Source organism: uncultured Pseudoteredinibacter sp. (genome assembly GCF_947502065.1).
GTDB lineage: Bacteria > Pseudomonadota > Gammaproteobacteria > Pseudomonadales > Cellvibrionaceae > Pseudoteredinibacter.
The window spans coordinates 346,028-448,923 of sequence record NZ_CANMYE010000004.1; the positions used below are offsets into that span (position 1 = coordinate 346,028).

88 protein-coding genes and 1 tRNA gene (1 of these 89 cut by a window edge) are annotated in these 102,896 nt (G+C 47.1%); 39 read left to right on the forward strand and 50 right to left on the reverse strand.

Annotation, left to right across the window (positions count from 1 at the left end; translation table 11 throughout):
* Both Q1A41_RS13025 and Q1A41_RS13030 read left to right on the forward strand, forming a co-directional pair.
* On the forward strand, positions 1–156 hold the 3' portion of the coding sequence (locus Q1A41_RS13025; protein ID WP_299979664.1) for a hypothetical protein. It extends 159 nt beyond the left edge of the window; the window shows 156 of its 315 coding nt (coding positions 160–315); the start codon falls outside the window, past its left edge; the stop codon is at positions 154–156.
* Between the two features lie 325 nt (positions 157–481).
* A complete protein-coding gene (locus tag Q1A41_RS13030) occupies positions 482–1,693 on the forward strand; it encodes an EAL domain-containing response regulator (protein WP_299979667.1) in 1,212 nt (403 codons plus the stop codon).
* A 5-nt stretch (positions 1,694–1,698) separates the two neighbouring features.
* On the opposite strand, the gene Q1A41_RS13035 is transcribed toward Q1A41_RS13030, so the two are convergent.
* The 4 genes from Q1A41_RS13035 to Q1A41_RS13050 all read right to left on the reverse strand — a co-directional run bounded on the left by Q1A41_RS13035 (position 1,699) and on the right by Q1A41_RS13050 (position 6,238).
* Positions 1,699–1,890 (reverse strand): DUF3094 family protein, encoded by a 192-nt coding sequence (locus Q1A41_RS13035; RefSeq protein WP_299979670.1) that lies wholly within the window; start codon positions 1,888–1,890, stop codon positions 1,699–1,701.
* Between the two features lie 30 nt (positions 1,891–1,920).
* Positions 1,921–2,694, reverse strand: a complete 774-nt coding sequence (locus Q1A41_RS13040; RefSeq protein ID WP_299979673.1) for an exodeoxyribonuclease III — start codon at positions 2,692–2,694, stop codon at positions 1,921–1,923.
* A 451-nt stretch (positions 2,695–3,145) separates the two neighbouring features.
* Positions 3,146–4,333 (reverse strand): beta-ketothiolase BktB, encoded by a 1,188-nt coding sequence (bktB, locus tag Q1A41_RS13045; protein ID WP_299979676.1) that lies wholly within the window; start codon positions 4,331–4,333, stop codon positions 3,146–3,148.
* 129 nt (positions 4,334–4,462) lie between these two features.
* Positions 4,463–6,238: an acyl-CoA dehydrogenase C-terminal domain-containing protein gene (locus Q1A41_RS13050; RefSeq protein ID WP_299979679.1), complete on the reverse strand. Its 1,776-nt coding sequence runs from the start codon at positions 6,236–6,238 to the stop codon at positions 4,463–4,465.
* A 513-nt stretch (positions 6,239–6,751) separates the two neighbouring features.
* On the opposite strand from Q1A41_RS13050, the gene Q1A41_RS13055 reads away from it, so the two are divergent.
* The 3 genes from Q1A41_RS13055 (at position 6,752) to Q1A41_RS13065 (ending at position 9,824) form a co-directional block, all read left to right on the forward strand.
* Positions 6,752–7,741 (forward strand): sensor domain-containing diguanylate cyclase, encoded by a 990-nt coding sequence (locus tag Q1A41_RS13055; protein WP_299979682.1) that lies wholly within the window; start codon positions 6,752–6,754, stop codon positions 7,739–7,741.
* A gap of 192 nt (positions 7,742–7,933) precedes the next feature.
* Complete coding sequence (locus tag Q1A41_RS13060; protein ID WP_299979685.1) at positions 7,934–8,665, forward strand: hypothetical protein; 732 nt, start codon at positions 7,934–7,936, stop codon at positions 8,663–8,665.
* Positions 8,658–9,824 (forward strand): hypothetical protein, encoded by a 1,167-nt coding sequence (locus Q1A41_RS13065; RefSeq protein WP_299979687.1) that lies wholly within the window; start codon positions 8,658–8,660, stop codon positions 9,822–9,824. The genes Q1A41_RS13060 and Q1A41_RS13065 overlap by 8 nt, the downstream gene beginning before the upstream one ends.
* A 16-nt stretch (positions 9,825–9,840) precedes the next feature.
* On the opposite strand, the gene bioD is transcribed toward Q1A41_RS13065, so the two are convergent.
* From bioD to bioB, 4 genes are read right to left on the reverse strand one after another with little or no spacing between them, the layout of a single operon-like run.
* Positions 9,841–10,533, reverse strand: a complete 693-nt coding sequence (gene bioD, locus Q1A41_RS13070; RefSeq protein WP_299979690.1) for a dethiobiotin synthase — start codon at positions 10,531–10,533, stop codon at positions 9,841–9,843.
* Positions 10,534–10,586: 53 nt separating this feature from the next.
* Positions 10,587–12,347 (reverse strand): alpha/beta fold hydrolase, encoded by a 1,761-nt coding sequence (locus Q1A41_RS13075; RefSeq protein ID WP_299979692.1) that lies wholly within the window; start codon positions 12,345–12,347, stop codon positions 10,587–10,589.
* Complete coding sequence (gene bioF, locus Q1A41_RS13080; protein WP_299979693.1) at positions 12,328–13,527, reverse strand: 8-amino-7-oxononanoate synthase; 1,200 nt, start codon at positions 13,525–13,527, stop codon at positions 12,328–12,330. The genes Q1A41_RS13075 and bioF overlap by 20 nt, the downstream gene beginning before the upstream one ends.
* 37 nt (positions 13,528–13,564) lie before the next feature.
* Positions 13,565–14,626, reverse strand: a complete 1,062-nt coding sequence (gene bioB, locus Q1A41_RS13085) for a biotin synthase BioB (protein WP_299979695.1) — start codon at positions 14,624–14,626, stop codon at positions 13,565–13,567.
* Positions 14,627–14,823: 197 nt separating this feature from the next.
* Here bioB and Q1A41_RS13090 point away from each other — a divergent pair, with 197 nt between their 5' ends.
* The 3 genes from Q1A41_RS13090 (at position 14,824) to Q1A41_RS13100 (ending at position 17,742) form a co-directional block, all read left to right on the forward strand.
* Complete coding sequence (locus Q1A41_RS13090; RefSeq protein ID WP_299979698.1) at positions 14,824–15,537, forward strand: ComF family protein; 714 nt, start codon at positions 14,824–14,826, stop codon at positions 15,535–15,537.
* 138 nt (positions 15,538–15,675) lie between these two features.
* Positions 15,676–16,800, forward strand: coding sequence for a beta-ketoacyl-ACP synthase III (locus tag Q1A41_RS13095; RefSeq protein WP_299979700.1), 1,125 nt, complete (start codon positions 15,676–15,678; stop codon positions 16,798–16,800).
* Between the two features lie 120 nt (positions 16,801–16,920).
* Positions 16,921–17,742 (forward strand): mechanosensitive ion channel family protein, encoded by an 822-nt coding sequence (locus Q1A41_RS13100; protein ID WP_299979703.1) that lies wholly within the window; start codon positions 16,921–16,923, stop codon positions 17,740–17,742.
* Positions 17,743–17,805: 63 nt separating this feature from the next.
* On the opposite strand, the gene Q1A41_RS13105 is transcribed toward Q1A41_RS13100, so the two are convergent.
* On the reverse strand, positions 17,806–19,224 hold the full coding sequence (locus Q1A41_RS13105) for an alpha/beta hydrolase-fold protein (protein ID WP_299979707.1): 1,419 nt from the start codon (positions 19,222–19,224) through the stop codon (positions 17,806–17,808).
* 392 nt (positions 19,225–19,616) lie between these two features.
* Here Q1A41_RS13105 and Q1A41_RS13110 point away from each other — a divergent pair, with 392 nt between their 5' ends.
* Together Q1A41_RS13110 and cysE are read left to right on the forward strand one after the other, a co-directional pair.
* Positions 19,617–20,594 carry a serine/threonine protein kinase gene (locus tag Q1A41_RS13110; protein WP_299979711.1) on the forward strand — a complete coding sequence of 326 codons (978 nt, stop codon included), beginning with the start codon at positions 19,617–19,619 and terminating at the stop codon, positions 20,592–20,594.
* Between the two features lie 121 nt (positions 20,595–20,715).
* A complete protein-coding gene (cysE, locus tag Q1A41_RS13115; protein WP_299979714.1) occupies positions 20,716–21,564 on the forward strand; it encodes a serine O-acetyltransferase in 849 nt (282 codons plus the stop codon).
* Between the two features lie 41 nt (positions 21,565–21,605).
* On the opposite strand, the gene epmA is transcribed toward cysE, so the two are convergent.
* Entirely contained in the window at positions 21,606–22,595 is a 990-nt protein-coding gene (epmA, locus tag Q1A41_RS13120; protein WP_299979717.1) for an EF-P lysine aminoacylase EpmA, read from the reverse strand.
* A 147-nt stretch (positions 22,596–22,742) separates the two neighbouring features.
* Positions 22,743–23,312: an elongation factor P gene (gene efp, locus Q1A41_RS13125; protein WP_299773855.1), complete on the reverse strand. Its 570-nt coding sequence runs from the start codon at positions 23,310–23,312 to the stop codon at positions 22,743–22,745.
* A 196-nt stretch (positions 23,313–23,508) separates the two neighbouring features.
* Between efp and epmB the strand changes: the two genes are divergently transcribed.
* The 3 genes from epmB to Q1A41_RS13140 all read left to right on the forward strand — a co-directional run bounded on the left by epmB (position 23,509) and on the right by Q1A41_RS13140 (position 28,765).
* Positions 23,509–24,591: an EF-P beta-lysylation protein EpmB gene (gene epmB, locus Q1A41_RS13130; protein WP_299979719.1), complete on the forward strand. Its 1,083-nt coding sequence runs from the start codon at positions 23,509–23,511 to the stop codon at positions 24,589–24,591.
* A gap of 170 nt (positions 24,592–24,761) precedes the next feature.
* Complete coding sequence (locus Q1A41_RS13135; RefSeq protein WP_299979721.1) at positions 24,762–26,528, forward strand: hypothetical protein; 1,767 nt, start codon at positions 24,762–24,764, stop codon at positions 26,526–26,528.
* 167 nt (positions 26,529–26,695) lie between these two features.
* On the forward strand, positions 26,696–28,765 hold the full coding sequence (locus Q1A41_RS13140) for an EAL domain-containing protein (RefSeq protein ID WP_299979724.1): 2,070 nt from the start codon (positions 26,696–26,698) through the stop codon (positions 28,763–28,765).
* A 73-nt stretch (positions 28,766–28,838) separates the two neighbouring features.
* Here Q1A41_RS13140 and serB read toward each other — a convergent pair whose 3' ends face one another.
* Positions 28,839–29,846: a phosphoserine phosphatase SerB gene (serB, locus tag Q1A41_RS13145; RefSeq protein WP_299979726.1), complete on the reverse strand. Its 1,008-nt coding sequence runs from the start codon at positions 29,844–29,846 to the stop codon at positions 28,839–28,841.
* Between the two features lie 295 nt (positions 29,847–30,141).
* Here serB and Q1A41_RS13150 point away from each other — a divergent pair, with 295 nt between their 5' ends.
* On the forward strand, positions 30,142–31,251 hold the full coding sequence (locus tag Q1A41_RS13150) for a hypothetical protein (protein WP_299979729.1): 1,110 nt from the start codon (positions 30,142–30,144) through the stop codon (positions 31,249–31,251).
* A 130-nt stretch (positions 31,252–31,381) separates the two neighbouring features.
* On the forward strand, positions 31,382–33,094 hold the full coding sequence (locus Q1A41_RS13155; protein ID WP_299979731.1) for a lysophospholipid acyltransferase family protein: 1,713 nt from the start codon (positions 31,382–31,384) through the stop codon (positions 33,092–33,094).
* Between the two features lie 217 nt (positions 33,095–33,311).
* Here Q1A41_RS13155 and Q1A41_RS13160 read toward each other — a convergent pair whose 3' ends face one another.
* Together Q1A41_RS13160 and Q1A41_RS13165 are read right to left on the reverse strand one after the other, a co-directional pair.
* Positions 33,312–33,761 (reverse strand): GAF domain-containing protein, encoded by a 450-nt coding sequence (locus Q1A41_RS13160; protein WP_299979734.1) that lies wholly within the window; start codon positions 33,759–33,761, stop codon positions 33,312–33,314.
* Positions 33,762–33,895: 134 nt separating this feature from the next.
* A complete protein-coding gene (locus Q1A41_RS13165) occupies positions 33,896–37,171 on the reverse strand; it encodes a carboxyl transferase domain-containing protein (RefSeq protein WP_299979737.1) in 3,276 nt (1,091 codons plus the stop codon).
* Positions 37,172–37,316: 145 nt separating this feature from the next.
* On the opposite strand from Q1A41_RS13165, the gene Q1A41_RS13170 reads away from it, so the two are divergent.
* The 12 genes from Q1A41_RS13170 (at position 37,317) to Q1A41_RS13225 (ending at position 52,453) form a co-directional block, all read left to right on the forward strand.
* Entirely contained in the window at positions 37,317–37,919 is a 603-nt protein-coding gene (locus tag Q1A41_RS13170) for a TetR/AcrR family transcriptional regulator (protein WP_299979741.1), read from the forward strand.
* Between the two features lie 199 nt (positions 37,920–38,118).
* Positions 38,119–38,520: a MerR family DNA-binding transcriptional regulator gene (locus Q1A41_RS13175; RefSeq protein WP_299773833.1), complete on the forward strand. Its 402-nt coding sequence runs from the start codon at positions 38,119–38,121 to the stop codon at positions 38,518–38,520.
* Between the two features lie 45 nt (positions 38,521–38,565).
* Entirely contained in the window at positions 38,566–39,735 is a 1,170-nt protein-coding gene (locus Q1A41_RS13180) for an isovaleryl-CoA dehydrogenase (RefSeq protein ID WP_299979744.1), read from the forward strand.
* Positions 39,736–40,396: 661 nt separating this feature from the next.
* On the forward strand, positions 40,397–41,284 hold the full coding sequence (locus Q1A41_RS13185) for an SDR family oxidoreductase (RefSeq protein WP_299979747.1): 888 nt from the start codon (positions 40,397–40,399) through the stop codon (positions 41,282–41,284).
* A gap of 39 nt (positions 41,285–41,323) precedes the next feature.
* Entirely contained in the window at positions 41,324–42,931 is a 1,608-nt protein-coding gene (locus tag Q1A41_RS13190; RefSeq protein WP_299979750.1) for a carboxyl transferase domain-containing protein, read from the forward strand.
* A 9-nt stretch (positions 42,932–42,940) separates the two neighbouring features.
* Positions 42,941–43,738: an enoyl-CoA hydratase/isomerase family protein gene (locus tag Q1A41_RS13195; protein WP_299979753.1), complete on the forward strand. Its 798-nt coding sequence runs from the start codon at positions 42,941–42,943 to the stop codon at positions 43,736–43,738.
* A gap of 14 nt (positions 43,739–43,752) precedes the next feature.
* Positions 43,753–45,762, forward strand: coding sequence for an acetyl/propionyl/methylcrotonyl-CoA carboxylase subunit alpha (locus Q1A41_RS13200; protein ID WP_299979754.1), 2,010 nt, complete (start codon positions 43,753–43,755; stop codon positions 45,760–45,762).
* Between the two features lie 374 nt (positions 45,763–46,136).
* The gene (locus tag Q1A41_RS13205; protein WP_299979756.1) at positions 46,137–47,045 is read left to right on the forward strand and encodes a hydroxymethylglutaryl-CoA lyase; all 909 of its coding nucleotides are present in this window, start codon (positions 46,137–46,139) and stop codon (positions 47,043–47,045) included.
* Positions 47,046–47,187: 142 nt separating this feature from the next.
* Positions 47,188–49,407 (forward strand): DUF748 domain-containing protein, encoded by a 2,220-nt coding sequence (locus Q1A41_RS13210; RefSeq protein WP_299979759.1) that lies wholly within the window; start codon positions 47,188–47,190, stop codon positions 49,405–49,407.
* A gap of 105 nt (positions 49,408–49,512) precedes the next feature.
* A complete protein-coding gene (locus Q1A41_RS13215; RefSeq protein ID WP_299979761.1) occupies positions 49,513–49,959 on the forward strand; it encodes a CopD family protein in 447 nt (148 codons plus the stop codon).
* A gap of 142 nt (positions 49,960–50,101) precedes the next feature.
* Complete coding sequence (locus Q1A41_RS13220; protein ID WP_299979764.1) at positions 50,102–50,767, forward strand: TetR/AcrR family transcriptional regulator; 666 nt, start codon at positions 50,102–50,104, stop codon at positions 50,765–50,767.
* Positions 50,768–50,779: 12 nt separating this feature from the next.
* Positions 50,780–52,453 carry an acyl-CoA dehydrogenase family protein gene (locus tag Q1A41_RS13225; RefSeq protein ID WP_299979767.1) on the forward strand — a complete coding sequence of 558 codons (1,674 nt, stop codon included), beginning with the start codon at positions 50,780–50,782 and terminating at the stop codon, positions 52,451–52,453.
* 72 nt (positions 52,454–52,525) lie between these two features.
* Here Q1A41_RS13225 and rlmB read toward each other — a convergent pair whose 3' ends face one another.
* The 4 genes from rlmB to Q1A41_RS13245 form a co-directional block, all read right to left on the reverse strand.
* Positions 52,526–53,263 (reverse strand): 23S rRNA (guanosine(2251)-2'-O)-methyltransferase RlmB, encoded by a 738-nt coding sequence (gene rlmB, locus Q1A41_RS13230; protein WP_299979770.1) that lies wholly within the window; start codon positions 53,261–53,263, stop codon positions 52,526–52,528.
* Positions 53,264–53,339: 76 nt separating this feature from the next.
* On the reverse strand, positions 53,340–55,886 hold the full coding sequence (rnr, locus tag Q1A41_RS13235; protein ID WP_299979773.1) for a ribonuclease R: 2,547 nt from the start codon (positions 55,884–55,886) through the stop codon (positions 53,340–53,342).
* A 77-nt stretch (positions 55,887–55,963) separates the two neighbouring features.
* Complete coding sequence (locus Q1A41_RS13240) at positions 55,964–56,782, reverse strand: putative metalloprotease CJM1_0395 family protein (protein ID WP_299979776.1); 819 nt, start codon at positions 56,780–56,782, stop codon at positions 55,964–55,966.
* Positions 56,783–56,810: 28 nt separating this feature from the next.
* Positions 56,811–57,095 carry a hypothetical protein gene (locus Q1A41_RS13245; RefSeq protein WP_299979779.1) on the reverse strand — a complete coding sequence of 95 codons (285 nt, stop codon included), beginning with the start codon at positions 57,093–57,095 and terminating at the stop codon, positions 56,811–56,813.
* A 444-nt stretch (positions 57,096–57,539) separates the two neighbouring features.
* Here Q1A41_RS13245 and Q1A41_RS13250 point away from each other — a divergent pair.
* A tRNA-Leu gene (locus tag Q1A41_RS13250) sits at positions 57,540–57,626 on the forward strand.
* 57 nt (positions 57,627–57,683) lie between these two features.
* Here Q1A41_RS13250 and modC read toward each other — a convergent pair.
* From modC to radA, 18 genes are all read right to left on the reverse strand, one after another.
* Positions 57,684–58,784: a molybdenum ABC transporter ATP-binding protein gene (modC, locus tag Q1A41_RS13255; RefSeq protein WP_299979781.1), complete on the reverse strand. Its 1,101-nt coding sequence runs from the start codon at positions 58,782–58,784 to the stop codon at positions 57,684–57,686.
* Positions 58,784–59,455, reverse strand: a complete 672-nt coding sequence (modB, locus tag Q1A41_RS13260; RefSeq protein WP_299979784.1) for a molybdate ABC transporter permease subunit — start codon at positions 59,453–59,455, stop codon at positions 58,784–58,786. The genes modC and modB overlap by 1 nt, the downstream gene beginning before the upstream one ends.
* 21 nt (positions 59,456–59,476) lie before the next feature.
* Positions 59,477–60,568 (reverse strand): acyltransferase, encoded by a 1,092-nt coding sequence (locus tag Q1A41_RS13265; RefSeq protein WP_299979787.1) that lies wholly within the window; start codon positions 60,566–60,568, stop codon positions 59,477–59,479.
* 6 nt (positions 60,569–60,574) lie between these two features.
* The gene (locus tag Q1A41_RS13270) at positions 60,575–61,471 is read right to left on the reverse strand and encodes a peptidylprolyl isomerase (RefSeq protein ID WP_299979790.1); all 897 of its coding nucleotides are present in this window, start codon (positions 61,469–61,471) and stop codon (positions 60,575–60,577) included.
* A 52-nt stretch (positions 61,472–61,523) separates the two neighbouring features.
* Positions 61,524–62,519 (reverse strand): cadherin repeat domain-containing protein, encoded by a 996-nt coding sequence (locus Q1A41_RS13275; RefSeq protein WP_299979793.1) that lies wholly within the window; start codon positions 62,517–62,519, stop codon positions 61,524–61,526.
* A 183-nt stretch (positions 62,520–62,702) separates the two neighbouring features.
* Positions 62,703–64,235, reverse strand: coding sequence for a hypothetical protein (locus Q1A41_RS13280; RefSeq protein ID WP_299979796.1), 1,533 nt, complete (start codon positions 64,233–64,235; stop codon positions 62,703–62,705).
* 671 nt (positions 64,236–64,906) lie between these two features.
* Positions 64,907–65,437, reverse strand: coding sequence for a hypothetical protein (locus Q1A41_RS13285; RefSeq protein WP_299979799.1), 531 nt, complete (start codon positions 65,435–65,437; stop codon positions 64,907–64,909).
* Positions 65,434–65,982: a type II secretion system protein GspM gene (gspM, locus tag Q1A41_RS13290; RefSeq protein ID WP_299979802.1), complete on the reverse strand. Its 549-nt coding sequence runs from the start codon at positions 65,980–65,982 to the stop codon at positions 65,434–65,436. The genes Q1A41_RS13285 and gspM overlap by 4 nt, the downstream gene beginning before the upstream one ends.
* On the reverse strand, positions 65,979–67,010 hold the full coding sequence (locus Q1A41_RS13295) for a PilN domain-containing protein (protein WP_299979804.1): 1,032 nt from the start codon (positions 67,008–67,010) through the stop codon (positions 65,979–65,981). Before Q1A41_RS13295 ends, gspM begins: the two co-directional genes overlap by 4 nt.
* A gap of 60 nt (positions 67,011–67,070) precedes the next feature.
* The gene (locus Q1A41_RS13300) at positions 67,071–67,994 is read right to left on the reverse strand and encodes a hypothetical protein (protein WP_299979807.1); all 924 of its coding nucleotides are present in this window, start codon (positions 67,992–67,994) and stop codon (positions 67,071–67,073) included.
* Positions 67,943–68,533, reverse strand: a complete 591-nt coding sequence (locus Q1A41_RS13305) for a prepilin-type N-terminal cleavage/methylation domain-containing protein (RefSeq protein ID WP_299979810.1) — start codon at positions 68,531–68,533, stop codon at positions 67,943–67,945. Before Q1A41_RS13305 ends, Q1A41_RS13300 begins: the two co-directional genes overlap by 52 nt.
* Positions 68,534–68,926, reverse strand: a complete 393-nt coding sequence (locus tag Q1A41_RS13310; protein ID WP_299979813.1) for a type II secretion system protein — start codon at positions 68,924–68,926, stop codon at positions 68,534–68,536.
* Positions 68,923–69,384, reverse strand: a complete 462-nt coding sequence (locus Q1A41_RS13315; RefSeq protein ID WP_299979816.1) for a GspH/FimT family pseudopilin — start codon at positions 69,382–69,384, stop codon at positions 68,923–68,925. Before Q1A41_RS13315 ends, Q1A41_RS13310 begins: the two co-directional genes overlap by 4 nt.
* 20 nt (positions 69,385–69,404) lie before the next feature.
* Complete coding sequence (gspG, locus tag Q1A41_RS13320) at positions 69,405–69,836, reverse strand: type II secretion system major pseudopilin GspG (RefSeq protein ID WP_299979819.1); 432 nt, start codon at positions 69,834–69,836, stop codon at positions 69,405–69,407.
* 61 nt (positions 69,837–69,897) lie between these two features.
* The gene (locus Q1A41_RS13325; RefSeq protein ID WP_299979822.1) at positions 69,898–71,097 is read right to left on the reverse strand and encodes a type II secretion system F family protein; all 1,200 of its coding nucleotides are present in this window, start codon (positions 71,095–71,097) and stop codon (positions 69,898–69,900) included.
* 1 nt (position 71,098) lies between these two features.
* Complete coding sequence (locus Q1A41_RS13330; RefSeq protein ID WP_299979825.1) at positions 71,099–72,841, reverse strand: ATPase, T2SS/T4P/T4SS family; 1,743 nt, start codon at positions 72,839–72,841, stop codon at positions 71,099–71,101.
* An 89-nt stretch (positions 72,842–72,930) separates the two neighbouring features.
* Positions 72,931–73,524 carry a methyltransferase domain-containing protein gene (locus Q1A41_RS13335; protein ID WP_299979827.1) on the reverse strand — a complete coding sequence of 198 codons (594 nt, stop codon included), beginning with the start codon at positions 73,522–73,524 and terminating at the stop codon, positions 72,931–72,933.
* 275 nt (positions 73,525–73,799) lie between these two features.
* Positions 73,800–75,170: a DNA repair protein RadA gene (gene radA, locus Q1A41_RS13340; RefSeq protein ID WP_299979830.1), complete on the reverse strand. Its 1,371-nt coding sequence runs from the start codon at positions 75,168–75,170 to the stop codon at positions 73,800–73,802.
* Between the two features lie 142 nt (positions 75,171–75,312).
* Here radA and Q1A41_RS13345 point away from each other — a divergent pair, with 142 nt between their 5' ends.
* Together Q1A41_RS13345 and Q1A41_RS13350 are read left to right on the forward strand one after the other, a co-directional pair.
* A complete protein-coding gene (locus Q1A41_RS13345) occupies positions 75,313–76,446 on the forward strand; it encodes a DnaT-like ssDNA-binding domain-containing protein (protein WP_299979833.1) in 1,134 nt (377 codons plus the stop codon).
* Entirely contained in the window at positions 76,415–77,026 is a 612-nt protein-coding gene (locus tag Q1A41_RS13350) for a replication protein P (RefSeq protein WP_299979836.1), read from the forward strand. Before Q1A41_RS13345 ends, Q1A41_RS13350 begins: the two co-directional genes overlap by 32 nt.
* 27 nt (positions 77,027–77,053) lie before the next feature.
* Here the strand turns inward: Q1A41_RS13350 and Q1A41_RS13355 are convergent, their stop codons facing one another.
* From Q1A41_RS13355 to Q1A41_RS13375, 5 genes are all read right to left on the reverse strand, one after another.
* A complete protein-coding gene (locus Q1A41_RS13355; protein ID WP_299979839.1) occupies positions 77,054–78,316 on the reverse strand; it encodes a DSD1 family PLP-dependent enzyme in 1,263 nt (420 codons plus the stop codon).
* Between the two features lie 17 nt (positions 78,317–78,333).
* On the reverse strand, positions 78,334–79,731 hold the full coding sequence (locus Q1A41_RS13360) for a D-arabinono-1,4-lactone oxidase (protein WP_299979842.1): 1,398 nt from the start codon (positions 79,729–79,731) through the stop codon (positions 78,334–78,336).
* A gap of 75 nt (positions 79,732–79,806) precedes the next feature.
* Positions 79,807–80,211: a c-type cytochrome gene (locus Q1A41_RS13365; RefSeq protein WP_299979845.1), complete on the reverse strand. Its 405-nt coding sequence runs from the start codon at positions 80,209–80,211 to the stop codon at positions 79,807–79,809.
* A gap of 158 nt (positions 80,212–80,369) precedes the next feature.
* Positions 80,370–81,038, reverse strand: a complete 669-nt coding sequence (locus Q1A41_RS13370; protein WP_299979848.1) for a TetR/AcrR family transcriptional regulator — start codon at positions 81,036–81,038, stop codon at positions 80,370–80,372.
* Between the two features lie 166 nt (positions 81,039–81,204).
* Positions 81,205–81,516 carry a PilZ domain-containing protein gene (locus Q1A41_RS13375; protein WP_299979851.1) on the reverse strand — a complete coding sequence of 104 codons (312 nt, stop codon included), beginning with the start codon at positions 81,514–81,516 and terminating at the stop codon, positions 81,205–81,207.
* Positions 81,517–81,677: 161 nt separating this feature from the next.
* Here Q1A41_RS13375 and prmA point away from each other — a divergent pair, with 161 nt between their 5' ends.
* The 6 genes from prmA (at position 81,678) to purD (ending at position 89,727) form a co-directional block, all read left to right on the forward strand.
* On the forward strand, positions 81,678–82,550 hold the full coding sequence (prmA, locus tag Q1A41_RS13380; protein WP_299979854.1) for a 50S ribosomal protein L11 methyltransferase: 873 nt from the start codon (positions 81,678–81,680) through the stop codon (positions 82,548–82,550).
* Positions 82,551–82,709: 159 nt separating this feature from the next.
* A complete protein-coding gene (locus Q1A41_RS13385) occupies positions 82,710–84,761 on the forward strand; it encodes a DUF3426 domain-containing protein (RefSeq protein ID WP_299979907.1) in 2,052 nt (683 codons plus the stop codon).
* 414 nt (positions 84,762–85,175) lie between these two features.
* Entirely contained in the window at positions 85,176–86,201 is a 1,026-nt protein-coding gene (gene dusB / locus Q1A41_RS13390; RefSeq protein WP_299979857.1) for a tRNA dihydrouridine synthase DusB, read from the forward strand.
* A complete protein-coding gene (gene fis, locus Q1A41_RS13395) occupies positions 86,198–86,509 on the forward strand; it encodes a DNA-binding transcriptional regulator Fis (protein WP_166849727.1) in 312 nt (103 codons plus the stop codon). Before dusB ends, fis begins: the two co-directional genes overlap by 4 nt.
* Before the next feature lie 81 nt (positions 86,510–86,590).
* Entirely contained in the window at positions 86,591–88,174 is a 1,584-nt protein-coding gene (gene purH / locus Q1A41_RS13400) for a bifunctional phosphoribosylaminoimidazolecarboxamide formyltransferase/IMP cyclohydrolase (RefSeq protein ID WP_299979860.1), read from the forward strand.
* A 266-nt stretch (positions 88,175–88,440) separates the two neighbouring features.
* Entirely contained in the window at positions 88,441–89,727 is a 1,287-nt protein-coding gene (gene purD, locus Q1A41_RS13405; protein WP_299979863.1) for a phosphoribosylamine--glycine ligase, read from the forward strand.
* 578 nt (positions 89,728–90,305) lie between these two features.
* Here purD and Q1A41_RS13410 read toward each other — a convergent pair.
* Positions 90,306–91,790: an AAA family ATPase gene (locus Q1A41_RS13410; RefSeq protein WP_299979866.1), complete on the reverse strand. Its 1,485-nt coding sequence runs from the start codon at positions 91,788–91,790 to the stop codon at positions 90,306–90,308.
* Between the two features lie 120 nt (positions 91,791–91,910).
* Between Q1A41_RS13410 and coq7 the strand changes: the two genes are divergently transcribed.
* Complete coding sequence (coq7, locus tag Q1A41_RS13415; RefSeq protein ID WP_299979909.1) at positions 91,911–92,558, forward strand: 2-polyprenyl-3-methyl-6-methoxy-1,4-benzoquinone monooxygenase; 648 nt, start codon at positions 91,911–91,913, stop codon at positions 92,556–92,558.
* A gap of 321 nt (positions 92,559–92,879) precedes the next feature.
* Here the strand turns inward: coq7 and Q1A41_RS13420 are convergent, their stop codons facing one another.
* Positions 92,880–93,305 carry an OsmC family protein gene (locus Q1A41_RS13420; protein ID WP_299979868.1) on the reverse strand — a complete coding sequence of 142 codons (426 nt, stop codon included), beginning with the start codon at positions 93,303–93,305 and terminating at the stop codon, positions 92,880–92,882.
* A gap of 521 nt (positions 93,306–93,826) precedes the next feature.
* Between Q1A41_RS13420 and crp the strand changes: the two genes are divergently transcribed.
* Positions 93,827–94,462 carry a cAMP-activated global transcriptional regulator CRP gene (gene crp / locus Q1A41_RS13425; RefSeq protein ID WP_299979871.1) on the forward strand — a complete coding sequence of 212 codons (636 nt, stop codon included), beginning with the start codon at positions 93,827–93,829 and terminating at the stop codon, positions 94,460–94,462.
* A 493-nt stretch (positions 94,463–94,955) separates the two neighbouring features.
* Here the strand turns inward: crp and Q1A41_RS13430 are convergent, their stop codons facing one another.
* From Q1A41_RS13430 to Q1A41_RS13455, 6 genes are all read right to left on the reverse strand, one after another.
* Entirely contained in the window at positions 94,956–96,359 is a 1,404-nt protein-coding gene (locus Q1A41_RS13430; protein ID WP_299979874.1) for a HAMP domain-containing sensor histidine kinase, read from the reverse strand.
* A complete protein-coding gene (locus Q1A41_RS13435) occupies positions 96,356–97,045 on the reverse strand; it encodes a response regulator transcription factor (RefSeq protein ID WP_299979877.1) in 690 nt (229 codons plus the stop codon). Before Q1A41_RS13435 ends, Q1A41_RS13430 begins: the two co-directional genes overlap by 4 nt.
* Positions 97,046–97,076: 31 nt before the next feature.
* The gene (locus Q1A41_RS13440; protein ID WP_299979880.1) at positions 97,077–97,766 is read right to left on the reverse strand and encodes a PepSY domain-containing protein; all 690 of its coding nucleotides are present in this window, start codon (positions 97,764–97,766) and stop codon (positions 97,077–97,079) included.
* A 607-nt stretch (positions 97,767–98,373) separates the two neighbouring features.
* Positions 98,374–99,180 (reverse strand): indole-3-glycerol phosphate synthase TrpC, encoded by an 807-nt coding sequence (gene trpC / locus Q1A41_RS13445; RefSeq protein WP_299979884.1) that lies wholly within the window; start codon positions 99,178–99,180, stop codon positions 98,374–98,376.
* Positions 99,181–99,218: 38 nt separating this feature from the next.
* Positions 99,219–100,250, reverse strand: a complete 1,032-nt coding sequence (gene trpD / locus Q1A41_RS13450; RefSeq protein WP_299979886.1) for an anthranilate phosphoribosyltransferase — start codon at positions 100,248–100,250, stop codon at positions 99,219–99,221.
* 14 nt (positions 100,251–100,264) lie between these two features.
* Positions 100,265–100,843: an aminodeoxychorismate/anthranilate synthase component II gene (locus tag Q1A41_RS13455; protein ID WP_299979889.1), complete on the reverse strand. Its 579-nt coding sequence runs from the start codon at positions 100,841–100,843 to the stop codon at positions 100,265–100,267.
* 309 nt (positions 100,844–101,152) lie between these two features.
* Here Q1A41_RS13455 and Q1A41_RS13460 point away from each other — a divergent pair, with 309 nt between their 5' ends.
* Positions 101,153–101,572, forward strand: coding sequence for a DUF6515 family protein (locus tag Q1A41_RS13460; protein WP_299979892.1), 420 nt, complete (start codon positions 101,153–101,155; stop codon positions 101,570–101,572).
* Positions 101,573–101,696: 124 nt separating this feature from the next.
* Here Q1A41_RS13460 and Q1A41_RS13465 read toward each other — a convergent pair whose 3' ends face one another.
* Positions 101,697–102,458, reverse strand: a complete 762-nt coding sequence (locus tag Q1A41_RS13465) for a hypothetical protein (protein ID WP_299979895.1) — start codon at positions 102,456–102,458, stop codon at positions 101,697–101,699.
* Positions 102,459–102,896 lie beyond the last annotated feature (438 nt).

Consider the following 102,896-nt stretch of genomic DNA (forward strand, 5'->3'; position numbering starts at 1 on the left):
CAGAGTCGCACTTCTGTAGTGGATGTGGTAAAAACCATAGATTCTCGCCGTCAACTCAAAAAGGCTCCTGTCGCCAAGCGCAAACCCAAGAAAATACTATTGAAAGATGACTTTGGGGATCCCATTCGTTGGGTATGGCAAGACGGTAACGCATAAACCCTTTTAGCATTAAACCTCCAGCAAAACTCGAAACAATCATCAACTCCCAAGTAATTACCCATCCATTAGTGCGGGTATTGATATCGCTATTTCCCATCAATCTCGTCCTTTGCGACTGATTTTCATTAAATATTCGCTTTTCCCTTCTCGATTTGAACAAAGCAGTCGATACTAAATCTTAGAACAAGAGTAAGTTCAATCGCCGGCCTAAATGGAAAATGCACTTCAGTTTGTATACAGAGTTCAGTTGTTAAAGTAATGGTTAGTCTAAGCTAGCTAGACATGGGGATCAGTCGTTTTAAAACCGTCTGGGAATTTAAATATGATGCAAGGCTTTGCCACACTAAGATGCTTACTGGTAGATGATGACCCTGGAACGCTACTCATACTGAAGCGCCAGCTCGTTGCCTTAGGCATTTTCGAAATAGATGTGTGTAACAATTCCTGCGCCGCGCTAAAGAAACTACAGCCTGATAGCGAATACGACATTGTATTTTCGGATCTAAATATGCCCGGCGTTGATGGCATTGAACTCATCCGACACATTTATCAATTGAAGCTTTCTTGTGCATTAGTTTTAGTCAGCGGCGAAGACCCTCGAATAATCAACAGCATCAGCCATCTCGCCAGAGAACAGGGCTTACAGTTCCTTGGCGCCATCGAAAAGCCTTTTGAGCAAGAAGATGTAGAAAAGTTGTTACATAAATTCAATGTGAACTTTGAGCTAGAACTCGAAAAAGACAGGCCAAACGTTAGCATTTCAGAAATTAGGCAAGCTATTTTAAACAAAGAGATCGAAGCCTATTTTCAACCACAAATATGCGTAAAAACAGGCCGACTTATTGGAGCTGAAGCCTTAGCTCACTGGCGACACCCCAGTAAAGGGCTCATCACAGCTGATCACTTTATTCCTCTTGCAGAACGCCACGGCCTTATCCAGCTCATTGGCCATTACATACTGGATTTCTGTTGTATTCAACTGAAACAATGGCAAGCCAATGGTATTGATATCACCTTGTCCATCAATATTTCACCGTTGCACTTAAATAGATTGGATCTACCTGATGTTTTATGCAGCATGGCTAAATTTCACGGCATTCAACCGCAAAAATTGATTATTGAATTAACAGAAGCGAGCATGCTGGAAGATTTAAGCACCAGTATCGACATCCTCTCCAGATTGCGTCTACGTGGATTTCAACTATCGATTGACGATTACGGTACCGGACACTCTTCTTTAGATAAACTGCAACAAATACCGTTTAACGAATTAAAGATTGACCGCAGCTTCATCAAATACGCCAGCGATAATGAAGCCAGCCGAAGAATACTTGAAGCTACTGTAGACCTCGCCAAAAAGCTGCACTTGAAATGCGTCGCCGAGGGAGTGGAGTTTGAATCCGACTGGGAGATGGTGAGCAGCTTGCAATGCGATATCGCCCAAGGCTTTTTTATATCACGCCCTATGCCCGCAGCAGACTTTTTACCTTGGGTAAAAAGCCAGCAGGCCAGCCGTCTTGCATTAGGCGCATAAGAGAATCACACCAAACCTGCATCGATAGCGATCCAGTAACTGATACCACTTAGCACCGTTAAAACTACAATTACCATTGCCAATAAGCGTAAAGGTTTAAAGGGCTCTCTTTCTACGCTATTCACGCCTGAAGACACAAATTTATCGACCTTCGCTTGATCTTCAGGGCTTAACTTCGGCTCATCGTTATTATTCATATTTGGCCTACATTCGTTAAAATCTGCTGATTATCTTAACACCAATTTATAATCTATCCACATAGGCGCATGATCGGAAAATCTTGGTTCACGCTGTATATGCCAATCAAAAGCCTTCTTAGCGATATTAGGTGTTACCACATGGTAGTCCAGACGCCAGCCTACATCCTTAGCGAAAGCCTGTCCTCGGTTGGACCACCAGGTATAAACCTCTTCATCGGTTAATTGGCGAAACACATCCACCCAACCAAATTCATCATAGATTTTATCTAGCCAGGCACGTTCTTCCGGCAAAAAGCCCGAATTCTTACGGTTACCCCGCCAGTTTTTAAGGTCAATTTCCTTGTGGCAAATATTCCAATCGGCGCAGATAATATACTTCTCACCACTGGCCATCATTTCTTGTAATCGCGCTTCGAATAAATCCAAAAAACGATACTTCTTTTCTTGAGCAGCTTCTGAGCTAGAACCTGACGGCATGTACAAAGAAATCACAGTGACATTTCTAAAGCGTGCTTCAATCCAACGCCCTTCATTATCGGCCGGGTCCCAGCCTAAACCACGAGTGACTTCACGGGGTTTTACCTTGGAATAAATGGCCACGCCGCTGTAGCCCTTTTTCTCGGCATCAAACAAATAGCGGTGATAACCTTCTGGAAAAAAAATCTCATCATCTAGCTGATGTTCCTGAGCCTTAGTTTCCTGCACACAGAGCACATCCACATCTTGCGCAGCAAACCATTCAAAAAAGCCCTTGCGCGATGCCGCACGAATACCATTGGCGTTAAAACTCATAATCCGCATGGCGGCGCTCCTTAAAAATACGGCTTAAAATTGGAGGCCAGATTAAAACAAATTGCTTGGCTGTTGAAAATAGCCGTACTCATATTGATAGGCGGGATCTGCTTAAACTAGTGAGCGATGTTTTAGCTTGGTTGCGGAGTAAGAATCTAGCTTGGGGGAGTGCTTTGGAGCGACTAGGCTCCTGACAAAACCTCCTGGAGAGGTTTTGGGCTTGGCCGAAGGCTGAGCACCTGGACAGCGCGAATCCATGGAACGGGTGGCTGCATGACTATTCTGCTTGGAGCGGAAAAGCACTGTCCCAAGCTAGAGTCTGGCCCAGAAGCAGAGAATTCAAATGCCCGACAATGTGGGCAATCTCGGGCATTTGAATTGATTAGTGCCCTAAGAGTCGGCTCTTAGGGAAGCTCTGTCCGATTAAACTACAGAGCGAGATATAGTTAGGAAGCGAGTCTTAAGCATTGCGCTCCAACAAAATCGCAATACCCTGACCACCACCAATACACATAGTACATACTGCATAACGGCCATTGGTACGCTCAAGCTCATAAATCGCTTTTACCGCCATGATGGCGCCAGTTGCACCGACAGGGTGACCTAAGCTAATACCTGAACCATTGGGGTTTACTTTTTCAGAGTCCAAATTCAGCGCATTGGATACCGACAGAGCCTGTGCTGCAAAAGCTTCATTGGATTCCCAGAAATCGATATCGTCTTTGCTCACACCGGTTTTTTCCAACAGCTGCTCAACTGCAGGAATTGGGCCCGTGCCCATGATGGCTGGTTCCACACCCGCAACCGCATAGCCTTTAATGGTCGCCCAAGCTTTTAAGCCTTTCTCTTCAGCGGCCGCCTTTTCCATCAATACCAAAGCCGCAGCACCGTCGTTCAAGCCTGAGGCATTGCCCGCAGTTACCGTGCCGTCTTTTTTGAAGGCTGGGCGCAAACCCTGCATGCCTTCAACAGAAGCATCACCACGAACATGCTCATCCTGTGCAAACACCGATGGACGACGCTTATTCTTGCCTTCAACAGGTAAGATTTGTGATTCGAAGTAGCCGGCATCGATAGCGCGCTGGGCACGTTGATGACTGCTTACCGCCAACTCATCTTGCTGCTCTCGCGTAATCTCAAAACGCTCGGCAACATTCTCAGCAGTAACGCCCATGTGATAACCATTCATTGGGCAGCTTAGTACGCCGATCATTGGATCGTACATTTCACCATTACCCATGCGCTGACCAAATCGAGCACTTGGCAACCAGTATGGAATATTACTCATGGATTCAGCGCCACCGGCAACAGCCGCATCACAGTCACCCAATAGAATCGCTTGCACGGCGGATACAATTGCCTGCAAACCCGAGCCACATAGACGGTTTACATTATAGGCAGGGGTAGTTTGATCTAAGCCCGCGTTTAATGCCGCAGCGCGACTCATATACATATCACGACGATCGCCCGCCACAACGGTACCAAATACACAGTGACCGATATCCGCTTTTGCCGCACCCGAACGCTCTAGAGCTTCCTCGGTTACCATGCTGGCAAGCTCTACCGCATTAAAATCTTTTAGGCTGCCACCAAAACTACCCACAGCGGTGCGCACGCCACTTAAAATTACAACTTCTCTTTGACTCATTTGTCTGCCTCAACTTTCTGGCTGATGTGTAAATATCATGTGTTGTCTTAACTGGGATTTATACAAGCTGCTCTTGCCACCCAGAAAAGAAAAAAGCCCCTTGCTGGGCTTTTACTAAATAAATATCGCTTAGAACAGCTCGGCGGCCAAGCTCATTACCGGCTCACTACCCGCCGCAATATTTTGCTTATGGGTATTGGCTTGTGGCAGCAAACGCGCGTAGAAGAAACGCGCTACCGCAAGCTTGCCGTCGTAGTATTCATCGCTACCCTGCTTTGCCATGGCCGCTTTCGCCATGCGCGCCCACATAAAGGCATGGGCTACATGACCGAATTGGTGCAAATAGTCATAAGCGGAAGAACCAATTACAGCTGGATCATTCGCAGCGTTTTCCAATACCCACTGGGTAGACTCTTGCAAGCCCGCCAAAGCGCTTTCCAAAGCTGGAATAAACTCAGACATATTATCATCGCAACTGGCGATAAACTCTTTGATATCAGCGGCGAACAACTCAATAAACTTGCCACCGTTAGCAGCGACTTTACGGCCCATCAAATCCATCGCCTGCACACCATTGGTGCCCTCATAGATTTGACAGATACGCACATCGCGAACTAATTGCTCTTGTCCCCACTCACGCAGATAACCATGACCACCAAAAACTTGCTGACCCAGTACCGTACAATCAAGTGCTTTATCGGTAACAAAGGCCTTAGTAACCGGGGTTAACAAGGCCATCATGTCAGCACCCTGTTTCTTCTCATCACCTTCAGCAAACTTAGACTTATCTAACCACATAGCGGTGTAATGGTTTAAGGCACGTGAGCCTTCGGTGTAAGCACGCATGGTTAGTAACATGCGACGCACATCAGGGTGCACAATAATCGGATCAGCTGCCTTCTCTGGCGCTACGGCACCATTTGGAGAGCGGCTTTGTAAACGCTCGCGAGCGTATTCAATCGCCGATTGCCAAGAACGCTCTGCAGCACCTAGGCCCTGGATACCTACTACCAAACGCTCATAGTTCATCATGGTAAACATACAGGCCAATCCTTGGTTGGGCTCACCCACTAACCAGCCTTTGGCGTCGTCAAAGTTCATCACACAAGTGGCTGAACCTTTAATGCCCATTTTCTTTTCAATGGAGCCACAGCTGACGCCATTACGCTCGCCAAGGGAGCCATCGTCATTAACCATGATCTTCGGCACCAAAAACAAAGAAATGCCTTTCGGTCCTTTCGGTGCATCTGGAAGGCGAGCCAACACCAAGTGAATGATGTTTTCAGCCATATCGTGCTCACCCCAGGTAATAAAGATCTTATTACCATTAATGGTGTAGCTACCATCGCCATTCTCTTTGGCGCTAGAACGGATAATACCCAGATCGGTACCGGCATGGGGCTCAGTCAAATCCATCGCGCCCGACCACTGGCCAGAATACATATTTGGCAGGTACTTCTCTTTCAGCTCATCGCTGGCGTGGGCATCAAGCGACAAACAAGCACCGGCTGTCAGCATCGGTGCCAAACCAAATGAAATAGAAGCACCTTGTAGCATTTCCTCAACGTGAGCCGTCAAGGTTTTAGGCATACCCATGCCACCGTATTCAGGATTGCCGCCTAAGCCATTCCAGCCGCCTTCACAGAAGGTCGCATAAGCTTCTTTAAAGCCATCTGGCGCGGTAACCTCACCATCGTCCCAACGAGAGCCCTGCTCATCCGATTCACGATTCAGCGGGCCCACCACTTCGCCAGCGATCTTAGCGGCTTCTTCCATAATCGCATCGGCGGTATCCACATCCACAGCCCCAGCTAAACCCGGCAGCTCTGCCCATAGTTTCTCGGTTTCAAATACTTCTTTTAGCACAAAGTGCATATCTTTTAAGGGAGCTTGATACTCGGCCATGGTGCTTCTCTCACAATGATTATCAGGTATTTATAGACTAAATTAGCCCCAAGACAATACAGTCAGGTAACAGGGACAAAATAGCCATTCAAACAGGTGTTTGAAATTAACCAGATCGCCTTTGAAAGTCAATGACGGTAGTCATTACATTTTGTGCCTGAATTAACCGCCGAAAACCAAGCCAATCTATAAAAACTAAAAATAGTCTTTATTATTCAATAGCTTATAACCTGAAGACAGCTCACCTAAGTGAACTTAAAAACTTCAGCATCAGTTGGACACAAACAACTTGTCGCAAATTTGTTTAAGCGTCGGTTTAAAAGCTATTTGGGGCCTATAGGTAAACTATCTGTCAACTAGCCTATATAGCCTTTAGTTTAAAAAGCTTCATGACTTAGACTTTAGCATTAGAAACACCATCTTTAGCTAGCAATAGCGCCCTAATCAACTAAGATATCTTTAGGCATTTAGGCGCCAACGGCCTAGTCTGCCATTCTAAAAGCGGGGTGTGTTATGGCTTTGTCCAAACGCTGTTTTCGAGTGGATCCGCCCAAGTCATTAGACATTGGAAAGTGGCAGATAACCGTCGACTTAATATCTAGGATCTACCACACATCCTGTGGGGTAATCGTACAGTTTAAAGGGAATGAATTTTCAACCATCGTGACCAGTAGTAATCACGATAACTTTCTCTCGCCAGAAGATAGTTGGTCTTGGGAGATAAAGAGCTTTTGCCGCAGAGTGGTAGAAACTCGCGAACAACTCTATGTCAACGATGCTTTGGCTGGTGATGAATGGACTGATGCCCCCCCCGTATGCCAAGGCCCTGTGCGCTCCTATCTTGGTTTTCCGATCTTTTGGCCTGACGGCCGTGTCTTTGGAACTATCTGTTCGATTGATACCAAAAGCACCAACTACGAGATCAGTTTTATCGAACTTATGCAGCAGCTGCGTGATTTAATCTCAGGCGAGCTACAACACCTATCAGACATTGAACAATTGCAAAAAGTCGCCACTACTGACGCACTCACAGGTCTATATAATATCAGAGGCCTAAATAGTCTTGGCGAGAAGCGCATCAACGACCAGCAGCGCTTTCATTTAGACCTCGCGGTGATCTATCTCGACATCGACAACTTAAAGCAGCTCAATGACAAATATGGTCATGAACAAGGTGATGTATGTATAAAAGTGTTCGCCAAATCATTAAAACTAAGCTTTCGTAAAACCGATATTATTGCTCGTGTAGGGGGCGATGAGTTCGTTGTTTTAGCTCTTTGCAACAAGGGATCTGAAATTGAATTACAGCAAAGCTGCGAAGATGTCAGCCAGGATTTTTCTGAAAGCTTCGCCTCACAATATAGTGACAGCATCCAATTATCGATGAGTTATGGCATTAAGATATACGACACTACTCAGAGCCTCCCCCTTAAAGACATGATTAGCGAAGCTGATAGACTGATGTATGCCCACAAAAACAGAAAAAAGTTGGCCTTGAAGTAAACTAAGTCAGTGAGCTTTATATAAGGCCTAGGCTTGAAAGGCATGTGACACAGCCAACACCTCTAACCAAGCGGTACGGCTGAGGTATTTGACCACTTACCCTGATCAAATACCTCAGATATTTGAAACTATTCTCAGCTTCAGCAATCATAATTCCATCCATAAATTCAGCTTAGCGAGCCCTTTTAGCAAATGAACCACCCCTGGTGTCTACTCCCTGCCGTATTGCTATGCGCTTTGCTCAGTGTGCCGATGCACTCCATTGCAGCTTCCCAGGACGGATCCATACCTCTGCTAAATACCAAGGGAGGCTTTAACGGTACTTGGGAGAAAGACTATGCCCGTAGTGATAACTGGGAACGCCGGGTCCGGGAAAAGCTATCAGAGCTGCGCCGTCAAGCCGAACAACGTAATCGACGGCCGGAAAGTAGAGCCCAAATTGGCGGCATTAGCGTTATTAGTAGCGCTGGGCGCGGCACCAATATAATTGATCTGGCCAGATTTACAGAGATGATTAGCCGTCACCACACCATGAAGATAGTGCAGGATGAGCAACAGATTAGCATCGCTAGAGAGGGTGAAGCCAAACTCATCTGCAGCACAACAGGTGAAAGGCTTGTTAGCCAAAATGAATTTGCCGTAGAAACTTGTCGCTGGGACGGGAAGCGTTTAATTTTTAGGATTCAGCTGGAAGAAGGTACTACTATCTACCATCGCTTTTTACTGTCACCAGCAGGAAACTCCATTAATTTGTTAACACGTGTATCCCACCCTGGAAGTCCAGCCTTTGAACTCGTGCAGTTTTATGAACGTTTTGACGGAAGCTATGAGGCCTATCAATGCAAACAAACCTTAAGTCGAGGCAAAGTCTGCAATTTAAGACATGATCAAAGCCCTGAAACTGAGGCGGAAAATAATGACTAAGACCATGTTTTGTCGCTTATTTTTCGTATTCGCAGCTATCATACTATCGGCTTGTAGCCAGCAGCCACTGGTAAAACCTAATAATGATACTAACTTGGTACCTCAAAACACCCAGCTGCTACAGAGCCAGCAAGAAGAAGAGCTTGCACGAATTTTGGATGTCAGTATCGAGGTATTTGGACTACAAAGTACAACTGGTGGGAATAGCCAAGTTGAAAAACAAATATTCTCGGAAATAGCCGATATAGAACGCCAATATCTACCGGTATTGCTGCGTAACACTCTAGCAAAAAGCCGCTACTGGGGGGCAGTAAGTGTCGTTCCCAAAGAAGATTTGGCGGCAGAACTTTCAGTTAGCGGCCAGGTATTACAATCCGATGGTAATAGCTTAAGCCTCCACATCATCGCCAAGGATGCTAGTGGATTAATATGGCTGAACAAAAAATATCGAGCCCTAATGCAAGGTGGGCAACAGGCCGTACAAAACGATAAAGAGCCGAATAAAGAATACAGTCACTTCTCCCAAGCTTGCCTAATACAAGAACTACCCTACCAAGAGCTTTACCATCAAATTGCTAACGATCTTTTAAGCTACCGATTAAGCTTATCAGACAAAGAGTTGTTAAGCATTCGTCGATTGGCGCAAATAAAGCACGCTCAAGACTTATCGCCTGATGCTTTTAATTCTCTAACTGAAGAGCAGGATGGCCGACTGTTGATCAAACGGCTTCTCGCCCATAACGACCCTATTTTAAAGCAGGTAGAGCGAATGCGTGCACGCCACTATATGTTTATTGAGGCTGTCGATGACCACTACCTAAACTTGCATCAAAAAATGGCTGCTATTTATCAACTATGGCAACAATATTCTTGTGAGCGAGCAGAGGAGCTTAAACTCAGGGAGCTTACCCAAGGATCAAAAAAGCGAAGATACAAAGGCGGCTTTAGTGCGATGGCTGACAATTATAGACGCTATAAAATCAGCAAGATGTTTGAGCAGGAATGGCAACAACTCGCCAGCAGCTTTAAACAAGAAGTGGACCCCGCCGTGATTGAGCTTAATAACAGAGTCTATACATTGAGCGGAACCGTTGATCAACAACTTGAAGAATGGCGAGTTATTCTAAGACAGTTCTACAAACTACAAGGATTGCCCTAGAAAAGTAAACGCCAATCTAATTATTTGATTCCGGCAGTTGCAAATACTGGGAGGCAATGAGTGCTGCATTTTCTTTGCCGGCTAAATTTGGAACAAAACCCAAATAAGGGGCTGTCATTCTTTGTTTTAGGGTTTCTAAGTTTTCTTCCATACAACTCATATTTGGATCTACATGATTGGCTACCCAGCCAGCTACTGCTAAGCCATCACGCTTAATAGCTTCGAGCGTTAAGAGCGCGTGATTGATGCAACCTAGTCGCAACCCCACTACCAAGATAACCGGCAAACCTAGTTCTTTTGCAAGATCTGCAAAATCTTCTCGGTCATTAAGAGGAACTCGCCAACCGCCAGCACCTTCGACTACAGAAAAATCATGAGGCGTAAATAAAGCACCACGGCAAAAACCAGCTAAGCGGCTAGCATTGAGTCTCACATCAGCCTGCTCGGCAGCGATATGTGGCGCGATTGCTGGTGCAAACGCATAGGGATTGACTTGCTCGTAGTCCAACTCTTGTGACATAGCCTCCTGCAAAATCAAAGCATCACTGTTTCGCAAACCCTCATCGCGGCTTTCACTACCCGAGGCAACTGGCTTCAGCGCTAAGCTGCGTAAGCCTTCACTATTAGCCTTATGCAGTAAAGCCGATGCAATAAAGGTTTTTCCGGCATCGGTGTCTGTTCCAGTTACAAAAAACGTTTTCTTGGCCATGGTAAGTTTGTATTGCTCGTTGAGTTTTCGAGTATTTTGCTATCGAGTCATAACTAAGCTAAAGGTTTCATTAACTTTAAATAAAACACCTGGTAAGTTAGAGGCAACTTAGCCCCTTGGCCGCTATCGTAACGATATTCTTCATAAGCCGCTAGAAGTTTAGTGAGGCGTTCGCGTGACGATAAACCTTCATTTTGGCCAGCATTCATATTCTGCGCCCCTAAGGTTTTCAACTCATAGCGTAGCTGTTTGAAATCATCAAAAACCAAATCTATATCCGCTTCTTCAAATTCAAAGCTTAATCCGCTCTTCTCTATTGAGGCACTTAGATCCTTAAGGGCGCGAAAGCGATTAACATGCACCTTGTCATCGACCTGCCGCCAAGCTTCTCGAAGCTGCCATAAACTGCGCGGCCCTAGGGTGGCGATATAGGCAGCCGAACCTGGCTTCAGCACACGATGAATCTCTTTAAAAAGCTGCTCTTCTTGCTGGCACCACTGAATGGCTAAGCTCGAGAATATTGAATCTATACATTCATCAGCCAACGGTAGGGACTCAGCATCCGAAGCGATATATTCCACATTCAAAAGCGAAATCTCTTCTTCACGCTGCCTTGCCTGCTGCTTGGAAAACCGCAACATTCCTTCAGCGAGATCTAAGTTAAGAAGCCTCGTAGGGCTATGCTGAGGTAGATTCGTTTGACTTTCAGCCTTTGACTTTAAAGTGCTAAAGCCCTGCTCTAGCAATTTTTGAAAATAAGCGGTGCCGGAACCTAGGTCCAGCACCGCTTTTCCCACAAAATGCTCGGCAGGCACTTGAGAGAATAAACGTTCACAAATCTGCCGTTGCAAAGCAGCCACGCTGTCATAGCTTTTGGCAGATTTAGAGAAGCTTTTAGCAATACGTATTTTATCCAATCGATACGCGGCCGGGTTTTCTTTTAGGCTAGCCTGAAGCAGCAGTTCTGCCCGCGACTGTCTTGCAATCGTGGCCGGAATATTATGGCTACCCTTAAGCAGGCTTATTTGAATATTATCTTGTTGCAGCTCTGCGATAGCTTTTGCTACAACTACAGGCACAAGAGCATCGTTTTCAGCCAGAATAAAATGAATATTCTTATCTTTCTGCGCCAGTAAATCCGCGCGCGCATCAATCGTTTCTAGTAAGCTCAGACAATTAAGCCATAGCTTTTTGTTGCCAGACACCGAAAAAAAGTCAACATTAAAACCGCTGGCCTTTAGCTGCCGACGCCCCTTAATGATTGATTTTTTGTTTTGTGCAGCACTGTGACTATCATCTTTGTTTTGCAGGGCGATAAACCGGCTCAAACAAGCTTCTGGATTTACTTCAAAGGAGCGGAGAAAATCCTCAAAGTCATCTGGATTCATCGCCGCTGGCCACTGCTCTTTAGCGACAAAACAAGGGCCTACCCCTAAACAACTTAGCGATAAGACTTTTTCAGAAGATAAAAGACATTGGGCGAGCAAACCACCTAATGAGTATGCAATTAAGTGGCAACGTTCTGGCAGTGTATTTTCCAGCGCACTGAGCAATTCGCCAGGCTCAAACACTTCAGACCCATCAACATCAAGCGACGAAGCATCAAAGCCAGGCAGGCTAATACAGTGGACATTAACGCTATCTAACATGGGCAATATGGGCTGCCAAATATCAGCCCCCATACCCCAGCCGTGAATGAGCACATAGTCTTCGGCTTGCGCATCATCGGCCCAATAAGTTTTGCATTTTAGCTGCTGCAATTCAGTAAACCCTGCATCCACTTTTAAATTAGGGTTACTGAGCATATTCATCATCAACTACCTTATTTATCCTGCTCAACTGCTCAGCCAGTGCATCCAGCAGACGATCAATATGTTCTATTTCATGATCTGCCGTAATAGTTATTCGAAGCCGGGCGCTGTTGACGGGAACCGTTGGGGGGCGAATCGCAGGCACATAAATACCCTGAGCCGCTATAGCTTCAGCAACTTTCAGGGCATTTTCTGAGGAGCCCAACAACAAAGGCTGAATCGCGGTATCGGAGGACATCAAAGGCAAATTTAATTCATCAGCGGCTTCTCGAAAATAAGCCACCAAGCTATGCAACTTGGTACGACGCTCAGGCTCTTTTTGAAGCAGCTCAAGGCCCGCTAAACTTGCAGCAGCAACACTCGCTGGCAATGCTGTGGTATAGATATAGGGCCGAGCGAACTGAATTAGGCCTTCAATAAGCGCTTCGCTACCTGCAATAAAAGCCCCGTAGCTCCCTATTGCCTTACCCAAGGTGCCCATCAAAATAGGCAGTTGTTGCTGATCAAGTCCCCAGTACTCTGCACTGCCCGCACCGTTTTTCCCCAGCACCCCAAAACCATGAGCATCGTCAGCCATTAATAACGCACCTTCACGCTCGGCTATGTTTGCTAGCTCTGCTAATGGGGCTAGATCACCATCCATGCTATACACCGCATCAACGGCAATGAGTTTGCCTTCGGCATCAGCCCCCTTCAAACGCTGGTTCAAGTGCGCCAAATCATTATGAGCAAAGCGAAGCAGTCTCGCGCCACTTAATTGAGCACCGTCTAAGAGAGAGGCATGATTTAGGCGATCATGGAAGACCGCATCACCTTTGCGCAGCAATACTTGTTGCACGGCTAAATTTGCCGCAAAGCCCGAAGGGAATAATAAAGCTCTATCGCGCCCAGTTAAGCGTGCCAAAAATTCCTCTAATTCCCGATGCAGATCGCTGTGACCACTCACCAAATGGGATGCCCCAGCACCAAAACCAAAACGTTTTAAACTGACATTTGCTCGGTGAGCTAGATCAGGATGATTCGCCAAGCCCAAGTAATCATTACTACTAAAGTTAAGCAGTGATTTACCGTCAACAGAAATCAAAGCACCTTGCGGGGAGGACAAGCTTTTACGGCGGCGATAGAGCTGCTGCTGCGCTCTATCTTGTAAGCCGCCTTTTAAACGCTGCAGAAGAAAGGACATAGTATTGCGATGTGCTCGTCAAAAAGGTACGAAGCTGTTATTTCGCAGCATTATAAAAATGCGAATCGTACTTGGCTTCATTTACGGCCTGTAATAGCTCTTCCTGAACGGTTTCATCGTCTTTCTCAACTTCCTGCGGCTGCTCTAGGGTTTCGGCATTTATGCCTAAACGAGCAAACAATTTAGCGTCTTTACCTTCACCAGGGTTAGCAGCCGTCAATAATTTATCGCCCAGGAAAATTGAATTGGCGCCCGCCATAAAAGCCATAGCTTGCAGCTCGTCACTCATTTGCTCACGACCTGCCGATAAACGCACATAGGATTTGGGCATTACAATTCGCGCCACTGCGATCGCTCGTACAAACTCCAATGGATCAATATCGTCCATATTTTCTAGCGGAGTACCTTTGATACGAATCAGCATATTGATCGGAACGGACTCTGGGTGTTCAGGCAGATTTGCTAAATTTTGAATCAAGCCGATACGGTCATTTTGCTCTTCGCCCATGCCTAAGATGCCGCCACTGCATACTTTCATGCCGGCAGCTCGAACATGATCTAGAGTTTCCAATCGATCTCCATAACTGCGAGTGGTAATAATGTCACCGTAGTATTCGGGTGACGTATCCAGATTGTGGTTGTAATAATCCAAACCGGCTTCGGCCAGTTCACCGGCCTGGTCTTCACTCAACATTCCAAGCGTCATGCAGGTTTCTAAACCCAAGGCTTTCACCTCACGCACCATCGCCGTTACATGGGGCATATCTTTCTTTTTAGGTGAACGCCAAGCAGCCCCCATACAAAATCGAGTTGCGCCTTTAGCTTTGGCATCTTTCGCTTCAGTCAAAACTTTTTCAACTTGCATCAAGCGCTCTTTTTCCAAGCCAGTGTCATAGCGCGCACTTTGTGGGCAATAAGCGCAATCTTCCGGACAGGCCCCTGTCTTAATAGAACAAAGAATACTCACTTGAACTTGATTGGGATCGAAGTTCTGGCGATGTACAAGCTGCGCCTGAAACATAAGCTCATTAAACGGCAGGTTCATCAGCTGGCTAATTTCCTGTCGGCTCCAGTCGTGGCGTAGCTCGGCGTTAATCATGATTATTCTCTTTTTGCTGCTTTTAAAAGCGCTTATTCAATGGGAAGCCACAAACCAGCCTTTGGGCTCTAGCCTGCGATCTTAAGACTTAGCATCATAGTTACTGAAACCATATTGTCAACCTAGTTAACAGCAATAGGTTAACAAGGGGACTTGAGGCGCTAGAGTCGAGAGGATTGGAAGAATGGGAGGCAATCATGCCTAAGCAAAATTGGGCGACAAGCGCTCTAAATGTGCTAATAGCGAACCGCTGCTTGTTTTGCGGTAGCGGCGGCGAAGCCGTATGCCGAGGCTGTTTTCAAGACCTTCCTTGGCTAGAGCACTGTTGCAAATGCTGCGCTCTGCCCATAGGTGCAAAAGAGGGAATATGTGGCCACTGCCAAAAGCAAGCACCACCCTTTCAACATTGCATCAGCTTATGGAGCTATGACTTCCCGATCGATAAAGTAATTAAGGACTTTAAATATCAACATAACAGCGCCGCCAAACAGTTTCTCTGCCTGCAACTTGCCAAGCTCGTAAGTCAACATAACAAGCACCGAATAAGCAATTTTGATGCTCTATTAGCGGTCCCCAGCCATCCTTTCAAAAGATTAATACGGGGCTACAACCAGGCTTACGTCTTAGCTAGAGAAGTCTCTAAGCATTGTACAATTCCACTAATTCAGCTTATTAAGAAATCACGCTGGACCGGCAGCCAACAAGGGCTTGGGCGAAAGGCCCGCCTACAGAATCTAGAAAACAGCTTTCAACTGACCGGCCCAGTGAAAGGCATGAAACTTTTACTGGTGGATGACGTTATAACCACCACGAGCACAGCCAGCATCATTAGCCATATGTTAATGGACGCGGGCGCCGAATCGGTTAGCCTTGCTAGCCTGGCCAGAACACCACAACACATGACCACTTAAGCCAATGCGAAATTAGACACCTGCCCAAGGGCTAGGCGACAATTGCAATAAGAGATTGAATTCTTCAAACATGGCAGATTTGACCAGTTTTGGCCAAATTAACGAAGTTTTACCGCATTTTGGAAACAAAACATCATTATGAATAAGAATATCGTCATTAGCGGCACAGGCCTGTACACCCCTCCTTACAGCGTAAGCAACGAAGAATTAGTAGAGGCACTAAATGCCCATGCCGATAAATACAATGAAGAAAACGCCGCCGCGATCGAAGCCGGCGAGCTAACAGCGAAAGCCAAATCCAGTGCGGAATTTATCGAAAAAGCTTCCGGCATCAAAAGTCGCTATGTGTATCGTAAAGAAGGTATTTTGGATGTCGATCGGCTATGCCCAGTTATCCCGTTGAAAGCGGAAGATGAGACCAGCGATCAAGCTTTAATGGCAATCGAAGCGGCCAAAGAAGCCATGGCGGCGGCTAATAAAACCGCTGCGGATATTGATGCTGTGATTGTAAGCTGCGCCTACACTCAGCGCTCTTACCCAGCTATTGCTATCGAGGTTCAGACGGCCCTAGGCATTGAAGGCTTCGGTTTTGATATGTTGGTAGCATGCTCGGCAGCCACCTTTGCCCTACAGCGAGCTTACGAGATGGTTACTGCTGGCACAGCGCGAGCGGTACTATGTATTAACCCAGAGCTCACCACTCCACAGATCGATTACTCTGATCGAGATAGTCACTTTATTTTTGGTGATGTCGCTACCGCAACTATTGTTGAGGCCGAAGAGACTGCCAATTCTGAAAACTGCTGGGATGTATTGAGCACCAAAGCCTTTACTTCATTCTCCAATAATATTCGTTCGAGCTTCGGCCATGCTGCACGTAGCAATGATGTAGACCCCTTCTGGAAAGAGAATCTATTCCACCAAAACGGCCGTAAGGTGTTTAAAGAAGTTTGTCCAATGGCGGCCGAACATATTAGCGAGCACTTATCTCGCCACGATCTTACATCGGCCGATGTGAAACGCTGGTGGCTGCACCAAGCCAACATCAATATGAACCTATTGATCAGCAAAAAGCTGCTAGGTCGCGACGCCTCAATAGAGGAAGCGCCGATCGTATTGGATGAGTTTGCCAACACTGCCTCGGCCGGCTCTTTAATTGCCTTCCACAAATACTCGCAGGATTTGGCCGCTGGCGACCACGGTGTTATATGCTCATTTGGTGCTGGTTACTCTATCGGTAGCCTGGTTGTTCGTAAGCGCTAAGGCGCTAAAAACCACACTTTCTCATCAGTATGCAGGGCCATCCGGCCCTGCATAATTCAGTTTCAATTCATCGCCAATTGCTAGCATCTGTTCCACTCTAATTTTAAGGGAGTTATAAAAATGGAACAGTTGAACCATTATTCTCAAGTCGCAATCGAGCTCATTATGAGCTACACCCCACGCTTACTGCTTGCCCTAGCCACATTATTAGTTGGTCTGTGGCTAATCGGTATCGTGGTTAAAATTACTCAAGCCGGTTTAAAAAAATCTAATACCGATGAAACTTTAATTAGTTTTATTGGCAATATGATTTCATGGGGCCTCAAGGCGCTTTTAGCACTTAGCGTTGCCTCGATGGTCGGTATTGAAACCACTTCATTTATCGCCGTACTCGGTGCCGCAGGTTTAGCAGTAGGCCTAGCTTTACAGGGCAGCTTGGCGAATTTTGCTGGCGGCGTGTTAATTATTTTGTTCAAGCCTTATAAGGTTGGCGATTTAATTAAAGCCCAAGGTGAACTTGGCGTGGTAAAAGAAATTCAAATTTTCGTTACCGTGCTAGTCACTCTAGATAACAAACAAGTCATTGTTCCTAACGGTGCCATGTCTAATGGTAATGTGGTGAACTTTAGCGGCGAAGGCCAGCTACGCGTCGACCTTTCAATCGGTATTTCTTACAACGCCGATATTGCCAAAGCCAAAGAAGTTATTATGAAAGTGATGGAAGATCACCCGAAAGTAATGGACAGCCCGGCACCATTTGTGGGTGTAGATTCCATGGGGGATAGCTCGGTAAACCTTTCAGTGTGGCCTTGGGCGACTCCAGATGACTACTGGGATGTTTACTTCGATATCAATGAGCAAATGAAGATTGCCCTAGATAAAGCTGAAATCAGCATCCCATTCCCACAGCGAGATGTACATTTGTACAATCATCAAGCTTAACGAGTGGAAAATACGAAAAAGCCGGCATTCGCCGGCTTTTTTAATGCTCGATTTTTTGAACGTCTAATCTTTATTCTGAACCTTCAACAGCTCATCTTTTAAAATTGCGATCATCCAATCTCTTTGCTGTTGCTGCTCCGCAAGCTCTAAGGCACGCTTAGCGGCTTGCTCTGCTTCGGGCCATTGCTTTTGAGCTTGATGCCATTTTGCCATTGCCTGCTGCACACTATAGTCATTGGCATTTTCTTTAAAGGAAGCTTGTAATAATTCAGCTGCTTTATCGTACTCTTTTTCTCGAATCGCCAAAGCAGACAAGTGATTCGCCAAATCAATAAGCGATAAAGGTAAATACTGGGTAGTTTGTAAATACAAAGCGGCTGCCCTTTCAGCTTTTTCATCCTTGGGATATTGATGCATCAAAGCTTTAAATGTGTAAGGCGGAATAGCTTGCTTAATATTAAAACGTTGCAAATAAGCCTGATAATGCTGGCGAACCTCATCGAAGTCAGAATAGGCCGCCAATTCTTTATAGGAAATATACCAACCCGAAAATAGTTCTTTTAAGGCGTGTCTTAAAGCAGGCAAGGTAACTGAGTCATGATTCTCATCACTAAAGTGTTTAAAATCCCACTTTATGGCCTGTGGGCGATGACGATCCAACTGCTCGACCAAACCATAAACCCCCATTCGAGGCTCATTTCCTAGAGACAAGAACAGCTTCTTTTCTGGAGCTTTAATTTTCTCTAAATAGCCCTCTACTTTTTCTTCAAGGCGATAGTCTTCCCACCACATCATTGGGCTAATAGCTATATAAGCTGAAAAGCTGTCGCTGGAAGTCAGTAGGCTGTTGATAACAAATAAGCCACCAATAGACTGGCCCTGAATAATATCGTAACCAGAACTGCGGTAAGTGTTGTTGATTTCAGCTTTTAGCTCATCATCGATAAATTTCAGAAAGTCTTCCGCATCACCACCTTTCCCCAAAGGCAAAGACGGCTGCATATTATTGCGATAGCTTTCAATGCCCTTAGCCGAGATGCCCACCACAATCAGTTCAGGAATCAGTGGGTTATTACCCTTAGCCAAATTCTCAACCATGGCTGCAATGCTTAAAAAGTTATAATCGCCGTCAATTAGGTACAAGACAGGGTATGTGTAATCTGGCTTGGCGTGATAACTGGCTGGCAAGTAAACCTTGTAGTCTCGAGTCTCATCCAAAACTTCCGAGGCTATGCTATGGGACTGCATAAATCCAAAGGGAGACCGAACAGGCATCTCGGCGGCAGTTATCTCAAAGTCTGGTTCAGTAACTTCCTCAGCTACTTTCTCGGTAACTACGCCATCCCCTTGTTCACTGACTTCTACTGCTTCATTAGCTTGAGGCTCAAGCTTCGCCTTGGGGTCTTCTTGGGCGAAAGCGATACTGCTTAACGCTGTCGACAGCAAGATAATAGTCAATTTAGTGATGCGCTTAGCGAGCATGCTACAAACCTCTGAAACCGTTTAAAAATCACTCAGGATTATACGCATAGATGAGGCCGAGAACAGGGCTTTATAGACATTTCTAGCTGAGTCAAAAGGCCTACTTACAGAAGATCAGCGATTTCAGAGAAAGCGCCCCTTAAAGCGTCCGAAAGCTAGCTGCTTGCTAGGGAATAAATAGCTAAGAAATAGCCAAGAAAATCACGTATGCTTGCAGCTCTACAGAGAGCCAATGCTAGCAGGCTGTTGAAAAACTACCTGCGTTGCCATCGCGTTGTTAAAAACAAGCTCAAAATGCTCATTTATTAAATATAAACTGCGCTTTTTCGCTTGTTTTTGCCTAGCGCTGACTGCCTCGAAAACGTTTTTCAACAGCCTGCTAGAGAGTTTTTATGCAACACCCTTACGACGCCCTTCAGCCTGAAACCGTAATTGACGCCGTCGAGTCCCAGGGCTTAATTTGCGATCTGCGCATTTACCCTCTCAACAGCTATGAAAATCGCGTATACCAAATTGGTATAGAAGACGCCCCTGCCCTAATCGGCAAATTTTATCGCCCTGAGCGCTGGAGCCGTGAGCAGATTCTAGAAGAGCATCACTTTAGTACAGAGCTGCGAGACCTTGATCTATCCGTTGTTGCTCCTTGGCAAAATTCAGCTGGCGACACCTTATTTGAGCACGCCGGATTTATGTTTGCGCTATACCCTCGCCAGGGCGGTCATGCTCCAGAGACTGGCGACCTAGATCAATTGTTCAGCATAGGCCGAGCTTTAGGACGAATTCACCAGCTTGGCAAGCAAAGCGATTTTCAATATCGCCCGCGCTTAGATATTAAAAGCTATGGCACAGATAGCCGCCAATTCCTGTTGGATAATAAATTCATCCCAGATGAATTAATCCCAGCTTATGACAGCCTGAGCTTAGACATTCTGCAACGAGTAGAAGACGTTTTCGCCCGCAGCAGCGCCAAGTGGATACGTTGCCATGGTGATTGCCATATCGGCAATATTTTGTGGCGCCACGATACCGCACATTTCGTTGATTTTGATGATGCCCGCATGGCTCCAGCGGTTCAGGATTTATGGATGTTACTTTCCGGAGAGCGCAATCAGCAAACCGAACAGCTCAGTGAGATTCTTGAAGGCTACCGGGAGTTTTGCGATTTTGATACTGCTGAAATTCAGCTGATCGAGGCTTTGCGCAGCTTACGTTTAATGCAGTATTCCGCTTGGCTAGCTCGTCGCTGGTCCGACCCTGCCTTTCCAAAAGCCTTCCCTTGGTTTAATACTGAGCGCTATTGGGCAGAGCATATCTTATCTTTAAGGGAGCAATTAGCCGCTATGCAAGAGCCCAGCCTGCAAGTGTTTTAGCTCGCTAATAAATTCCCCTAGCCTATATTAGGCTTTACAAAAATTGATCCCCCTATCAGGCGAACTTAGCACTGATAAGATATAGTTGTACTACTAAGTGATTACCAATAGGTGTAGGCGAATGAGTATTAGCGCCCCTAAAGGCCAAAGTGAACATAATGGCCAAGCAATTGACCATCAAGGCGACTTTATTTGGCAAAGCATCCGACAAGAAACTCAGCAGCAGGCCCAAAAAGAGCCTATTCTTGCGAGCTTTCTGCATGCCACCATTTTAAATCACGAATCCCTCGAATGCTCATTGAGCTATCACCTAGCCAATAAGCTGGAAAGCCCCGAAGCTTCTGCCTTATTAATTCGAGAGGTTATTCATCAAGCCTTACGCGATGATGCCAGCATCGGTGCAGCCATGCGTGCCGATATCGCTGCGGTAAAACATCGCGACTCGGCCTGCGATTCTTTATCGATACCGTTTTTATACTATAAAGGCTTTCATGCTTTGCAGGCCTTTAGAATTGCCAACTGGCTATGGCGCCATGATCGCAAAGCATTGGCCCTGTTTTTTCAAAACAGAATCTCTGTCGTGTTTTCTGTGGATATTCACCCTGCTGCAAACATTGGTCAGGGTATTATGCTGGACCACGCGACCGGTATTGTGATTGGTGAAACGGCCATTGTTGAAGACAATGTCTCCATCATGCAGGCCGTTACACTGGGCGGTACCGGCAAAGTCTCTGGCGACCGCCACCCGAAAGTTAGAGCCGGTGTACTGATTAGCGCCGGAGCGAAAATCATCGGTAACATCGAAATTGGCGAAGGCTCCAAAGTCGGCGCTGGCAGTGTGGTACTAAAAGATGTTGCCGCCCACACAACGGTTGCCGGGGTACCTGCAAAGGTTGTCGGCAGCCCAGACAGTGAGCAGCCAGCCTTGAATATGAACCACAATCTGAATTGCGATTTGGATGATATTTAAGGCGATTAAACATCGCCCTAAGAAACTTTTTTTTAAAAAACCTAAGCTCGCGACCAAGCAAAGCTCAATACTTCTTCAATATGTTGAGCTTTGCTAAGTTGTAATAATAAGCGATCTACCCCCAGCGCCACGCCCGCGCATTCTGGCAAGCCACTTTCCATGGCCGCTAATAAACGATCGTCGATGCTAACCTCAGGCAAACCACTTTGCAGGCGCTGTTGATTATCAGCTACAAAGCGTTGGCGCTGCTCTTCGGCATCTTGTAATTCCCAATAACCATTGGCCAGCTCCATACCGTTTAAAAATACTTCAAAACGTCGCGCTACTCGCTGTCCATGCTCATTCTGCGCAAGCCGCGCCAGTGCCGATTGGCAAGCCGGATAATCATAGATAAACACTAAACCGCCACTTAGCTTAGGCTCGATACATTGGCTGATTAGAATATCTAAGGCTGTGCTTTTGTCTTCACAGCGATAATCGCCCATATCTAAGTGCTGATCGATGCATTGTTGAAGTTCAGGCAGGCTAGCGTCGTGCGGATCTATCGCCAAATGCTCGATAAAAACTTCTCGATAGCTGAGGTATTTTACATTTAACTCAGCGGTCGGAAGGTTCGATTGAACTGCAATCAATTCGGCCGCTTGGCAGACTAACTCAGCTAACTCCTTCATCAATTGATGATCATCCAAGCCCAAGCGATACCATTCCAGCATAGTGAACTCAACATTGTGTCGACGGCCGCTTTCACCGGCGCGAAACACTTTTGCCAAGCTATAAATATCCCCAGAGCCTGCGGCCAGTAAACGCTTCATGGCGTATTCGGGCGAGCTTTGCAGATGGTAGCTTTTCCCTTGGTGAAGACAAGATAAGCATTCGATATACGGATCGCTTACAGGGTGCTGAGCGAGCAAAGGCGTTTCCACTTCCAGCACTGAACGTTCGTGAAAAAACTCCCTTATAAAGCGATTCAGAATTGCTCTAAGACGCAGAGTTTCAAAATTTGCATTAGGTTGCCAGTCTGCTTCTGTCATTTATCGTCTCGTATTTCGTTTCATGCCTGTGCGGTTTTTAGAGCAGAATGCGCCCAAGGTTCTTCATCATCCAGTTTTGTAGCTGCCAAAAGCAAACAGGCCAGCAATAAGCTGGCCTGTTCAATAAGGAATCCTGCAAAGAGCAAATTAGTCTTTGGCACGCCCGATGTATTCACCAGTGCGGGTATCCACTCGAATCGTCTCACCTTGAGACAAGAACAAAGGAACCTTAACCACAGCACCGGTAGACAAGGTTGCTGGCTTGGAGCCACCATTGGCGGTATCACCTTTAACACCTGGATCAGTTTCAGTGATCTCTAGTTCAACATGATTTGGCGGGGTAACAGCCAGTGGTGAACCGTTATATAGAGTTACCGTTACGACATCCTGCTCTCGCAACCACTTGGCAGTCTCACCAACGGCTTTCTCGTCCGCCTGGTGCTGCTCGTAGCTGGTAGGATCCATGAAATGCCAAAACTCACCATCGGTGTAGAGGTATTCCATATCGTAATCCATTACATCGGCGCCCTCTAAGCTTTCACCCGATTTAAAGGTGCGCTCCCAAACGCGGCCAGTATTTAAGTTACGCAATTTAACACGGTTAAAGGCCTGACCTTTACCGGGTTTTACGAACTCATTATCCAAAATAGAGCATGGCTCGCCGTCGAGCATTACTTTCAGGCCGCCACGAAATTCATTGGTAGAGTAATTTGCCATGGTTGTTTCCAATCTTACGTTCAAGGCTATACTCGATTTGGCCTAAGCCCCTGTCAGTATCCACTACGTATCCAATTGAGTTTAGATACGAGCCCAACAGTTAGATCGAGCGTAAAGCCGGCCATTATACCTAGCATTAACGCCAAGTTCGAGAGCCAGCCACAGAACTGCTACAATAGGCCTCTCGATTGTTTAAATGACCCCTCTAGTCCTATACGCCTATATGAACACCACCCAGCCCCCTATTAAGCTCGTTCCGGCCGACAGCAGTTCTAACAGGGGTAAATCCGAGGGCCCGGGCACACAGAACCGCTGGCAGCAAGAATTACAACGCTTGATACGCGAGCCCAGCGAACTGGCCGAAATGCTCAATATCAATCCCGAAGAGCTATGCCATTTGGCAAATGGGCAATTTGAACTTAGAGTGACCCACCATTTCATAAGCTTAATGAAACCAGGTGAGTTGCAAGACCCTTTACTGCTTCAAGTCATGCCGGCGCTAGCAGAAACTGTTGAGCAGATAGGCTATAACAGAGAACCTCTTGCAGAAAGCGAGAAATTTAATCCGCTTCCCGGAGTCATCCACAAATACAAAGGGCGCCTTTTGCTCATGGCGAGCAATCAATGTGCAATTAACTGCCGCTATTGTTTTCGCCGCCATTTCCCCTATCAAGATCACCACCTTGGCCGTAAACAATGGCTCGATGCGATTAACTATATTGCCCAGGACAACAGCCTTAGCGAAGTTATATTGAGCGGTGGCGACCCGCTAAGTCAAAGTGACAAGCAATTAGCCTGGCTTACAGAGCAACTGACACAAATCCCTCATATCAAACGCTTACGAATTCATAGTCGCCTGCCTGTCGTACTCCCTCAGCGTGTATGCGATGAGCTACTAGGCTGGATGAATAGCAAGCAGCTGCAAACCTCTTTAGTGCTGCATATTAACCACCCCCAGGAAATATCCCCCCAATTGCAGCAAGCTTGTCGCGAACTAACCGCAGCTGGTGTGCGCCTGTACAATCAGTCGGTATTACTGAAAGGCATTAATGACGATGTCGACACCCTTACAAGGCTTAGTGAAGAGCTCTATGAGTGCTTTATTCAGCCCTATTACTTACACCAGCTGGACAAGGTTCAAGGAGCTGCCCACTTTCAGGTTGATGATAAGTATGCCCAAGAGCTATACCACCGGCTAAGAGCCGAATTGCCTGGCTACCTAGTCCCACTACTAACCCAAGAAATCCCCGGCGAGCCAGCGAAAACTCCCATAATTTAGTCTATTATTGTGATAAGCTTCACACTAAATGCCGAAGATGAGTAGCAGCATATTGAATAGACGCTGAATATTCGCTGCAACTGAACAATAAATCACCTAAATGCTAATACTCTAAGCTAGAGTTAATAATTAAGAGTATTTACTGCTGATTAGGAAGCACTGAGTTATCGATGAGCGCTGTTGGAATAGCTATCAAACTGTTTGGGCGGATCAAACTTCCCCCCCAAGACTTGGAGTCGCTAAGCTTTTGTAAAGGCTATCGCCCCCAAGACGTAGCGGCGTGGGCGGATAGCCTGCCCGCCACCAGGGTGAATCACACTAGCGTAATTCTTTACAAAGCACTCCCCGAAGTCGCCAGGTTACAAGCCAAACCAAGTCATCGTCTTGCCATGCTTGAAAGCTTAAGACCCTACGTACAGCGTTGTATCCAAGGTCTTTCTCAGAGCTTTCTCAATAAGCCTGTGGTATTGCCAGAAGATGCCATGAAGGCCGCCATAGTTGCCTTAGCCTTGCAAAAGCACATTACCCACGGTTACTGCGTTGTCGCCAGAGACATAGCCTGTGACGCCAAGCTCAACGACGGTAACCCGCAAAACCCACATGCTCAGGCACTCACTCTGGCCTTACATAGGGCTATTAATGGTCTTAGTATTCAGCTCATGAGAAGCTATCAGCTTTATGCGGCCACCACACCAAGCCTCTGGCTAAGCATGCACAGCTTGTTTCAAGTGGCGCAAAATTCAGCCCTAGATCAACTTCCTGTGGCCGATGAGCTGCTCAGCCACGTTTCTCAAAGCACAATTCGGGAAACCTACCAGCGTATTGTTTTACTCGCTTGTGCAAACCCCAATAAATTACGTCAGTTTGATGTTTCAACGGCCTATAAGTTATTGGAATTATGGGCAGGGCATATTCGTTTGCGCCCCAATAACAATGACAGCGAATCTGTTTTTGTTATTAACCCCAATAGCGATAGCCCGCCTAATCCTAAAAGTTTAATACCGCTTGCCGAGCTGGAAGGTTGTGTTGCTGTAGATATAGCGCCCTTGCTATCTCTCCTCGATAAGCAACTTGGCGGGGAACTCGAAGGTAATGACGCCCTCACTATTCCCAAAGGGATCAGCAACTCACTTATAGCGCATTTAATGAATGCCTGGAGCACGCAATATCACCGCGAGCATGAGAGAGTGAGCCACAAGCAGAAACTTGAGGCATTAGTGGGAATAAGCAGTATCCACTTCCATCTTAGTGGCGGCATCCCTTTTGAAAGCTTTGTGTTGGGCTCGGGCAAAGTGAACTTAGGGCAAGACAAAAACCCCTACCTAAAAGACCAAAAACAGGAAGTCAGCAGTGATGATCCTTGGTCAAACGCCTTTGATGCAGGAGGCAGTGGGCGTAATTTCGACCCCCTTTTGTTCTCCACTTTAGATATTGAGTCTCAGCTTGCAAAACGCGAGCATGAACAAGAAAAGAACAAATTTCCGATCCATCAAGTAAGTAGCGAAGACCGCAGCCAAGGCGGGTACTGCCTAAGCTGGCTGGAAAACGTGCCCAAATCGCTAAAATCTGGTGAACTTATTGCCCTAAGAGAAGGTGATGCAACGGGCTGGACATTGGGAATGATCCGCTGGGTTAGGCAAAGTCGCGGAGCCAGTTCTTTTGGTGTGGAACTTTTATCCAGCCTTGCGAGTCCATTTGGCGCGTCTTTAATTCATAAAAGCGGTGATAATGCCGATTATATGAGAGTATTCTTTCTTCCAGAGCAAAAAAGCATGCGTAAAAAAGCCTGCTTGCTTACCCCTTCTGTGCCATTTCAAGAGGGGCAAAAAGTTCGCCTCAATCGTCGCGGTGAAGAGAAAACAGTACAATTAACCCGTAAGACGATGGATACCGGCTCAATCAGTCAGTTTGAGTTCAGGACACTAGAGACAGGCTAAACGCTGCTCACTAAAAAGTAAGCATGCTTAGGTAAGGCGGGTTTCACCTTGCATGTTGATAGGTTAGTATTAGCCACCCTTAACTTAGGCTTACCGCAGCTATTGACTTGGCTTACCTAAGGTTTCGGCAAAATTTGCGTTGTATTTGCCACGAGTTTTAATGGACGATGATGATTTCTGATCAGACACTACGGCTACTCATTCTGAATGATTCAGAGAGCGAGGCAGAACGCCTTATCAGTATGCTACATAATGCTGGCAAGAATGTCCGTGCGCAGCTGGTCAACGCCGAAACCATGGAAGCCCAATTACAAGAACAAAATTGGGAACTGTTAATCGCCGAAGACAGTAGTTCCGATGTCGATCATTGTATCCAAGTCATTCGCCGTCACAATAAAGACGTCCCTGTCATTCTCCAAAGCGATCGCGAAGGCAGCCATATCGCGGTAGAGGGTATGAAGCGCGGTGCATGCGATGTAGTACAGCTAGATCAAGATCAACACTTGCTCTTGGTTATCGATCGTGAAATGGACAACCGCCGCCAGCGACAACAACGTGTCCAATCCGATAAAAAACGTCGAGAAGCCGAGCAGCGCGCCCACGATCTATTAGACAGTTCCCGAGATGGCATCGCTTTTATCCAAGACGGCCTGTGCCTATACGTAAACAGCTCTTTCGCTGAGCTATTAAAATATAGCGATGCCGAAGAAGTTGAGTGCACGCCTGTAATTGACTTGGTTGAAAGCTCTCAGCAAGCTGAAGTGAAAGCCTTTTTGCAGCAATTCACCCTACAAGGTGGTGAGTTTGAGCGGCAGCAATATAAGTTAAGATGCATTTGTGCCGACGACAGCATTCAAGAGCTCACAGTATCCCTCAGCCATGGCCGCTTCGAGGAAGAACCCTGCATTGAGCTGCGAACTCAAAGTAATGCCCAAGATCAAGACCTGGTCGAAGAGATGCAAAAGATTAAGCAGCTCGACCACGGCACTGGCCTGTACAATCGCCAGTTCATGAATAAGCACCTTAACAACCTGCTAAATTCCGATACACCACAGGCTTTTGTGCTGCTGATAGAAATCGATCACTTTTTTGATCGAGTCCAGCCCAAAGTAGGCCTAAGCGCCAGTGACGATGTTCTCAAGCAAGTGGCCGCGGTCATCCAGCCCTGCTTAGGTGAAAAAGACATACTGACACGGTATGCTGATGATGCCTTCATGGTATTGAGCCAACTGCCCACCATGGATGCCGTGCAGCAATGCTGCCAAAAAATTCTACAGAGCTGTAATGACAGCATCATCGAAGCTAACCAAAAAACGGTTCAAATCAGCAGCAGCATCGGCATTGCCGTTATCAACGAAAACTCTACCGATAGCGACACCATTATCGACCAAGCGGCCGAGGCTATTAGCAAGATTCGCGGCGATGCTGAAAACAATAGCAACACTATCAGAGTATTTGAACCAGAACGCATAGGCTCAAATAAAACCAGTGCTGATGATATCCAACAAGCCATTAGCCAAGGCCGTTTCCGCTTATTGTTCCAGCCGGTTATTTCGCTGCGTGGCTCAGGCGAAGAGTTTTACGAAGTCCTGCTGCGCATGCTCGATGAGCAAGGCGAAGAGATATCTCCCGCCCACTTTTTGGACCTTGCAAAATCTATAGGCAGTGCCGCCAAACTGGATCGCTGGGTCATCCTTGAATCAATGAAAACATTGGCCAAGCAACGCAGCCAAAACCCAAAAACCAAGCTGATGATTACCGTAAGTGCGGACTCCATCCAAGATCGCACTCTAATTGCTTGGGTAAGCCGAGTTTTGCAGGCCGCTAAGATTGGCGCAAGCAGTGTTGCTTTTCAAATCAGTGAAAAAGATGCCAATCAGAATTTGAAAGACACCCAGAGCTTTATCAAAGAAGTTCAAGCCATCAAAGCAAGTTGCGTCATCACCAACTTTGGCTGCTCTTTAAACCCAAGCAATACCATTAAGCATCTAGATACAGAGCTATATAAGGTTGATGGCTCTTTTGCCTTGGATATCCAGAATAATAATCAAAACCCAGACGCCCTGATAGCGCTGCTAGAAGAACTTCATGAGGCCGGAAAAACCAGTTTTATTCCGCAGGTCGAGAACGCCAGCATTTTGTCCAGCCTCTGGCAGGCCGGGGTACACTATATTCAGGGGCACTATTTACAAGCGCCCGCCCCAACCATGGAATATGATTTCACAATGGATGGCTAGGGCGCTTGCCACTCAAACCACCGAATACTTCCTAAAAGCTAACTTAAGAGAGTCAAACTATTAGAGTATTGGCTTAGCTATCGTTGCTTTGGGCAAGCAAATATAAGACAGCATCCAAACCGAGAGTACTTATACTAAACTCAGCCTGCTCCCTCACTATGGGTTTAGCCCGATAGGCCACCCCCATGCCAGCTTTAGCCAACATCAAAAGATCATTGGCACCATCACCGACGGCGATTGTACTGCTCATTGGCACATTGTATTCAGTGGCCAATTGTTCTAACAAATCTGCCTTGCGCCGAGCGTCGACAATATCGCCAATCGCCTTACCAGTAACTTTGCCATCAACAATATCCAAGCGATTTGCAAAGACTTGATCAAAACCAAACCTCTGCTGTAATTGGCCAGCAAAATAATCAAAGCCACCGGAGAAAATAGCGGTTTTAAACCCTAGCTGCTTGAGGCTGGCAATAAGCTCTGGCATACCCGGCGACAAGGGAATATTTGCCGCAATCTCAGCCAGTACAGACTCATCCAAACCCTGCAAGGTTGCCATGCGCTGAATAAAGCTTTCACTAAAATCCAGCTCGCCACGCATTGCTGCTTCCGTTACGGCAGCCACTTGCTCCCCGACACCAGCGGCTTTGGCTAACTCATCAATAACCTCTACCTGTATCAGGGTAGAATCCATGTCAAAGCAGGCCAAAGCGCCCTCTTCACGGATAAAAGGCGCCACACCTTCCGGCAGGTAATTAACTTCAATACCAGCTTCGAGGCCAACACTTTTTATAGCAGCTAATTTATCAACTTGAGATTGCTCTAAAGGGGCATTAAGCAATAGCTGCCAAGCCTGAGAGGAAAGCTTGTCGATCAGCAACTGCGGGATATTTAATTCCAATATGCTTTGCCAAAGCGTTTTCAAGGGCTCGATTTCCAGCTCTGCTGACATAATGATTAAACGAGCCTGCTCAGCACAAGGGCTTTGCTCACCTTGCGACGACGATTGCTGGCTGCTCAGCAGCTCTTGTACTAAATCGCAGCGCAGGCTGGTCTGGCTAAGAAAGATTACGGGGATACTCATAATGGTGGTGTTATATCTATGCTATGGGAAGACGGCATTATAAAGCCCTCCCCCTATAAAGCTCTACCTTTTGAATCGCCATGTTGGCCAAGCGGTCAAGCTTGTTTAGAATATCAATCGCTTATAGCCAGCGTAGATTCACTTTTAAGGGCTATAATTGGAACCTTGGCTACAATTTCGCGACGAAGAGCGTAAGATAACTGTAAATTTCTAGTTGATGAGAAGCTGCTAGTTGAAAAGAAGTCAAAATAACTAAACCCATACCGTATTATCTAGAGAACGTAATTTACTGCCCATGAAATTGCCCGCCATCCCCAAGCTTTCGGCCTTTTTACTGGGCGCATTTATTACGGTCTTGATCTTAAGCTGGGCGAACCAAAACCAGCTTCAGCAGCAGCAGATCGAACTGAATCAACATTACGGTTCCGTACTCGCTCGTAAACTAGCCCAACAAGCCGAAAATCCTACACTTACTCGAGATTTGGTTAGCTTGCAGGTTCTCGCTGAGGCCACCAAGCAAGAAAAAGGCATCGCCAGTGTTACATTCCACAGCATTGATAACAAATTGCTGGCCCAAGCCGGCAAAACAGCTAGGCAAAGAGGGGCCGACAAATCCCAGCAGAGCTTTAGTGCACCGATCAATTTGCAAGACTCAGTGGCCGGTTACGTCACCATTGGCTTAAATAGCCAAGACCTGCTTCAACAGCCACAGGCCTATGGCTTGCAGCTGCTGGCCTTGTTATTACTCGCAGCAGCTATTATTAATATTTATCTTGAGCCACAACGCCATGAAGCCAAGCAGAATAAAAGCCGCCCAGAGCAGGAAAGCCTGTTAGCAGCCCCTGAAGTAGAAGCCCCAATCTGCGCCTGGCTTGTGGTTCAAAGTGGCAATCTCGCCAGCCTACAAAAGCAACTCAGCGCCGCCGCCTTACAAGAGCTGCTGGACGAGTTTAACCAGCAATTACAAACCGTATTAAATCTATACCAAGGTGAACTTTTGTGGGTAGACGGAGATTCTTTTCATTGCGGCTTTAGGCAATGCTCAGTGGGCGACAATGATCAAGGGATTTTCAATGCCATCTGCTCAACAAAACTGCTCGTCGATTTAGGAAGTAGTCGCCAAGGCATTAAGCTTCACTTTAAAGCCGCTATTATTCCCCCTGCCGAAGGCGACTGCTACAGCGAGTTATTCGCCGCTTTTCGCGACAGCCAAGAGCAACGTCGTCAACTCGATGCCTTGGGTCATGCCAGCCTCTTACTGGATAAGCGACTACTTGAAGATAGACATGTGCTTGAACAGCTGGAATTCACAGAAGATCAGCACAATGTCTATATCGATGCCATCAAAGCGCCTTATTTAGATCTGCTAAAGGAGCAACTAAAGCACTTGAGGAGCCTAGCTTAGTAAGGAAAGCTCGCCCCAATTCCAGCTATATAGGCTGCAAAGCACAGCGTCACAGAAATGTCATCGAGCTGTCATGTACAGGTCATTTTCTGAGCGCAATCTACCCGCAATGAGCACAGGTAGATTGACTATGATAGACATCGAACAAGCGGTTAATAATAAATTCCCCAACTTTTCCCAGCAGCCGGACTTAATCCGCAAGCCCACGCTATCACTAATTAAAAAGCTAACTCACTCGGAAGAAATCAATGATTTTCTTGAAGAGCATGGCGATCTTCGCGGCTTTGAGTTTATCGATAAAGTCTTCGAGTACTTCAATTTTAGTTATTCCGTAAGCTCGCGTGATCGTAACAACATCCCCTCCCAAGGGCGCGTTGTTATCATCGCCAACCACCCTATTGGCTCTTTAGATGGCCTAGCCATTTTGCGCTTGATTGGGGAAGTGCGCCGTGATGTTAAAATCGTCGCTAATGATATGCTGATGAACTTCAGTCCACTGCATCCGTTGTTTATAGCACTGGATAATATGAGCGGCACGGGCACTCGCAAAAGTTATCGCGCCATTATGGAGGCTCTAGAGCGTGAAGAGGCCGTCATTATTTTCCCATCAGGTGAAGTTTCCCGCGCGCGTCCGACTGGGGTAAAAGATACCCGCTGGCGCTCGGGGTTTTTACACTTTGCCCGTAAAGCCAAAGCGCCTTTACTTCCAGTATTTATAGGTGCCAAAAATTCTCTGCTTTTTTATAGCGCCTCTATGCTGTTTAAACCATTGGGCACCGCACTTTTGGCAAGAGAGATGTTTAACAAGCAATCCGCCCAAATACAGTTCCGAGTGGGCGAGGCGATTCCAGCCAGCGCATTAAACAACGAAAAGCTAGGCGATAGAGGCATTATCAAGCGCCTGCGCAAACATCTTTATAAAATAGGCAAGCGCCGCCAGCCTATTTTTGTCACCGAGAAAACCATTGCACACCCTGAAGATCGACAAGAGTTACTTGAAGAGTTAAATCAAGCTCGCCTACTAGGCGAAACCCGCGATCAAAACCGCATATTGCTGGCCGATTACAAAAATGGCACTTCCCTTATTAAAGAAATTGGTCGCTTACGAGAAGTGGCATTCCGTAAAGTTGGGGAAGGTACTGGCGGTAAACGAGATTTAGACAAATACGACAAAAGTTATCGTCACCTTGTGCTATGGGATAATAAACGCCTTGAAATTGCCGGCGCCTACCGCATTGGCGAGGCTGCTAAGATTATGGCAGAGCAAGGCCTTGAAGGTTTATACACTAGCTCCCTTTATGAGTTTCGTGAAGATTTTACGCCTTTTCTTGAACAGGGTTTGGAATTGGGCCGAAGCTTTGTTAATCCTGATTATTGGGGTAAAGCCAGCTTAGATTATTTATGGCAGGGAATCGGCGCTTATTTACGTCACCACCCGAATATTCGTTACTTGATAGGCCCTGTTAGTATGAGTGCCCGTTATCCGCGCACACTGATGGATCAATTGGTGCATTACTATCAACACTTTTATGCCGCTAAGGAAAATTGGGCGACCGCCAATCAACCTTATAAGTTAAGCCTGGAAAGCCAGCAGGAATTGGCAGCTGACTATGATGGTTTAAACAAAGACGAAGCAATGAAGCTGTTACAAGAGCGTTTTATCGAGGCTGGCTATAAAATGCCAGTGCTCTTTAAGCAATATACGGCGCTATTTGAAGGTGACGGTTTCCAGCTATTAACCTTTAGTGTGGATCCGGATTTTGGTGATTGCTTGGATGGTTTGTTTATTGCCGATTTGAGTAAGTTGAAAGCGGCCAAGCGTAAGCGTTATCTTGGTGATTAACTTAATTCTATAGAGCTATTAGTAATACGGTCGATTTGTATTGTGCAGACCTGACCGCCTGCCGCAGGTAGCCCCAGCATGAAGGGGTCGCAAAATGCAGCGTCCGTGCTGGCTCACCTTCTCCTCCAAGTCGAAGATGCCCCTTCATGCTGGGGCTACCTGCGACATTCTGCAATAGTAATGGTCGTAAAATCAGATAGCTGAAGTTCGGTGTTGTTTAAGCGCTTGCTAGCAGCCTTTCAACAACAGCCTGCAAGCCGACAACATCTTCTTGGGAGAATCGGGATTTAACTGGGGCATCTACGTCCAGAACTCCAATTAACTCGCCATCTTTTATCATCGGAATAACCACTTCTGATTCCGAAGCTGCATCACAGGCGATGTGGCCTTCAAAAGCATGTACATCAGCCACTAATTGTGGCTCTAGCTCAGCAGCAGCGGTGCCGCAAACACCACGACCAATAGGAATACGCGTACAAGCGGGCTTGCCTTGAAAAGGCCCGAGTACTAGCTCATCACCTTGACGTAAATAGAAGCCAGCCCAATTAATCTCTGGTAAATACATCCATAGAACAGCCGCAGTATTGGAAAGATTACAAACCCAATCGCTTTCGCCCTCAAAGAGCCCCGTTAGGGCGCTATCGATATCTTGGTAAATACTGTTCATCGTTATCTCCTCGGCTGCATAGTGCAACGGTTTAGCAAGGCGCGCAGTCTATACACCTAGCCGCACTTCGCCAACAATCTTTTGCTTATAAGCATAAACTGCCATATGAAATTTTCATCAAGCTAATATGGGGCCTACCAAGTGTCGATACAAGGGCGTTTTTTGCCATCCCTTTTTTGTACAGCTGGCGTAGCCTTTAAGGCCCGACTAATCCATTGTCTGGATTCCAATGGGTCGATGACGGCATCGATCTCTAGGTAACTTGCCATATTTAAAGCTTTGCCCTGCTCGTAGACCTTATCAACCATTTTCTGGAAGACCTGTTGGCGCTTTTGCTCATCTTCAATGGCCGCAAGTTGCTTGGCGGCGCCCAAACGGACTGCCCCTTCAATTCCCATGGCACCAAACTCGCCTGATGGCCAAGCCGCGGTTAACATCGGGTTGTGGAAACTGCCTGCCGCCATGGCCTGTGCACCTAAGCCATAACCTTTGCGAGTCACTAAGGTCAGGTACGGCACGGTGATGCTTGAGGCTGTCACAAAGATTCGTGAAATATGGCGAATCGTTGCTTGCGCTTCCGAATCTGGCCCTACCATAAATCCGGGGGTATCACACAATGAAACGATGGGTAGATCATGGGCATCGCAAAGTTGCATAAAGCGCGCCATTTTGTCGCCGCCTTCAGCATCGATTGCTCCTCCTAAATGCTTAGGGTTATTTGCAATCAGCCCCATTGGGCGCCCTTCGATTCGAATCAAAGCTGTGATAATACCTTTTGCAAAAGCGGCTCTAAGTTCCAAGACGCTATCAATATCGGCTAGGTGTTCGATTAATTGTCTTACATCGTATACCTGCATACGGTTGAGTGGAATATCATGGCGTAACAAACGCTCGTCGTGGGCCTGCCATTGCTCACAATTACCCTGAAAATAAGATAAGTACTTTTTAGCCGTAGCAACGGCTTCAGCCTCATCCTCGACAATGATATCGAGTACACCATTAGGACCTAGGACATCAACCGGTCCAACTTCCTCTGGACTGTATCGCCCTAAGCCGCCGCCTTCAATCATTGCAGGGCCACCCATCCCTACAGTGGCGTTTTTGGTTGCGATGGTGACATCACAGACACCAAACAAGGCGGCATTACCCGCAAAACATCGACCCGCCACAATACCGACAGTGGGTACTAATCCAGAAAGCTCTGCCATCGCTGAAAAAGTATGGCAATCGAGGCCAGCAACACCAGCAAAATCCGTGTCAGATGGGCGCCCACCTCCGCCTTCAGCAAAGAAAATCGTCGGCAGCTGCCACTGTTTTGCTAAACCTAAAATACGATCGGTTTTCTTGTGGTTCATTAAACCTTGGGTGCCCGCAAATACGGTGTAGTCGTAAGACAAAACCATGCAACGAGATTTATCATCATTAAATAAATCACCGTTTACCGACGCTGTTCCACCAATTAATCCGTCAGCCGGGCTTTGATCAATGAGCTCTTCAATGGACTTTATTTTTCGTTGGGCAGCGATCGCCATTGCGCCATATTCATTAAAACTACCAGGGTCTATCAGATCATTAATGTTCTCACGGGCACTGCGCATACCTCTAGCATGACGTTTGCTAATAGCCGTCTCACGAAATTCATCGAGAGTTTTATTATGTCGATCGATGACCTCTTGAAGATCGTCTCGAATAACATCAAGATCAAGCGTTTCTTCGCTACTACCTAATTGTTCTAGCTGTTCATCTTTTAAAATACTGATTAATGCCGCTTCTTCATTGACCGCATCACCCTCAGCAACAAACAATTGTTTTACCTCGCCTGCACAAAGCGCTTCGATGGGAAATTCCATTTTCATCGCTTCGAGAACCGCAATCACCTGCCCTTTTTGCACCACATCGCCAAGCGATACATTAAGGCTGGATACAACCGCCGCGGTGCTGGCTTTATGCAACTGGCAGCCTTCTGCAATTTCTACCGCAGCGCCTTTAGCTCCCGATTTGTTTACGGCCTCAGACTCGATAACAAAGCGGCCACTATTATTTTCCTCTAACAAGACCTGTAAATGTTGCTCTACAAACTTGGTATTCAGCTCATTATTGATAACCGCCGGATGCTGGCAAAGATTACTTAGTAATGACAAATTATGGCTTACACCTTGAATATCAAACTCACTGATCGCCCTACCCAACAAACGCAAAGCACTGCGATAATCTGCAGCCGTGGCGATTACCTTGGCAATCATTGGATCGTAGGCAGGGCTATATTTAAAGCCAACATAGGCACAATCATCTACCCGAATGGATGCGCCCTTAGGCGGCATGTATTGCGATAGCAAACCTGCGCTGGCCTTACTGTTGCCTTCTGCATCCCAAGCCTCTAAATTAACGCGAGCTTGAACGGCAAAATTATTATTATTGCGCTTGATGGGAAAACCGAGCTCAGCCAAGGTCTTGCCTTCGGCGAGCGCAATTTGAACAGCAACCAAATCAACGTCAAATAACTGTTCAGTAACAGTATGCTCAACCTGGATACGTGGATTAACCTCTAAAAAGTAAAAACTATCCGGGTTATTGGCATCTACCAGAAACTCAAAGGTCCCTAAACCTTGATAGCCCAACTTTTCAGCAAAGTGCACAGCTGCGCTATGAATTCGATCTCTCTGGCTTTGGCTTAAACTCGGGCTTGGGGCTATCTCGATAATCTTTTGATTTCGTCGCTGCAAGGTGCACTCTCGCTCAGCCAGGTGCGTAGCCTTTTGGCCATCCGCCAATATTTGTACCTCAATATGCCTTGCCTGCGGCAGGAGCTGCTCGACATAAACATCGCCATTAGCAAAACTAATCTGGGCTTCGCGCTGGCAAGCTTCATAGGCGGCGACCAAATCTTCTTGCTGTCGCACAGGCCGTATTCCTCGACCGCCACCGCCAGCCAGCGCCTTGATCATTACGCCGTTTTTTTGGTGTTGGCTAAAAAACTCTGTTGCCTCAGCCAAACTACAAGGACGATTGATACCCGCTAACATCGGCATATTTGCTTGCTCAGCTTGTAGGCGAGCACTGGCTTTATCACCCAGTTTTTTCAACAGCTCAGAATCGGGGCCAATAAAACAAAGATCAGCAGCGCAACAAGCCTCTGCAAAATCAGCACTTTCAGAGAGAAAACCATAGCCAGGGTGTATGGCATCTGCTCCTACTGTTTTTGCCGCCGCTATCAACTCTTCAATGTTTAGGTAAGCAGCCGTACCACGGCCCTTTAAAGCAACAGACTCATCCGCGGCTTTAACATGCAAACACTTGGCATCATCTTCAGCAAAGACAGCCACACTACTTACCCCTATCAGGTGGCAACTACGGGCAATGCGAAGGGCGATTTCAGAGCGGTTGGCTATAAGAACTTTTTTTATTGGCATGCTGGGAGTCCACAACATAAAGCGAGATTAAATTAAATGTTTTACACAAAGTTACACTTGGTGTAATAATTTAACAAGCATTCTTTATATGAATACCTCGCCATAAATATACGCTCAAAAGGCAACATTAATAGACGCCAATACTATGGGACTTAGAGAAGATAAAAAGCAGGCCACCCGAGAGCAAATTCTGGCAATAGCCGAAAGCATGTTGGAAGCTCTCGATTTTGAGCAACTAACCATTGATGATTTGGCAAAAGCGGCTCGGATAAGTCGCAAAACCTTCTTCAACTACTTTAGCAACAAAAGCTCAATTCTAGAGGCCCTAGCTATAAAGTGGTTTGCCGATAGAAGCTTCTGGGCAGAAGATGAACTTATCGGCGATGCCGAAGATGCGCTTGTTCCCAGCAATATCGCTGAAATCAGCGACTGGATCGAAAAGCATAAACGCCTATTAATTATGCTTGAAAAGCACACTCAGGTTTTCAGCTATACCGAGCAAGGCAACAACCAAGAACTGGATTTATTTGCCCCGGGCCGAAGTTACCGTATTGAGCGGATCGAGAAGGCCCAATTACAAGGACTCATCCGTAATGATATTCCCGCTTGGCAGATCAGCCGCATGTACGATTGTTTACGACTCGATAGCGTACGATACTGGTTACAACAAACAGATAAGAGCGCCCAATTCAGCAGCTACTATCAAGCCTTAAAATCAGTCTTATTACAGGGTATTAGCCGAAAATAAGTTCTTTTTAGGCAGTTGCACCTCTCGAAAATCATCCACAACAGCCATATTGGTTAGCGCTCACAAACAATAAAATAGAATTATTTCAATAACTTAGTGAACAGTAAAAATTTGCAGGCGCACAAAGCAGCTTTACCTTTACGTTAACGTCAACTTTATTTATAGTGTTCAACACCTGAATGAAGAGCAAAGCTGGAATATGGAACAGAAGAATAAGACCTACAGCATCTCAGAGCTGGCTAAAGAGTTCGATATCACCACCCGCGCCATTCGTTTTTATGAAGACAAAGGTTTGCTAAACCCTACAAGAAAGGGGCAAACAAGAATCTACACCCCTGCTGACCGCACCAAGCTCAAATTGATACTGCGCGGTAAGCGACTAGGGCTAACCCTAGATGAAAGCCGAGACATCATCGGCATGTACAACCCAGGCCAAAGCAATGAAGACCAGCTCAACACATTGCTCGCCAAGATACGCGAACGCAAGAATTACCTGGAACAGCAACTACACGATATCGAAGTGATGATGCTGGATCTGCAAGAATCTGAAAACCGAGCGCTTGAAGCACTAGAGGCGTTAGCCTCTAAACAGCAAGCATAAGCACAAAATAACTGACTAATATCTGCCTTTTTACGGAGCTTTGATATGAACGTTTCATACCCTACCCTAAACTTTGACCTAGGCCAGGACGTGGATATGCTGCGCGATGCGGTATATCAATTTGTACAAGCCGAGCTGGCCCCGCGTGCCCAGGAAATCGACGAGAAAAACGAATTCCCAATGGATATGTGGCGCAAATTTGGTGACATGGGCCTATTGGGTATGACTGTAGAAGAAGAGTACGGTGGCACCAATATGGGTTACCTTGCCCACGTAATCGCAATGGAAGAAATCTCCCGTGCCAGTGCTTCAGTTGGCCTGTCTTATGGCGCCCACTCCAACCTATGTGTAAACCAAATTCGTAAAAACGGAACCCACGAGCAAAAGCTAAAATATTTACCAAAGCTATGTTCTGGTGAACACATTGGTGCCCTAGCCATGTCGGAACCTAATGCTGGCTCTGACGTCGTCAGCATGAAGCTGCGAGCTGAGAAAAAAGGTGATAAATATGTCCTTAACGGCAACAAAATGTGGATCACTAACGGCCCTGACGCCCACACTTACGTGATCTACGCCAAGACCGACATGGAAGCCCACAGCCGTGGTATTACCGCATTCATTGTAGAACGTGACTTCCCAGGTTTTTCACGTCACCAGAAACTCGACAAACTAGGCATGCGCGGCTCCAATACCTGCGAGTTGGTATTCCAAGATTGCGAAGTGCCAGAAGAGAACATTTTAGGCCAACTAAATAAAGGCGCCGCAGTATTGATGAGCGGGCTCGACTACGAACGAACCGTTCTTTCTGGAGGCCCTGTCGGTATCATGCAGGCTTGCATGGACGAAGTCGTACCTTACATCCACGACCGCAAACAATTTGGCCAATCCATTGGTGAGTTCCAATTAATGCAGGGCAAGGTTGCCGACATGTACGCTGATCTAAACGCTAGTCGCGCATATTTATATGCCGTAGCGAAAGCCTGTGACCGCGGCGAAGAATCCCGTAAAGATGCAGCGGCCGTCATTCTTTATACCGCCGAAAAAGCCACGCAAATGGCATTGCAAGCGATTCAAACCTTGGGCGGTAACGGTTACATCAACGAATTCCCAACGGGTCGTTTATTGCGTGATGCTAAGCTGTATGAAATTGGCGCGGGCACTTCGGAAGTGAGAAGGATGCTGATCGGCAGAGAACTCTTCAACGAAACCAAATAACGTGCGAACCCAAAATGCGCTTTTGCTGCGATAGCCGCGTCGGCGCTGTGCTCAGTCGGTCACGTATTAAACATACGCTCCCTCCCTGCGCGCAGTGCCTCCTTGCTATCACAGCAAAATCACCATTTTGGGAATCACACTTCCTATATTAAAAAGGAAGTTGAGTTTTTCGAATGTAGGATTTGTGTGCTGTATGCGTTTTCAAAATCCTCACTGCAAGGACGCAGTGGGGAAACTATAGGGACATATTTACGTGTTTTTGAAGACGCATGCAGCATACAAAGCCGGCAACTAGCAGAGAAATATTACTGTAAAAGAATACTAAACAAGGATTGTTGTTACTGTTGTGCTTTCAAAATCCTCACTGCAAGGACGCAGTGGGGAAACTATAGGGACATATTTACGTGTTTTTGAAAGCACAACAGTAACAGCAAGCCGGTAAGCAGGCACGTAGCTGGCAAAAAAACAGAGCAAAAATTTTAAAAGAACACTGAACGAGGGTTGTTGTCACGCAAGGGGGTTCAAAACCCTCACTGCAGGGATGCAGTGGGGGAGCTACATGGATGTATTTACGCGATTTTGAAACCCCTAGCGTGACAACGACCCGCAAAGCAGGCACAAAAGCAAAACTCTAAAATATAAAGAATACAAAGGAAGCCCGATGAGCTACCAGTCATCCTTAGCAGCAAATAGTTTTAACAACAAAACCGTATTGGTCACCGGCGGTGGTTCTGGTATCGGTCGTTGTATTGCCCATGAACTGGCTTCACTGGGCGCCAAAGTATTACTTCTTGGTCGCAGCATCGACAAACTGCAAAACGTAAAAGACGAAATTATTAGTGATGGCGGTCAAGCCGATTTTGGCAGTGTCGATATTCGTGACGAAGCTGGCGTCGTCGAAGTAATTCAAGGCTTCGTAGAAAACCACGGCCCAATTCACGGCTTAGTTAACAACGCTGGCGGCCAGTTTCCAGCGGAACTCAAAGACATCAGCGCCAATGGCTTCTTAGCGGTAGTGCGTAACAACCTAGTTGGCGGTTTTATCGTCGCTCGCGAGGTTTTTAAACAGAGCATGCAAGAACATGGCGGCAGCGTAGTGAATATTACCGCCGATTATTTTGGCGGCATGCCTTTAATGGGTCACAGTGGCGCCGCAAGAGCCGGCATGGAAAACCTCAGCCAAACCCAGGCCATCGAATGGGCCAATAGCGGCGTACGAGTAAATAGCGTAGCGCCAGGTTATATCGCCTCTTCAGGTATGGATAGCTACGAAGACCCAGACATGATCGCTCGCATCCCCAAGTTCGGCCAGGCTGTACCAACAGGACGCATGGGCACCGAATCTGAAGTCAGCTCAGCAGTATGCTTCTTACTCAGCGATGGCGCGGCCTATATCAATGGCGCCACCATCCCAGTAGATGGCGGCAGCTCATTATGCCTAAGCTCACCACTTTACGATGTAAAAGTGGCCGACAAAAACAACCAAGCATTCGAAGGGTTTCACCGTGGTGAGACTCCCCAGATATTGAAAGAAAACGTAACAAAATAGAATTTGAAACAATAAACCAACAGGAAGCGAGACTTCGCTATGGCTAAAATTCAATCCAAGCTAAATACCCGCGCAGCGGATTTCCAAGAAAACGCCGAGCACATGCAAACTCAGGTGGACGACCTGCATGGCAAACTCGACACCATCAAACAAGGTGGTGGTGAACGCTCCCAGCAACGCCATGTCAATCGCGGTAAATTATTGCCCCGCGACCGCGTAAAAAATCTGTTGGATCCTGGCTCACCCTTTTTAGAGCTATCCCAACTCGCGGGCTATGAAGTCTATGAAGATAATGTACCTGCAGCGGGCATTATTACCGGCATCGGCCGAGTCAGTGGTCAAGAGTGTATGATCATTGCTAATGATGCGACCGTAAAAGGCGGCAGTTATTATCCTCTGACCGTAAAAAAACATTTGCGCGCGCAAACCATTGCCGAGCAAAACCATCTACCGTGTATATCCTTGGTGGATTCCGGCGGTGCTAACCTGCCCCGTCAAGACGATGTGTTTCCAGATCGCGAACACTTTGGACGCATCTTCTTTAACCAGGCGAACATGTCCTCAAAGAACATTCCGCAAATTGCCGCAGTAATGGGGTCTTGTACCGCTGGTGGTGCCTATGTACCTGCCATGGCGGACGAATCCATCATTGTAAAAGAACAAGGTACTATTTTCCTCGGCGGCCCACCGCTGGTTAAAGCCGCTACCGGCGAAATTGTAAGTGCAGAAGACTTAGGTGGTGCGGATGTGCACTGTCGCACCTCTGGCGTAGCTGATCACTATGCGCAAAATGATCACCATGCCTTACAACTCGCTCGACAAGCCGTTGCCCGCTTAAATCGTAAAAAGCCCCTTAACATGGATATTCAAGACAGTGTTGAGCCCGCTTACGATAGCAAAGAAATTTACGGCGTTATCCCGAAGGATTCTCGCAAGCCCTATGATGTCCGTGAAGTGATTGCGCGCATTGTTGATGGTTCTGAGTTCGATGAATTTAAAGCACTGTATGGCACTACACTGGTGTGCGGATTTGCGCGTATCTTTGGATACCCGGTAGGTATCGTCGCTAACAACGGTATTTTATTTGGTGAATCTGCACAGAAAGGCGCCCACTTTGTTGAGCTTTGTGCTCAGCGCAAAATCCCGCTGGTTTTCCTACAAAACATTACCGGCTTTATGGTTGGCCAACAGTACGAAGCTGGCGGCATCGCCAAACACGGCGCCAAGATGGTTACCGCAGTAGCCTGTGCCCAGGTGCCTAAATTTACTGTACTTATTGGTGGCTCTTTTGGAGCTGGTAACTACGGCATGTGTGGCCGCGCTTACGATCCTCGCTTCTTATTTATGTGGCCAAATGCACGCATCTCGGTTATGGGTGGCGAGCAAGCGGCCGGCGTTCTTTCGACTATTAAGCGTGACCAGTTTGAAGCAAAGAACGAAAACTGGAGCGAAGAAGACGAAGCTAAATTTAAGCAGCCCATTATCGATGAGTACGATCGCCAAGGTCACCCTTATTATGCTTCCGCCCGCTTATGGGATGATGGTGTAATTGATCCTGCCGATACTCGTATGGTATTGGGCCTTAGTATTTCTGCCAGCTTGAATCGTGAAATCGACGATACCAAGTTTGGCATCTTCCGCATGTAAGGGGTCATCATGAGCGAATCAATTGAAAAGACCTTAAACATCAGCACCGATGCTCGTGGTGTTCGCACCATCAGCTTAGGGCGCCCAGACATTCACAATGCCTTTGATGATAGCGTGATTGCCGAGCTAAGCGATGCCTTTGCCGATGCGGATCAAGACGAAAACGTACGCATTGTTGTACTGGCTGCTGAAGGTAAAAGCTTCTCTGCAGGTGCCAACCTTGGCTGGATGAAACGCATGGCGACTTACAGCTATGAGGAAAATCTAACAGATGCGAACGCGCTGGCCGAAATGCTGCGCCGCTTAAACTTTATGGGCAAGCCAACCATTGCCCGCGTACAAGGCGCAGCTTTTGGTGGCGCTGTTGGTCTTGTGGCATGTTGCGATATGGCAGTAGCCAGTGAACGTGCCAGCTTTTGTTTAAGTGAAGTTAAAATCGGTTTGATACCGGCTACCATCAGCCCTTATGTAATCGCCGCTATGGGACAGCGCGCTGCACGACGCTATTTCCTCACGGCGGAGCGCTTTAAGGCTCAAGAAGCTCAAGCACTGGGCTTGGTCAGCGAAGTGGTTGAAGAAGCGCAATTGGATGAGGCATTAGAAGGCTTAATCAGCGCCCTACTTGGCAACAGCCCACAAGCTGTCGCCCAAGCTAAGAAGCTAGTCGCCGATGTTGCAGAACGTGAAATTAACAGCGCATTGATTGCTGATACCAGCGAGCGAATCGCCGCTATTCGTGTGTCAGAAGAAGGCCAAGAGGGTTTGACTGCCTTTTTGGAAAAACGTCAAGCCAACTGGATTCAATAAGCGGGAAGATTATTATGTTTAACAAAATTTTAATTGCTAACCGCGGTGAGATTGCCTGCCGGGTAATAAAAACAGCTAAAAAAATGGGCGTGCGCACGGTTGCGGTATATTCCGACGCTGATGCTCATGCACTACATGTAGCCATGGCCGATGAAGCCATTCATATCGGTGCTGCACCTTCTCGCGAGTCATACCTACTTGGTGACAAGGTTATTGAGGCGGCCATTAAAACTGGCGCTCAAGCTATTCATCCAGGCTATGGTTTCCTTTCTGAGAATGCCGACTTCTGTCGTAAGTGTGCCGATAATAATATTGTTTTTATCGGGCCTCCTATTGGCGCTATTGAAGCCATGGGTTCTAAATCTGCTGCCAAGCAGATTATGGAAAAAGCCGGTGTTCCTTTGGTGCCGGGTTATCATGGTGAAGATCAAAGCCGCGATATCATTAAAAAAGCGGCCGACGATATGGGCTACCCCGTGTTATTAAAAGCCGCTGCTGGTGGTGGCGGTAAAGGCATGCGTCAGGTCTGGAACGAATCTGAGTTTGATGAAGGTCTAGAGGCCGCTAAGCGTGAATCCATGAACGCTTTTGGCGATGATCATATGCTGGTAGAGAAATATCTTACCCAGCCTCGTCACGTTGAAATTCAAGTATTTTGTGACACACATGGTCAAGGTGTTTATCTGTTCGAGCGTGACTGCTCTGTTCAGCGCCGCCATCAAAAAGTTATTGAAGAAGCACCCGCTCCAGGCATGAGCGATGCGTTGCGCCAGCAAATGGGTGAAGCCGCTTTAAAAGCCGCACAAGCGATTAACTACGAAGGTGCCGGTACGGTTGAGTTTTTGCTGGATACCGATGGTTCTTTCTACTTTATGGAAATGAATACTCGCCTTCAGGTAGAACACCCCGTAACGGAATATATTACTGGCCAAGATTTAGTTGAGTGGCAGTTGCGTGTTGCTTCTGGTGAGCACCTACCTCTGCAGCAAGATGAGCTAAGCATTAGCGGTCACGCTTTCGAAGCCCGTGTTTATGCTGAAGATCCAGACAATGAATTCTTACCTGCCACCGGTGTTTTAGAGTTCCTGCAGGCACCTGAGGAAAGCGAAAATGTTCGTGTCGATACTGGTGTTCGCCAAGGCGACGAGGTTAGTGTTTATTACGACCCAATGATTGCCAAGCTGATTGTCTGGGATGAAAACCGCGATAAGGCTCTGGCTCGTATGAGCAAGGCTTTAAAGGAATACCGTATCAGTGGTTTAACCACAAATTTGGATTTTCTTTATAACTTGGCTAACGCACCCGCCTTTAAAGAAGCAGACTTAGACACCGGTTTTATCGAGAAGCACCATGGAGATATCTTCCATGATGATGAAAGGGCTTTAAGTGATGAGCTACCTCTGGCTGCTTTGTTTGTGCTGCTGCAGCAAGCTGAAGAAGCCGACGCCCGCGCCAATGCTTGCGGCGATCGCACTTCACCTTGGCACTGCAGTGGTAACTGGCGCTTGAACGAGCCCCATATTCAAACCGTTACTTTGCTGCATCATGAGCAGGAGTGCCCTGTGGATGTTGAGGTTCAACAGCGCAATGGCCAAACCACCTATTTGATTGATATGGGTGGCGAGACGATTAGTGCCCAAGGTAAGCTGGATGGCAGCGAGCTACGTGCGGATTTAAACGGCCACCGTTTAAGCGCTACGGTTGCAGCCCATGATGATGGCTTTAGTTTGTACACCAGCAAGGGTGCTGTAAGCTTTAAGATTGCCAAGCCTGATATGGGCGAGGATCAAGATACCGGTAGTGAAGGCGGTTTAACGGCGCCTATGAACGGTACGATGGTGACGCATTTGGTGGCTGCTGGCGATGCGGTGAAGAAGGATGATGCGCTATTGGTGATGGAGGCGATGAAGATGGAGCATACGATTCGTGCACCAGCCGATGGTGTAGTGAATAGTTTCTTCTTCCAGCCTGGTGAGTTGGTTGATGGTGGTGCATTACTTCTGGACTTTGCTGCCGAAGAGTAAAACACTATTTGAATCTAGCTCAATGTAGGGTTTATGTGACACTTTAGCTTTCAAAACCCTCACTGCCCGGATGCAGTGGGGGAGCTACAGGGATGTATTTACGCGATTTTGAAAGCTAAAGTGACACATAAAGCCGATAGAAATATACCGTAGTTAGTATTATCAAGTGCCTTCGAGCCGGAATAGCTTAGGAGAGTGCTTTGAAAACGCGCCGTAAACCCATCCATGGGGGCTCCCCAAAAACGTCCCTGTTTTTGAGGGTTTTCAAAGCACTCTCCTAAGCTATCCCTCAAAATGTACAAGCAAAAAGTTAATTTGCAGCCAGCGAATAACTAGCTAACGAAATTAATAGATAGAAAACAGGACATGTAACCATGAACATGCCAAAAAAAGTGCGCATAGTAGAAGTTGGCCCAAGAGATGGCTTGCAGAACGAAGCCACGCCGATTAGCGCTGAAACTAAAATCGAATTAATTCATAAATTGGCCGATGCCGGTGTTTCTTATATTGAATCCGGCAGTTTTGTGAATCCTAAATGGGTTCCGCAGATGGCGGGTAGTGAAGCGGTTTTTGAAGGTATTCAAAAACAAAGCGGTGTTGAATATGCCGCCCTCACTCCAAATATGAAAGGCTATGAGCGCGCGGTAGCAGTCGGTGCTGATGAGGTCGCTATTTTTGCAGCCGCCAGTGAAGCCTTTAGTCAAAAGAACACCAACTGCAGTATTGCCGAGAGTATGGATCGATTTGCTCCTATTATGGTGGCGGCTAAAAAAGAAGGCTTGAAAGTGCGCGGCTATGTGAGCTGTGTGGTGGGCTGCCCTTATGAAGGCGATATCGCCCCTGAAAAAGTAGCCTTAGTTGCTGAGAAGTTAATTGAGGCAGGCTGCTACGAGGTTTCCCTTGGGGATACTATTGGCGTAGGAACCCCAGCTAGCGTTAAAACCATGCTGCAGGCTGTTTTGAAAAAAGTACCGTCCGAAAAGCTGGCAGTGCATTTACATGATACTTATGGTCAGGCACTAGCCAATATTTATGCCGCACTCGAGCTTGGTATTGCAGTGGTGGATAGCTCTGTTGCAGGACTAGGCGGCTGCCCATACGCCAAAGGCGCAAGTGGTAATGTGGCCAGCGAGGATGTGGTCTATATGCTAAACGGCTTGGGCATCGAGAGCGGGATAGACTTGGACAAGTTGATCCAAGCTGGTGATTTTATCTGTAAAGCCATTGATCGCGATAACGGCTCTAAAACTGCCAAGGCTTTATTAGCCAAGTGCGGCCATTAGGAGCTGATATAGCACCCCCCCACCTTATCTGAACCCTGTGAGATGTTGATTTTTAACATCTCACACACTTTTTCACTTTCTTTAAGCTAAACTTCATCTTCTGTTGTCATACTCCCTGTATGTGTCCAATCTAGAAGTTGCCATGAAGTTAATTGCTAAATTTGTCGCCCTACTCTTTTCAGCCTTAGTACTCATAAGCGCTGGAGCCTTGCTGTCTCTAGAAAGTTGGCTACCTAGCGCAGTCACTAAGTTCAGCCCAGATTATCTCTCTGGGTCACAAATACAGATTAGGGAGGTGAAGCTTGCTTGGCGCCGCGCCGATATTGAGCTTATAGGAGTTGAGTTGCTCAAAGGTGGCAAGACCCAGGCTAGTATTTCAAAGCTATCACTAGACTTAGAGAGCGAAGACTTGGTTGCGAACATTATGGATCAGCAACTATGGATCAATAGCATCAAAGTCGGCGGGGCTGACTTTGTACTTGAGGAAAAGCCTGGTAGCTGGGGATTAAAAGGCCTTGATTTAGGGCCAGCAGCCACCCAAGAATCAAGCCAAAACACAGAAAATGTAAGTAAACCCTGGCGTGTCGTTCTTAACAATATTGAGTTTGCTAGGATCAACGCCAAGGTGCGAGGTGAAAGCCTTAGCAGTAATGTGGCGCTACACGAGTTTAAGCTAGATCACTTTGATACGCTGTCAAAAACCGTCTCCAGTCAGCTAGCGCTTAGCTTGGCCTTAGACAGTACCAACCTTACTATAAATCAACAGAGCCTATCACTCGCCGGCCAAGTTAGTTTTGAAATAAATTTGATGGCAGATGGCCTGCTATTACAACCGAACTTATCGGGCAGTTTTAAGGCGAACGATATTAACCTTATTACTGGCCAATACGACGATCAGTTAGCGCTGCTAGCCATTAAGGAAATTGATGCCCCACAATTTCATAGTGCCTTCTTGAATAAAGCCAACAGCCAGTTAAAAAGCTTAGCCATCAACGGTATTAGCTTACTGAGTAACACCCCCCAAGAACAACAAATTGATAGCATTAAACTTGCGAATCTAGAGCACCACATGAATGGCATTGCTTTAGAGGCTGGATCTGGGCTAATTGCTCAAGGCATATACATTACAGGTCTCAACAGCCAGTTAACTTTTTCACAGGATTACCAGCTTGCCGTATTAACGGAGATTGAGAAAACACTAGCGCCATTTATCGATGCCAAAGAGCAAGAGCAATCAAAGAGCAACAAAGAAGCCGAAAAGAATTTAGAGGCTACAAATAAACTAAGGGTTACATTAGAAGATGTACAGCTTAACGATAGCCATTTCAAAATTGACGATACAAATTATTCTCCAACTGTTAGCCTGCCGTTAGAGATCAAGAAGTTAGCTATTGATCAATTCGACAGCGAAAACAAAGAAGGATTAAGTCGCTGGGTTTTAGATGCCACTTTAGACAAACAAGGCCAAATCAAGAGCGAGGGTATGCTCAAACCCTTGGCTAGCGATTTAGCCATGCAAGCTAAATTAACTCTTGAACATGTCAACCTAGTAAGCCTTTCGCCCTACTTTGAAAAACAAACAGGCTACTTCATTCACACAGGGCAGCTTTCTCTAGACAGCCAAAGCCAGCTAGATGGCAAGCAGCTAAAGAGTAAAAACCAGATTAATTTGCGTAGCATTGAGTTGGAGCGAGTAGCCGCTAACAAAGCCGATCAGGTAGATCAAAATATTAGTATGCCATTGGATTCTGCCCTTGGATTATTAAGAGATGATAATGGTGATATCAAGCTAGACTTGCCAGTTGATGGCGATATTAGCAGTCCTGCGTTTGGCAGTGGCGATATTCTTAAGCAGGTAAGTAGCCGCGCTTTAAAGGAAGCCAGTGTTGCTTACCTTAAATACGCATTTCAGCCTTACGGTACCTTAATTACCGTCGGCAGCTGGCTAAATGAACAAGCACAAAAAATTCGCCTAGATTCCTTAGCTTTTGATCATGGCCAGAGTGAACTCAGCCAAGAGCAAAAAGACTATTTGCGAAAACTCGGGCAGCTGCTGCAAAAGAAAGACAAGCTCCGGGTTCGTGCCTGCCCAGTTATTAGCGCTCAAGAAGAAACATGGATTGCCCAACAAAACGTCCAATCACAAGAGTCACAAGCTTTTAAGCAAGCAGAGCAATCCTCAACCGCTAAGATAAAGCCTGATCTTGAAATTAAAAATGCACAGCAACTAGCCAATGTCCGATTAGAAGCCTTAAAGTCCTATATGACTCAACAGTTTGCAATCGGCCCTGATCGCCTAATCAGCTGCAAAGTGCAAAACGACAATAAGAACAGCCAAAGCTATATCCATTTAGAGATCTAAACCTACTTAAGGCAGCAACAGATCAGCCATGACTGATCGATATCAATTCTCATTCACTTGGCTTGCTTTACTCTATCAGTTATTCATCTGATTAGAGTAAAGCTCATGAGCTATAGCAGCTTGATCATTATTCATATTCTTGCCGCTACTATTTGGACAGGGGGGCATATCGTTCTTTGCTTGGCTGTACTGCCAAAGGTATTAAAAGAAATGTCGCCAGAGCGACTATTAGATTTCGAGTCAGCCTACGAGAAAATAGGCATGCCGGCTCTCGTCGCACAAATTATTACTGGCTTATTACTAGCGCACCATTGGCTCCCAGAACCCAGCCAGTGGTTAAACTCCACCAACCCAATAGCGCAGGGCATTCAATATAAACTCGCGCTCTTGGGGTTGACCTTTTGTCTAGCATTGGACGCTCGTTTTCGAGTAATACCTAAGCTCTCACAAACCAATCTATGGGATATGGCTTGGCACATCATCGCCGTTACCTGCCTATCAGTTGCCTTTATCATTGTTGGAGCCGGCTTTAAGCTAGGCTTTTGGGCGTAAAACCCGCTCGGGGTCAGAACCTCGGGTTCTGCCCCTATTGTTTCCTGACCCTATTATTTCAAGTACCCACAAAATAGCCACTTGACCCCAAGCTGTGAATCGTGATTCACTTTATGTAACTTATTACAGCATATGGCATAAAATGGCATACCGAGAAACCCCAAAAACCCAAGCTCGCAAGGCTGATACTAAAGCCAAAATTTTAGACGCAGCCCGGCAGATAATCGCTTTAAAGGGCTTTAGCGGTCTGACAGTGGCTACCGCCGCGAAACAGGCTGGTGTAGCAACAGGCTCCATGTACCGCTATTTCCCCAATAAGATTGAGCTTTGTACTGCCCTATTTCGTCAGCTTAGCGGACGAGAAGTCGATGAGATGCGGGCAATTGCCAAGCTTGATTTAAGCCCTGCACAAGCCTTGGCTAGGTGTTGCTTTAACTTTACCCAACGAGCATTTCGCGCCCCGGTACAGTCTTACGCATTGATGGCAGAACCCTTAGATCCAGCACTGGAAATGGAACGCTTGGTCTACCGCCGGGCATATGCCGACGTTTATCAAAGCATTATTGAACGCGGCATCGAGGCTGGCGATTTTGAAGAACTAGACAGCCATACCGCCAGCCTCGCCGTAGTGGGTATGCTAGCCGAGCCCTTGCTTGCACCCTTGCACCAATTTTATTGCGGCGAATCTGCACCATACGACAGCCGCAAGTTGGCACTTAGCATTAGTCGCTTATGCCTAAATTCCTTAGGAGCCAAAGACCAGCTCCAAGATAAAGATTTCAACGAACAATTTAATGAATACGCATAATTGGAGACGATCATGAGCCAGTATCCAATGGCCGAAAGCATAAAGGCCAATACCCACGAAGTAGAAAATATGCCTGTCGTTCTTGAAGATTATAATGTCTTCGATAATGACCCAGGCCTCAAAGAAGGTGTTATTCGAGAAGGCGCTGGGTGGGCGCTGGATCGCCTGCAAAAATTCGGCGAAGTTTGTGGTAGCAAAGAAGCAATCTTAGCAGGCACACAAGCCAACCAAAACAAACCTACTTTACAAACCCATGATCGCTATGGACGTAGGGTAGACGAAGTTGAGTTTCATCCAGCCTATCACCAATTGATGCAATCATCGTTTGAATATGGCATTGGCGGCTTGCCATGGGCCGAGCCTAAAGCTGGCGCACATGTTGCTCGCGCAGCAAGCTTTTATATGCAGACACAAGTTGAGGCCGGCCACCTTTGCCCTACCTGCATGACTTACGCCAGTGTGCCTACTCTTAAAAAACAACCTAATATTGCAGACATCTGGTTACCCAAGGTGATGTCGTCTGGATACGACCCCCGCAATGTGTCCTACAAAGATAAGCAAAGCTTGACCATCGGCATGGCCATGACAGAAAAACAAGGTGGCTCCGATGTGCGCCGAAACTCTACCCGCGCCTATCCCATTGGTGAGCGCGGTGCAGGCATGGAGTATGAACTTGTTGGTCATAAATTCTTTGTCTCTGCCCCAATGTGTGATGCATTCTTGGTGCTTGCCCAAGCCGAAGGTGGCATATCATGTTTCTTGGTTCCACGCTGGCGCCCAGATGGCAGTAAGAACCCTATGCAAGTTATTCGCCTGAAAGACAAAATGGGTAATGTATCAAACGCATCAAGTGAAACAGAATTACGTGGTGCCTTCGGCTGGCTAATTGGTGAAGAAGGCCGCGGCATTGCCAATATTCTAGAAATGGTTGCCTGCACTCGCTTCGATTGTGTAAGTGGTAGCGCGGGGCAGATGCGCGCTCATATGTATCAAATTGTGCACCACACTAGTCAGCGTGAAGCTTTTGGTAATCGTTTAGACAGACAACCCTTGATGCAAAATGTCTTGGCCGATCTAGCACTGGAATCTGAAGCTGCAACGGCCATGGCCATGCGTCTTGGTCGCGGCATGGATGAATCTGGCTTGAACGAAGAAGCCGATATGTTTACCCGTATGGCAACCGCAGTATGCAAATACTGGATTTGCAAACGCACACCAGGCCATGCCTATGAAGCTATGGAAGCGATCGGCGGCTCGGCAGTCATGGAAAATAGCTTGATGCCGCGCTTCTATCGTGAGGCCCCAGTAAACTCAATTTGGGAAGGCAGTGGTAATGTTCAGTGCTTGGATGTATTACGTGCAATGGGTCGCGAGCCTGGCTCACTTGAAGCGTTTATCGGTGAGCTAAACAAAGCCAAAGGCCAGGATAAGCGTTTTGATGCCCACTTGAATGGCCTGCTAAAACAATTTAGTAACTTGGATGATATCGAATACCGCGCCCGCCACGTAGTTGAACAAATGGCTTTAGGCTTGCAAGGAAGTTTATTAATTCAAGCCGGTAATAGTTCTATCGCAGATGCATTTTGCGCAGGCCGACTAGAAGGAAATTCTGGCAATACCTATGGCATGTTGCCTAAAGGTGTTGATGTAGAGGCTTTGATTGATCGTTGCCGTGTTTCATCTTAACTCTACGTGTTATATACACAAGAAAGGGCCATTAACTGGCCCTTTTACTTTTAGATGAAGACAATATTTTAGTTAAGCCCTCTGGCGAACAGCCTCGAATAAACACACACCGGTTGCTACCGAAACATTCAAGCTACTCACTTCGCCTGCCATCGGGATATTGATCAAAGAGTCACAGCATTCGCGGGTTAGTCGTCGCATACCTTTGCCCTCGGCGCCCATAACTAATGCCATAGGACCGGTTAGGTCACTTTGATATACCCCGGCATCGGCCTCACCAGCGGTACCAATTATCCATACGCCTTTTTCTTGTAGTGCTTTTAAAGTACGCGATAAATTGGTCACACTAATATAAGGCAGCACCTCGGCGGCGCCACAAGCAACCTTGCGCGCGGTATCATTAAGACTGGCCGAGTTATCTTTAGGCGCAATAACCGCCTGCACCCCAGCCGCTTCAGCTGTCCGTAAACAAGCGCCCAAGTTATGCGGGTCTGTAACACCGTCTAAAACCAATAAAAACGCGGGAGTCGTTAAATCATCAATAAGCTCGTATAGATATTTTTCATCATGGAGCTTGCCCGGTTTAGCGAAGGCAATCACCCCCTGATGGTTGCCCTCCACTTTCTCATCAAGCTGTTTACGGCTTACTGAACTTACAGGAACAGACATCTTTTGTGCAGCGGCCAATACCTTCTGCAGGCGCTGATCGTTGCGATTTTTTAGCACCCACAGTTCATTAACTCTTTGCGGGCTGGTTTTTAACAAGGCCTGCACAGCATGCAAGCCAAAAATAGTTTCTAGTTTTGCCATTATTCATTCTAACTCAATTTTCAGGGCGTGCAGATATCTTCAGAATTTGGATAACTACCCTGCCTTTTCAAAAAGCTCACTTGCGTTTTTTAGGCGCCGTTGATTTTTTTACTTTTTTCTGGTGCTTTTTAGAGGCAGAAGCACTTTTTGCTTTGCGTACTTTATTACCCTTGCTTGGCTTTTTTTTAGCAGCTGTCTTAGCCGCACTTTCTTTGCCTTTCGAAGAATTCGACTTTTCTCCAGGTTTACGCTCTTCATCATCGGTCAAATCGCGCAGCTTTTTCATATTCGCTTTAGTATCAATTTTACCGCTGGATTTGCGCTTTTTCTTAGCGTTCTTTTTGCCACCACCTTGCAAACGCTCTACCAACTCTAGGTCTACTTTGCGCTCGTCCAAGTCGACCCGGACTACTTGCACACGAAGTTCATCGCCTAAGCGGAAAACTTGCCGGCTTTTCTCACCAATCAAACGGTGCTGGGCCGCCTCGAAATGATAGTAGTCATGGGGGAGCGCACTGATATGCACCAAGCCCTCTACATAAATATCTTTCAGCTCTACAAAAATACCGAAACCGGTTACTGCATTGATAATACCTTCAAAGGTTTCCCCAACGCGATCTTGTAGGTACTCACATTTCAGCCAACTGACAACATCACGACTTGCTTCATCTGCTCGGCGCTCATAGCTTGAGCAGCTTTCGCCGAGGCTCAGCATTGAAGGCATATCATATGGGTAAATAGCCGCCTTGTTGATAATTTTAGCCCCCTTCACTTTTTGCACAGGTGGCTTACTAAACAAGGCTAATAATTGCTGACCTAAACCCCCACGCCCGCGAATTACTGAGCGTATTGCGCGGTGAACGAGCAGATCAGGATATCTGCGGATTGGTGAGGTAAAGTGAGCATAGGCTGGATAACATAAGCCAAAATGGCCTTTATTATCTGGACTATAAACGGCTTGCTTCATGCTGCGAAGCATGACAGTTTGAATTAAACCCGCTTCTGGTCTATCTGCAATCGACTGCAATAACTGCTGAAAATCTGCCGACTTAGGCTGTAAGCGCCCACCAAGACTGAGCCCCATTTCTCCCAGAAAATCACGTAAATTTTCTAGTTTCTCTTCACCCGGGCCTTCATGCACTCGATACAAAGCAGGTAATTCGAGCTTCTCAAGAAAGCGTGCTGCGCAAACATTGGCGCACAACATACACTCTTCAATAAGCTTATGGGCATCATTGCGCTCAACCGGGACAATCTGTTCGATTTTACGATCATCATCAAACAGAATACGCGTTTCAGTAGTCTCGAAGTCGATAGCGCCACGCTCACTGCGATTTTCACGAAGAACTTTATACAAATCATGCAGTGCATCTATGTATGGCAGTAGCTGAGTGCGAGCCTTGCGAGGGCCACTTTGAGCGTTACCACGCTCCTCAAGTATGCGGCCTACTTCGGTATACGTTAGGCGGGCGTGAGAATGGATCAAGCCTTCATAAAACTGATAGCCACTCACTCGTCCTTTGGCGCTAATGGTCATTTCACAGACCATTGCCAAGCGATCCACATCTGGGTTTAAAGAGCATAGACCATTGGAGATAGCCTCTGGCAACATAGGTACGACGTGATCGGGGAAATAAACCGAAGTACCGCGTGTTTGCGCCTCTCTATCGAGCGCCGAGCCCAGGGTAACGTAGTGAGATACATCGGCAATCGCCACGTACAAACGCCAACCCTTGGTTTTCTTATTGGGGATACAGAGCACAGCATCATCAAAATCGCGCGCATCTTCGCCATCGATAGTAACAAAGGGCAAATCACGTAAATCGACACGATGTTGCTTGTCTTCTTCGGCAACCTCACTGTCTAAAGCCGCCGCTTCAGCGCTTACATCACTTGGCCAAAGATGCGGAATTCCATGAGAGCGAATAGCAACATCGATTTCCATTCCAGGTGCCATATGATCACCCAGCACTTCTAAAACTCGACCGGCGGGGTGCTGGCGACGATCTGGTTGTTGAGTAATTTCAACAACCACATACTGCCCAGGCTCAGCGGCAGCGGTTTCACCAGCTGGAATCATAACATCATGAATTAAGCGCGCATTATCTGGACGAACAAAATTAACACCGCTTTCAGCATAAAAGCGCCCCACAACCTGATGGGTATTGCGCGCAATAACCTCAACAATATGCCCTTCTCGCTTGCCGCGATAGCCTTTACCACTATCGCGCACCAGGACTTCATCGCCGTCAAATACCTTGCGCATCTGGCGGCCGGCCAAATAAAGATCATCCCCACCGCTAGCGGGAATAACAAAGCCAAAACCATCTTTATGGCCATGTACACGCCCCTTAATGAGATCGAGGTGGTCAACTGGACCATAAGCCCAGCGACGGTTGCGCATGAGCTGCCCGTCCCGCTCCATGGCTATCAAGCGCCTACGCAATGCTTCGATAGACTCTTCATCTGTGAGCTCTAATAGCTGGCAAAGCTCTGGGTGGGTTAGTGGCCCTGCCGCTTCGTCCAGCGTTTTAAGGATAAATTCCCGGCTAGGTATTGGATTGGCGTATTTTTGGGCTTCACGCTCCGCATGGGGGTCATGCGATTGTTTATTTTTTGGCAAAATTGGGTCCCGCTAAGGGGCTCATATAGAATTGATGAGCCTATCAATTGAATAAGCTCATTATAGGTGATTAGGCCTTAGCTGACACGATTTATCAGCTGCCCGATATTGGCCGAGGAGCCACCATTTTGGATTCCCACCAAGGTTTGGGTAAGCTCAAAGCTCTTACGATTCAATTCAGCTTGGCTAATTCGTTGCTCTTCAACGCTTTGCTTTTCACGCTCTAGAGAATCCTTCTTATCCTCCATAGCGGCTTGCTCTGATCTGATCTTAGCTTCTTCCTCTTTAGCACGGCGCTCAGCGTCAGCTAACAAAGTGATTTCTCTTAGCGCTTGCTGCTCAAGCTGAGCGGCGCGAGCAGCAACCCTTCTATCTTGACCAGAAGGTTCTGCTGGGGCCAAAGCCGCCCGCTGTACTTTTCGAGCATTCTCTAAAGTTGCTTTTGGATCACCAGCCACTTCTTGAATGGCAATAGGTACCTCACCACCAACCGCATAATTTTTACCGTCAGGACCTTTCTCATATTGATAGCTGGGCGCGCCAGCGAGTTCGCCGCCGACATTCGCATGGGCCTGCTCATGATCGCGCACCTCTCTATCACGAGCTGCAAGCTTTTGAATCAGCTCAAGTTCTTGCTCACTCAGCGGCTCGCCATCTATACCTTTTTGCCCTTGTGCATTGCCCTTATTTTCTTCGCTTTCTGCCTCAGGCCTGTCGCTTGAAGCTTCATTGCTTCGGTTTCGACGTAGATTTTTTTCGGTTTTATTGGATTCATCGACTGGGCGAATCGTGCTTTGCTGAGCATCAGGATTCGCTTCACCGACAGGTTTATTCACAGGTGATTCAAAAGGACTTACCGTATTAGGCAAGCTTGGCTGAGGGCTAAAACTGATCATAACAGCCTCCTACTTTCCCGGCATACGCTCAAGCACTAACATCCAGCAATGCACCAATCGTGCGATCACTGACTTCGATAACTTTCGCAGATGCATCAAACAGCTGTTGGGATTCTTTAAGCTGTACAATAGGCTGCACCAAGGGCTCTAAAGTGCCGCTTGCTGTCTCTGGCCTATCAATAGGGCTTACATCGCTCGGGCCATTCAAACGTTCAGGGCTCGCGATGGACTCTGCCGCTTCCACAGCACTCGCTTGGCTTCGCTGCAAACCTTGCTGCGCGATACTAAAACTATTACCAGCACTGATATTCATAAACACTCCTAGCTGCAGAAATCCAGATGAAAAGCAGATGGATTTTGGGCTTTGTGCATATATAGTAAGCAATAATCGCTTTGAAGACGGCTAAACTTAATACCGTTTAGCGGAAGTTTACGACGAGCTGTAAGCCAATTCAGCGGGCAATCCGTTTTAAAAACCTGCTGTTATAAGCCGCTTATTCTTAGCTCTAAAATAATTGACAGCCCCAAATGAAATCAATATGATGCGCGGCCTTGGATTTCAGATCCAAATGCCCAGGTGGTGAAATTGGTAGACGACGTGTAGGAAGCACGAGTGTCGCGAAGGCAGGAGCCGAGAGCGACGATGTGCAGGAAGCACGAATGTCGCGAAAGCAGGAGCTGAGAGCGACCACGCTAGGCAATCGATAGATTGCTAAAAGGTGAATCCAATCGGGCTTTAAAGAAACCACACAGCTTTGCCCAGGTGGTGAAATTGGTAGACACGCTAGCTTCAGGTGCTAGTGCCCTCACGGGCGTGGAGGTTCAAGTCCTCTCCTGGGCACCAATTCTAAAAAAGCCGAGCTGAATACTCGGTTTTTTCTTTCCCTTTTAAAATAGAACCCTAGGCCACAATAGCAGCCGCCTTAATCTGAACCCACAAATTAAGCCCAAGCTCTAAAGACATCTGTTGCACTGAAAAGCGGCTAATGCTCGCCCACAACTGCTGCCCAGAAACATCCAATAGAATATCAACACTGAAATCGTCAGGCATTTCTTGCAATGCAATTACAGTAGCAGGTAAGAGGTTCAAAATGCTGCTTCGCTCTGGCCTTTCGAGACTTAAGCTAACATCCTTAGCCGATATACAGAGATTAACAATGCTGCCAATTTTCTCGCCCGAATCTTTTAGACGAATCTGCCGCCCAGCAATATCCAACACCTGCATTCCCCACTGCGATTCTTTAGCAGCCACCTTCGCGGCGAATACAACTTCTTTCGCCAAAGCTGTGTTACGGGGAAACAAGGAAGAATAAATATCCTCACTTAATGTATAACGTCCTTGTTCTACCATCAAAACTCTATCCGCCAATTTCGCGAGCTCTCGCTTCGAGTGAGTGACATACAGGATACAGCTTTGCAGCTCTGATTTAATAAGCTCTATATAGGGCAATAGCTCCGCTTTGCGATTGTCATCAAGTGCGGATAGAGGTTCATCCAGCAGCAATAAATCAGGCTTGGTCAGAAGTGCTCGCGCTAAGGCGATCCTCTGTTTTTCCCCACCGGACAATTGTACGGGATAGCGATCGAGGCAGCCTTCCACTCCCATCAGCTCGATAACTTTCTGGAAATCAGCATTAGCGCATGTCGATTTTTGGTCCCGCTGATTTCGACGCTTTAAAGCAAACAAAATATTTTGCTTCGCTGTTAAGTGAGGTAATAAATTAGCCTCTTGCATCACATAAGCCAGGTTACGTTTGTGAGTTTGCTTAAAGCGAGCCCCATCCTGCCAAAGCTCACCTTTAAAACTTATATACGCTTCAGAATAAATATTTAGCCCCGCAATCGCTCGCAATAAACTGGTTTTACCAGCACCCGATTCACCATATATCGCACACAAACCTTGCGCAGGTAAAGTCTCATCGATAATGAGCTTTAGCTTAGCGTTAATCTCGCAGTCAATTTTAAGCGCTAGGCCACTTGTACTTACCCCTACTTCTCGCATTAATTCCGCCCACCTTTAAATGTGGGGTTTGCACTTTCTTTAGCAAACCAGGATTCGGAAAAACGAGACATTAACAGCAATAAACAAAAGGAGCTTAATAGTAACAATGCAGAAAGTTCATGCGCCGAGGCATAGTCACCGACTTCCACAAGCTCATATAGTAGTACTGACAGCACTTGTGTTTCGCCAGGAATATTACCGCCTATCATTAAAATCACACCAAATTCACCTAAGGTATGAGCAAAGCCGAGAATAGCAGCGGCGATAAATCCGTTCTTAGCCAAAGGGAGGGTAACACTAAAGAAACGATCCAAGGGGCCCGCGCCCATTATCGCCGCCAACTCATAATGACTATTTTCAATAGCCATTATGGAGTTGCGTATTGGCTGATATACAAAAGGCAAAGAATAAATAACCGATCCAATCACTAAGCCTTCAAAGGTGAAAGCCAGCTGCCAACTGGCTAATGGGCCTTGCGGCGATAGAAACAATAAGAGATAAAACCCAATAACGGTTGGTGGTAAAACCAAAGGCAACATCATTACCGTATTGACTAAATTTTGAAGGATACCTTGCTTGGGTAGAACTAAGTATATAAAAGTCGCAATAAATACAAGCAATACTGTACTCAGCAGAGCCAATTTAGCACTTAGCAATATCGCTTCAAGCATCGCCCTTGCCTTAAACTTTTGTTATCTAAACAGACGCATACACGGAAGCTCTAACAATCGGTAGCTCAGATGCGCCAATACAACAGTCACAGCAAATGTTGCCGTCAGAGACATTAGCATAGCGCTAAAACCTTGATCCGTATTCTCAATATGAAGAGAGAGGAACTGTAGCACCGGATAATGCCATAGGTATATACCGAAACTGATATCGCCCAAATACTGCAGCACTTTTGACGACAGCAAGCGAACCTCATAAAACTTAAGCCTTACAACAATGACAGTTAAACATATAGCTGTCATCGCTGGCCAGATAAGCAGTAAAACTCCGCCGCCCCAATAGTTAGCCAAATTAAGCTTCAGTAAAACAAGTAGACCGACGAAGCCCAAAATGGCTAGATAAAAAGCTAGGCTCCCAGACAAGATAGTAATTGCTTTGGTTTTTCCTGCAAGCGCAACGGCCAAACCTAAGCAAAAAGTAAACATCACGCCTGGCAATGCGTCTAAAATGTAAATTTTAGACGCATAGTTTTCCAAGTCATAATAGCTAAATACAGCCAAACGCCAGAAAATGGTAAGCAGCAAACCAAATAACAATAGATAAATCAGCGAGCGGCTACGAAATACAACAGCCATGAAGGGCAACAGCAGATAAAAAGTAAACTCTACCGGCAATGTCCACCAAACAGGGTTTATAGGCTTATCCATCCAAGGTGGCAAGTTAATAATCAATAATGCATGTCGAACAAAATGCCACACACTATCAAGCTCGAAAGCGATACCTATAACTGATGCCAGTGCTGTCAACAGCAATAGCTGCAACCAGAACGCTGGAAAGATTCGAAGAAAACGACGCCTTAGGTAGCTAAGATAAGAGGAGATATTTAACTCTTTGTCTTTCCAAGCTTCACCAAGTAACACAGCCGAAAGGATAAAGAATACGGGAACACCCAGCCATCCAAAATCTAGCGGGGCTAAAACAGAAAAACTGACACCGGCAAAAGAGGCGGTAGTCAGTTTTTGAGCTTGGCTAAAGAAGCCAATGGCTGAGCCCCAGTGGAAGAGCAATACGGATATTGCTGCTAGGGCTCTGAGGCCGTGGAGCGAATAATTCACTTTAGCTTATTCGACAGCGTATCTCTTTAAAGACTCAGCAACATACTTATCAATTACTTCTTGATTTATCTTGGCGTCCGGGTTTGATCTAACCTGCACAACTGTGCCTTTACGGATCTTATTTTCTCTTTGAACTTTCAACTCTTGAATTATCGACAGCTTAACTTCATCAAGACTTTTAACTCTGGCCGGCACAGCTTTATCTAGTCTAATAATATGTATACCAAAACGAGTTTCAATTGGGCCACTTATCTGACCAATTTCGGTTAAAGCTAAAGCTGCTTTCTCAAACTTAGGGATCATCTTACCCCTTCCAATAAATCCAAGATCACCGTTATTTCGCGAAACACTACGATCTTCGGAATACTTCAGCGCCGTATCTTTAAACGAATTGCCGGCATCTAGCTCTTCCATTACAGCTGAGATTTTACTCGCTACTTCAGCACTATCCGATTTTCCTTTAATCAATATATGGGAGACACTTACGTCCCTGGGTTCAGAATAAGACCTCTTGTTTACTAAATAATATTCCTTTGCAGCCACATTCCAGTCAGTAGCCGAGAATTGCTCATTTACCAAAGAATCTAAATATCTGCGCATAAGAATGCGATTGATCTCCACCTCAGCAATTTGATGGGCTTCTTCCTTAGTCAATGCACCAGTTTCTAGGGCCTTGTTTGCCATGTATTTAGTGACATAGGCGTTTGACAATATTTCAGCATAGCCAGCGGGATCCCTAAGAGCTGCGGCCTGCTTACTATTTAGTGGGATTGTGGCTGCTATATAGCTCTCCATATCCTTAACAGTAATGGACACTTTGCCGTCATTAAGCAGCTCGCTTGCAGATACATTGCTAACTAGCAAGGTAATTAATAGTGTTTTTAAGAAATCAATAAAATTCATAATAAAAAAACGCCGACAAATGCCGGCGCCCATTTAAAGCCTACTGAAAGTGTTACTTAATATTTGCCTGTCGATACACATTACAGGTAGATGAAGTACAGTTTTCGTTTACAACATTAATATAGTATCGAGTGTTTGGCTGCAGATCACAGTACCAACCACTTTGGCCAATCTGGAACTTAACCTGTGTCTGAGAAGTACCCTCACCTTTACAACCCCAAGCTACACTATCTAAATCGGGCTGTTGTCCAGGACACTCAGATATCCAAGCACTTCGACGCACCCTTGAGGTACCAGTTACCGAAGTGAAGGCAAAATAGCCGGAAGATACTGCCGCTGCCGGAGTTTCAAACGGAATAGAGCGAATATCTGTTCTTGCAACATTAATCTGCTCAGTATTGCCGGGGTTATCTAAATCCCAAACAGCACTGGTCAAATTTACATTACTTGGCAATGCACCACATGCACCGCCACCGCCACCACCGTCGTCAGCGGGGTCATTGTTCACAGTGACATTAATGGTTTTATTTGCAGTCCGAGCACCATTAGTATCATTATCAGTAACCTGAAGCTCAACTACATAGGTATTCGATGTATTACTGCTGGCAGGGGTTTCATAATCCGGGGCACTCCTAAAGGAGAGGACATTACTAGCTGCGCCGGTAAGCTCAAACAAAGCCTGATCAGCGCCACCAACGATGCTGTAAGCGAATGTGCCCGTAGAGCCAACGTCGCTGTCTGATGCAGCTAGAGTCACGACATCTGTATTGTTTTCTGTGATGCTACGGCTTGAACTGGTTGTAATTACAGGGTCATGATCGTTTGAGTTTTGATCATCGGGCGTGCCGCCACCACCACCGGTTAAACAGGCGTTAATATCACCACCCGTAGTATTCACGGTAACATTTCCGTCATTTCCAGTAACGACTGAAATCTCAGTAAACCCTGTACAAGTTTGACCCGCAATATTCAAGTCAAAGGCAGAAATGCTTTGTGGCACGCTTGCCGCCAAAATACTTGCTGCTAATATTTTTAATTTACTCTGCATAGCTAACCTCTATATTTGAGAGTTTTCTTCCTGTCCCTTTGACAACAAAATTTCAATATCGATCAGTATAACCTAGAAATAAACAACTGGTACTACACTCAACCGCTTATTTAACCGTACATCCCCTTTTGTGCAAAAAAAAACGCGGCATAAGCCGCGTTTTTTAAGCTAGCAAAGCTAAACTTAGTTCACAGTAACAACAGTAGTTGTTTTGTGAGCCAAAGCAGCATTGTAGTTAGCCAAAGTACCACTGTTAGCGCCATTTACATAGCTCTGTACAGCGAAACCTACAACAGGTAGACCGTCGAAAGTCAAGCTGTTAGTGTCACCCAAGTTAGCAGGTGCAGCACCACCCTCATAAGAAGTCAACTTACGTACCGCAGGATCAATAGCTGGATTATCAGTAGAGTCAACACCGTCGAAGTTCTCGATGGTCTTACCAGTAGTAACAGAAGCTTCAACAGTAGTTAGACCAACAGTCAACCAACCAGCGTCGTAGCCATCGTCTAGGTTCAAGTTGCTCTTAACACGATCGGTAGCCTCTAGTACATCAGCAGAGTTGAAAGTTACAACGTTAGCTTCTTTACATAGAGATAATACTGGATCAGCAGCTACTGGAGGACGAGGCGAGAAGTCGTTATCTTCAGGCGCAACAGTTACACGACCTTCTTCACGATCGAAGTAAGAGATAGTGATCTGCTCACAAGCAGTAGTAGTCGCAGGGTTCCATACAGAACTGAATGGAGCAACTAGAATGTCATCTGCCAGCGCGTACTTGTTTACGTACTCACGCTTAGTAGGCATGGTGATAACCCAGTCGGTACCAGCGTTTAGATCCGCATCCAAGATGTAATCGTTAGAGATAGCACTATGCATCATTACAGCAGATACAGCATCGATACCAGAAACGAAAGTTGCAGTACGGGCGGTAACACCATCAATTACAACCGCAGTCGCAGGTGAGGCTTGGTTCAAAGCAGGGCTCAAGCTACCTGGGTTAGTGTGAAGAGCTGCATCACTAAATGCTTCAAGAGCAACAGCGTCATAACCAGCAGCAGTACCTTCGGCAACGTCGATTAATACGCCATAACCGTACAGACCACCAGCAGGCTCTTGCATGTTAGAAGTCTGAGTAGCGAAGATACCACCAGCACCTTTTTTCCACTCAGCATCTAAGAAAGCACAATCATCTGGCAAGCCATTAGCGTGCAAAATTGCGGCTTCTGCATCAGTCTCATCAACTTCACCCATTTCGATGATTTCGATGTAACCTTCACGGGTACGCTCTAGGCCATCATTGATTTCATCATCAACGTATTCGAAGTTACGGAAAGGCTGAGGAGTACCGGTTGCGCCAACGCTCTTAGCCGACAAGCTTAGAGGAACAGTACAAGAGGTATCACCAGTAAGAATCTGAGCGCCATCGCTAGTAGCTGTAATAGCAGCAGACCAGTGATCTTGTGGAGATAGGTACAAGTTAAAGTCAAGAACTTCTTGGGTGTTCATTGCTTCCAAGATACGAACTTTAACAGCTTTAGTTTCGTTAGTAGTGTTCACAACAGAGAACAGAGTGTCCTGACCGCCTTCAACAGTGTAGAAAGGGTAGATCAGTACTTCACCAGTACCTGCTGGGTTTACATTTACTGCGTGAGCGGAATTAATGCCAGTTAAACCAGCCGCTGCCGCCAGCGCTAAAGGTAAAAGTTTTTTCTTCATTTATGTTGCTCCTAGGTTTACAACAATTTTAGTTTTCTCTTTAACACAACTGCATAAAGCACATTTATGCAGTACTCCCTACTGAATTAAAACAGCGTACTGGGCATTACCGCATAATTCACACAGCGAAAGCCATGCAAACACGGGGGTGTAAAATAACATAGCGACTAGGGCTAAACAACTGAATTTTTTATCAATTCACTGATTTAGCCATTTTTTTTGTCGCTTAGTGCTATTCGACACAAAACTTATTTCGCGCACAAATTTTTTAAAAACACCAAGTGTAGATTTGAACGCCAATCTTGGCCTATTTAAGGCAAGGATTCACTCAGTAAAACGAAGAGCCTAGACGCTCCCTCAATCAACAAAGTGGAATTAAATTTAAAACAAAAGCAATCATACTATAGACCGCATCATGCGGATCACAAGTATCAATGCTAAATATTACAGTTTTGTTTAAAGCGATAAATTGATTTATAGCACAGAGAGGTAAAACACCTGCCTCTTACGAAGTGCTATCCGGCCTCTATTGCTTATATTTATCACGCTGCCGATTGCCGCTGCATACTACTAAATAGCCACAAAACTTACAAGCAACTACAGGTTAGCATGGTAAGCACCTGAAAAGTAAAGAATTTTCCAGACTAACTCACATCAACTTAATCATAAGCTTAGCGTTTTCTGCGCTTTTTACTGCCATTTTCAGACTCAGCCTTATCAACAGGCTCTTCTAGGCGTAAATACTCATAGCGACCATTCTTAGCAAAGCGTAATTGATTCCCAGAAAGCTTCTGCAATTTCCAGCCAAATATCTCTTCGCCAAGTTTAACTCGCCCCTTACCTTTAACCCCTGAAATCATAGCTCCCGAGGCATAAACACCCAGCACCCTGACCCTAGACAAGTCGCCAGAGCCAGAATCTACAGGCTCCTCTTCCGGAGCCGCCTCAATCACAGTAGGTCTTCGCCCTCGCCAAAACAAGGGCCTTTCGTTAATTATATTGACATCAAGTAGTGACACTCTATCTTCAACGACCAATGGCGTCATCGCACTCTCCGCCGGCAGTATAGCTCCCGGCACAGGCGTGGCCCATACCTTATATACGCACCATAAGAGCAACATTAAAAAGGACACAATAGAAATCAATAAAATACGATCAAGCAACTTGGGGAAGCCCATAGAAGTTATGCTGTTTAAATTCATGGCCTAGTCCTCAACGCCAGCACATTCACCCTAAGACTTACACTTTGCGGGCCATTCCGTCGTGATCTAGCAGGGCTAATCTGAGCACTAGAGACAATCACTCTAGGCTCTAAGTCATGCAAGCCCTGCAGCAACCCTGGCAAAGATGACATTTCGCCTTTAATTGTCATATTAATGGCCAACTGCTGATAACCTTCCCCTTCGACAACAGGTAATATCTGGCTACCCGCCACTGACATACCATGCTCCGATGCAAGCGCGCGAACTCTGCGCTGCAATTCAGCAGCAGCAGCATCTGCACCACCCGACACAGATAGCGATAGCTGCTCTAAGCTAGCCCTGACTTGCCGATCAGCATCTATAAAACGCTGCTCACTATTTTTCATTCCCACAAATCGTGCCATCAGCGGCTGCAAACGTATTATCTCTGCCGAATATTCGAAATAGCGGGAAACAAAATGCCCCCAAACTAAAGCCATCAAAAGAAGGGCAGCTGCGGCGATTACAATGAGAAGACGGCCAAATCGGCGTTGCACTATGCTCACTCCTCACCCTCCAATACCCTAAAGTCAGGGTCTAAGCTAATATCCAAAGTGAATACTTCTCTTCCAGAGGCGTTATCGCGACGAATACCGCCACGCTGCTTAACCTGCGAAAACTGCTCTAATTGCGACAACTGCTGTATAAATGCCGTGGCATCTTCAGCATAACCAGTTATCTGCAGCTTTAGCCCCTTCAAGTTAAAAGTCCGCAACCAGACATCATCAGCTGCTTGCTGGGTAAGAAGCTGCAAATAGTAGCTTGGCTCGGGATGTTCACTTATTAGTACGTTAAACCTATCCATTAGATCGTTAGCGCTAGCCAAGGTTTCCCTAGCAGCTACAGCCGATGCAGAATCACGCTTAAGATCCTGAAACTGCTGCTGGACCTTTTCCATCTGGACAAAGCGAAAACCAGACACCATGGCAGGCGCAACACATGCCAACAGCAGGATTACGAAACACTTAAAGGCGACCTTTTTAATGGAGCCCAAATACCTTTGCCGGCGTCTATTCTCCTCAAAGCCTTCCATCAACACTAGACTGGAAGAAGCTCGCGCCCATAACTCTTCAGCACCATCTATCGATGCAATAGCTGCTCGAGCATCAGCCTTATGAGCTATTAACAAATCAATACTTAAGCTATCTTGTTGGCGCTTGGCCACACGCCACCCCATCACAGTATCCTCTTCCGGGAATGGACTATTAGCCGCAGACTCTAGCAACATGACTTCGTGCAAATCGGCTTCTACCGCAATAGGCAACTGAATACTCTTTGAAAGTACAGCGCTATCGGCCAAACAAACAGCTCGGGTTTCAATTTTGCGATCATCTCTAGCTAATCTTTGATCACCACGGTATATGCCTATTTCTTGCAAGCTATCGGCATCATAAAGGCGAACAGGCTCCTCGAAGGCTCGCAGTAAAGGCGAGCCCCGATCCCAAAGAAGCTCACGCCAAGCCAAGCGCAACCAAGCAAAAGCATTGCTCAAATCATAGCCAAATAGGCTTAAATTGTTCGTCTCAAGTTTCATTTAGTCAAATCATTCAACATTATTGGTAAGCAGTGATGACTGTTACTGGCCGTCACTTGATCATCGCCCTACGGATCGTACAGGCTCTTTTGACTGAACCCTCCAAGGCACACCTTCACGGCTCTGCATCATTGAAATCCAATAGCGCTGTTTAAAAGCATATTTATCAGCAGCCAAGCTAACATCAACCCTATACACAGAGCTATCAGCGCTAGACAACATCCCAGTTGAGAACTGAGCATGAGGTATTACATTGCCATCACCAGAGTTAAGCGCCTCTTCTCTCAACATCAAAAATTCATCAACTACCGTTTCATCGCCTTCAGCCAAAATTGACAGAAGCTCTCTGGGAGCCGCCGCAGGGTTAACCCCAGGAGCACCGCTTTGACCAATATAAAAGTAATCTTTAAGAAGCTCATAGCGGTCAACAGTAATACCTGGAATCAATAACAAATCCTCCAGTGCCCTAAAACGATTAGGTAAATCCAAAAACTCATCATCAATAGCAGCCGAAGAAAAGCCGCCACCTATCAGTTCAACAAAGGATGCTAGATCCCCTTCTTCCACTCCTACCCCAAACTGCAAAACTGCTATTAATAGCTCCGGAGTCAAAGACCCCAGGTGAATCAAACCGCTTGCGGGGTAAATTTCCACTTTCAGTTCGCTAGAGTTATGCTCTAAAAAGTACTGCTGCGCTATCTGTTTGGAGGCATTATTTTCAGCTGTATCTATCTTGAACTGCCTCATTGATAGACGCATTGCTTTATCAAACAGCGCTCCAGCACGAATCATTTCCTGATCAAGCTGCTGCTGCTTCACATCCATTCTTGCAACGTACACCACAGAAGCAACCATAAGTGACATTGCGGCCACTAGCCACATCACCATCACCAGCGCCAAGCCAGATTGCTGCCTACGGTAGGAGCCTAAGGTCACAGCTGCACCGCCTGAGTTGCTGCCATATGGACGATCAGCTCGGGCCAATACTCATCATGCATGCGAACATTTACCCTAACAGTCGAGGGGCTTTCCGTTGACAAATCCCAAGTATCCTGCCAACGCTCCTGCCAATTAGCGCGATAACCCAATTCCAGTTCGGCACCACCAGCTAAGATTTTATAAGCCTCGACATCTGCCCATACGGGTGGTTTCCAATCACTATTGTAAGGCAACATTTGTAGGAGCATCTCGCCATCCTGCCCCACAGACAAGCGTAAAATTTGCAAACCTTTAGCCCCTACCTGGCTCATTGGTGCAACCCAAATCAGCTCATCAATTGTCCCTTTAAAATACGTATAAAAACCTTTTGGATGCATTATAGGCACGGCTTTTTGCAAGCTTCTGCGAACAAAAGCTAGAGTCATACGCATCTGCTCTACTTTTTCAATTTTACGCTCTACCGCTGCTTGGCTTTGAGCAAAACTCCTTAAGGCCGTGGTCGCTGCAAGCGAAACCAGCGATAATATTGCGAGCGCAATTAACATTTCTATCAATGTTAAACCGGCATTTCGACGCAAAGGCATTTATTGCTTTTCCTCCGCCCCGATAACAATTGATTCCAATAGAAACTGGCGCACTCTGTGGCCATCATCCCAAGATACAATCACCTCTATATCCTGCAGCACCCCCTCTTTCATACCCTCAGGGTAATCACCCGCTGCGGGCTGAGTCGACACTTGCCAGCCATAGCCGCCTTCCGTTTCACCACTTAGCTGCAAACCTGTGATAGGAACAACTTGGTGATTTGCTAATAGCGATTCAGCCAAAACCGAGGCATAGGCATACTGCTCATCCAAAGACACATTTCTGCTCGCACCCGCTACTGCCTGATACAAGGCACCCAGGCAAAGTCCTAGCACCGCGATGGCAACTAGCATTTCCAGCAAAGAGAATCCAACTTGAAACCGGCGCATCATATAAACTCTTCTTCTAAAGAGTGTTGACTGATACGGCCAAACAACCAATCGACCTTAACTTGCACACCTTTACCGCTTTCATGTTCTAAACGAATATCGCCACCGCTTGAGCTGCCATCGGGGTAAAAACGAATAACCGCCCTGCGAGAATCATCGCTAAGCTCTTTCGCAGAGACTACCTCGATAGAAAAGCTTTCATTGAAGGTCTGCTGCAGCTTGTTGCTTACCAAAACTTCCCTGGAGCCTGCGCGATAAACCCAATCTACCGATCGGCCAGAGCTCAGCGCTTTAAAACGCGCGGCCTTGGTGGAGCTAATTAATGAACGTACAGAATCGCGGTACTGCATGGCATCGTACATACGGCCCATGGCGGGCAAAGCCGCCGCTGTCGCAGCTGCCATAATGGCCAATACCAGCATTAACTCGATTAAAGAGAAACCGCTACTGCGAGATTGCATAAAGACTTACTGACTATGTCTTAGTCGTTGCTGGAAATATCAGCAGCATCGCCTTCACCACCAGGCTGACCATCCGCACCATAGGAAATAATTTCTACGCCTCCGTTAGCACCTGGGTACTTGTAGATATATTCACGCTCCCAAGGATCTACCGGCATTTTGCGATCCGACAAATAAGGACCGTTCCAACCTTTAGCGCTGGCTGGCTTTTCGACTAGGGCGGCAAGACCTTCATCATTGCTGGGGTAGCGCCCTACTTCTAGCTTATAAATATCCAAGGCCGAGATGATGCCATTGATTTCAATACCAGCAGCTTTTTTCTGTGCGCCACCAAATTTATCCATAACAGCTGGGCCGACCAAACCAGCAACCAAGGCCAAAATAGCCAAAACCACCAATAGCTCGATCAAGGTCATACCTTTTTCAGCTTTTACATTTAGCGATTTTTTCACAGTCTCTTCCTCATCATTTTTATTGCGAGGCAACCGCCAGCGAAGCAGCTGCCAATACGATTTAAACCAAATCATTGACGGAGATAATCCCCATCAAAATGGCAATAATAATTAGGGCGATAGCACCACCCATAAACAAAATCAAAATTGGCTCAATAAAGGTTAGCGCTCTTTTAACACCCACCTTTACATCACCATCGTAAACCCGGGCCAGCTCTAACATCATTGCGTCTAAACTGCCGGATTCTTCACCCACACGAACAATCTGAACCACTTTGGGAGTAAAGTTACCATTAGATTCCATAGAGGCAGATATACGGCCACCCTGCTTGACCGCCGGCGGCAAATCCTGCAGTGACTCTTTTACATGGCGATTGCCCACAGTATTAATGCCGATAGTAAGCGCCTGCAATAGTGATACGCCGCTGCCTAACAAGGTGCCGACGGTGCGAGAAAAGTTGGCCATTTCATATTTAAATAAAACCAAGCCAAGAACAGGCATCTTCAACAGAAAACCATGCCAGCGATATTCACCTTCATCGGTACTTATCCAGTGACGCACATACCAAACAACGGCCGCAATGATGATTAGCAACAGCCACCACCACCCGGTAATAAAATCGCCAGCAGCAATTACCCCGGCGGTCATAGCCGGCAAGGCATCCCCCATATCGGCAAACAGGGATTCAAATTGCGGCACCACAAAACCCAACATGACAGCGATAGAGATTACCGCCACCCCCATCAAAATGGCTGGGTAAATGAGGGCCGAAACCACACTAGAGCGAACTTCTTTGGCGTTTTCAAGATATTCCGCCAAATGCTGAAGCACATTAGCTAAATCGCCACTGGCCTCACCAGAGCGAACCATATTGACATAAAAGCCGCCAAAATCACGTTCATAGAGCTCTAAACCAGTACTTAAGCCTTTACCGCTCTTGACGGTTTTCAATAGCTCTTCAAGGACAATTTTAGGCTCATCTTCTTGACTCATATCGATGAGTACTTTTAAGCCTCGATCGATCGGTAAGCCCGCCCGCATTAACACGGCAAGCTCACTGGTGATATTCAGAACCTGCTCTCGGGATAAACGAACATTATCCGAATCAGCTTTGATTTTAACCGAGCCTTCTTGCACAGAAACAGGGGTTAAACCTTGCTGACGCAAGCTACGTATGGCCATTTCTTTATTGGCAGCCGAAATATTCCCTTGGGTCATCGCACCTTTGCGATCAGCCGCCTTGTAGGAAAACTCTGCCATCTTAACTACTCACCTCGGCGTCGACAGCACGCAACTCAGCCGCTTGGTCATCATCGCTTTGATCTTGGGTAACTCGCAGAACCTCTTCAAGCGAGGTCTCACCGGCGGCAACCTTGCGCAAGCCATCTTCATACAAGGTAATCATGCCTTGTTGGCGAGCTTCCTGGTGCAAGCGAGTCGCATCGGCACCATCCAAAATAGCGCGATGCATCTGGCTATCCATTACAAACAATTCATGAATAGCCGTTCGGCCTCGGTAACCGGTTTGCTTACAGCTTGGGCAGCCTTTGGCATGATAAATAGTATTTTCACCGACAGGCATAAAACGATCCAGGCCAGCCTCTGTTTTCGCTATAGCCGATAAATCCACAGGTTCACGGCACTCCTTACAAAGAGTTCGCACTAATCGCTGAGCTAATACACCATTTACCGAAGAAGTAATTAAGTAGCGCTCTACCCCCATATCCTCTAAACGAGTGATAGCACCGGCAGCGGTATTGGTGTGAAGGGTGGATAATACCAAGTGGCCGGTTAACGCTGATTGCACACCAATTTGAGCGGTTTCAGTATCACGCATCTCACCGATCATAATGATATCGGGGTCCTGACGCAGAATAGATCGCAAAGCGGCCGCAAAGGTTAGATCGATCTGGCTTTGCACTTGAATTTGATTAATACCACGCAGCTGATATTCCACCGGATCTTCAACGGTAATAATCTTTGCAGAAGCCGCATCCATAGAAGCCAATGAGGCGTAGAGCGTGGTGGTTTTACCTGAACCGGTTGGCCCTGTAACCAACAAAACGCCATGGGGCTTGGCCAGCAAATCCAAATAGACTTTTAAGGTATCTTCGCTAAAGCCCATACTTTGCAAGCTAAGCTGGATACTCTGGCGATCGAGTACACGCATCACGATACTTTCACCATGCACGGTCGGCGTGGTGGAAACACGTAAATCCAGTTCATGCCCTTTAACACGAGTCATGATTCGGCCATCTTGAGGCAGGCGGCGCTCGGCAATATTTAAACCGGCCAGCAACTTGATTCGCGAAGCAATAGCCGCCGATAAATCCGGCGAAGGCGGATCCGGCATATCCTGTAACACGCCATCAACGCGATAACGTAACTGCAGGCCATCATCAAAAGGCTCAATATGAATATCAGATGCACCTAGATCTAAGGCTTGGTGAATAATCTGATTAACTACCCGTATTACTGGGGCTTCACTGGCTAAATCTTTTAGATGCTCGATGAATTCATCGTCACCGATAAACGCTTCACCTTCATCATCGAGCTCGCCCTCTTCATCGCTCTGGCGATATTTGGCCAGCGCAACGTTAATATCGCTCTCAAGGCCAAACTCTATATTTACAGGTCGGCCTAAAGCCAGCTTCAAAGCCTTATTAATGAAAGGATCTTGCGGAACGGTCGCAGCGAAATCTACTTGGGAATCGCTACTACGAAAAGGCACAACAAGATTGTTGAGCAAAAACTCTTCAGCCAAGCCATCTAGGCGAATGGCTTCTTCAGGGTATTCTTCATTGCTAATGAGGCGCTTATTCAGCTGCTGCCCTAAGGCGGTCAGAAGATCCAATTCCGAGATTAAGCCCAAGCTAACCAATACTCGGCCAATATAACCGCCCATTTCCTCTTGGGCAGCCAAAGCCCTTTCGATATCTCGGCTAGAAACCTTGCCAGCAGTAACTAACTGCTGCCCGATCTTTTGTTGTTGGCTATCTTCCACAGAATCTTCTCAATCCATCATCTTTCTGGTCGTTTAGAATTTTGGGGCCTAAAGCCAGAAGCTTAGCCCAAAAGCCGTTTATGCCTTGATTATACAGTCTGGCGAAACAGCCATCTTCTTAAAGACATCAAAACTTTGCGTTTTATCCGTCCCAAAAAGCTACGCTTAGGTTTATAGAAAACCCCAACCGTATCCCCCCAGGCATGGCTACACTCAGCTTCATGGGGCTCCCAATCGGTAGTAGCCTCTTCTAAACACATACCGCCAAACTTTGCCAAGGCATGATAAGCATCAGGATAAAAGCGCCAGCAATCTTGCGGAAAGCGGTGCTCTGGCCCTCTGGAAGGCGCGATAAGCAGGATTTTACCACCCGGTTTCAGCGCACGAACCATCTCCATCCAGGTTTCCCAAAAGTATTCAATATGCTCAAAAGCCTGACCCGAAACAATCACATCAGCGCTTTCGGAGGCCAATGGCCAGCGATAAGGATTGTTCAATACAATATCAACATTAGGGCCTGCCTCAAGATCAATCCCCTTATACTGCCAATTGGGGTTATCAAAGATGGGCTTGTAGCTGCCGTTTACATCGTAACTGCCCAAATCGTAGATATTGAGCTTTTCGTCAGCGTTCAAATATTTTTCCGCAATACGCTTCATATGGTCATATGAGCTTATGTGCATCGATAACTCCTAAAAAATTCTCGCCTCAAGGTTCAATAAATTCCAAAGTTAAAAGGGCCAAAGCCGCACACACAAAGGAAAAATAGAGAAATAGAGGTCAAAACAGCACAACTTTCTGGGCACTGTAAACCAAACAAAAGCGCGCAGTATAAAGCACGCCCCAGGGTATTGATACTCAGGCTTGGGATTCTCTCCCTGAATACCGTTCTAGGCTGATAAAGCCCAGCATAAAAGGTATTAATGGTAGCTTGCGGCTGTATATGAAAACCTACCCATTAGGACTCCATCGCAGAGATCGCTTCTTGCAAAGTTTTCACCCCTAAGACCCGCAAACCTTCGATGGGCTCGGCGGGACAATTGGAAATCGGCACGATAGCTCGCTTAAAGCCGTGTTTTGCAGCCTCTCGCAAACGTTCTTGCCCACTGGGTACCGGGCGAATTTCACCAGATAAACCCACCTCGCCAAAAACCACCAAAGATCGATCCAGAGCACGGTTTCTAAAGCTTGAAATTACCGCCAGCAGCAATGCGAGATCGGCACTGGTTTCCATTACCCGCACACCGCCAACGACATTAATAAATACATCCTGATCGCCCACCATAATGCCACCATGGCGATGCAATACCGCCAATAGCATATTCAAGCGATTATGATCCAAGCCAACCGCTACACGGCGCGGATTAGCCTGATGGCTATCATCGACCAAAGCCTGAATCTCAACCAGCAGCGGACGCGTTCCTTCCCAAACGACAATAACCAGCGAGCCTGCGGCCGCCTCTTCACCACGCTGTAAAAATATCGCCGAAGGGTTACTGACTTCTTTCAAACCCTGCTCAGTCATAGCGAAAACGCCCAACTCATTGACAGCACCAAAGCGGTTTTTATTGCCTCGCATGGTTCTAAAACGGCTATCATGCCCACCCTCTAGCAGCACCGAGCAATCAATCATATGTTCCAGCACCTTAGGGCCAGCTAGACTGCCATCTTTGGTAACATGTCCCACCAAGATCAGCACCGTGCCGCTCTGTTTAGCAAAGCGCGTCAAATAGGCCGCGCTCTCGCGAACCTGAGAGACACTGCCCGGCGCCGATGAAATATCCGCCAGGTGCATCACCTGAATAGAATCCACCACCATCACGCTAGGCTTAAGATTTTGCGCCGCAGTACATACTGCCTCCACACTGGTTTCTGAAAGCATCTTTAATCTGTCAGTAGGCAGCCCCAAGCGCTTGGCACGCATGGCCACCTGCTGCAAAGACTCTTCACCCGTGACATACAAAGCTTCCTTCTGAGCGGCCAAAAAGCACATGGTTTGCAGCAATAAGGTCGACTTACCCGCCCCCGGGTGACCGCCGATCAGTACCACCGAGCCTGGCACCAAACCACCACCTAAAACCCGGTCAAACTCTCCTGTGCCAGAGCTGAAACGCGGCACATCTTGCAGATCAATATCCGCGAGCGTTTTTACGCCACCCCCAGCAGCCCCCGCATAACCTTCAAACTTGGCCGCTCTATTACTAGGCGTTGGGCCAAGCTTTACTTCGCTTAAGCTATTCCAGGCACCACAATCTGTGCACTGCCCCTGCCATTTGCGGTAATCAGAGCCACAGTCATTACATACATATGCGGTTTTTGTCTTGGCCACCCACTGGCTCCTTTACTGTTTTACTGGCGCGCAGTATACCTTAGTTCGCCACAACTACCCGCCAGCCAAAAGCCAATAAGCCACCTAAAATACCCCCACATTTTCCCAAGCTTAGCCCGCCAATCAATGGTAATATCGCCCCATGACTTCCCCATTTGACCAAGAACGAATTTTAGCGCTCTCGCCCAGCCTTGCGGCCACTATTGGCCTAGAAGAAGCTTGCTTGTTTGCGGTATTGACCGAGCTCGCCGATATCCGCGAGCCTGCCCAACAGCAATTTTGGCTATTCAAGCAAAGCGATCAAGAAAAGCGCCTGCCTTTCTTTAATGAGCTTGATATCGAGCGAGTAAGCAAAAGCTTGGCGGCCAAAGGCTTAATTCACATAGCCTCGGCGCCATTTCAGCAAACTCAGCAACTGTTATTTAGCTTTACCGAGCAGCCTGTCGCACCCGCCGAGAGCAGCCCACGCCGCCAAGGCCTGCCCATCGTTTCCAGCCATTTAAAGAATCAAGTGAGCAAAGCTCAACCCGGTGCCACCTTGATTCCTCCCAATTGGCAACCCGATATGGAAACCTTGCAGCGCCTACGCCAAATGAATGTCGAAGAGGCTTTTGCCAAAGCCCAGGTGGCTGAATTTGTAACGTTTTGGCGTGACAGTGGCGAGTCGCATAAATCTTGGAGCTCAAAGTTTATTAACCGCGTTATTCACAAATGGCGCGAGCGCGAAACCTTTACCCATCAAAGGGATCAAATGCGCCCCATCGACTTCAATTGGCGCCCTAGCCATGAAGCCATGGAGATGATGATTAAACATGCGGGCATTACCCCACAGTTTGTGGAAGATGCCATCCCCGAGTTTATTCTTTACTGGCATGAAAAAGGCACCAGTGCAGATACTTGGAATACCAAATTTATTCAGCATGTACGACGCCAGTGGGCGCGCTTCCAGTCTTCGGTTGCTAACGATGCCAACCCGCATATTATCCCAGACAACTGGCAGGCCAGTGCCGATGTTTATGACATCTTGCGCATGGCTAACATTGATATGAATTTTGCCCAGCAGCAGCTGCCAGAATTTATTCTCTACTGGAAAGAAACCAAGCAAGCACACAGCTCTTGGAATACCAAATTTTTGCAACACGTAAAATACCACTGGGCCCAGCAACATAAGTTGCAACAAAAGGCCGTAGTAGCCAATAATAACGGCAGCAATCAGCAGCCACGCAGCACGAGAGAGCGCAGCCTTGTCGAAGACCTCACTGACACATCCTGGTAACGCCAACAGCGAAGAAGTACTAGCTCGCAAGGAAACCATCAATCAGGTTTTCAGCTTGTTTCGCATCAATTACCACAATCAATACCACAGTGCTTTTGGTAGCGATGAGCTACTCGGTCAAGCCAAACGCCTGTGGCTGGATGGTTTACAGCGCTTCGATAATGAAACCATCTTGCGTGGCGCTAAGCGGGTAATGGAAACCTCCGATTACCTACCCACATTAAACAAAATGATTCGCGCCTGTGAAGGTGAACCAGCTCAGCATGGACTTCCAGCGCCCTATAGCGCTTACCAAGAAGCTTGCGGTGCCCCAAGCCCTAAAGCCGAAGCCAATTGGAGCCACCCTGCTGTTTACCTAGCGGGTAAAGAAGCCGGCTGGTTTATGCTGGCCAGCAATGCTGAGAAAACAGCCTTCCCGATTTTTAAACAATGCTACGAGAAATATTGCGAGCAGGTATTGGCCGGCAATAAGCTCAGCATGCCAGAAATTAAAGCATTGCCAGAAGATATCGGCGAGCCGCTTTCTAAAGAAGAAAACCAAAAGCGCATGGCTGATCTGCGTTCGCAATTGGATTTATAGCCCCCAAACAGAGAAAGCAGCAGAGTTTTAAACCTGCTGCTGAAACACCGGCCAACGTTCGCTTAGTTCGCCATTTTCCATAACCGCAATATCACCAAATTGCAAAAACACAAACTCACTTTGTGTTGGCCTTAAAAACACCCAATCATCCGCCGCCAGCTCTACTGAGCGTGAGCCGTTAAGCATCTCTTGATTAGTAGAGCGACCAAACACAGGGTTTGTACTCAAGCCAGCAGGCGATTCGGTTTTTGCCTTCCAGTAACCGCCATAGGTGAAGAAACTACGCTCACGATTGGGATTCCACCAAGCCATCAGTTTACCCAGCGCTGCCACACCTGGTAGCTCTGTGTTCGGCAAGGCCTTAATCACCGGTGTCGCAATAAAAGATGCCGCCACATGATCGGCCAAGCTAGGCATATCAAAATCCGTAGGCTTTACTAAACAGGAACCCGCAGCCAGTTCATTGTGAGGGAATTCACCTTCATCATAAAGTTGATAAGTCGGGCTTCCCGCCGCGTTTAGCGTCCAGCTAGAATCTAAAGCCCCAAAGAACTGTACCGCAACATCTAAATATTTCTGATACTCAGTCATCGCCTTATCACGATGGGATAAGACATCGCCCGGCAGCTTAACCACATGGGGCTCATAGCCCATCAAACCGGAAAAGCTCAACAAAGCGCTATTTTTGATCAACGCCAACATCTCCAAAAGATCATCGGTATTGCTCACACCACCACGATGCAAGCCCACATCAATCTCGATATTGATGCGCATTTTGCGCCCCAAGCGCTCGGCCAAGGCCGAATACTGCTTTAGCCTTTCAGGGCTATCGATAAGCCACTGCAATTGCACATCGGGGTTAAACTCACCTTGCAATTGGCGATAAAAATTCTTGGCTGCTGCCACCGGCATGGGCTTACCAAACAGCACATCCGATTCAGGAAAGGCCGCCGCCACTTGATTAGCAAATGGCTGATGAAAGAGCATTAAGCGATTGCTGCTGGCCTGCTCCATCACCTCTTTGAGCAAGTTAATAGACGGCAACGATTTGGCCACAATCCGAAAATGAAAGCGCCCATTGATATGCTTAAGTAGCGTTGCGATATTTTGTTTTAGTCTGGCCCGATCAATCACTAAACTGGGTTGAGACACATCAGCCTCCGCCAAATTGTGACTAAGCGCCTTAAAGTAATCGCTATGCGCCCCGCCATTATCCCTAGGCTTTAAAGCCGCGGCAGCAATACCCGCAGCCCCCAAGCCTAGCAGCATATTTCTTTTTGTTTTTTGCATATTGGCTTCCAGCTCTTTTAAGAAAAAACGCCTTTCAAATAGGGGTTTAGAAACTTACCCTGCGGATCAAGCTGCTGACGCAGGGCTTTAAAATCATTCCAACGAGGATACAACTGCGCTAAGTCGGCACCACTTAAAGTATTTAGCTTACCCCAGTGTGGACGGCCACCATATTTTTTCAAAATAGGCTCAACAGCCCCATACAAAGGTTTAAAATCTTCTTGGAAAAAACGATGCACTGCAATAGAGCAACTTTCACGACCACTAAAAGGGCTCAACCAGATATCATCAGATTTCACCACGCGCACTTCAAATGGGAAAAATACCTCAGGAAAGTTACTTTCTACTTCGGTACGAATCTCCTTAAAAGCCGCTACAAGATTTTCACGTGGCAAATGATATTCCATTTCATTAAAGCGCACATTACGCTCTTTGGCATAGTTTTCCCAAGAATTAGCCACCACCACTTCTTTATCGAGGCTACTCATATAAGAAGACAGAATCAGCTCACGAATCTTTGGCGACCAAGCTAGCCAATCACGTACACTTTTCAGCGTATTGGCGCCATCATTTTGATCAAGCTCTTCGGTGCGAGAAGACTCCTCATCGGTGATGTTATGAACATCGGTAAAACCCATGCCAGAAAAAGGAATATAGTAAAACTCGAAGTTTCGATTATTATCAGCCAGCTGATCCACCTGAGCGAGAATGTCCTCGATGGGCATCCACTCAGTTTCACGTCGCAAACGATAAAGCGGTTCATTGCGCATGCGAATTTGAGTCACAATCCCCAAGGAACCCAAGCCTACCTGGGCCGCCTTAAAAATATCGGCGTTATTTTCTGCACTGCAATCGATAAGCTCTCCATTTGCGGTAAGAAGCTGCAGACCTTCTACGTAGCTAGACATACACCCCAAGCCAGCGCCAGTCCCATGTGTTGCTGTAGAAATTGCACCGGCCAAACTTTGTTCGTCAATATCAGGCATATTAATCAGCGCCTGACCTCGCTCAGCAAGCGGCGCACCAATATCCCCCAAACGTGTTCCCGACCAAATAAGCGCAGTATTACTTTGCTCATCATGCTCAATAACACCGGCGAGGCGACTCAAAGAAATAATCGTATCGTCAGTAGGCACCAAGGGCATAAAGGAGTGACCGGCACCCACAGGGCGCACAATACCTGAAGCGGCCGTTACCAAGTCCTGCAATTCCGCCACTGTAGAAGGTGCCTTGCGCGCTGCGGGAAAACACTCTTGTGAACCCGACCAGTTACGCCAAGGAATTCTTCGCTTCTTTTTCGCTGTAGCGCTACCAGGACCGGAGGTCGCCGAAGCCGCCAAACTGATGGTTGGGTTCACAGCGGCCGTTGTCGCTGTCGCTACCAATGCACTTAAAAATTGACGTCGATTGGTCATTTTTAACCTTTTTATTTTTACCACATACCCGACCACATACTCAGATTCTTATCTACAAGCGGCCTGTTTTAGAAGTTACTTCGTTAGCGCGCCGGCGGCCATAAATTCAATCAAGGCTTCAAACTGCTCTGGCTCACAATCCATACACATGCCCAATGGAGGCATACCACCAACGCCATTGATGACATTATCTAATAAAGCGTCCATGCCTTTTGCCGCTCGAGGCTGCCAAGCTGCTATATCTCCAGTCTGCGGAATTGCTGGCGCTCTGGTACCGTGACATGCAATACAGCTGCGCTGATAAAGAGCCGCCAATTGCGGATCTTCGGGCAGCTGCCGGAAATTAACCTTGGCTTTCTGCTCGGCTGCAGGCTGGTCGGATTCGCTACAGGCCAGCAACCCCCCTGCCATCAAAACCATCAGAAGCAAGCTAAGCACTCGCGAACGCCAAGCCGCAATAATTAGATAAATAGCTTTCATAATTAGGCCCATTTAAGGATGCGTTTTTATTCTCTATTTTTCTTCCAGCTTAAATCCTAACCCAAGCAAGCACTTAAAGCTAGCTATAACTAACTTTTAAACCAAAGAAATAACCCACACCATTACAGGTATAAAACAATTTCAATAAAACAAGGAGTTTAGCTACCCTTGTAGCTCATCCGGCTGATCATATCGCGCCAATACAAAACGATGATTTTAGCCGCCTCTTCGATAGCAATATCTGCAGATGTGTCACTATCTTCGATGGACATTTCTACCGCCGTCATAGCAACCTCCATCGACATTCGGCTTTGCACGCCAATTCGCTCTTCATCATCAATTTCATAGAAAGCCTGCCACTGGCTCAACAACCATTGAGTCATGCGCTTATGCGACTGTAAGCGAACCTCCTGCAGTATCGGAATAGCTCTCATGGCAGAAAGCACGGGCAAGCTCGCTGGCTGCTCACGGGTGACGTCGTAGGTTTGCCGCACCAGGCCTTCAACCTCAACAAACAAGCGCTCTGGCTCGCTTGGGTCAAAATAGGTTTCATGCCATTCCACCAGTATTTGATTCTGCCGATCCATCAAGCGCGCACCCAATGCATAGAGCACAGCGTATTTATTCTTAAAATAGCGATACAGTGCCGGCACAGTTATGCCGGCCCGCTCAGCGATCAGATTGGTTGAAATCCGCTCCACCCCCAGCTCTACAAGAAGCTCACTGGCAGCATTCAAAATACCCTCATAGGTTTGCACAGCGCGCTGCTGCTGCGGTTTGTTTTTTTCCAATAAATCGGGTGGGACATGGGATTTTTTAAAGGGCACAGAAATACCTAGAAGCTAATAAAACGACAATCAAAGGAGAAGCTTAGCGATGCACCTATAGCTTGTCCACGGCACTTAAGTTGGGCCTAAGCCGGTAAGCTTGCACTTAGTGAGCCGCAGTTCACACTTTAGGCAATACCACGACACTTAGTTGCCAGAGCAGCAATTAAGCTTCTGTTTTTTTGAAGCGATCGGGCAAATCAAGACAGGCGGCCGATTTGTGAACTTTAAAGCCAGCCCCAGTTTCTTCGCAACGAACAATTTCCAAATTTAATAGCGCTTGCGGGCCGGCACTGCCTAACAACTGCCCTTGAATTACTGTGCCCATTGGCGGCAGAATCTCAGAGTCTAACAGCAAAAAAAGCCCATCATCAGAAACATCACGAGTATTGACCTCTTTCTCCCCAAAGCTGTCGTGATAGATCTTCATCCGGCAAAGAACTTTTACCCGGCACGAGGCGCGTTTTTCCTGTTCCATATCCGCAGTCCATTATTAGTATTCAGCCGATGCCATTACAGCGCTGGGCTTTATAGTGATGCTCAGTATAATAGCACCGCCCAATTTATATAAGGTGGCCCACTGTAGCCAAACAGTCGCTACGGTAATTCAACGCGAAACACCCCATACCGAGATCTATTATGCCCTGGTTACAATTTAAAATTGATTCCGATCGCAATCAAGCAGAAGCTATCGAAGACTTAATGTTGGCAACCGGAGCCGTATCGGTCACTCTGCAAGATAATGCAGACCAGCCCATATTGGAACCCGCACTAGGGGAAACTCCCTTGTGGCAAGAAACTCGTGTAACAGGCTTATATGAAGCAACTGTTGATACCGAAGCTATTGCAAAGAACTTCTCTCAGCAAAATGTTACTGGCCGCTGGGAGCAGCTAGAAGACAAAGACTGGGAACGGGAGTGGATGAAAAATTACCACCCCATTAAGTGTGCGGATAATTTTTGGATTTGCCCTAGCTGGATAGAGCCGCCAGAACCCGAAGCTATCAACCTGATGCTTGACCCGGGCCTAGCGTTCGGCACTGGTACCCACCCAACAACGTTTCTGTGCCTGCAGTGGCTGGCACAACAAGATATAGAAAAGCAAAGCGTTATCGATTATGGCTGCGGCTCAGGAATCCTAGCTATTGGCGCACTATTAAAGGGGGCTGATAGCGCGATTGGTGTGGATATTGATCCCCAAGCACTTATAGCAACCCGAGAAAACACCGAACGTAATCATCTTCCCAAAGATTCCATCACCGTATTTTTACCGAATAAATGCCCTCAAGAGCCTGCCGATCTAATGCTGGCCAACATCCTAGCTGGGCCATTGGCAGAGCTGGCGCCCAGCCTAAGCTCGCTGACCAAACTCGGTGGCAAACTTTGCCTATCTGGCATTCTACACAATCAAGCTGAAGTTGTGATGCAAGCCTATCGCCCTTGGTTTAACTTTGCTGAGCCGCAGCAGCGTGAAGAGTGGGTCTGCCTAACCGCAACTAAGGTTAAAGATTAAGTCGCCATTAGAGAGCTTGTGCAAACTCTGCGAACCACCAACATCATAGATAGTGGCTCAATCAGCACGGAGCCGCTACACTGTGGCCAGAAGGCCTGTTGATCGAACAGCAAGTTCAAACGGATAAGATCAGGAATAACAAGAAACATAGTGGATAATATGGTCACCCGCTGCCCAGCTTGCAGCACTGCGTTTAATGTTAACAGCCAGCAGCTCGCCAGCGCCAAAGGTGCTGTGCGCTGCGGTTCATGCCTGCAAGTTTTTAAAGCGATAGATCACCGCGTCAACGACGGTTTAATTCTCACCAATACAAGCGAAAGTCCCGAAACCAATATCGCTGTTGCGGATACGCCTGAGCAAACTGCAAGCCCCACCTCCTCTGAACTCAGCCATGACTCAGCCTTGGAAGACAATAAGGCGAGCGAAGCCACGGCTGTAGCAAGCTGGGACGACTACCCCAGGAGCGACGCTGCAGTACACAACTCGATAGGCTCTGATTTTCAGGAGCTTGCCAATGAAGACAACGAAGAAGATCCCTTCGAGCAAATCGACCAAAGTCTTGCTGAGCAGCTGGACCAAGAATTGGATGAGGCTTTCTCTGAAGGGCTCGATATAGAGCCTCCAGCCGCGCCACTCAATGAAACTACAATTAGCAACTTTGAAACACCCTTTGCAGCAGCGAGCGCCGAGGACACTAGTGCCTCTGAAGCAACTAAAGAGCCAATCGCTAACAATGATTTTTTCAATGAGCTTAGCCAACTGGCCGAGCAGAGTCTTGATGGAGATAAGTTAGAAACTGCAAGCTTTTCCCATGAAGACGATAACAGCAAACCAAGCATTGAAGCCGATTTAAGTGATTCAGCACAAGACAGCGACAATAGCGGCTCTAATGATACCGATAAGGAATTGTCACTCAGCTTTGATGATGAGCCCTTTGCAGAATTAACGGCAGCAGCCCCTGATCACAACGGTTTGAATACCGCCCCATTGAGCCGCGAATCTGAAGAAGAGCAAGCGCCCACTATCGAGCACAAACAAGAAACCCTCAATGGCGAACCCGATGAGATTCTTGCGCAGCCCATTGAAGATATCGCGGCCCCAACTTTGACAGCACAAGCGCCAGAGGAAGAAGAGGCGCGCTTTATTGATGACGATACCGAGCACTTTAAACAAAAGCCAGAAACCAGCCACCACCTGCCACAGGCCTTTGGTTCAGAACCTCAAGAGCAAGATGAAGATGGTTTAGATGAAAGCTGGGCTCTTGAAATGATGATGAAAGAGCTAGAGGCCGCTGAGCATAAAAGTGAGCAGTCCCAAATCGAGCAAGCACTAGACCGCAAACATCCAGCGGAGCCAGAATTACTTACCGAATCAGAAAGCCAAAGCGACCCTTTCTTTGCCCCTGAAGCCAGCCAGCTAGCTGACCAAGAACCACGTAAAGAGAGCGAATTTGACGAGTTAGACCTCAGTGACGAGCTCGAAGATGCGCTCAGTATGGATTCAATTAAGGTCGGTAGTCTTAGTCTTGCGCAAGACAGTGAATATCATCTTGAACAAGCCGAGACCGCTCACGACACAGCAATCGAGCCAAACTTTGAGGCCCCCACTGCAGAACAAGCGCCGCTAGGAACCGTTGATACCGCCACAATCCCTGCGGTAACGGAGGAAGAGCCCAGCAAAGCGGAAATGATCGACAGCATTGAGCCCGAGCCGCTGGAGATGGAGTTTCGCCAAGAAAAGCCCAGCTGGAATTGGCTTTGGGGGAGCGGCGCATTTCTTGCGATTATAGTTGCTATTGGGCAACTGGCTTGGCTTAAGTTTGATGATTTAAATCTACAACCACCCTATCGCGGATTCTATCAAACGGCTTGTAATTTTATCGGCTGCAGCTTGCCCCCACAGGTTGATTTAAGCAAACTGAAGGCCTCCAATTTAGTGGTACGTAGCCACCCAGAACAAGAGCAGGCCCTAGTAGTGGACATGGTGCTGCTGAACCTAGCCAATTTTGAACAAGAATTTCCGGACATCCAACTAAGCTTTAGCGACATCGACGGCAAAGCCATCGCAAGCCGCAGCTTCCGTCCCGCTGAGTATCTAGCCGGCGAGCTGGCCGGTGCCAGCATCATGCCTATTCAGCGCCCAATCCATCTATCCCTAGAGATAGTCGACCCAGGCGAGCAAGCCGTCAACTACAAAGTCAACGTTAAATAAGCAACAACAGCAGCCACATCGGTGGCGGTCAGAATCGGGGTCAGGTCCCACGGGTTCAGAATCGGGGTCAGATCCCTAGGGATCTGACCCCATCTCGAAGCCGAGATGTTTAAAAACCCCCAAGGCAAAGTGCAAGCCCACACTCCAGAAAATGAAAATTTAAGCGCCAGCTTTACCCAACCACCTTTGACCGATCAAAAAAACGGCAAATCGAACAAATTCCCACTTCCCTTAGCGGGGTCTCTACAGGTATCATATGCGCCCTTTTTCGGGACCTGGTGGAAAAATAAGCAGTTACCAGCATCATAACGATTGCCGGTAAGTGACTACTCACACCAAAACTGACCTGACACCTAAGATCATTGAAAAACAATGGCTTAGCGACGGTCTTGAACCAGCTTGCAGGAAAGACACTTGTTTCATATTGGCCCATACCAGATCCACAGCCCAGTTGTACTGGCGCCTATGGCTGGTATTACAGATCAGCCTTTTCGCCGCCTGTGTAAGCAGTTCGGTGCGGGCATGGTAACGGCCGAAATGCTGACTTCAGATACCAAGCTGTGGCATAGCCGCAAATCCCAACAGCGTATTATCGACAAAAACGAAGCCGAACCTCGTGCCGTACAAATCGCCGGTGCCGAACCAGCGATGCTGGCCCAAGCTGCACAAGCTTGCGTAGAGCATGGCGCACAGATCGTCGATATCAACATGGGTTGCCCAGCTAAAAAGGTCTGTAATAAAGCCGCCGGCTCCGCCCTTTTACGCGATGAAGCCCTGGTAACTGATATCCTGCAACAGGTAGTTGCCGCCGTAGATGTGCCGGTAACTCTAAAAATACGCACCGGCTGGTCACCCGAAGAGCGCAATGGCCTTAACGTCGCTCGCATAGCAGCAGATTCTGGCATCCAAGCCCTTACCGTGCATGGCCGCAGCCGTGCCTGTCGCTTTAAAGGCGAAGCCGAATACGACACCATTGCCGAAATAGTGCAAAGCATCCATATTCCTGTCATCGCCAACGGCGATATTACGAGCCCGCACAAAGCCAAACAGGTCTTAGACCACACTCAGGCCGCGGCAGTAATGGTAGGCCGAGGAGCCCAAGGGCGCCCTTGGATTTTCCAAGAAATTAACCACTATCTCCAAGAACAAAAAACCGCACCATTACCGAGTTTGGAAATCATACAAACCACGATTAGCCAGCATCTCGAGGCATTACATCAATACTATGGTGATTACCTCGGTTTGCGCATTGCCCGTAAACATATGGGCTGGTATCTGCAAACTTTGGCTGCGGATACTGTTAATACCCATATGGCAGATTTCGATTGGTCTGGCCTGCGCCAAACCTTTAACAAATTGGAAGACTGCCAACAACAACAGCATTATGTCGAACAACTGTTCGACGACTTAATCAAGACTATAGAGGAACAAGCCGCATGAATAGCGTAGAAACTTTCGCCACTGAAGCACCGGTTGCGAACACGCCTGTTGAGACTAATCAGCTGACCGACACCAGCCGTAACCAGTCTTTGCGTGACAGCGTTGAAATTGCGATGGAAAACTACTTCCGCAACTTGGAAGGCCAGAGTGTTACCGACGTATACGAGTTGGTAATGGCCGAAGTTGAAGCACCAATGCTAGAAGTGATCATGAAGCACACCCGCCACAACCAAACTAAAGCTGCACAAGTTTTGGGCCTAAACCGTGGCACTCTGCGTAAAAAGTTGAAGCAGTACGGCCTACTTTAAGTCGCGCTGAAAACGGATATAGAGACAGATAGAAACGATTTTTTAATCGATTCATTTTTCGATCACTAACAGGATCTACCCATGAGCTCTAGCAATGACCAAAACCTGGTTGCCGTAAAACGCGCACTGATCAGTGTGTCTGATAAATCAGGTATTGTTGAATTTGCCCAGCAGCTTAGCGCTATGGGCGTTGAGTTGCTTTCCACTGGCGGCACCTTCCGCTTGCTGCAAGAAAACAACATCGCAGTAACCGAAGTTTCGGATTACACCGGTTTTCCAGAAATGATGGATGGCCGTGTCAAAACTTTGCACCCGAAAGTACATGGCGGCATTTTAGCTCGTCGCGGCCAAGACGATAGCGTAATGGCTGAGCACGGCATTAATGCAATCGACATGGTTGTGGTAAACCTATACCCGTTCGAGCAAACCGTTGCTAAAGAAGGTTGTAGTTTGGAAGACGCTATCGAGAACATCGATATCGGCGGCCCAACCATGGTGCGCGCAGCTGCTAAAAATAATGCCTTTGTAAATATCGTGGTTAACGCCAGCGATTACGAAGCGATTATTGCGGAAATGCAAGCCAACGATGGCGCAACCAGCCAAGCAACTCGCTTTGATTTGGCCATTAAAGCTTATGAACACACCGCTGCTTATGACGGTGCCATCGCCAACTACTTCGGCCGCATGGTGCCTGGTGGTAACGATAAGTTTGCCCGCACGTTCAACAGTCAGTTTACTAAAGCTCAAGATATGCGTTACGGTGAAAACTCTCACCAAGACAGCGCCTTTTACGTTGAGAAAGATGCAGCGGCCGGCACCATTGCTAGCGCTGAGCAAATTCAAGGTAAAGAGCTTTCTTACAACAATATCGCCGATACCGATGCCGCACTGGAAACCGTTAAACTATTTGACGAGCCAGCCTGTGTGATCGTGAAGCACGCCAACCCTTGTGGTGTGAGCGTTGCGGCCGATATTAATACCGCCTACGAACTAGCCTTTGCGACCGATCCAGAATCGGCCTTTGGTGGCATTATCGCTTTCAACCGCGAGCTGGATGCAACAACCGCTTCGAATATCTGCGCCAAGCAGTTTGTGGAAGTGATTATTGCCCCAAGCATCAGCGCGGAGGCCAAAGCGGCTGTTGCTGAAAAGAAAAACGTTCGTTTGCTGGAGTGTGGAGCCTGGGGTGAAACAGCAGCAAGCTTCGATCTTAAGCGCGTAGCCGGTGGTTTATTAGTGCAAGATCGTGATCTAGGTATGGTAACGGCGAGTGACTTAAAAGTGGTCACCAAACGCGTACCAACTGAAGAAGAAATTCGCGATTTACTGTTCACTTGGAAAGTCGCCAAGATGGTGAAATCCAACGCGATTGTTTACGGCAAAAACGGCCAGACCATTGGTGTTGGCGCCGGCCAAATGAGCCGCGTAAACTCTGCACGTATCGCTGCCATTAAAGCTGAGCACGCGGGCCTAGAAGTAAAAGGCAGCTGCATGGCTTCCGATGCTTTCTTCCCATTCCGTGACGGTATTGATAATGCTGCCAAGGTTGGCATTAGCTGTGTGATACAGCCAGGTGGTTCGATTCGTGATGAAGAAGTGATTTCAGCCGCTGATGAAGCTGGGATGGCGATGGTGTTTACTTCAATGCGACACTTCCGCCATTAATGGTTTTTAAGGGCGCTTTTACAGCCCTGGCGGCGTTGCTTCGGTGCTCGGTTGGTCACGTACTATGCGTACGCTCCCGCCCTGCGCTCCGAGGCGCCTTGCCAGAACTGTAAAATCACTCCTTAAAATTCCATTAATAGATTAGTTAGGGGTCGGATCCCTTTGGGATCTGACCCCGGTAGATCTGCACGATTTACATTTAAACTTTCAGAGGCGATGTTGCCGCAAGCTTGGCTCATCCAACCTCTCACATCTGACGAAATATTATGAATATATTGGTGATCGGTTCAGGTGGGCGCGAGCATGCCTTGGCCTGGAAAGCGGCGCAAAGCGCTGATGTTGAAAAAGTTTTTGTTGCACCTGGTAATGCTGGCACAGAACTGGAAGACAAATTAGAAAACATCGCTATCGGCGTTGGTGATTTTAAAGCGCTAGCGGATTTTGCCGAGCAAAATAATGTTGGCTTAACCATCGTTGGCCCTGAAGCCCCACTGGTTGATGGCGTTGTCGATTACTTCGCCGAGCGTGGCCTTCGCTGCTTTGGCCCAAGCCAAGGCGCCGCACAGCTAGAAGGCTCGAAAGCTTTCACGAAAGACTTCTTAGCACGTCATGATATTCCTACCGCCGAATACCAAAACTTCACCGAAGTTGAGCCTGCTTTAGCTTACTTACGTGAAAAAGGTGCGCCGATTGTTGTTAAGGCCGATGGCCTTGCCGCTGGTAAAGGCGTCATTGTTGCTGAAACTCTTGAGCAAGCCGAAGACGCAGTAAAAGATATGCTATCTGGCAATGCATTCGGTGATGCAGGTTGTCGCGTAGTGATCGAAGAATTCCTAGACGGCGAAGAAGCTAGCTTTATCGTCATGGTTGACGGCAAAAACATTTTGCCAATGGCCACCAGCCAGGATCACAAGCGTGTTGGCGATGGTGATACCGGCCCGAACACTGGCGGCATGGGTGCTTACTCTCCGGCTCCTGTTGTGACTAGCGAAATTCACGATCGCATTATGGAGCAAGTGATTGTTCCTACCGTAGAAGGCATGGCTAAAGAAGGCAATGACTACACCGGTTTCTTATACGCCGGCTTGATGATCAACGCTGAAGGCCAGCCAAAAGTTATTGAATATAACTGCCGTTTTGGCGACCCTGAAACCCAACCAATTATGATCCGCTTACAATCTGATTTGGTCGATCTGTGTAATGCCGCGCTAGATAAGAAGCTAGATCAGGCCAGCGCCGATTGGGATAGCCGCGCCGCTATGGGTGTTGTACTCGCAGCTGGTGGTTACCCAGCAAGCTACAACAAAGGTGATGAGATTCACGGTCTAGAAAACAATGGCAGCGATATCGCCAAAGTTTTCCATGCAGGCACTGCCATGAAAGATGGCAAAGTCGTTACTGCTGGCGGTCGCGTACTTTGTGCAACCGCTTTAGGTAATAGCGTAAGCGAAGCCCAAGCCGAAGCTTACAAGCTAGTAAAAACCATCAGCTGGGAAGGCAGCTTCTATCGCAACGATATTGGCTACCGAGCCATCGCCCGCGAACAAAGCTAAGCCCAAACCAAACGCGGGGCGGGGTCAGAACCAATAGGTTCTGACCCCTTCTCGAAGCCGAGCTATCGATTAGCCCCCTACACCAATAGAATCCCACACCCTACAAACACTCGCCCCTATCAACACGGCAGCTTTCCAAAGACACAAAACAATTCTTCCAAAGCAAAGCAACACCACCAAGATCGTGCCCGCACAAGGGGTCAGAACCCCTGGGTTCTGACCCCGCTTCGAAGCCAAGTATCGATTAGGTCCCTACACCAATAGAATCCCACACCCTACAAACACTCGCCACAATCTACGCGGCAGAGTTTCAAAGACACAAAGTAATTCTTCCAAAGCAAAGCAACACCACCAAGATCGTGCCCGCACATGGGGTCAGAACCCCTGGGTTCTGACCCCGCTTCGAAGCCAAGCTATCGATTAGGTCCCTACACCAATAGAATCCCACACCCTACAAACACTCGTCACAATCAACGCGGCAGAGCTTCAAAGACACAAAGCAATTCTTCCAACGCAAGGCAACACCACCAAGATCGTGCCTGCACATGAGGTCAGAACCCGAGGGTTCTGACCCCGCTTTACGCTGGCACCGCCCTATCTTTCGCCCAACTTCTCAACGCTCCTACCTGTTCAGACATAGTCTGCGATAGCGGCACACTTACAGAAATCTCAGCCAACAATTGCTCAGAAGACAAGCTCGTTACATCGTGCTTATCAGCCCCCGCACTGTAACCGGCAGCAATAATCGCCTGCTCAATTTCTGCACCGGTGAAACCTTCGGTTGCTCGCAGTAATTCAGCCCAGTCCATATCGGTTTTATAGCCACGCTTAGCGAGATGTATTTCAAAAATTTTCTGGCGCGCTTGCGGCCCTGGTAAATCGACAAAAAAGATTTCATCAAAGCGACCTTTGCGCACCAGCTCAGCCGGCAGCGCACTAATATCATTACTGGTCGCAACAATAAAAACAGGCTTATCGCGCTCGGACATCCACGTAAGTAAAGTGCCCAGTACTCGCTTAGAAGTCCCGTGATCCTCACCACCTTGGGCCAAACCTTTTTCAATTTCATCTAACCACAATACGCAGGGACTCATATTGTCCGCCAGCGCTAATGATTCACGCAGGTTACGCTCTGTCTCACCAAAGTACTTGTTATACAGCGCCCCCATATCTAAACGCAGCAGCGGCAAATCCCACATGCCCGCAACAGCTTTTGCCGCCAAACTTTTGCCACCACCTTGCACACCTAACATCAACATGCCTTTGGGTGTATCTTTAGCATCTTTGCTGCCGGTTTTTAAAAAAGCTTGCTGACGCTGCTTGAGCCACAATTTTAAATTATCTAGGCCACCCACTTGGGCAAATTTCGCCGTTCGATACTCAAAGCTCAGCACTCCTTCCATATCCATCAAGGCAAACTTAGCGCGGTTCAATATTGGAATATCTTCTTCGGTAATCGCACCATCATCAGCAATAGCACCACGCACCAAGCGACGAATTTCTTGGTGCCCTAGGCCACGCACATTGGCCACCAGCATCTCTAAGGCTTTTTGATCGGCCTTAACGCGATCCGCACTTTGCTCAGCGGCCCACTTGCTGGCTTCTTCGCGAACAATGTTCATAACCTCTTCATCATTCGGTGGAATTAACTCTACTCTTGCACTGTAGCGAACCAATTCAGGCGGCAGCTCAATTTTGTGACTGAGAAAAACGAGGCAGTGCGCAACCGCCGCATGATTCAAGACGATATCTTTTAATAGGCGAATAATCTTGGGGCTTTCGCTAAAGAAAGGGTGGAAATCACACAGTACAAACAAGCCTGGTTTGGTGGAGGCTTTAATATGCTCCAACACCTTTTCTGGCTCGGCAGTATCCGAGCTCATATTTAGCTGCGGGCCAAAGGTTAAGCGCGCAAGGCCATCTGTTACTGACCAGCGATACACCGACTGCCGCCTAGCACGCGATTGCTCCAATATTTGATCTAAAGCGGTTTTCTCATCATAGCTTTCCAGCACCACCAGCGGTGGGCGGCTATCAAATACGGCTTTTAGATCTTCATTCATTTGCTTGCTTCCTAAACATACACAACCATTAGACGAGCGAAAGTATAACTGCTGATAGTTTTTATCTCTGCTTCAGGATACAGTAGAATGGTGTTTTTAAAAGCCAGTAGCGAGCAACTTATGAGCAGCCTACGCCGCCATAGCTTAGTAGATCAGCTGATCGGTCAAGCCGATCGCGCCCTGCGCACCCTAAGCCCCGACACCCAAGCCCATAGCCGCCCATCTCCCGCCACTGGGCAAGATGAAGCCGAGATGAGTGATTCCGAGCGTAAACATGCTGCAGGTTTGATGCGGGTGAACCACACTGGTGAAGTGATGGCGCAAGCCTTGTATCAAGGCCAAGCCCTAACCGCTAAGTTACCAGCGGTGCGCGAAGAGATGGAGCATGCCGCCGATGAAGAGATTGATCACCTAGCATGGTGTGAAGAACGTACCCGCCAACTGGGCAGCCACACCAGCTTGCTTAACCCAATGTGGTACGGCCTATCGTTCAGTATGGGGGCAACCGCCGGCTTAATCAGTGACAAAGTCAGCTTAGGCTTTGTTTCCGCTATTGAAGATCAGGTATGTGCGCATTTAGAAGAGCATTTAGAAGTACTGCCAGAGCAAGACAGCAAAAGCCGTGCGATCGTTGAGCAAATGCTGGAAGATGAGGCTAAGCACTCTCACGCCGCACTAGAGGCTGGCGGAATACGCTTCCCAGGCCCCATCAAACATGCCATGAGCCTAATGTCCAAGGCCATGACTAAAACCAGCTACCGCATCTAACCTCAGGCCGGGGTCAGAACCCTCGGCTTCTGACCCCACATCGAAGCCGAGATGTTTAAATCTATAAACCCCGCCCCCGAAACAAAGAAACGCAGTTTCGATCAAACACCACCATACCAAACACAAAGTGCCAACACCCGGGGTCAGAACCCTTGGGTTCTGACCCCACATCGGAGCCACGACCTTTCAGCCTAAAACACCAACCTCCGAAGCAAAGAAATGCGGCTTCGATCCGACACCACCATACCAAACGCAAAGTGCCAACACTCGGGGTCAGAACCCGTGGGTTCTGACCCCACATCGAAGCCGGGATGTTAGAACCTACTCCCCAAGCTCAACAATCTCATAAGAATGGGTCAACTCAACGCCCCCATTCGTTAACATAATCGAAGCCGAGCAATACTTTTCCGCGGACAACTCAACCGCTTTCTTCACCTGGCTTTCCTTCAGTTTTCTTCCACTCACCACAAACTTCAAATGAATTTTGGTATAAACCGCTGGCACCGCATCCGCACGCTCGCCTTCTACGAACACCTCACAATCTTCAACATCTTGTCGAGATTTCTGCAATATCCCTACTACGTCATAGCTTGAGCAACCGCCAACCGCCACCAACATAAGCTCCATTGGGCGCGCGCCTAAGTTTTGTCCGCCTTTGTCCTCTGGCCCATCCATTTGGATGGTGTGGCCTGTTCCCGTCGTGGCTACAAAATTTACATTTCCGCCCCATTTCACTTGTGCTTTCATGATATTCCTCAGACAAACAAAAGCTTAAGGTTACCATAAGCACCTAGGCGCTTTTTCCATTCCTTTAGGCTATGTCTCTATATCCTTATGCAGCAAAAGCTCTTCCATTGGGCAAATATTCAGCAACAATGAGTTTTACTAGCCTTGTCAGCGTATTTGGCGATATACGTCACAGCGTATACGACGAGGCGTAGCCATTTTACTCGTGCAGCTATCACAACTTGAACATGTGACAAGTCACAATTCATCGGATATTTGCCAAGTAAACAACTTAAAGTATGGATTCAGGGGAGTAATAACGCCATAATCGCTGTCTAATTTCGCCACGGTAGTTAGGATTTGTACCGTGGAATAAAAAAAACAAAAAACCTTTAATTTAGAACTATAAAGGCCCGGTCGAAAACGCGCCTGCAGAACCTGTAGTATTCAAGCTTGGTGGCACAGGCGCTGAATGGATCAGCAGAGTTGCGATGGATGCAGTAACGGGTCAGACGCAGAAGCGTAGATGCCAGGAGTCAACATTGAATAACGTTCCATTAACCCCGCATATTGAACATGTGGAAGAATTTTTAAGCTATTGCCACAGACGCCGGTACCCAGCGAAAAGTACCCTGATCTATGCGGGCGATAATAGTGACTCCCTGTATTACATTATTAGAGGCTCAGCCACCGTCGTTATTGAAGACGATGAAGGCCGCGAAATGATTGTTGCCTACCTTAACGAAGGTGACTTTATCGGTGAGATGGGCTTGTTTGAAGAAAACGATGCTCGCAGTGCTTGGGTTCGCGCCAAAACAGAATGCGAAGTTGCGGAAATCAGCTACTCCAAGTTCCGTGAAATTTCTGAAAACCATCCAGAATTTATTTACGCCCTTGGCCGTCAAATGGCTAAGCGCTTGCGTAACACCACTCGTAAAGTAGGCGATCTGGCTTTCTTAGATGTAACGGGCCGCGTTGCCCGCACGCTTTTGGATTTGAGCCAAGAGCCCGATGCCATGACCCACCCAGACGGGATGCAGATTAAAATCACTCGCCAAGAAATTGGCCGCATCGTCGGTTGTTCACGTGAGATGGTTGGCCGCGTATTAAAAACTTTAGAAGACCAAGGTTTGGTTTCCGTAAAAGGCAAAACCATGGTGGTATTTAATACCCGCTGATACTTAAATCAGGGTCAGAACCCAAGGGTTCTGACCCTAGTCGAAGCCGACGTCCCTACCAACGCCCCCCAGTAAAAAGAACTCCCTTCTAAACACTCAAAAGAAACTCTGTTCTGTTCAAGTCACTTCGCAAGCAAGAATTTAAAACCGTAAGTAAATCGCCTAAACCAAACATCGTACCATCTACCCGGGGTCAGATCCCTTAGGATCTGACCCCATTTCGAAGCCGGGAACCTTTATCAATTCAACTAACAAAAAGACCAAAGAAAAGCGGGCTTCGCCAAAACAAAGTAATACGTTCCAAACCGTGCAGGTACTCGGGGTCAGATCCCCTGGGATCTGACCCCACTTCGGAGCCGGGATTTTTAATTAAATCGATTAATAAAAACAACTAAAAGACAAGGGCTTCGTCAAAACAAAGCGATACATTCCAAACCGTGCAGGTACTCGGGGTCAGATCCCTTGGGATCTGACCCCACATCGAGGCCGGGATTTATACGCTACGCAATAAGCAAATAGAAACCACAAACTTCCCGTTTTCCAACTTCAAACCAGCCTCGCCACCCATCGCCTGCACAGCAGCTTTCACAAAGCTTAAACCCAAACCATTCCCTTCTTCAGTACGACTCTGATCACCACGATAAAAACGCTCAAAGGCTTTTTCTTCTATCGCCTCAGAGGCAACCACTCCGCCGCCAGTTAAACCCTTCTCTACCGAGTTAGAACACTCAATACACAAATATTTATCCGAGGGTTTTATACAAAGCTCAATCACTTCACCGGTAGCACTGTACTTACTAGCATTATCCAAGAGATTACAAACCGACTGCATCAACAAAGCATGATCAGCTTTTACCAAGCCTAAACCTTCAGGTTTTGATTCAAGGTTATCAGCTACCTTCCACTGCAAAACCTGATTTTTCTCTTGAAATACTGGCTCGTACAACTCGATAGAATCGACTACACAAGGGTAAGGATCCATATCATCTAGCGCTGAAAGCTCACTGCGATTCTCTAAGCGATTAATCTGCAGTAAAAGACCAAATGTATTCTGCAAATTCGCCAGCAACTTTTCACTGTGCTCCAGCTCTGGATAGCGTTTCGCAGCCGTTTGCAGTTGATTATAAGCAGCCGTTAAAGGGGTACGTAAATCATGAGCGATATTATTGGCCTGCTGCCGGGTCGAGTGCATAGCGGTTTCCACATCCGACAGCATATGATTAATATTATCTACTGTTACAGCTAGGGGCCCGCTTAAATTACTGTCTTTAACTCGACGGCTAAGATCTCCGCTATTTACGATGGCTGCCGTGGTAGTATTAATATCCATCAAGCGTGCTTTAATACGATTTTGTAGATACCAACTTAGGGAAAGCCCCAGGCCTAACACCGAGGCCATAATCGTAAAAAGAATCGCCGGCCAATTATGATCCGAACTTAAAATAGATGGATCTAAAGCAACGGTAACTTCAGCATTAAACTGCTCCAATGGAGTTGTTAGAGAAGTAAAGTTCACCTCTTTGCCATCATGAAACGTACTAAAGTCCATCAAACCTTCAGGAAAGGGAATGGCCGAAGGAAAATCTGGAGGAATTTCTTCAAAGCTGGTGATCAAATCTCCGTTCATAGAAATAATAAACTGGTAAGGGCCGCTTTTTTCGAACTCCTTTCTCAGTAGCTTCTCCAACTCTAAAACTTCACCCTGGCTCAGTAGCTCTTGCTGTTCGATAATTTGAGCTTCGAGACTTTCCATTTTCGTTTCCAAGGCGAAGCTGGTGGTATCTCGTACATACCAAGCACCCAGCCAATCGGCCATTAGAAAAGCCAACAATAAGAAAACAAAAGCTACCGCACCATAAATCCATAGCAGGCCACTAAACGGATCACGCCACCTCATGCAGGCGCCTCCATCTTGTAACCTGCGCCTCGCACAGTATGCAGCAAGGATGGCAGATCTGGCAGATCAACTTTTTTACGCAGGCGGCTGATGTGCACATCGATCACATTGGTTTGCGGATCAAAGTTATGCCCCCAAACCTGCTCTAGCAGCATGGTACGAGTGATGACCCGCCCCGGGTTTTGTAAAAAGTACTCTAGGATATGAAACTCTCGGGTATTCAGCTCAATGGCCTGCCCGGCCCGGCTTGCTTTTCGGCTCATGCGATTTAACTCTAGATCGGCCATCGTCAATAAGCTTTCCGCCGCCGAGACAACAGGCGCGGCACGTGCCGCTAGGATTTCAGACCGGGCCAACAATTCACTAAAGGCAAACGGCTTTACCAAATAATCATCACCGCCAGAACGCAAACCTTTTACTCGCTCATCAACACTATCGAGCGCACTCAAAATAAGCACCGGGGTATTTACCTCGATGGCTCTTAGGGCCTTTAACATCTGCAGGCCATCCATTTCAGGCATTAGTCTGTCGCTGATAATTAACTGGTAATCAGCCTGTGATTGTGTAGCCAGCTGAAAACCTTCTCGGCCGTCTCGCGCCCAATCAATACGATGCCCAGCCTCTTCCATACCTTTGCAAATAAACTGAGCTTGTTCTTGATTATCTTCAACTAATAACAGTTTCACAGGCCTAACCTTTTATTCTGTGATTTTAAAATTAACTTGCCGGATCAGCTGGCGGAGCTTTGTCTTCAGCTTGCTCACATATGAAAGCCAACTCTTTGCGCAGCTCTTTATGAATATCCCCAGGTATTGAATGCAGCGCTTGCATATCGGCCATGCCGATAAAGGGAAAGTCATCACCACTGGTGAACACCTCGATATCAATATCGTCGCCACCTAGAATACTCATTTGCTTGCCAAAATGCCTAAAGCTGCGATCGAGAGCTTTCATCTTGAAACTTTCGCCATCAAGGACGACACGCTGATAGCCATGTTCTAGCTCGACACCCAATAAATAGTCGCCAGTTTCCATATCAAATTCAACCGACTCAATATCGCCTTCTAACTGTTTAGACGCCACTTTTAAGGCTTTTGCTAGCTGGGGCCTAATTTTGGATTGGACCTTTTTACTGGTATTAAGTTGCTTGCCAGTTTTGGCATCCAGCTCCATATAGCGTGGCATGCCTTGGTTTAAGTATTCCACCAGATATACCGCCGTACCCTTCCGCTTTTCCAGCATTACGGATAACACAGGCCCATCGGCCAACTTCTCAGCCTTCTGCAGCGCCTCAGACACCTTTAGGTTTGTATCCGCCGCATAGGCCCAGTGTGCCACCGATACACTTGCCAATATGGCCAGTAGCTTAAAAGGACGGGCAGTTTTAATAATAGATTTGATATTCATTCCAGCCTCCATCATAAGAATAAAATCAGGGCTGAGCACCCTGCACATGATTATTCTGACAAAACACAATGGAAGTATTCTTTGCGTAAAATGACAATTTTTTCATGAATAACGAGGATGGGGTTTCGCCAAGCCAATGCAATATCGCCCACATCGTGCCGGCACCCGGGGTCAGATCCCTTGGGATCTGACCCCACCTCGAAGCCGGGATGTTAGGTTAAATCGACTAACTAAAAAGAACTGAGAGAAAGGGCTTCGCCAAAGCAAAGTAATACCACCCACATCGTGCAGGCACTCGGGGTCCGGCACCCGGGGTCAGATCCCGTGGGATCTGACCCCAATTCGGAGCCGAGATGTTAAATTAGATCAACTAGCTAAAAGAACTGCAAGAAAGAGGCTTCGCCAAAACAAAGCAATACCACCTACATCGTGCAGGCACCCGGGGTCAGATCCCTTGGGATCTGACCCCACTTCGGAGCCGAGATGTTAAATTAGATCGACTACCTAAAAGAACTGCAAGAAAGAGGCTTCGCCAAAGCAAAGCAATACCACCTGCATCGTGCAGGCATCCGGGGTCAGATCCCTTGGGATCTGACCCCATTTCAAACTAATGAAACATCTCCATCAATTTCAAGCCAGGATCATCGGCACGCATAAAGGTCTCTCCCACCAAGAAACCATTTACATTATGCCCACGCAACGCCGCCACATCATCGATAGTCGCAATACCACTTTCAGTAATCACAATACGATCACCAGGAATTACATCCAATAGCGCGAAGGTGTTTTCTAAAGACACATCAAAGGTATGCAAGTTGCGATTATTAATACCAATCAACTTATTCGGTAAATCCATCGCCAGCTCAAGCTCTTCGCGATTGTGTACTTCTACCAGAACATCCATGCCCAACTCTAAGGCCTGAGTATTTAAATCCTGCAACTGATAAGCATCTAAGGCCGCAACAATTAACAATACACAATCCGCACCAATCGCACGTGCTTCTTGAATCTGATATTCATCGATCAAAAAGTCTTTGCGAATAACCGGCAACTTAGAGGCACTGCGCGCTTCTTTCAAAAACTCTTCATGGCCTTGAAAGAAATCCGCATCGGTCAATACTGATAAACAGGCTGCCCCACCCTTCTCATAGCTGCGTGCAATATCCGCTGGGAAGAAATCTTCACGGATAATACCTTTACTTGGCGAAGCCTTTTTAATCTCAGCAATAACCGCCGCTTGGCCAGCATCAATTTTAGTTTCGATCGATTTTACAAAGCCTCTTGCAGGGCCTTGATCTTCCGACATGCTACGCAAATCATTCATGCTGACTTTTGGACGACGCTCGGCAATCTCTTCTAACTTGCGGGCTAAAATTTTATCTAAAACGGTATTGGTCTTTTTAAAGCTGCTCACAATTACATACTCTTCTTGTTGCTAGGATGCTCAGATGATTAATCCATGCAACGGGTAAATTCTGCCAACTCGGCAATTTTTTCTTTCGCTAGGCCGCTAGCAATCGTATCTTGGGCTCGGGCAATACCTTCAGCTAAAGTATCCGCCACGCCACTGACATAAATAGCCGCACCCGCATTTAAAGCAACAATGTCTGCGGCCTTTTGGGCGTACTTACCTTTGCGCTTGCCTAGGGCATCGCGAATTAGAGCTAAAGATTCCTCGGCGGTTTCCACCCCCAAGCCAATTAAGCTCTGGCTATCGATGTTGAAATCTTCTGGCTTAATTTCATATTCGCTAATCTCGCCATTTTTTAACTCGGCAACATTAGTAGCTGTAGCTAGTGAAATCTCATCCAAACCATCTTTGGCGTGCACCACCATGACATGCTCGGCACCGAAGCGTTTTAATACTTCAGCCATATGGCGACATAAATCCCCATTAAACACACCAATCACCAAACGCTTAACGCCGGCAGGGTTAGTCATTGGGCCAAGAATATTGAAAATAGTTCGCTGGGCTAATTGCTTGCGAGGGCCAATAGCGTATTTCATGGCACCGTGGTGAGCCGGGGCAAACATAAAGCCCACTCCCACTTGCTCGGCACAGCGAGCCACCTGCTCTGGGCTGATATCCAAGCGAATACCGGCCGCCTCGATAACATCGGCACTGCCAGAAGAACTGGAAACACTGCGGTTACCATGTTTAGCTACATGGGCGCCTGCAGCAGCCACAACAAAACTAGAAGCCGAAGAGACATTAAATAGGTTGGCACCATCGCCACCCGTGCCAACAATGTCGACTAGGTTTTCGGCGTTTACTGTTACCTCACTGGCCAGCTCGCGCATTACCTGCACGGCACCAGTAATTTCATCCAAGCTTTCGCTTTTCATGCGCAGCGCTACTAAAAAACCACCAATTTGTGCTTCAGTAGCTTGGCCCGTCATGATTTGTTTCATCACGGCAGCCATTTGCTCGGTGGTTAAATCTTGGCGCTGAATAATCGTGCCTAGCGCTTCTTGAATATCCATTGCTTGGCTCCCGCTTAGGCCTGTAGAAAATTATTCAGTAGATCATGGCCATGATCACTTAGGATGGATTCAGGGTGAAACTGCACACCTTCGATATCTAAGGTTTTATGGCGCAAGCCCATAATCTCATCAACACTGCCATCTTCGTTTTGAGTCCACGCTGTGATCTCTAAACAATCGGGCAAAGTGTTTTTATCTACCACCAAAGAGTGATAGCGAGTGGCCTCGAAGGGGTTAGCCAAGCCTTTAAATACGCCAGAATCGTTGTGATAGATAGGAGAAGTTTTGCCATGCATCACCTGGGCCGCGCGGACTACATCGCCACCAAAGACCTGACCGATACTCTGATGCCCCAGGCAAATGCCTAAAATCGGCAATTTACCCTGAAAATGCTCGATAACCGGCATAGATACACCCGCCTCATTGGGAGTGCAAGGGCCCGGTGAGATAACGATTTTCTCGGGGTTTAGCGCCTCAATGCCCGCAATATCCACCTCATCATTGCGCAGCACCTTCACATCCGCCTTTAACTCGCCCAAATATTGAACAATGTTATAGGTAAATGAATCGTAATTATCGATCATCAAAATCATGGCTAGTGCTGCATCCTATCTAAGACTGTTGAGCTATTGGCTTGTGTGGGCCTGAACGCCCTTTTATCAGGGGCGGTATTTTCCCCCGAAACGGCCCAGGAATAAAGGGGCATAAGCTTATAAAGATCGGGGTCAGATCCCTTGGGATCTGACCCCACGCACGCAAACAAAGGGGTCAGGTCCCATGGGACCTGACCCCAGCTTGGAGCCGTGATCTACCCGCCACAGCCCCATTCCACAATTCCTACACATTCACTCCACAATCCCCCCTTAAGGTGGACCATGACTAAAACAACAGGAGATAGCCCCATGAAGCCATCATCCAAGGCTAAACTAGCCGTTGTAGCATCTGCCTTTGCGCTAAGCCTCGGCCTAAGCCAGCAGAGTATCGCCCATAAAGCCAAAACCATTACGGTGCATAAACACAAGGCGCACCATCACCACCATCTGCCCAAGGCACATCATAAATTCACTTGGAAAGGCCTAAGTTATTTTGTGGCTGGCGGTTTGTTTTATCGATTTGTTGATGATCACTACAGCGTAGTAGCAACCCCACATGGCGCGCGGCTTAAAGTCTTGCCCGGAAAAGCGAAGGTGGTGGTAGTCAATAAAAAACACTATCACGTAGTGAACGGCCACTATTACCGATACAGCAAGAAACACCATGACTATGTATTAGTAAAACAACCACACAAACATAAGCACGTAAAAGTAGTAGCACACTTCTAATCCCTGCCGGGCACAACCGAGGTCAGAATCCTAGGGTTCTGACCTCTTCCTTTTAAATAGAATTGCGGCACCAGGGGTCAGACCCCATGGGGTCTGACCCCGTTCTCGAAGCCGAGATGCTTAATTACCCACACACAGTTTTATACTGCTTAAATTCTCTAGAAAGATGAGCACAAATAGAATAGCGATGCGGGCTTTGTTTTAAGTTTCTAGCAATAACCTTTGCATTACGGCGAATGCCACGGTTGTAGTTTTCTATGATGGTTGCTTTGAGTTTTTTGGCTTCGACACTGGGGTCAGAACCCTCTGGGTTCTGACCCCGACTTTGCAATTCTGGCCAAATAATCTGCCCGACCAGAGCCAGCTGAATATTTACTGTATTCTCCCAAGGCCCAAAGCGCGCAGCCTGCAGCACCGCTCGCTCAAACTCTTGATCAAATTTCTGTTGGTAGGCCTTCATCAAGGCAATACCAGACCAACTATAAGGCCAACGCGGGCGCAGCTCGATGGCGGTTTTATGTAAGTCTATTGCCTGCTGAGCAAGAGAGTTAATACGTGCTTGGCTTTCTGATTGCGGCTCTCGTTGTTCTTTCAAAATAGCCAGCCATAAAAGGTAGGCTTTAAGATCGTGATATTCAGCGTGATAAGGATTCCAACCGCGAGCGCTTTCGGCATCTTCTAAAGCTTTATCTAGTTCTTCTTTGGTAGGCAAGCGATCTTCTTTAAACCAAAGATCAGATGCATAGCGCGCTGGATAGGAGGCAGCATCGGCCATCGCGAAACGGAAGGCGAAAATGATAACCACGAGGATGATAAGCGCCATTGGCACAAACCAAAGCCAATGCTTATTAAAATTTGATGCTGTACTAGCTGAAGAATCGCCCATTAAAAAACACCAAAAACAAACTAAACAAAGGGGCCACAACCTGGGGTCAGATCCCTTGGGATCTGACCCCGGTATCGGAGCCGGGATTTAAATCGCAACTACCCAAGCAATAAACGGCTACATCTACAAGATCATCTAAACCACATACATCGTGCCTTAACATGGGGTCAGATCCCTTGGGATCTGACCCCGGTATCGGAGCCGGGATCTAAATCGCTACTACATAAGCAATAAACGGCTACATCTAAAAGATCATCTAAACCACAAACACTATGCCTTAACGTGGGGTCAGATCCCTTGGGATCTGACCCCGGTATCGGAGCCGGGATCTAAACCGCAACTACCCAAGCAATAAACGGCAACATCTACAAGATCATCTAAACCACATACATCGTGCCTTAACATGGGGTCAGATCCCTTGGGATCTGACCCCGGTAT

What these genes read in the sequence shown, in the direction of transcription:
- Q1A41_RS13030 (WP_299979667.1), top strand. Translation starts at nt 482, where the DNA reads ATGATGCAAGGCTTTGCCACACTAAGATGCTTACTGGTAGATGATGAC.
- Q1A41_RS13035 (WP_299979670.1), bottom strand. Translation starts at nt 1,890, where the DNA reads ATGAATAATAACGATGAGCCGAAGTTAAGCCCTGAAGATCAAGCGAAG.
- Q1A41_RS13040 (WP_299979673.1), bottom strand. Translation starts at nt 2,694, where the DNA reads ATGCGGATTATGAGTTTTAACGCCAATGGTATTCGTGCGGCATCGCGC.
- bktB (WP_299979676.1), bottom strand. Translation starts at nt 4,333, where the DNA reads ATGAGTCAAAGAGAAGTTGTAATTTTAAGTGGCGTGCGCACCGCTGTG.
- Q1A41_RS13050 (WP_299979679.1), bottom strand. Translation starts at nt 6,238, where the DNA reads ATGGCCGAGTATCAAGCTCCCTTAAAAGATATGCACTTTGTGCTAAAA.
- Q1A41_RS13055 (WP_299979682.1), top strand. Translation starts at nt 6,752, where the DNA reads ATGGCTTTGTCCAAACGCTGTTTTCGAGTGGATCCGCCCAAGTCATTA.
- Q1A41_RS13060 (WP_299979685.1), top strand. Translation starts at nt 7,934, where the DNA reads ATGAACCACCCCTGGTGTCTACTCCCTGCCGTATTGCTATGCGCTTTG.
- Q1A41_RS13065 (WP_299979687.1), top strand. Translation starts at nt 8,658, where the DNA reads ATGACTAAGACCATGTTTTGTCGCTTATTTTTCGTATTCGCAGCTATC.
- bioD (WP_299979690.1), bottom strand. Translation starts at nt 10,533, where the DNA reads ATGGCCAAGAAAACGTTTTTTGTAACTGGAACAGACACCGATGCCGGA.
- Q1A41_RS13075 (WP_299979692.1), bottom strand. Translation starts at nt 12,347, where the DNA reads ATGATGAATATGCTCAGTAACCCTAATTTAAAAGTGGATGCAGGGTTT.
- bioF (WP_299979693.1), bottom strand. Translation starts at nt 13,527, where the DNA reads ATGTCCTTTCTTCTGCAGCGTTTAAAAGGCGGCTTACAAGATAGAGCG.
- bioB (WP_299979695.1), bottom strand. Translation starts at nt 14,626, where the DNA reads ATGATTAACGCCGAGCTACGCCACGACTGGAGCCGACAGGAAATTAGC.
- Q1A41_RS13090 (WP_299979698.1), top strand. Translation starts at nt 14,824, where the DNA reads ATGCCTAAGCAAAATTGGGCGACAAGCGCTCTAAATGTGCTAATAGCG.
- Q1A41_RS13095 (WP_299979700.1), top strand. Translation starts at nt 15,676, where the DNA reads ATGAATAAGAATATCGTCATTAGCGGCACAGGCCTGTACACCCCTCCT.
- Q1A41_RS13100 (WP_299979703.1), top strand. Translation starts at nt 16,921, where the DNA reads ATGGAACAGTTGAACCATTATTCTCAAGTCGCAATCGAGCTCATTATG.
- Q1A41_RS13105 (WP_299979707.1), bottom strand. Translation starts at nt 19,224, where the DNA reads ATGCTCGCTAAGCGCATCACTAAATTGACTATTATCTTGCTGTCGACA.
- Q1A41_RS13110 (WP_299979711.1), top strand. Translation starts at nt 19,617, where the DNA reads ATGCAACACCCTTACGACGCCCTTCAGCCTGAAACCGTAATTGACGCC.
- cysE (WP_299979714.1), top strand. Translation starts at nt 20,716, where the DNA reads ATGAGTATTAGCGCCCCTAAAGGCCAAAGTGAACATAATGGCCAAGCA.
- epmA (WP_299979717.1), bottom strand. Translation starts at nt 22,595, where the DNA reads ATGACAGAAGCAGACTGGCAACCTAATGCAAATTTTGAAACTCTGCGT.
- efp (WP_299773855.1), bottom strand. Translation starts at nt 23,312, where the DNA reads ATGGCAAATTACTCTACCAATGAATTTCGTGGCGGCCTGAAAGTAATG.
- epmB (WP_299979719.1), top strand. Translation starts at nt 23,509, where the DNA reads ATGACCCCTCTAGTCCTATACGCCTATATGAACACCACCCAGCCCCCT.
- Q1A41_RS13135 (WP_299979721.1), top strand. Translation starts at nt 24,762, where the DNA reads ATGAGCGCTGTTGGAATAGCTATCAAACTGTTTGGGCGGATCAAACTT.
- Q1A41_RS13140 (WP_299979724.1), top strand. Translation starts at nt 26,696, where the DNA reads ATGATGATTTCTGATCAGACACTACGGCTACTCATTCTGAATGATTCA.
- serB (WP_299979726.1), bottom strand. Translation starts at nt 29,846, where the DNA reads ATGAGTATCCCCGTAATCTTTCTTAGCCAGACCAGCCTGCGCTGCGAT.
- Q1A41_RS13150 (WP_299979729.1), top strand. Translation starts at nt 30,142, where the DNA reads ATGAAATTGCCCGCCATCCCCAAGCTTTCGGCCTTTTTACTGGGCGCA.
- Q1A41_RS13155 (WP_299979731.1), top strand. Translation starts at nt 31,382, where the DNA reads ATGATAGACATCGAACAAGCGGTTAATAATAAATTCCCCAACTTTTCC.
- Q1A41_RS13160 (WP_299979734.1), bottom strand. Translation starts at nt 33,761, where the DNA reads ATGAACAGTATTTACCAAGATATCGATAGCGCCCTAACGGGGCTCTTT.
- Q1A41_RS13165 (WP_299979737.1), bottom strand. Translation starts at nt 37,171, where the DNA reads ATGCCAATAAAAAAAGTTCTTATAGCCAACCGCTCTGAAATCGCCCTT.
- Q1A41_RS13170 (WP_299979741.1), top strand. Translation starts at nt 37,317, where the DNA reads ATGGGACTTAGAGAAGATAAAAAGCAGGCCACCCGAGAGCAAATTCTG.
- Q1A41_RS13175 (WP_299773833.1), top strand. Translation starts at nt 38,119, where the DNA reads ATGGAACAGAAGAATAAGACCTACAGCATCTCAGAGCTGGCTAAAGAG.
- Q1A41_RS13180 (WP_299979744.1), top strand. Translation starts at nt 38,566, where the DNA reads ATGAACGTTTCATACCCTACCCTAAACTTTGACCTAGGCCAGGACGTG.
- Q1A41_RS13185 (WP_299979747.1), top strand. Translation starts at nt 40,397, where the DNA reads ATGAGCTACCAGTCATCCTTAGCAGCAAATAGTTTTAACAACAAAACC.
- Q1A41_RS13190 (WP_299979750.1), top strand. Translation starts at nt 41,324, where the DNA reads ATGGCTAAAATTCAATCCAAGCTAAATACCCGCGCAGCGGATTTCCAA.
- Q1A41_RS13195 (WP_299979753.1), top strand. Translation starts at nt 42,941, where the DNA reads ATGAGCGAATCAATTGAAAAGACCTTAAACATCAGCACCGATGCTCGT.
- Q1A41_RS13200 (WP_299979754.1), top strand. Translation starts at nt 43,753, where the DNA reads ATGTTTAACAAAATTTTAATTGCTAACCGCGGTGAGATTGCCTGCCGG.
- Q1A41_RS13205 (WP_299979756.1), top strand. Translation starts at nt 46,137, where the DNA reads ATGAACATGCCAAAAAAAGTGCGCATAGTAGAAGTTGGCCCAAGAGAT.
- Q1A41_RS13210 (WP_299979759.1), top strand. Translation starts at nt 47,188, where the DNA reads ATGAAGTTAATTGCTAAATTTGTCGCCCTACTCTTTTCAGCCTTAGTA.
- Q1A41_RS13215 (WP_299979761.1), top strand. Translation starts at nt 49,513, where the DNA reads ATGAGCTATAGCAGCTTGATCATTATTCATATTCTTGCCGCTACTATT.
- Q1A41_RS13220 (WP_299979764.1), top strand. Translation starts at nt 50,102, where the DNA reads ATGGCATACCGAGAAACCCCAAAAACCCAAGCTCGCAAGGCTGATACT.
- Q1A41_RS13225 (WP_299979767.1), top strand. Translation starts at nt 50,780, where the DNA reads ATGAGCCAGTATCCAATGGCCGAAAGCATAAAGGCCAATACCCACGAA.
- rlmB (WP_299979770.1), bottom strand. Translation starts at nt 53,263, where the DNA reads ATGGCAAAACTAGAAACTATTTTTGGCTTGCATGCTGTGCAGGCCTTG.
- Q1A41_RS13240 (WP_299979776.1), bottom strand. Translation starts at nt 56,782, where the DNA reads ATGATCAGTTTTAGCCCTCAGCCAAGCTTGCCTAATACGGTAAGTCCT.
- Q1A41_RS13245 (WP_299979779.1), bottom strand. Translation starts at nt 57,095, where the DNA reads ATGAATATCAGTGCTGGTAATAGTTTTAGTATCGCGCAGCAAGGTTTG.
- modC (WP_299979781.1), bottom strand. Translation starts at nt 58,784, where the DNA reads ATGCGAGAAGTAGGGGTAAGTACAAGTGGCCTAGCGCTTAAAATTGAC.
- modB (WP_299979784.1), bottom strand. Translation starts at nt 59,455, where the DNA reads ATGCTTGAAGCGATATTGCTAAGTGCTAAATTGGCTCTGCTGAGTACA.
- Q1A41_RS13270 (WP_299979790.1), bottom strand. Translation starts at nt 61,471, where the DNA reads ATGAATTTTATTGATTTCTTAAAAACACTATTAATTACCTTGCTAGTT.
- Q1A41_RS13275 (WP_299979793.1), bottom strand. Translation starts at nt 62,519, where the DNA reads ATGCAGAGTAAATTAAAAATATTAGCAGCAAGTATTTTGGCGGCAAGC.
- Q1A41_RS13280 (WP_299979796.1), bottom strand. Translation starts at nt 64,235, where the DNA reads ATGAAGAAAAAACTTTTACCTTTAGCGCTGGCGGCAGCGGCTGGTTTA.
- Q1A41_RS13285 (WP_299979799.1), bottom strand. Translation starts at nt 65,437, where the DNA reads ATGAATTTAAACAGCATAACTTCTATGGGCTTCCCCAAGTTGCTTGAT.
- Q1A41_RS13295 (WP_299979804.1), bottom strand. Translation starts at nt 67,010, where the DNA reads ATGAAACTTGAGACGAACAATTTAAGCCTATTTGGCTATGATTTGAGC.
- Q1A41_RS13305 (WP_299979810.1), bottom strand. Translation starts at nt 68,533, where the DNA reads ATGCCTTTGCGTCGAAATGCCGGTTTAACATTGATAGAAATGTTAATT.
- Q1A41_RS13310 (WP_299979813.1), bottom strand. Translation starts at nt 68,926, where the DNA reads ATGATGCGCCGGTTTCAAGTTGGATTCTCTTTGCTGGAAATGCTAGTT.
- Q1A41_RS13315 (WP_299979816.1), bottom strand. Translation starts at nt 69,384, where the DNA reads ATGCAATCTCGCAGTAGCGGTTTCTCTTTAATCGAGTTAATGCTGGTA.
- Q1A41_RS13325 (WP_299979822.1), bottom strand. Translation starts at nt 71,097, where the DNA reads ATGGCAGAGTTTTCCTACAAGGCGGCTGATCGCAAAGGTGCGATGACC.
- Q1A41_RS13335 (WP_299979827.1), bottom strand. Translation starts at nt 73,524, where the DNA reads ATGCACATAAGCTCATATGACCATATGAAGCGTATTGCGGAAAAATAT.
- Q1A41_RS13345 (WP_299979833.1), top strand. Translation starts at nt 75,313, where the DNA reads ATGACTTCCCCATTTGACCAAGAACGAATTTTAGCGCTCTCGCCCAGC.
- Q1A41_RS13355 (WP_299979839.1), bottom strand. Translation starts at nt 78,316, where the DNA reads ATGCAAAAAACAAAAAGAAATATGCTGCTAGGCTTGGGGGCTGCGGGT.
- Q1A41_RS13360 (WP_299979842.1), bottom strand. Translation starts at nt 79,731, where the DNA reads ATGACCAATCGACGTCAATTTTTAAGTGCATTGGTAGCGACAGCGACA.
- Q1A41_RS13365 (WP_299979845.1), bottom strand. Translation starts at nt 80,211, where the DNA reads ATGAAAGCTATTTATCTAATTATTGCGGCTTGGCGTTCGCGAGTGCTT.
- Q1A41_RS13375 (WP_299979851.1), bottom strand. Translation starts at nt 81,516, where the DNA reads ATGGAACAGGAAAAACGCGCCTCGTGCCGGGTAAAAGTTCTTTGCCGG.
- prmA (WP_299979854.1), top strand. Translation starts at nt 81,678, where the DNA reads ATGCCCTGGTTACAATTTAAAATTGATTCCGATCGCAATCAAGCAGAA.
- Q1A41_RS13385 (WP_299979907.1), top strand. Translation starts at nt 82,710, where the DNA reads ATGGTCACCCGCTGCCCAGCTTGCAGCACTGCGTTTAATGTTAACAGC.
- fis (WP_166849727.1), top strand. Translation starts at nt 86,198, where the DNA reads ATGAATAGCGTAGAAACTTTCGCCACTGAAGCACCGGTTGCGAACACG.
- purH (WP_299979860.1), top strand. Translation starts at nt 86,591, where the DNA reads ATGAGCTCTAGCAATGACCAAAACCTGGTTGCCGTAAAACGCGCACTG.
- purD (WP_299979863.1), top strand. Translation starts at nt 88,441, where the DNA reads ATGAATATATTGGTGATCGGTTCAGGTGGGCGCGAGCATGCCTTGGCC.
- Q1A41_RS13410 (WP_299979866.1), bottom strand. Translation starts at nt 91,790, where the DNA reads ATGAATGAAGATCTAAAAGCCGTATTTGATAGCCGCCCACCGCTGGTG.
- coq7 (WP_299979909.1), top strand. Translation starts at nt 91,911, where the DNA reads ATGAGCAGCCTACGCCGCCATAGCTTAGTAGATCAGCTGATCGGTCAA.
- Q1A41_RS13420 (WP_299979868.1), bottom strand. Translation starts at nt 93,305, where the DNA reads ATGAAAGCACAAGTGAAATGGGGCGGAAATGTAAATTTTGTAGCCACG.
- Q1A41_RS13430 (WP_299979874.1), bottom strand. Translation starts at nt 96,359, where the DNA reads ATGAGGTGGCGTGATCCGTTTAGTGGCCTGCTATGGATTTATGGTGCG.
- Q1A41_RS13440 (WP_299979880.1), bottom strand. Translation starts at nt 97,766, where the DNA reads ATGAATATCAAATCTATTATTAAAACTGCCCGTCCTTTTAAGCTACTG.
- trpD (WP_299979886.1), bottom strand. Translation starts at nt 100,250, where the DNA reads ATGGATATTCAAGAAGCGCTAGGCACGATTATTCAGCGCCAAGATTTA.
- Q1A41_RS13455 (WP_299979889.1), bottom strand. Translation starts at nt 100,843, where the DNA reads ATGATTTTGATGATCGATAATTACGATTCATTTACCTATAACATTGTT.
- Q1A41_RS13460 (WP_299979892.1), top strand. Translation starts at nt 101,153, where the DNA reads ATGAAGCCATCATCCAAGGCTAAACTAGCCGTTGTAGCATCTGCCTTT.
- Q1A41_RS13465 (WP_299979895.1), bottom strand. Translation starts at nt 102,458, where the DNA reads ATGGGCGATTCTTCAGCTAGTACAGCATCAAATTTTAATAAGCATTGG.